Here is a 115,343-nt window from a genome sequence, read left to right as displayed (position 1 = left end):
GACGTAATGCGAATAGTAAGACCAGTTCGTACCGAACTGGAACTCCATCGCCAAACCTGTTGCTACGCCGAGTGCAAAGTTGATACCGAATAACTTACCCCAGAACTTGGTCATATCTTTATAGATCTGCTTATTGGTCATCACATAAAGTGATTCCATAATGGCTAGCAAAAATGCTAACCCCAAGGTCAAGGGAACAAATAGGAAGTGATACATGGCCGTCATCGCAAACTGAAAGCGCGACAGCTCAACAACCTCTTCTAAAATCATTTGTGACTCCTTAGGTGGTGCGTCCAATTATTATTGTTAGATCCCCATCAACAATCATAACTGCCTATATAGGAATATTAATGCAGACACTTAAGCCCTCTTCTTCAAAAAAGGCCTACTTGGCTACGTTTCGTTGTTTAATTCATAATTTGTGTAATTTAAAGCCAAAAATACTGACAAGCTGCAGCGTAACATCTCAATAAAAGCAATTATTGTGACCACCATCCCATTCAGGTAAGTATTTTGATAACAAATAAGTAATATCAGTTACTTGCAATACATAGCAGGGGCTTCCAGTAGTGAATTTATACCATTCAAAATTGATTCAAATCAATCAATGCATTTGCTTTGAATGGGTTTTGAGGGGGAGCACACAAATCCAACCACTCCATCGTTGACAGCATATCAAACCCATGATAGGGAAGCATCGCCACACTCATAAACTCTTATTTTTAAGCGCTTACAGTAAGTATTGACATTAAAATCACATTTAACAATTTATTATCAATTTAACCCTGAATTTAATTAACCCTAAATACCGTCAGAACAATACCACCAAAACACAAGCGCCATAAACAACAACAACTTACGAGCGGCGAGACAAAGACAGTAAAACACAGAGCCTAAACTGGCATTATAAATTCTAATCTTAAATAGCATTTTTTCTCGTTTGATCTAAATGGAGCGCTAACCTAAAATGAGCACCAAGTTAAGGAGACGGTCAAGTTAACCCGGTGAAGTAGCCCGGAAAGACTGACTCCGCTTATCATCAACATTTAAACGTGGAGTTACCATTATGAATACATTTTTTGAGCGTCTAGTTAGCAGCTACCAGCGTGTTTTCGTTGAGCTTTATACCTCAAGAGAGCTTTAAGCCAAGCTATCTTTGCAAGATTAAATCTTGAAGTTTTGTTAGCGCAAAGCGGCCCCCCTTAGTATTAAGGGGGGCTTTTTTATGGGCCAAAATTGCAGCCCTACGTCACCTCCTATTGAGCGGTTTACAATCAGTAACTTACCATAAGTAAACTTAACGCCCTCACTTCATGTTACCGCTACAAAACTCATTGAATTAGCATTACATGCATCGCTAAAGTTACACTAATCGACTGTTAATCCTTACTTTTATCTCGTCGAATTTTGTCCATAAAAAAAGCCTCTAAATATTTAGAGGCTTTTTCGCTGCTAATACTAACGCATTTATACGCTAATACTAATTAACCAATTGATTTTCTAACATTACGGAACATTCTCATCCATGGACTATCTTCACCCCATGAATCAGGGTGCCATGAGTTAGCAACCGTTCTAAATACACGCTCAGGGTGTGGCATCATGATCGTTACACGGCCATCGGTTGAGCTCAATGCTGTAATTGCATTTGGCGAACCGTTAGGGTTTTGTGGGTACTGAGTGGCTATTTGACCATTACCGTCAACATAACGCAGCGCAACTGTCCCTGACGCTTCTGCAGCAGCTAATGCTTCAGCAGATGCAAACTCAGCACGTCCCTCGCCGTGCGAAACAGCAATCGGCATACGTGAACCTTCCATACCTTGGAAGAATAGCGATGGGCTCTTTTGTACTTCAACCAAGCTAAAGCGTGCTTCAAAACGTTCAGAACGGTTACGTACAAAGTGTGGCCATAAATCAGTTCCAGGTATGATGTCTTTTAGGTTAGACAGCATCTGACAACCATTACACACACCTAGTGAGAAGCTATCATTGCGCTCGAAGAACTGACTAAACTGCTCACGAGCACGCGCATTAAACAAGATAGACTTAGCCCATCCTTCACCCGCGCCAAGTACGTCACCGTATGAGAAACCACCACAAGCAACTAGACCTTGGAACTCCTCTAAGCTAATGCGACCACTAAGAATATCACTCATGTGCACATCTTTAGACTCAAAGCCTGCACGGTCAAATGCCGCAGCCATTTCGATATGTGAGTTAACCCCTTGCTCACGCAAGATAGCCATCTTAGGTGCGGCACCTTTAAGGATAAACGGCGCAGCAACATCTTCACTAGGGTCAAAACTTAAATCAACAGTAAGACCAAGGTCATCAGCATTTTGCTTAAGCGCATGCTCCTCTTTGGCACACTCAGGGTTATCACGCAGTGACTGCATGCGGTACGTAGTTTCAGCCCAAATAGTACGCAGCGAAGTACGCGTTTCAGTTAACACTTCACGTTCACCATCAAAAATAGCAATTTGATCTGTGTCAGTCAGCTCAGCTACTTTATGGCAAGGTACACCTGCGGCAGTAAACTTCGCGCTAATAGCGGCAGCATCTTCACGACGAACTTGAATAACTGCACCAAGCTCTTCGTTAAATAAACGCTCTACATCAGTACCCGCTAAGGCACTCAAATCAACATTTAGACCCGTGTGGCCGGCAAATGCCATCTCTACCAGTGTGGTATATAAACCGCCATCACTTCTATCGTGATAAGCAATTATTGACTGGTCTGCGACTAGAGGCTGAATCACTTCAAAGAAGCCTTTCAATGTAGCAGAGTTATCAAGATCTGGTGCGATGTCACCCAGCTCACTGTATACCTGTGCTAAACAAGAACCACCAAGACGATTTTGACCCAGACCAAGGTCAAGCAGCAACAACTCACTGTCCCCTTTATCGCTGCGCAGTTCTGGCGTGACAGTATTGCGAACATCTTGCACTACACCAAAAGCGGTGATAACTAACGACATAGGCGAAGTCACGGCTTTTTGCACGCCATTATCTTCCCATGCCGTCTTCATCGACATAGAGTCTTTACCAACTGGGATAGTTAGGGACAGATCTGGACAAAGCTCTTCACCAATCGCTTTTACGGCCTCATAAAGACCAGCATCTTCACCGGGATGCCCTGCAGGCGACATCCAGTTAGCAGAAAGCTTAATGCGCTTGAATGAACCGATATCAGTACCGGCGATATTTAAAATTGACTCAGCAACAGCCATACGTGCTGAAGCACCAAAATCAAGCAGTGCCAGTGGCGTACGCTCACCGATTGACATTGCTTCACCGACATATGAATCGTAACTAGACGCAGTCACGGCGCAATCTGCTACGGGTACCTGCCATGGGCCAACCATTTGGTCACGGTTAACTAGACCCGTTACGGTTCTATCGCCAATAGTAATAAGGAAGGTCTTTTCAGCAATGGTAGGCAAACGCAGTAAACGATGCGCCGCCTCTTTAACTACAATGCCGCTTTGATCCAGTGCCGCAGAGTTTGCTTTCGCGCTCACAACGTCACGGCTCATCTTAGGTGCTTTGCCTAAAAGCACTTCTAACGGAAGCTCAATTGGGTGGTTTTCGAAGTGCTCGTCGCTGAGGATTAACTCACGTTCTTCCGTTGCCACACCAACTACTGCAAATGGTGCACGTTCACGCTGACAAATTTGGGTAAATAGCTCAATATTTTCTGGTGCAATCGACATCACATAACGCTCTTGCGACTCGTTACACCAGATCTCCAATGGGCTCATACCTGGCTCATCAGAAGGCACTCTACGCAGCTCAAAGTTACCGCCACGTCCGCCGTCATCAACTAACTCAGGGAATGCATTCGACAAACCGCCCGCGCCCACATCGTGGATAAACTGAATTGGGTTTGCGTCACCCATCTGCCAGCAACGGTCGATAACTTCCTGACAGCGACGTTCCATCTCTGGGTTTTCACGCTGCACAGAAGCAAAGTCTAAATCTTCGCTTGATTGGCCAGATGTCATCGAAGACGCCGCGCCGCCACCAAGGCCGATATTCATCGCTGGGCCACCAAGTACAACCAATTTTGCACCTACAGTGATCTCACCTTTTTGAACATGCTCTTCGCGAATATTACCTAAACCACCCGCCAGCATAATCGGTTTGTGGTAACCACGAACTTCAACACCGTTGTGACTATTCACTTCCTGCTCGTAAGTTCGGAAATAACCCACAAGCGCAGGACGACCGAACTCATTGTTAAATGCTGCGCCACCCAGTGGGCCTTCAGTCATAATATCAAGTGCAGTCACGATGCGGTCTGGTTTACCGTAATCAGCTTCCCATGGCTGTACAAAACCTGGAATTTTAAGGTTTGAAACGCTAAAACCAGTTAAACCAGCTTTTGGCTTAGAGCCTCGCCCTGTCGCACCTTCATCACGGATTTCACCACCACTGCCGGTAGCTGCACCTGGATATGGGCTAATTGCTGTTGGGTGGTTATGGGTTTCTACCTTCATCAAGATATGCATTGGCTCAGTGTGATAACCATATACTCCATCTTGCTTTGGGAAGAACCGACCAGCTGTAGAACCCGTCATTACGGCAGCATTATCTTTATAAGCCGAGAGGACATTTTCAGGTGTAGTCTCAAAAGTGTTCTTAATCATCTTGAACAAAGACTTTGGCTGAACCTCGCCATCGATTGTCCAATCTGCATTAAAGATCTTATGACGACAATGCTCAGAGTTTGCTTGAGCAAACATCATTAGCTCGACATCATTTGGGTTACGCTCTAAACGCTTGAAGTTCTCAACTAGATAGTCAATCTCATCCTCAGCAAGCGCGAGTCCTAAGCTAGTATTCGCCAGCTCGAGCGCGCTACGCCCTTGCCCTAAAATATCAACACTTTTAAATTTTGCAGGTTCAGTGCGAGCAAACAATATATCAGCCGCATTAAAGTCATTAACAACGACTTCAACCATCCGGTCATGTAACAGTTCAAGTAACGATTTAGTTTGCGCAGCGGTTAACTCATCGGCAACAACGTAGTAGGCAATACCACGTTCTAAGCGCACCACTTTATCAAGACCACAGTTGTGGGCGATATCGGTTGCTTTAGAAGACCAAGGAGAAATTGTACCGGGGCGGGGCGTGACAAAATGGAGCTTACCTTCAGGCTGATGTGCTTCAATAGCAGGGCCATAGGTTAAGATTTTTTCAAGCTGTTGACTTTCATTTTCTTCTAGCGATTCTTTCAAATCAGCTAAGTGGATAAACTCGGCATAGATTTGGCGCACTGGTAGTGCTGCCGACTCACAAGCTTGCATTAGCTTCTGTACTCTAAACGCCGAAAGTGCAGGGGCTCCGCGGATGATCTCCATCACGTCTTTTCACCTTATAAATTATAATTGCAGGGTCAGATCTGGCGCTATTATAGGGAAATGTTTACCACAAATCATTAGCAGTCGCTATACAAAACAGTGTTTCCTGTATACAAAAAAGCGCAGCTTATTTTTTGCAGAATGGGCGTAGAAATATCAAGCAAACTTTCGATTTGGAGCCATACTAAAATACAAGCGTTTACGAAAAACGTCCCTTTTTATGCACGCTTTAATACTGTGATATAATAAACCATAATTCCCTTATATTTTAAGCGCTAACTAATAGTAATGATGAGAAAGCTTTGCCTTATTTTCTGCTGTATAACCTTACTGGCTGCCTGCCAGAAGGTGGTAGTGGAACAAAAGCAAGTTGCCGTCATTGAGCCAAAAACAGAGTTAGTTGTCGGCACTTTATTTGGCCCTCAAATCTATTTTAGCTCCGGTCAGGGTGAATCTGGTTACGATTATGAGATGGCTGCAAGATTTGCCAAGTACCTCAACCTTGAGCTGAAGATGATGCCATTTGCCAACATTAGTGAGTTATACGGCGCGTTAAAAGCTGGAAAGATCGATATTATCGCTGCGGGTCTGGCAGACACACCTTCAAGACGAGAAAAATTCAGAGTCGGCCCTCCGCTCTATCGGGTAAACCAAGTGTTGGTATATAGGCAAGGAACGCGACCACCAAAAGATATCAACGATCTCGAAGGCGATATAACCGTTATCACCGACTCCTCATTTGTTGATACTTTAAGCGAGCTTCAAAAATCCAACCCTAATCTAATGTGGAAACAGGAAAAGGATAAAGACTCGGAAGAGTTATTGGCGATGATCGCCAGTGGCGACTTGCAGTACACCATCGCTGACTCCACCAGCTTAGATATTAACAGGCGCTTTATGCCTGAACTACGTGAAGGCGCCGTCCTTAAAGAGAAGCAACCGGTAGTATGGCTACTGCCGCCTAACAATAGCGACCGCTTAATGAGCCAGTTGCTGGCATTTTGGCACATAGAAAAGCGCAGCGGTACCCTAGCCCATTTAAATGAAAAGTACTTTGCCCACGTCAGACGTTTTGACTATGTCGATACCCGTGCCTTTATCCGTGCTATCGATAATAAGCTACCGAAATATCAAGAAACCTTTGAGAAGTATGCAGGTGATATCGACTGGCGCAAACTCGCTGCTACCGCATATCAAGAATCGCACTGGAACCCTAATGCCCGCTCACCAACCGGTGTACGCGGACTGATGATGCTTACCCTTCCGACCGCCAAACAAGTTGGAATAAAGAATAGGCTTGATCCGTACCAAAGTATTCAAGGCGGTGCTAAGTACCTCAACAGTATGCTTGAGCGCTTGCCAGCATCTATTCCCGAAAGCCAACGTATGTGGTTTGCCCTCGCCTCTTACAATATTGGTTTTGGTCATGTTGAAGATGCAAGAAAACTGGCGCAATCAATGGGACTGAACCCCAGTGCTTGGCGTGACATTAAAGAAGTATTACCGCTGTTACAAAAAAGAAAACATTACAAAAAGACTCGATACGGCTATGCCCGCGGCAATGAAGCTGTGCACTATGTCGACAGTATTCGCCGTTACTATGACACATTAGTGTGGATTGATAATCAGAACATATTGCTTGATCTTAAAAGTGATGTGACCCAAACAGCAGATAACAGTGGCCAAACAATGGAAGGTGCCCAACCACAATAGAAGCGCTGAACTTTATTTTTTGCTATTCATTTAAAATTCATCATATTGCTGTAAGTTGGTATGAAGTTAAAATAAGGAGATAGATGATGAAAAAAAGAGCGATAAACAATATGGCGGCTCGTCGCCGCACACAATTAAAAGCACGTCACTTAAAAACACTCAATAGACAAAAGCAGTTTTTTGTTTTTATTAGACCAATAGATTAATCCAGTGCTAGATTTTCTATCTTGGCGCAGACATTAGTAACGACTACCCCTTACTCGCGAGTTCAGAAGATTCAAGTTTAGCCAGCGCTTTGGCGGCTTTTTTCTCTTTTCTCCGACGCTTAAAAAAAGCGCTAAGTTGCTCACTACATGCCTCGTCTCTCACTCCTGCGGTAACCTCTACTTGGTGATTAAATGCAGGGTGACGCACAATATCAATAACTGTGCCTGCAGCCCCGGTTTTCTCATCATTCGCGCCATAAACCAGTCGACTAATCCTAGAGTGAACAATTGCACCAGCGCACATAGCACAGGGCTCTAATGTCACGTAAAGCGTGGTATCTAATAGCCGGTAATTTTCCAGCAACTGACCCGCTTGCCGAATGCATTGCATCTCAGCGTGAGCGCTGGGGTCATGCAGCCCAATACTGTAATTAAACCCCGCGCTAACCACTTCACCATCTTTAACCAAAACGGCGCCAACGGGTACCTCGCCCTTTTCTTCCGCCTTAGCAGCCATCTCCATTGCCATTTTCATAAAACGGCTATCGTCTTCTGCTTGTGCTACCTGTGCTGCAGTTTGTTGTGTGTTATCGCGATTTGGCAATCGACTCTCCAGATACATGTATTAAATCGGCGCTATTCTAGCAATTGTGCTGCAAAATAAAAAAGGTGCCGAAGCACCTTTTATATCAACCAGTATAGCTCGCTAGCTAAAATGAGTTATTCCCACTCAATAGTTGCAGGTGGCTTACCTGAAATATCGTAAACAACACGTGAAATGCCGTCTATTTCATTAATGATTCGATTAGATACACGACCTAAGAAGTCATATGGCAGATGTGCCCAATGCGCTGTCATAAAGTCGATAGTTTCTACCGCACGTAAGCTGACAACCCAATCGTATTTACGGCCGTCACCCATAACACCAACAGATCGAACCGGTAGGAACACTGTGAATGCTTGACTCACTTTATTATAAAGATCAGCCTTGTGTAGCTCTTCGATGAAAATCGCATCAGCTAAACGCAGTAAGTCACAGTACTCTTTCTTCACTTCGCCAAGCACACGTACACCAAGACCAGGTCCAGGGAACGGGTGACGATAAAGCATGTCGTACGGTAGACCTAGCTCTAGACCAATCTTACGCACTTCATCTTTAAACAGTTCACGCAGTGGTTCAACCAAACCAAGTTCCATATCATCAGGCAAGCCGCCAACGTTATGGTGCGATTTAATCACGTGTGCTTTACCTGTTGCGCTACCTGCAGACTCAATCACATCTGGGTAGATAGTGCCTTGGGCAAGCCATTTCGCGTTTGCGCATTTCTTTGATTCTTCGTCGAAAATTTCAACAAATACATGACCGATGATTTTACGCTTAGCTTCTGGATCGGCTTCACCCGCCATCGCATCAAGGAAACGGTTTTCAGCATCAACGTGGATGATATTCAGTCCAAAGTGATCACCAAACATATCCATCACTTGCTGAGCTTCATTTAAACGCAGCAAACCGTTATCAACGAATACACAAGTCAGTTTATCGCCAATTGCGCGGTGCAGCAGCATTGCAACGACAGATGAATCTACACCACCAGATAGACCGAGGATAACTTCATCATCACCAATCTGTTTCTTTAAACGCTCTACCGCATCTTCAATAATTGAAGAGGGTTTCCAGTTAGCGTCACAGCCACAAATATCGAGAGCAAAATGCTCAAGCATGCGCTTGCCTTGGCGAGTATGAGTCACTTCAGGATGGAACTGAACACCGTAGAATTTTTTGTCTTCGTTTGCCATAGCAGCAAACGGACACGTCTCAGTGTTAGCAACGGTAACGAAACCGTCAGGGATCTCCGACACTTTATCGCCATGGCTCATCCAAACGTCAAGTAATGGCTTACCTGTTTCGCTTACCGCATCTTCAATCGCTTTAAATAGTGCAGATTGAGTTTGTACTTCTACTTGCGCGTAACCAAACTCCCCCTCTCCAACACCTTGAATCACTTTACCGCCAAGCTGCTCTGACATCGTCTGCATGCCATAGCAAATACCAAGTACTGGAACGCCAGCGTTAAATACATACTCAGGGGCACGTGGAGAGTTGTCTGCAGTCACGCTTTCAGGCCCCCCCGCTAAGATAATGCCGTTGGGTGCAAAACCACGAATTTGCTCTTCGGAAACATCCCAAGCCCAAAGTTCACAATAAACACCGATTTCACGAATACGGCGGGCAATCAATTGGGTGTATTGCGATCCAAAATCTAGGATTAGGATCTTATGCTCATGAATGTTGCTCATGGGGTACCTTATCTTTATATTTCTGTTTAACTAAAATCTATCAGTACTGCGTGTATAGCGATTAATCGCTAAGGCAGTTCACAACTAAATAAAAGGCGACCGTCATGGTCGCCTAGCAAACTTTAAGAACCTGAACTGTAGTTCGGCGCTTCTTTGCTAATTTTCACATCGTGAACATGAGACTCGCCCATGCCAGCAGCGGTGATTTTAACAAACTCAGCTTTCTCATTAAGTTCTTTAATCGTGGCACAACCTGTTAGGCCCATGCATGAACGCAACCCGCCCATGTGCTGATGAATGATCTCTTTAAGCTTACCTTTGTAAGCAACGCGACCTTCGATACCCTCAGGGACTAGCTTGTCTGCAGCGTTATCACTTTGGAAGTAACGATCAGACGAACCTTGTGTTTGTGTCATTGCGCCCAATGAGCCCATTCCACGGTATGACTTATAAGCTCGGCCATTATAAAGTTCAGTTTCGCCAGGTGCTTCATCGGTACCAGCAAACATAGAACCCGCCATGATGCATGATGCACCAGCAGCAAGTGCTTTAGCCAAATCACCAGAGAAACGAATACCACCATCAGCGATAACTGGAATATTTAGATGCTTAACCGCAGCAGCAGCGTCAGATACAGCAGTAATTTGCGGAACACCCACACCAGTAACAATACGAGTGGTACAGATTGAACCAGGGCCAATACCCACTTTAACCGCGTTTACACCTGCTTCAACCAGTGCAATTGCACCTTCTGCAGTCGCTACGTTGCCACCAACGATTTGTAGTTCAGGGTATTTAGCGCGAGTATCACGAATGCGTTGTAGTACGCCTTCAGAGTGGCCATGAGATGAGTCGATAAGCAAGATATCGACACCGGCAAGAACAAGCGCGTCAACACGCTCTTCATTACCAGGGCCAGCCCCAACCGCAGCACCAACACGTAAACGACCTAGTTCGTCTTTACATGCATTAGGCTTACGCTCAGCTTTTTGGAAATCTTTAACGGTAATAAGCCCTTTAAGCTTAAAGTTGTCATCAACAACCAATACTTTCTCAACGCGGTGAGAATGCATCAGTGTTTGCACTTCATCAAGCTTAGTGCCTTCAGCTACTGTAACAAGTCGATCTTTAGGCGTCATGACCTGATCAACAGTACGGCTCCAATCAGTAACAAAACGCACATCACGGCCAGTAATAATACCGACAAGTTCATTGGCTTCATTAACGACAGGGTAACCAGCAAAACCGTTCTTTTCAGTCAATACTTTAAGATCGGCTAGAGTGGTGGCCGGCGTCACAGTCACTGGCTGCTGAACAATACCCGCTTCGTAAATTTTTACTTTGCGAACTTCTTCAGCCTGTTGCTCAATCGTCATATTTTTATGGATAAATCCTAAACCGCCTTCTTGCGCAATCGCAATTGCTAAGCGTGCTTCTGTGACGGTATCCATCGCAGCAGACACTATAGGCGTGTTCAGTTCTATCGTATTTGTTAGACGTGTTTTGAGAACGGCAGTATTTGGGAGGACGGTGGAGTGCGCTGGAACTAGCAACACATCATCAAACGTTAGCGCTTCTTTCTTTAATCTTAACATGCAACATCTCCCCAAGAGAGTAGGATTTAGAGGTGAAATATTGCGGCGAGATTATACCTTGCATATCTGGGTTGGTAAATGGAAAATAGGCATTAATTAGCATTTGTGTGTAAAAAAATAATGAAAACCTCAAAAAACAACGTTTACACCGTCTCTCGACTCAATGGAGAAGTCAGACAACTTCTCGAGGGGCAACTAGGTCGAATTTGGCTAAATGCTGAAATCTCAAATTTTGCCGCGCCCGGTTCTGGCCATTGGTATCTGACTCTCAAAGATAATTTCTCGCAGATCCGTTGCGCCATGTTTAAAGGCCGCAACCAAGCGGTAACTTTCAGACCCGCTAACGGTCAACAAGTACTCGTTAAAGGCAATATTAGCGTTTATGAACCAAGGGGTGACTATCAGCTATTAATTGAATCTATGCTACCTGCCGGCGACGGTTTACTTGCACAGCAATATGAAGCCCTCAAAATGAAGCTTGCCGCCGAGGGCATGTTCGCCACCGACACCAAACGTCCGCTGCCAGAAAATATTCAGCGTATTGGCGTGGTGACCTCCCCGACTGGCGCCGCCATTCGCGATATCTTACATGTACTCGCCCGCCGCGACTCATCAATAGAGGTCATCATCTACCCAACAGCGGTACAAGGCACTGACGCAGCGGTGAGTATCTGTAATGCCATTAACTTAGCCAATAGCCGCGCTGAAGTGGATGTACTATTAGTGACCCGCGGCGGTGGCTCCCTTGAAGATCTATGGAGCTTTAATGATGAAGGTTTAGCCCATACCATCTATAACAGTGGTATCCCGGTAGTTTCTGCCGTTGGTCATGAAGTTGACACCACCATTAGTGATTATGTTGCCGATCTGCGTGCGCCAACACCATCAGCTGGAGCCGAATTATTATCGAAAGATGCCGACAATAAAGCGCAGAAATTAACTGCTGTATTGTCGCGCTTAAAGCAAAGCTGGCAGCACTATCAATTAAAGCAGCAAAATAGGTTGCAAACTTGCGAGCATAAGCTGCAAAAACAGGATCCACAACGACGTTTGCATACCTATGAGCAAACCTTTGATGAGATGCAACTCAGACTGCAAAAAGCCCTGCAAACAAAGCTACATAGCTTGACGCTTAAGCAGCAGCAGTTAGCAAATAGACTCGATAACCAGTCACCACAACATCGACTAGATTTAGAAAGTCAGCGCTTGAGATATCTATCCGAAAAATTGACGACAGCTATCACTGACAAGCTTTCCATGAGCGAACAGCGCATAGCCCACCGCGCGCAGCAGCTCGATACTGTAAGCCCACTGGCAACATTAAGCCGAGGGTACAGTATTACCTTAAATGGCAAAGGCAAGGTGCTACAAGCAGCTGAAGATACGCTGGTAGGTGATACGTTAACGACACGTCTTCGAGATGGCAAAGTCACATCGACTGTGACTGAGCTTGGATAATCTACAACGTTACCAGCCCCTCAGCTCTGAGGGGCAACCACCTAGATAACTTTGCATAACTAAGTAGATATATTTAGAAACCAGCAGGATTTATATCTTCTTTATCTAATAACTCCATTAGTCCGACCAAAGCGATAAACAGTACTGCCCCCACGGGCCAAATTATCCAGGTTACGCCCCAATTCATCGTCCACAGGCTCCAGCCAAGATATATTGCCACCAATAGCGGCCAATAAAATGCAGCTAACTTTTGAGCTCTCAACGCCCTTTTGCTTTTCTCAGTTTTTAAGCAGCCCTCTTTTAAAATATTGGTGTAAGCCATGTATTTAGCGCTAACAGATGAAATGATATAAATACCAGCCGCAATCATAAACATCATAACAATTAGCATGATTAAAACGATTGCTGAACCATTAATGAACATACTGATAGTCATCAAGGGCACAAAGCTGAAAATAAACAAAAATATTGCGATGGATAATCTGAAGTTGTAGGTCGGTCTATACTTTTGTAATTTCTCACTAATCACGCCATGTACGCCATAATCCAACTCAAACGGCTGATTATCAATTACAGCAAAACCTGCTTCATACTGGTTAATTTTAATAAAAAAGCTAACAGCCATAGAAACCATGATGAGTATTGAGATAACCCCTAACACTGCCGCTATATCACCTGTCATGCCTAAACGATTGGTTTCAGCCATCGCCAAAAAGAAAAACAGTGGCACAACAGAACACACACAAAGTACCACCCCTTTGGTAATAAGTTCAGACACTGTTACTTTTTTATCGGTATAGGCTAAGGCTTGCTCTAGGCTTATCAAACTGGTCTGAGAAACGCTTTCTAGAGTTTCACTGACTTCGGTTTCATCTTTTAGTAAAAAATCAGTTGAGACCTCAAAAATCTCTGCCAGTGTTATTATCCGGTTTAAGTCAGGTATGCTATTGGCGCTTTCCCACTTTGAGACTGACTGCCTTGAGACATTCATCTTTTCAGCTAGGTCTTCCTGCGACCAGCCGCACTGCTTCCTTAATCTGATTATCTTGCCTGCTAAAATCATAAGCGTCATTCCTTGGTCTGTTATTTAGCCGTAAGCTTATTAAATCAGATGGTTGCATACTACCAACTGCAGCTAACATTGTGTCAACCAGCGGTTGCACCCTAGTTGCGATGGGATCTTTTATCGGCTTAAACACTTAAGCTAGCGATTTTAATTGAGACTCACAAGTTAGTATTTACTTAGACAGTAAAAGAATGCCTGCACGATTATTTTGTATGAAAGGTTCACATCAGGGGCTTTAGAGTTATGCTGCGCGGGTAAATAAAGAGCCCACAACTAACTTTTGCCCCAAAGTGAGTTGGTCCTCTATTAGTTTTATCAAGCTACGCTTGACCTAAGTCGTGGCGCTTCGCCCACACCCGAGCCAAGGGGCAAAGCGCTTGCGCCCCGCTCTTGATTTCAAAAGAGTCCCCCCCTCAGCGCCCCAGACGAAGTTGTCTCCCTCGTACTTATTTGAAATAACCTAACGCTTCCGATGGGACATCCTGTCCTGCGAAAGCTATGCCCACATCTAATAGGCAGGATGCCTGAATGTCTTGAAGTGCATGGATGCACGAGAAAGACCGTGTGGGCATTACGGCTATTTCTTCAACGTACTTCGGCAACTCCGATGGGGGATAGGTGTTTTCTGTTAGTTTTGTAACTCAATTTTGCCCCATTGTGTGTTAACGTATTTACTCAGCATTAGATCTAGTCTGCAAGTTTTCCATAGGTTCTTTAATGTGCTTAGACTTATTTTCGCTTATTATAGTGACTGATAATGAAATACTTTGAACCTCTATGATGTTAGCCCTTCATCAGGCTTAATACGGAAAGCTTCCAAAAATCACAACTTGGTATTGGAAGCTTTAATGTAGACAATACCAAATCATAGGTATTCATCGTCTTCCCACGCCCAGTCACTTTTGGAAATATCACAAGACACTTTTTGCAAATACCACCCGAGCAAAGCAATAATGAAGAGAATTAAAATAATAAAAGCGAATAACATTTTGTAGACTCAGAACGTGTAAATGACGTAAATACCCAATTTACCATGGCAGTTGAGTGCCATCGTAAACAAAAAATGAGCCTGAGTGTTTTGCTTTTAAATTATCAATGACATTAAGCATTCCCTTGACACTTGCTTGAACTGTCAACTTGCCGTCTTTTCCGCCCATATCGGTTTGTACCCAGCCCGGATGAATCGCCATGGTTTTTACACCAGAGTCCGATAACTCACAGGCCAATGATTTAATAATCTGATTAAGTGCTGCTTTTGATGCTCGATAGCTGTATCGGCCCCCTGAGCGGTTATCATCAATGCTGGCCAGTATTGATGTCATCCCAATAATGGTTTTATCTTGGCCAACGAGAATACTATTGAGCAAGGCTTGTGTAATTAACATAGGCGCGATGGTATTGACCTTTAACACATCTAGCCATCCTTGCTGATCCATATTGCTTAAATTGTCACATCCTTCACCACTCACACCAGCATTATGAATAAGCACATCAATAGGTTGGGCTTTAAATACCTCAGTTAAAGCGAGAATATCTGTTTCATTACTGACATCTAAAGCATAAGGGCGGATGGTTGAATACTGTTGTTCTAAAAGGGTCAATTCATGCGCTGAATCAATATCGCGACAGCAGGCAATGACCTTGTAGTTACGCTGTGCATATTGCTTTGCAAGCTCTAGTCCTAGGCCACGATTTGCTCCAGTAATAAAAACGGTTTTCATTGAATGCCTCTTATCAGTTTCAATCTTATCTAATACCAATCAATATCAGTTGCGAAAGCTGGCCAATGCGGCTGCATTGACCAGTTCTAAGAGTAAGAATCATGTTTATTTCATCAATACTCTTTTTATATCACTAACTTTCTGCACGCTTATCAAGGCGACCACTAAAGCGGGTCAAAGCAAGCGCTATCAGTACCACCACCGCACCGACCCAAGGTGTATGCATTAAGCCAGCTTTAGCGACAATCATCCCTCCACCCCATGAACCAAGTGCAATACCAACGTTAAAGGCTGCTATGTTTAAACCGGAAGCAACATCCACTGCATCTGGTGTATATTTTTCAGCAAGTTTCACTACATATACTTGTAAACCTGGAACATTACCGAATGCAAATGCTCCCCAAACTAAAATCGTGGCTACCGCAGCGATAGGGTTAACGGCGGTAAAATTGAACACGATAAGCACAGCAGCAAGACCAGTAAAAATAATGGTAAGTGCTTTTATTGGGCCTATTTTATCGGCCATTTTACCGCCCCAAATATTACCAATAGCAACGGATACACCATAAACCAACATAATTAAACTAATTGCATTAGCACTAAAGCCTGATTCTTGCTGCAAAATCGGAGCAAGGAAAGTGAATGCTGTAAAAGTGCCGCCATAACCCAGCGCGGTAATCGCATAAACCAGTAATAATCGAGGTTGAGTTAATACCTTAAGCTGCGATGAAAGCTTAGCTGCAGCAGGTTGTTTTAAGTTATTTGGTACTAATAAAGCGCTACCAATTAATGCGATTAAACCTAATAGCGCAACAATTAAGAAGGTTGATTGCCATCCAAAGGTTTGACCTATGTAAGTCCCAAGCGGCACGCCTGTGACTAACGCCACGGTTAAACCAGTGAACATAATCGCAATGGCGCTTGCAGCTTTTTCTTTGGGCACTAGGCCTGTAGCAATGGTTGAACCAATTGAGAAAAATACACCATGGGCTAAACCTGTCAAAATACGAGCGACAATTAAGGTGTTATATCCAGGTGCTTGCCATGCTATTAAGTTACCGACAACAAACAGTGACATTACGGTAATCAATACGTGTTTACGATTCCACTTTCCTGTTAAAGCCGTTAAAACCGGGGCACCAATGGCAACACCAAGTGCATAAAGGCTAACCAGCAACCCTGCTGAAGGTAGTGATACATTTAAGTCTGAGGCCATGCTCGGGAGTAGCCCCACGATCACAAACTCCGTTGTTCCAATAGCAAAGGCGCTTAGCGTCAATGCGAGAAGTGCTAAAGGCATAATATTTACTCTCTGTTGTTTGAAAATGACTAGCAATAGCCGATGTATTGGTCGCTATGCAGTCGCGTTGATAATTGATGGGTGGCATTTTGCATTAAAGATTTTTTGTGAAAAACAGAGGTTTTTACAAATGATATTTGTTATAAATGCAACAAACCTAATGAGGAGTGGGTAAAATTGAGGGAAATAGCATGCGAACAAAATCTGATGATTTAGCCATTTTACTAGCTGTAGTCGATACGGGAGGTTTTTCAGCGGCAGCAGAGAGCCTAGATATACAAGTCGCACGAGTATCCAGAGCGGTCAGTAAAGTGGAGAGCCAACTTGGGGTCACTATTTTAAACCGAACCACCAGACGTATTGAATTAACCGATGAAGGACGCCAGTTCATTGACTCTGTGCGGGTGGGGTTAATGCAATTACAGCAGGCGGAAGAAGATATTATTTCCCGTGGGGAATTGCCCAAAGGCCGTTTACGTGTCGACGCGGCTAGTCCGTTTGTGTTTCACCAACTGGTGCCATTGCTGCAGTCATTTAATCAAACCTATCCCGATATTGAGCTAGAAATAACCTCCAATGAAGGCATTGTGGATTTGCTAGAAAAGAAAACCGATTTAGCAATCCGAATTGGTACGTTGAGCGATTCGACCCTACATGCTCGGTCGCTGGGTCGAAGCCCCTTGTATATTGTGGCTTCACCAGAATATATATCAAAACGCGGGCTCCCCACCAAAACCAGCGATCTCGCTCAGCATAATCTTATTGGATTTGTCGCCCCTAAGATTTTGAATGACTGGCCTTTAAAAGGTTTTAGCCAGTTAGACGCTTTGATGTCATCAAGTAATGGCGAAACCATTCGACAAATTGTGTTGGCAGGAAATGGCATTGCATGTCTATCAGGGTTTATGGTGAATAAAGATATTGCCGAAGGACGTTTAATCCCGCTGTTGGAGAGCGAAAAAATTAGCCACCCAAGAAGAGAGCAAGTCAACGCTGTGTATTATAAGACTTCTTCTGTGGCCAAGCGGATTTCTGCTTTTATTGATTTTATTAAGCCTAAGTTAACCCTGTAGACAGCTTAAATGAGTTGATTGTTGCAAATTTAACAAATATTATTTGTCTTTGTTGCTATAAGTGCTTAGTGATTCATTTGCTAGTATGCCCCTATCAAATGAAGAGGGCTCAACTATGTCACTATCACTATTTCAACCATTCACGCTGGGTGGACTCACACTCAAAAACCGCATTGTTATGCCACCGATGACGCGCTCAAGAGCCAGTCAGCCTGGTGATGTCGCTAATGACATGATGGCAACCTATTACGCTCAGCGTGCCAGTGCAGGGCTGATTGTATCTGAAGGCACGCAAATTTCAGCTACTGCAAAAGGCTATGCGTGGACCCCAGGTATTTACACACCAGAGCAGATTGCAGGTTGGCGTAAAGTGACAGACGCAGTGCATGCCAAACAAGGCGCGATTTTTGCGCAGTTATGGCATGTAGGCCGAGTGACTCATCCAGATAATATCGGTGGCGAACAACCCATTTCTTCATCAGCGCTAAAAGCTGAAAATGTAAAAATATTTGTCGATAATGGCAATGATGCGCCCGGTTTTGTTGATGTGGTAGAGCCCAGAGCGATGACAAAAGCCGATATTCAGCAAGTGATTGAAGATTACCGTCAAGCCGCATTGAATGCCATTGAGGCAGGCTTTGATGGCATTGAACTGCATGCCGCGAATGGTTATTTAATCAACCAATTTATTGATTCAGAGGCGAATGTTCGCTTTGATGAGTACGGTGGCAGCCTTGAAAATCGTCTTCGTTTTCTTGATGAGATTGTTACTGCAATGGTCGATGCTATTGGCGCAGATCGCGTTGGTGTGCGCTTGGCACCTTTAACAACCCTCAATGGTACCGTTGATGCGAACCCTATTGATACCTATACCGCTGCCGCAGCGTTACTCAATAAACATCATATAGTGTACCTACATATTGCTGAAGTCGATTGGGATGATGCACCAGATACACCCGTCTCATTCAAACGTGCAATGCGCAATGCGTTTCAAGGCGTGCTGATCTACGCAGGTCGCTATAACGCAGACAAAGCAGAACACGCACTTAATGATGGATTGGCAGATATGATTGGCTTCGGTCGACCTTTTGTGGCAAATCCAGACTTGCCTGAACGCATGAAAAATGGCTATCCCCTTGCTGAACACGACCCAAATACCTTGTTTGGTGGCACAGAAAAAGGGCTCACTGACTATCCAATTTATCAAGCTTAGGGGAAACACATGTTCAACACATTCAAAGGTAAAACATTAGAAACCAATAATCGGATTGCGATGGCACCGATGACTCGTTCACGCACTTCTCAACCAGGTAATATACCTAATGAGATGATGGCGACATATTACCGTCAACGAGCCAGTGCTGGACTCATTGTATCAGAGGGCACCCCGATATCAGCGGCTGCACGAGGTTATTCGATGACTCCGGGCATTTATACCCCAGAGCACATCGAAGGCTGGAAAAAAACTACCCAAGCTGTGCATCAAGAAGGCGGAAAAATATTTGCTCAACTTTGGCATGTGGGGCGACGCAGTCATTCTGATATTTCAGGTACTAAGCCGTTAGCCCCATCAGCGATTAAAATCCCAGATCAAGTATTTGGTCCACTAGCTGAAGGTGGCTTTGGGATGATTGAAACAGAAACGCCACGGGAGATGACGCTTCAAGACATTAGGAGCACGATTGCGGATTTTGTACAAGCTGGCAAAAACGCCATTGAAGCTGGTTTTGATGGCGTGGAAGTCCATGCAGCACATGGGTACTTATTTGATACTTTTTTGCGTTTAGAAAGCAATCAACGCAGTGATCAATATGGCGGTAGTCAAGAAAATCGCATGCGTTTTCTACTTGATACGTTGCAAGCTCTTACTAATAAAATCGGGGGTGGGAGAGTAGCTATCCGTTTGTCGCCTTATATCGGAGAAGGGTTTGCTGGAGATGACGTTGAAATTGTTCCATTAACGCTAGCATTATTGGAAAAACTGCAGCCAATGAATCTTGCGTATGTGCATTTTTCAGAAAACATTTCGCGTTATGTAGAGGTGCCTGATGCATTTCGTCAACAGGTACGCCGCATATACACTAACCCGATAATGGTTGCAGGAAAATTGTCCAAGCAATCTGCACAAGGGTTACTTGATAATCAGTATGCAGATTTCGTTGCTTTTGGTACTCCTTTTGTCACTAATCCAGATTTAGTCTCCCGTTTTGCTCATGATTGGCCACTGACTGAGTTTGATGCCGACGCCAGACTCACACTGTATGGTGGCGCTGAAGCTGGCTACATCGATTACCCTAGTTATCAGGGCTAATATACTAGGCACCAAGGACAACGCCTTGGTGCCTTATTTTTTTATTAAGTGAACTGAAAAATGATGTAAAAACATCAAATTTGGCAATATCAAACTGAGTTAAATTGTGTTGCTTTAGGTAAGGCCGCAGTCCCACTTTTAGCAGACAATGAAATTTTAGTGCTAAACAAAGCCATAGGTATCAATCCTGTGGATTGGAAGTTTATTCAAGCCAACCCCTTGAATTGGCAAGATGGTCATGTGCCAGGAGTTGATGGTTCAGGTGTCATTGTACAAGTAGGTACTAACGTAGATAAGAGTCTAATTGGGTGTCGAGTGGCATACCATGCATCACTTAATCGCCATGGTAGCTTTGCTGAGTGTACAATGTTGAAATCTGGGCGAGTAATGATGTTGCCTGATAGTCTCTCATTCGAACTTGCCGCTGCGCTACCTTGCCCAATGCTCACTGCATGGCAAGCATTTGAAAAAATTCCGTTAACCAGCCAGAGAGAAGTCCTTATCGTTGGTTTTGGATCTGTCAATAATTTGCTATCTCAGATTTTAATAAATGCAGGTTATATTGTTGATGTTGTCTCTGCTAGTTTGAGCGAAGAGCGTGCAAAAAAGCTAGGCATACGCCAGCTTTATCGGGAGCAATCTCAAGTAAATAATAAATATTTCGCCATTTTTGATGCGGTAAGTGGCGAAAATGCCGCTCATTTAGTGCCACTGTTAAGCGCAAATGGACACATTGTTTGCATACAAGATCGCATACCTGCGCCCATCTACCCGCACTATTTCTTATCACGAAATAGCGCATGGAGCGTTACATGATTTTGGCGATATAAATGACTGGAAAGCCCTGATGCGAAACGGCGAAGCATTACTTGAACGAGTTGCTAAAAGTCATATTGATATTAGTATTCCAATCACTTTTAAATTTGGGCTGATGCCTGAAGCATTGAAGCACTGTGAATTCACAAAATTAAAAACTATAATTACATTGAGTTAGATTGCACTATTTAACTTCTTGGGCAGAGTCACATAACTGGCTCCCTACGTTTAGCTTGGATAGTGGATCACATAACTGATGATGAGTAAACTAATCTTTACGACATTTTTTAAATCATGTGCTAAATGATTTCTGTCCAAAAACGAGTTAATGACTAAAATGAATTTTGCTAGAAATTCATCTGAATTGGACAGTGCAAGCTTCTAAATCATGGATGATTTAGCAGAGCCTATAGGGATATATTCACGGCGACTTGCAAAAGCTCAATGCAGCTGAATGGCGCTTGATAGCCATATTTCCGCTTAACTTCGATACTGTTCGTTAGACTCCTCAGGCTACCTCATATCGGTCCAATAATGAGTTAGCGACTAAAATGGGCTTGCTAGCTACTCACTTGCTTTGAGCTGTGCAAGCTTCTAAATCATGGATGATTTAGTAGAGCCTATAGGGATGTATTCACGGCGACTTGCAAAAGCTCAATACAGTTGAATGACCATATATTTTCTGTCCCCTTATACTGACCTTTAAACTCTTTGTGCAAAGGCATTTCAGTCCAATAACAAGCTAGACGCTTGGTCATAGATATTAGCCTAACAAAAAAGGAACCCGTGGGTTCCTTTTTATCACTAACTTGGCCATCAAACTCGATCACCAAATGATAAGCAAAGCATTAATCTTTATTCTTATCACGAATATGCCCAACCATACGCTTACGGCGACGCTCTTGGCTCACCGTTAGCTTCTTGGTGTTCATTCCTTCGAATGGGTTGCCACCGTCTTGGAAACGGATCTGGATCGGCGTACCAATAACTTTTAGTGAACGACGGTAGTAGTTCATCATAAAGCGCTTGTACGAGTCAGGTAACTTCTTAACCTGATTACCATGTACCACGACAATTGGTGGGTTGTAACCACCTGCGTGAGCGTATTTAAGCTTCACACGACGGCCATTCACCAATGGTGGCTGGTGATCGTCTTGTGCCATCTGCATGATACGGGTCAACATCGAGGTACTTACGCGGCGCGTAGCACTGTCGTATGCTTCTTCGATAGACTCATATAAATGCCCAACACCTGTTCCGTGCAATGCTGAGATAAAGTGGATACGTGCAAAGTCAATAAAACCTAGACGACGGTCAAGTTCACTCTTAACACGATCTTTCACTTCTTGGTCAATACCATCCCACTTGTTGACGGCAATCACTAAAGCACGACCTGCGTTCAATGCAAAACCTAAAAGACCTAAGTCCTGCTCAGCAATACCTTCACGGGCATCGATGATCAGTAGTACGACGTTACAGTCTTCAACCGCTTTTAAGGTTTTAATAACCGAGAACTTCTCAACCGTTTCATGTACCTTGCTACGACGGCGTACACCAGCAGTATCAATCAATACGTATTCGCGACCTTCACGTTCCATTGGAATGTAGATACTGTCACGAGTGGTGCCCGGCTCATCATAAACAACCACACGCTCTTCACCTAAGATGCGGTTGGTTAGCGTTGATTTACCCACGTTAGGTTTACCAATGATGGCAAGTTTAATCGGTAAGTCTTGCAGACGCTTCTGCTCAGCTTCCGCTTCTTCTTCGGTATATTCACGCTCTTCTTCGCTCTCTTCGCCTTCACCGTCTTTGGTGATCCCCATCGCTTCTGCGTAAGGTGCTAAAGAGTACTCAATCATGTTTGTCACGCCGCGGCCTTGCGCCGCTGCCATTTGGTATACTTCACCAAGACCCAATGACCAAAACTCGGCACAGGCTGAGTCAGCGTCGATACCATCAACTTTGTTAGCAACTACAAAGGTTGTCTTTTCACGGCTACGAAGATGCTGCGCAATCGCTAAATCTGCGGCAGTTAGACCAGCGCGAGCATCTGTCATAAATAGCACCACATCAGCCTCTTCAATCGCCGCTAGCGATTGTTCGGCCATGCGGGTTTCAATCCCCTCTTCAGTGCCATCGATACCGCCGGTATCAACCACAATAAACTCATAGCCAGCCAGATGCGCTCGGCCGTACTTACGATCCCGAGTTAGCCCAGGAAAATCTGCCACGAGGGCATCTCTGGTACGGGTAAGTCGGTTAAAAAGGGTCGACTTACCAACGTTTGGTCGCCCAACAAGGGCCACAACAGGAATCATTTAATTGCCTCTATTACTCATTTTCTATTAACTAAAAAGCCCCCGGAATACACATCCAGGGGCCTTATCATCTTTCACAACTAGGCTTACGGAAGTGTAACTCGAACCACTTTTCCACCACGGGTCTGCACATACAAGTTGTCTTTAACAACCAGTGGCTGACTGTATAAACCAGAACTATCTACTTCAACACGACCTACTATTTGGCCGTCGGACTTGTTCAAAAAGTGCAGGTAACCTTCAAAATCGCCCACAACAACATAGTCTTTAAACGAAACAGCTGCGGTTAAACCTCGGTTAGCAAGCTCTGAATTATTCCATAACTCTAGACCATTTCGTCTATCAACAGAATAAATACGGCTATGGTCATCAACAACAAACAGACTTGCACCTGAATAGGCTAACTCATGGAAGCTTGAATATTTACGTGTCCAAACAACGCGACCGGTACGCATCTCCATTGAGACTAAGTTACCGTTGTAGCTAACTGCATAGAGGTTTTCACCGACTAGCAGTGGCTTCATGTCAACATCAGCCATGCGCGAGAACTCATTACCACCCGCGGGTGTGTAAATCGCTTGCTCCCAAGCTGCCTGACCGTTGTTTTTAATTACTACCGCAATTTTACCATCGGCAGTACCAACGAAAAAGCCACCGGCGTCATAAGCTGCAGACCCTGTACCACGCAATGTTAATGTTGGCAGTTGGTTTTCATAGGTCCAACGCTTTTCGCCATCATCAACGTTAAAAGCTTCAAGCGTGCCCGCGCCAGTATTAACCACGACAATGTCTTCACCAACCGTCGGTGCAGATAGCACTTCACCGCCAGCAATCACATGCCAAAGATTGTCACCGGTTTCAGCATCGAATGCTGCGACCAGACCGCTCTCACCGCCCACAAATACCTTGTTACGTGCAGCAGTTACACCGCCCGCTAAACGTGCGCCTTTGTTTTTAGCTAAAATATTATCTCTAAAGATTGAGCTAAAATCTTTTTCCCATGCTTTTTCGCCAGTCGCTTCGTCAAAAGCTAAGACTTTACCGTAACGGTCAGCCACAAAAAGCTTATCGTAACGAGCTGCTGGGCGTAGACGAGAATAGTAGTCACCGACACCATCACCGACATTGGCGCTCCAGTTTACTTCTGGAAATACGCTTGCCTCAATCTCAGCAAGTGGCGTAATTGGCTCTTCTTCTACATCGTTCGATGAACACGCAGACAGCAAACCTATGCTCAATCCACATGCGAGCAGTGTTTTGCACCAAGACTTCATGGGCAGATTCCTTATGCCTTGTTCAAATTATCAAGCTTCATTTGTAATGTTGGACTACTCATAGTGCCACCATTTTCTACTGCAGCTTGATAAGCAAGCCTTGCCTTGTCGGTTTCACCTTGGCGCACCAAGAAGTCACCTTTTAATTCATCTCTTTGCGCTGCTGAAGCAACATCTTTGATTTGCTCAAGCGTAGTAATCGCTGTGGCAAATTGACCTTGCTCAGCTTGCACGCGAGCTAAACGCATTGTGGCAACTAGCACGATACTACTATCGGCATTAACCGCAATCACGTTTTTAAGCGTTGCTTCTGCTTTCTCTAAGTCGCCAGTTTCAACAGCAGACTTAGCCACCATAAGCTCTAGCAATGACTGATAGCCTTGCTGACCATGTTCTTTGGCAAAAGTTTCTGCAGCGCTAAGCATTGCAGCGTCAGCTGTATTTTGGTTGCTGAGTGCTTGAAAAGACTCTGAAGCCGCTTCCGCTTGAGCCAGCTGATGGTCAGAATAATAGTTCCAACCGAATAATCCACCTAAACCGACAACAGCACCTATGACAACTGAGGAACCGTAATCTTTCCAGAACTGTTTGATAGCATCTACTTGTTGCTCTTCTGTGCTATAGACTTCCACGTGTACTTCCCCTTTTAAACCAGTTCTGCAATATAAGTCGCCAACGCATCTCGGGCAACTAATTCTTGTGCTTTATCTTCACGAAGGTACTTAACTGCAACTTGATTATTGGCAAGTTCATCTTCACCAATAACAAGCGCCACAGCAGCACCGCTCTTATCTGCTCGCTTCATCTGTTTCTTAAAGTTACCGCCACCGCAATGGCTCATCACCTTTAGATTCGGCAAGCTTGCTCTTAAATCTTGTGCAACCTTTATCGCTTCAACACGGCAGCTATCACCCATTGCAGTAACATAAACATCTACCGCGGGTTTGATATCTTTATCAAGTTCAAGCGTTTGTAGCAATAACACGATACGCTCAAGCCCCATCGCGAAGCCTACAGCGGGTGTTGATTTACCACCAAGTTGACCAACTAGACCGTCATAACGACCGCCAGCTAATACCGTGCCTTGTGAACCAAGACTTGATGTCACCCACTCAAATACCGTGCGGTTATAATAATCTAAGCCGCGCACTAGACGAGGATTGATTGTGTATTGGATGCCAACAGCCTCTAAGAGTTCACATAAATGTGAAAAATGTGAGCGAGTCTCTTCGCCTAAGTAATCCATCAAGGCTGGCGCATCAGCTAGCAATGCCTGCACAGCAGCATTTTTAGAGTCTAAAACTCTAAGCGGATTGCTGTACATGCGGCGCTGACTATCTTCATCAAGTACGTCTTTATGTTGCTCTAAAAAGGCAATAAGAGCATCTCGGTACGCCGCACGCTCTTCACTATCACCTAAGGTGTTTAGCTCTAATGTGACGTGCTCAGTGATGCCCAGCTTTTCCCAAAGCATGGCAGATAGCATTAAGACTTCTGCATCGATATCGGCACTTGGGATCCCGTAAACTTCAACACCAAACTGATGGAATTGACGGTAACGACCTTTCTGCGGACGTTCGTGACGGAACATAGGGCCCATATACCAAAGACGTTGCTCTTGGTTATACAGTAAACCGTGTTCATTACCAGCACGTACAGTTGATGCGGTACCTTCAGGGCGAAGTGTTAAACTATCACCGTTTCGGTCATCGAAGGTGTACATCTCTTTTTCAACGATATCAGTCACTTCGCCGATTGAACGCTTGAAAAGATCGGTACTTTCTACGATAGGTGTACGAATTTCACTATAACCGTATGCACTCACTGTTTCTCTAAGAACGGTTTCAAGTTTTTGCCATATAGGACTTTGGGTCGGCAGAATGTCATTCATTCCGCGGATCGCTTGGATCTGTTTTGCCACTATTCGACTCGCCAAATTTGCTATTTAAAAATAAAAAACGCCCTGCATTATAGGCGTTTCAATACTAAACGTAAAACGGGTTACTTAGTTACATCTTGCGCTGGAATCCGGCTTTCGCTCATCGCCACTTTGGCGCGAATTTTAGCTTCGAGCTGATCAACAATATTGTTATTGTCAAAACGCTCTTTCTGGCGCACACCATCTTTATAGTAACCACTCATGCGGTTACCACCTGTGAGGCCAATATCTGAGATAAGCGCCTCACCTGGGCCATTTACCACACAGCCAATGATTGATACATCCATTGGCGTTACCACGTCTTCTAAGCGCTGTTCTAACTCATTAACGGTAGAGATTACATCAAACTCTTGTCGTGAGCATGATGGACAAGCAATAAAGTTAATGCCGCGAGAGCGGATCCGCAATGACTTAAGAATATCAAAACCAACTTTAATCTCTTCAACCGGATCGGCGGCCAGTGAAATACGTAGCGTGTCACCAATACCATCCGCGAGTAACATGCCCAAGCCAACAGCAGACTTAACCGAGCCAGCACGCGCACCACCCGCTTCCGTAATGCCTAAATGAAGTGGTTGTACGATTTGCTTAGCCAGCAAACGGTACGACTCTACGGCTAAAAAAACATCAGAAGCTTTAACGCTGACCTTAAACTGGTCGAAATTAAGACGGTCAAGAATATCCACATGACGCATTGCAGATTCAAGTAATGCTTCTGGCGTTGGCTCTTTGTACTTGTCCATTAGCTCTTTTTCTAATGAACCACCATTAACACCAATACGGATAGGAATATTTTTATCGCGAGCACACTCAACAACACTGCGAATACGCTCTTCATTACCGATGTTACCTGGGTTGATCCGCAAGCAATCAACACCGTACTCAGCCACTTTTAGGGCGATACGGTAATCAAAATGAATATCCGCTACTAACGGCACATTAGTCTGTTGCTTAATCAGTTTAAACGCTTCTGCGGCATCCATGGTTGGCACGGACACACGGACGATATCGGCGCCCACGTTTTCTAGTGCTTTAATTTGCGCAACTGTTGCAGCAACATCCGTTGTGCGAGTGTTGGTCATTGACTGCACAGCAATAGGTGCGCCGTCACCAATTGGAACATCGCCCACATAAATGCGGCTGGATTTGCGTCTAATAATTGGAGATTCGTTATACATCGTCTTTGTGCTCTGTCATTCGTTATTGTCCCGCAAGTGGTAAGCTAAAACGTGCCACTTTACCGCTGGGATACTGATCCAAACTGACTTGAGTTCCATTCAGCTGGATATTCACAACTTGTGGTGCGCCTAATATCACCGCAAAAGGCTCTGCGCCTGTCACATTAATATCGCGACCCGATTTCTTTAAGCCATCGATAAGCGTATTACCGTTAGCATCAGTAACCTTAATCCAGCAGTCACCGCTAAGCGTTAGCATTAACGCTGAAGTCACGGTATCACTGGTATCAGTGTCTTGGCTATCAACCATTGAAGCGAGCAGTTGCGCTGCAGATACTTGCGAGCTAGCTTCGGCAACTTGCGGCTTAGTGACTGCCGGTTCAGTGACAGAGCCTACTGAGGTGACATCTTGGTTTGATGCAATGTACTGCTCAGCACTATTGTTGTCCGCTACATTGTTGTCAGCAACATTGTCGCCAATGGTCTCGACAATCCGCTCATCAAGGGGAATGTTATTTGATTGCGCTGAGAGAGCTGCTTCACTATTTATCAGCGACTCGTCATACATCGCTTCTTCTGCAGATGCGGCCATTTCCTCAACTGTCGGCTGAGAATAATCGACGGTGGTTTCCATTGATGACTTTTGGAACCACCACAGCACCATTAACGCCAATAGGATAAATACGATGACGTAGGTTAACGCCATTAACCGACCGTCACGTGCCTGATGGGTCGTTTTACGCGAGAAGCTTTGCATAGACGGCTGCGCATCATTAAGCAGTTGCTTGTCTAGGCAAGTTTGTACTTCGAACGGGTCAGCTTGCACCGCCCGCGCATAGTTCTTTACATAGCCCCTAACATAAGTCACCGCGCCAATTTCTAGTAGATTGTCGGCTTCTATCTCTTTGATGATAGTCGGGCGTAAATGCAATTGCGCCGCAATATCCTCTACCGAAGCCCCTTTGTTTTCGCGTGCTTTTTTTAGCAAAACGCCCAGTGTGAGCGTTGGCTCATCCACTAGGCTTTCAGTGTCTATGTTGGGCAGATCATTCTGTTCATTTTTCATTAATGCATATTAGCCCGATATTGCTTGGCTTGAGCCGAAGAGGGAAATTTCGCTAATAGTAAAATACCATATTTCCTAACTGCTTCTTGGTCGTTCAAGCCTTGTTCAATTTCAATTCCTAGCGCTAGACTAATTGGAGATTCAACCGCTACCTTGTGGTAGTTTGATAAGCGAATTTTTGCTTCTCCGAATCGTCCAGCTTCGAGTTCCATTTCAGTTAACTCGATAAGCGACGTGCGTCTTCTAGGATCGTACTTAAGCGCCGTCGAAAAATATTGCTGCGCTTTTTCTATTTGACCTGCTTTTCGGCTACAAATTCCCAAGTTTTCATAAGTGGAAGCGGATTGAGTGTAAAGAGGACGTTCAACTGCTTTAAGAAACATCTCCTCAGACTCAGCATACTTACCTTGCTGACACAAAAACGTACCGAAATTATTAAAGGCATCACCGCTAGCATCTCGAAGGCGAGTGGCGTTGCGATAAGCCTGTTCAGTCTTTTCTAACTCGCCTACGGAACTGTAATAATAAGCAAAGGCTAAATGCACATCTTCAAGTTCAGGTGCAAATGCTAAGGCTCTGTCTAAGTTAGACTTTGCTTGCTCACTGTTGCCTTTTTGTAGATAGGTTAAGCCTAACTGCACCCGCTGGCGAGCCGCTGCAACTTTATCAACTTTGCGCTCAGAGACAGGTGTATCTGTACCCGTATAAGTATTTTGTGTCACGCAGCCCGAAAGCGCTGTCGTTGACAACAAAATAAGCAAGGGCAAGCTCACCTTTCTATGATTCATCGTTAAGCCTATCTACCAATAGATACAAAGAGTTAATCCATTGTGACCGAAATTTGGTTCTGTTGCATTTGTTTTTTCGCCAAACGCTTGGTTCTGTCGCGAATATCGCCAGCAAGTTGACCACAAGCAGCATCGATATCATCACCACGAGTCTTACGCACAATAACCGTTAAGCCGTACTCCATCAGTACTTTAGAAAAACGATCGATTCGTGAATTAGAAGAGCGACCGTAAGGTGAACCAGGATACGGGTTAAACGGAATTAAATTCACTTTGCAAGGCGTGTCTTTCATCAGCTTAGCTAATTCATGGGCTTGATCTGTGCTGTCGTTGATATGATCTAGCATCACATACTCAACAGTCACACGGCCACGGTTAGCATTAGATTTGGCAATATAGCGACGAATTCCTGCAAGGAAATCCTCTAGCGGGTACTTTTTATTAACTGGAACTAGCACATCACGCAGTTCATCATTTGGCGCATGAATACTGACCGCTAAAGCAACATCAAGCGCATCACCTAAAATGTCTAATGCTGGCACAACGCCCGAAGTTGACACAGTGACACGGCGCTTTGATAGGCTAAAACCGAAATCATCCAGCATGATATCCATCGCTGGAATAACGTTCTTAAGGTTTAATAGTGGCTCACCCATTCCCATCATCACGACGTTAGTGATTGGTCGCTCGCCCGTATCTTTTACAAAGCCAATAAAGTCAGCCACACGCCAAATTTGACCTACTATTTCAGATACGCTCAGGTTGCGGTTAAAGCCTTGTGCTCCAGTTGAACAGAAAGTACATTCCAACGCACAACCCACTTGAGATGAAACACATAATGTCGCACGGTCATCTTCAGGGATATATACCGTTTCAACTTCTTGGCCATTACCCACATCAATAGCAAACTTAATCGTGCCATCAGCAGACTTTTGGTAACTGGCAATTGCTGGTGCAACAATTTCACATTTACGCGCAAGTTTCGCTCGTAATGCTTTGTTGATGTTGGTCATCTGTTCGAAGTCACTCACCCCAAAGTGATAAAGCCATTTCATCAATTGATCGGCACGGAACGGCTTTTCACCCATATCGGCGAATAACGCTCTCATCGACTTACGATCAAGATCCAATAAATTGATCTTCTTTTCACTCATTGTGTGTAACCTCAAAACCTAAAACCTGCATGTGGGCGGCGAATTATACAGATCCTTGTAAAATAAGGCTAGCAACCTTGCTCGGCTTATTCGATGATGCTGATATTTATTACATTAATTGTAACGGCTCTATAGTAAATGCAGTGCAGAACCGCCTTATCACCTGTAAATAGCCTGACAAGACAGATAAAAATACAAAATTCGGCACTAATAGCAATTGCTGCGAATTAAACCTGTGCTAGAATCCGCTCAGACTAATGTTGGTCTGTAATATGGAGGTGTAATTTCACCTTTATGATAACTCTTATCATTATAGTATTTGTCGCCATTGCTATCTCTTTTCTTTGTAGTGTATTTGAAGCAGTTCTGCTGTCGGTCACACCCAGTTATATCGCCACGCTTGCCGGGACTAATCCAGCTGCTGCCGATAGGTTGAATAAACAAAAAGAAAATGTCGAATCACCGCTTGTTTCTATCCTGACTTTAAATACCATTGCCCACACAGTTGGCGCTGCGGTTGCTGGTGCACAAGCAGCAAAAGTATTTGGTGATGAGATGCTAGGCGTATTTTCAGGTGTCCTTACTTTCCTTATTCTGTTTTTCTCAGAGATTATTCCTAAAACACTGGGTGCAAACTACTGGCGTTCACTCGCACCGGTCGTCTCTATTGCATTAGTGTGGATGGAGCGCGTCACCAAGCCATTGATCTGGATGTCTAAACAGGTTACACAGTTAATGGGTAAAGGCGATGAAGGTCAGTACATTCGTCAAGAGATGAGTGCGATGGCTAAGATTGGTCGTGAATCCGGCGAGCTTGATGAGCAGGAGTCAAAAATTCTGACACAAATGTTGTCAGTTAAAGAGATGCCTGTTACTGCCATTATGACACCAAGAACGGTGATGTTTAAGCTACAGACCACCTTAACCCAAGGTGATTTTGCCGCTCAATTTATGGCCAAACCATTTACCCGTATCCCGGTGTATCAAGGTGAGCCTGATAATATCATCGGTTACGTGAACCGTAACGATGTGCTATTGGCTGAGCGTAAAACCCCCAAAGAGTCCATCGCAGTCCTTAAGAAAAACCTACTGGTTATTCCAGAGACCGCAAAGATACTCCCCCTGTTTGAATTGATGATTAAGCGTAATACCAAAATTGCGATGGTTGTTGATGAATATGGCTCCGGTGAAGGTATTGTCACCTTAGAAGATATCGTCGAGTCACTATTGGGACTTGAAATTGTCGATTCAAATGACCCTGTCACAGATATGCAGCAATTAGCGCGTAAATTGTGGAGTCGCAGAATGCAGCATAAAGGTATTGTGCTTTCTGATGATGGCGAGTTTGATGATAAGCCCGAAAAGAGCTAGTTATCGCTCAATATACATTAAGGGAGCTTTGCTCCCTTTTTTAGCTCCGAAAATCAATATTTCACCCCACAACGTAAAAATGCTATAATTCTTGTTTGGTTCTGAGGATTGAAATGACGTCTACTTATACATTAAAGCTTGCCCACATCAACGACACACATTCTCATTTCGACGCTAATCGACTGCAGTTTACGATCACCGAGCAACAACAAGAACTGACGCTATATACTCATAGTGGCGGTTACGCGCGTATCGGTTATCAGCTGTCTCAGGCAAAGTTGTCAGCCAAAGCTAATCAACAATCTTTTCTATTCTTGCATGGCGGCGATAGCTTCCAAGGCACCCTTTATTTCAATGAATTTAAAGGTAAGGCTAATTCAGACCTACTCAATCTCTTAAAACCAGACGCTATGGTACTGGGTAATCATGAGATTGATGCTGGCAATGGTCCTGTTTTAGATTTCCTGAATGACATTCAATTTCCTCTGCTTGCTGGCAATATGGATTTGAGTCAAGAAAATCAGCAAAAAGCCGCCAAGCTCAGTGGTCACCACAACCTTTACGACTACGACACGAGCAGTCAAACCGCCAAGTACATATTAAAGCCACTGCATGATAAGCAAGTTGCTATTATCGGTATCACGCTTGATCAGATGAAAGAAATTGCCCGCCCAGATGAAGATACACATTTTATTAATGCTATCGAAACCACACGGCGCACAATTGCAAAGCTGCACGCAAAAGGCATTTACCACATCATAGTGTTAAGCCACCTTGGGCTCGATCAAGACCGCGTGCTTGCAGAAAAAGTCGATGGCATAAGCTTAATTGTTGGCGGTCACTCCCATACCCTACAAGGCGATTTTCGTGAACTTGGTTTAAGCAATATTCCCTATGCAGAAAACATCAACAACACCCCTATTTTACATGCTGGGAAATACGCTGAAACCATCGGTATTTGCAACATTAGCTTTAATGAAACAGGCTTGGTGACCGAGATCAACGGTGGCAACTTCTTCATGCTCGATCAGCAATTCATTTTGCAAGCTGGTGACGGTGAAGTCTGCGCTGAAAACTACCTGGCGATCCGCGCTAAGCTCGATGCAAACCCCGCTATCTTTTGGGATGGTGAAGACAGCCTTGTCCAGCAAACTATTTTACAAAAGTACCGCCCAAGCTTAGACGCGTTGGATAATCAGATTTTAAGTTTTGTACCTAAAAACTTTGAACATACTCGTCTGCCAAGTAAAGCACTGCCACACGGCAGTGAGATCGCACCATGGGTCAGCCGCAGTATGTACCATGAGACAAAGGCGATCGGTATGCAGGTTGACTTTGCGCTGCACAATGCTGGCGGCGTAAGACAATCACTCAATAAAGGGCAATTAAGTCTAGCAGAAGTGATTGGCCGTATCTTACCGTTTGAGCTGCCATTAGTGACCTACCAGATTCAAGGACTGTATCTGTTCCAGATGCTTGAATCAGCTATCAATGCAGCAACCAATAACAGTGTGATTGGCACCGGCGCGGGCAGTTTCCCTTACACCTATGGGCTTAAGTATTTCTATGATGGGAGACAAGCTTTGGGGCAACGGATAGTCAAGCTTGAGATCATGCGCCCAGCCAATGGTCAACCGCTATGGTTTGATATCGACCCTATGCAACACTATATCGGCGTGTCTTCGGCTTATACCGCATCAGGAAAAGAAGGTTACAGCCCTATATTGCAATCCAATTGGCAGCATAGTGTCGATGAGTTAACACTACCAGAGGCCTTCATTCGCTTTATGAGCCGCACTGATACACTAAATGACATACTAGAGCCTGAGGTGCATTACACCAGCCATAGAAGCTAAGCAAACACCACTAGCGATGACTGTAATACAATCGACTCAATGACAAAAGCCTCCTATTCACTCGGGGGCTTTTAAGTATTAGTCATAACTCTAGCTTTTTACGCATACTAAAATTAACCAGCACTTGATCTTCGCGCGAGTGTTCATTTTTAGATAGCAGCCGATAGCCCTGTTTCTCGAAAAAAGGCTTAGCCAAATAAGATGCTTCAACCGTTAACTCTGAAATTTGCTGCGATAGTGCATAGTCTTCCAGGCATTGATAAAGCTTTGATGCTACGCCTTGTCCTACAAAGTCTGGGTGAGTGAAAAGACAATCTACCTCTGCCGATAACAAAGACTTCCCTTCACTACCAAACGTTTCTATTGTTGGTTTTAGATTGATAAACCCACTAATCCCGCCCCTTTGTTCAGCAACCCAAGTGACGGTTGGCGCTAACCGTAATCGCCATTCATCATCAGAGCGAAGCGCTGGAGACCAAACGGCTCTCTCCTCTTCACTATAATGAGTTGCAGCAGCTTGAGTAATACTCAAGTGAAACACTTCGGCCAATTGCCCAACGTCATCTTTAGTAAATAATCGAACTCGGCACTCTTTGCTCACGTTAGTTATCCTCTGATGCGATTAATGGCTTGCTCATGAGAAAGCCCATTATGATTTGGCCCCGTTTATCCTGGTAACTTCGATGTAGCTGTTTAAAACCATGGGCCAGAAAAAGTGGTTTAGATAACTTTGAAGCATCAACAGATAAAGTTTCGATGTTAGCTGCAATAGCCCATACTTCAAGCTCCGTCAGTAGCGCAGCCGCAATTCCTTGATGTTGAAAGTTAGGGTGAACATAGAGGCTGTCGATATAACCACGGCTATGGTAATGCGTCTCAAGGTTTATCACCCCACAGCATAAAGGCACGCCGTCCAGATGTTGGGCACTGTCGATCATCAACCATGTTTTAGACCGAGTAAGCCTTTTATGCCAGTGATAGCTTGAACGTGGTGAGTATGACCAAGCTTGTTGCTCTATTTTGGGATAAACATCCTCATCAATAGCATTAATAGCCAGATGGAAAAGCTGACTCACTTGAGCGGCATAATGTTTGTGGTAGGGGATTATTTTGAGCATGGTGACTAACAAAGCGAAACAATAGCGTTATTCTGCGCTAAATGGTGGCAAAAGAAAACGGCGTAAACTGAGTCTACGCCGTTTTCTTTAAAGCATGATATTGATTGCGCTTATGGCAACCAACGTCAGTTTTACTTTTTATCGATACGACCAACAAACAATAATTCGTCAAAAGTGCGGTTTAATGTTTTGCTGGCAAAATCATTCATCCACATCTGCTCTTGAACGACTACTGTGTCACCTTTCTTTACTTCTACTTGTGGTCCGGCAGCCCAGAATGTTTTGTCTGCTTCTTTAATTTGTACGTAGGTATAACCGCCGCCATTCATAGTATCCATGACAGTACCTTCATGCATAACACCTTGAGCCCAAGCGCTAGACATACCAAGAGCCAGTGTTGCTGCAGCAGCCAATTTAACTAGTTTAGCTATCATCGGAAATTTCCTTTAAAAGTTATCAATCAAATATTTTAATTCAGATATATTAAAGCACGCAATAAAGCATAAATCTCTAATACTCGTCACTAATCATAATCAAATCATCAACTATTAGATCCAACTCTCATTCCAAAGGTAATTTTGCCCTAGCAAGGAACTTTCTAATAAGCCATGACTAATTATCGAGATCTAGCCTGCTTTACTTTATCAAGGAGCGGTTGCAGCATCCCTTCAAGGCCATTGAGCTTCACTTCATACATTAAGGCTAGCTGTTGACCAAGCTTACCTTCAGGGAATCCTTTTGAATGAAACCACACTAAATAGGGTTCGGGTAGTTCGAGTAGATAGCGACCTGCATACTTTCCAAATGGCATCTTCTGACTTATTGCTTCTTGTAATAACTTCTCGTCCACAGTGTTATATCCATACTCATTACGTTAACGGCTCTATCGGCAAAGCCTAACATGGGCATGACTCCATTGGCGCAAATAATTTAGCCCAATAAAGTCACCGACTCTGTCGCTGACTCAAAAGCGCTAGAGTATGTAACGCTGGACACAAATGATAACTCCTCTGTGAAGTCAGAGAAAACAGAATTAGCCTGCGAGAGCGCTATCTTTTAACGAGCCAGTGCATAAAAAAGCGGCTACGCACAAAATGAGCGAATGCATTTATCACAAACATCATCGTTTCAACTGTTTAGGAGCCTATAAATCCATATACTTAATTCGCATAAAAAAACACGCTTAATCCCTTTAAGGAATATCAAACTAAAGAGTGATAAATAATTAACCATACGCGATGGTAATCGTGGCCTAATTTAAGATAAATTAAAGATACATTACCAACCTAAGTACCTAATAAATTTAACAAACCAGTTTACGCTAGGGTTTAAAAGTTCAAGGCGTCAAAAAACCATCAAACATACTGTTTGCGTCAAAAATAGTTCAGCAGTCAATTGAAACAAAAACGTCAAAAATCATACAGTTGACCTAGAAGTCATCCCTGCCTAAATTACTAACACAGCTGTTGTATTAGGCACATGAAGTCAATAGAAACGTCCCTAATAAAACTAGTACGCACCCAACAGCTCAATGTAATCAGTTAGACACAACCAGATAAATAAACGCGTACTCGAGGACAAAGCATGATTATATTAGTAGGTGGTGAAAAAGGCGGCAGTGGTAAAAGCTGTTTAGCGCAAAACATTGCCGTATTTTTAACGGCAGAATGCCAAGCTTCTGTAATTATGGTTGACTGCGATCCTCAACGTACTACGTCAGACTGGATCCATGCCAGGAATAACAATGCTGACTTACCCAGCATTAATTGTGTGCAGTTATACGGAAAAATACGCAACGACCTGTTAAGCCTTGAACAGCATTACGACTATGTCATTGTCGATTGTGGTGGCCAAGATAACCTGGCACTTCGCGCAACCATGTCAGTAGCCTCACATGTATTAATGCCGCTTAGACCTAAACGACGCGATCTAAAAACGGTGAGCCACATGGATGACATCGTTGCAACGTGCATGATGATAAACCCAAAAATGCGCGCCACCTTTGTTATCACCCAGTGTCCTAGTTTACCTAATCAGGCAAATCGTATTTTCGAAGCGAAAGAGGTCTGTAAAACCTATGACATCAATGTACTCGATGCTATTACCTATAGTCGCAACATCTATGATGATAGCGAAGAGTCAGGCCTATCAGTGCTAGAGATTGAGCCAAAAGGTAAAGCAGCCAACGAGATCCGAGGCATCGCCACAGAAATGCTGCAAGTCGCGAACGCTACGGAGATCCGCAACCGTATTGCAGAAAAAAAGATGAAGAAGATGAGAGGTGAATATGGGTCTGACCGATCTCAAGAAAAACTCTACGCCGTCTAAATCGACTCATCAACAGATTCAGACAACTCAGCTGGCATTAGATGATTTAATTGATGATTTCATTAATGATGCCAGTCGCTATGCTATCGGAGAGGAGCAACGTTCACCAATAACAAACAAGATTATTGAGTTAAATGCTAATAAAAACCTATTAGCTACAGGTTCATTGAACCAAAGCGTACCGACTTCACATTCGAGATCTGAAGACGTTTTACTTCAGCAGGGTATTAAGAAAGTCATCAAAGGAGACGCGCCGTTTAGAAAAGCCACTTTCACCCTTAGCGAATCGGCGATAGCTCACTTAGCAGCTTTGGCTGATGACGGCGATGTTGCCAAATCAAAGTTGATACGCTTTTTAATTGAACACTATTTTAGTATGACACCACAAGAACGAAGAGAGATAGAGAAACGAATTATTGTTGAGTAGCCCTCCCAACTTAGCTGGCAGAATATGGAAAAGTCTTACCAAACGTTTTAACCATAGTTCTTAATTTAATCTGCCAGCCCTTTTTTCACGCTACAAGCCCTTTGCAAGCCCCTAAATCCTCCTAATATCAAGCCGCTATTGAAATTCAGCAAACCAGTCCACATATCATTAACATCGCCCATTTAAAATACAAACAGAGTGATTGCTTTGTTTGGTAAAAGGAACCTGATGCTCGCGATCATACTGATAATACTCATTAGTGGTAGCGCTATTTTCTGGATAGCTAGCCGTAATTGGCGTGCTAGCCTGCGCAGAAAGAAGCTCTCTCAGCAACCTTTTCCAAACGCTTGGCGGGCAATTTTAAAGAAACGGATCCCGTTTTTTCGCTCCTTACCTGCCGACTTACAACTGCAACTTAAGAAGCATATACAAGTGTTTATTGCTGAAAAGCAGTTTGTTGGTTGCGATGGCCTCGTGATTAACGATGAAATTCGTGTCACCGTTGCCGCCCAAGCCTGTCTGTTGCTGCTAAATCGAAAAACCGATTTCTACCCTCATTTAAAAGAGATCCTGGTCTATCCATCAGTATTTATTGTTAGCAACGAGCAGCGCGACAGTAATGGACTGGTCTCTGAGCGGCGCCGAGTGTTATCAGGCGAGTCGTGGCAGCATGGAAAAGTCATCTTGTCGTGGCAAACGACTAAGGAGGGAGCAGCAATTCCCGATGACGGCAGTAATGTTGTTATTCACGAATTTGCTCATCAGCTTGATCAAGAAGACGGTAATGCTAATGGCGCGCCTATACTCGGTCACAGTAAAGACTATGCATCTTGGTCAAATGTAATGATGCAGGAGTACCAACAACTGGTAGAGGCCAGCCAACATCAACAGTATTCACTATTTAGTTACTATGGCGCGACTAACCCTGCTGAGTTCTTTGCTGTGATAAGTGAGGTGTTTTTTGAGCAGCCACATGAATTCATTGCCAAGCACCCAGCCCTGTACCATGAGGTGAGTTCATTCTACCAACTCGATCCCGTTAACTGGCATTGAAAGCAGAAATAATGCTAGCCTTGCTCATTAAATGATTAAGCTAATAAATAATAAAAAGAGAGCCTTATGCAAAGAGTAAGTATATTAAAATCCACAACGTTCGCGCTGATCTCAACGCTATTGTTATTTTGCAGTGTCGGGGTTAACGCCCATGTTACTGAACAAAGTAACGCTAAGCAGCAAGCTGCGACCTTACTCGATAACCTTAATACCTATTCGGCCAATGCTGATTGGGATAACTACTTTTCTTTGTACGCTGATAACGGCATATTTATCGGCACTGACGTCAGTGAGCATTGGGATAAAGCCCAGTTTGAACAATACGCTCGTCCAACAAAGGGCTGGCGCTATGATCTCACCAGCAGAAAGATGACGCAGCATGGCGACGTCATCTGGTTTGATGAGATTTTACATAGTGAGTCTTATGGCGTGAGTCGAGGTACAGGAACCTTGATCAACACCGCTGAAGGATGGAAGATAGCTCAGTATCATTTGAGCTTTCCTATTCCCAATCAGATAGCTAAAGAGATCACCAAACAGATAGCCGCCCAATCCAAATAAGGCTAAATGAGCGTTTTATACCAATCGGTATAAGTAGTTGGTCTACTCAGAGTGTTTTTTGGCGAACTAATTCAAGACGGATAATTGACAGAATGGTTGTTCCCTTTTGCCTTTATCCAACACCGAAGTAGGAAGCCAAAAACACTCCTTACTGGCGAGTTTTAGCGGCTCTGATGCTGCGTTAATGAGCTTGAACCTAGTTTAACTATGTACTTCACTCACTGTAAACCACATGGATGTGGTGAATGTCATTAATGCAGGAGCATTTAATGACCTTGCCTCAAAACCGCTAAACTCTCGCTGAGCGACCAAATCTTTATACTGATTGGTATTATACCAAGATAAGGCGCTCAACTGACTCCCAAGGTTATTTCATACTGGTAGAAAAACAAACATTTGAAAGTTCTGCAAAATGGCTAAAACTTAAAAAGTCCTCTTCGTTTAAGCGCCGCCCTGAACTGTCTCTATCGGCATAAAGCACTCCGATCACTGTATGATCCATTATCAAAGGCGCCACCATAAACCCTGTTGGTGAGACTAAGCTTCGCAGCGCATCATCCATGTAAAGTCGCCACTTAGCTGAATGTGGGTTATCGACAAACAGTGCGCTTTTTATTTGAATTGACTCTTGGAACAAGTTTTTTGTACCGCCAAGTTCAATGGAGAAATTATTTTTCATATCAATCGCACCATCGCCTAACACGATACGCGGCCGTAGGACTTTCCTATTGGGTGTTAAAAGCAGAACTGCACAACGATCGACTCCAACGCCTTGCAACACACCTTGAAGTGCTAGCGACAAAACCTGATTAAAATCAGACTTATTTAACGCGCACTGAGTCAGTGCTCTAAGACATCTCAGTTGTTCTAGAGGATCTGATCCTCTAATGACGGATTGCGGAGCGGGTGCATCATGTTCAAGCAACAAGTGTTTGGCATCAGGTAGATAATCAATTAACACTTTCGCGCCGTATGCGTCAGCCATTAACTCTGTAGCCTTTTGACAACGGATCATACGTCCTTTAAGTTCATCCACTTCAATATCAAGAATATTCGCGGCTTGTTTTAGTCTTTTTGATAGCTCAAGCACTGACGGCGGCGTTTGTGACAATAGATCGCTAAGCTTATTAGCCAGAAAAATACTACGAATTTCAGGTGTTCTTTCATCAGGCTGACTGAGAGACTTAATCAATATACTGCCCAGCCCCCAGTTACGTGCGATCCCCGCTGACAGTTGCTTAAAACTCGTGCCAAGCACCTCTCTTACCGCTTGCTCGCATTCGGCTGATGATTCACACCGATTAAGTTTACTATCTAATACTAAGGTTTCAGCGCATCCAGTGCTCCAAAATGCGCTCTCACCTAAGTGATACAACAAAGAGGCAATAAAGACCTCTTCCTGTAATTCTTCATCGTGCCCATGCATCAGCATTCGAGTGAACATTGCTGCTTGAAAAGACTTTGCCATCAAGCTCAGTAACCGCTTATAGACATCTTCTGAAAGCCCCTGCGACTCTAGCAAGCTGCTGAGTAACTTGGCGGTTATACAAATATTTTTAATGGCATCAAACCCTAAGACCACAGCAGCTTTACTCACCGTCGTCACCTGAGTGATCCCTTTACTGTATGTCACACTATTAGCGACCCGTAAAATACGCGAGGTGAGTGCATTATCATGCATGACACTCTGACCTAAAATTGCTAAGGAGGAGACATCATCTTTAGCCAACTTCTCTAATGTGCTGACCGTAGAGCATAATGCGGGCATCTCTTGATCACTGATCCTGTGAGTCCAATAATCAGTCCCTCTCAATTTGCTTTCTTGTATGCTGTTCGCTTTCAATTAATGCTCTGCTTATGACAGGATAAACCATCAAATTTGATTTGAAGATATCGCGTTTTATTATGGTTGTGATACGCGTTTATTTTTAATAATAATAAACTTAATTGTATACGCAATCACCCCAAAGTGCAGGTTACTGAGCCTTGAGTCGTCTATTTGACTGCTATTTTTTGGGTGTTGCCTGTTAACCACCAGTTACTCATTGCTGGAGCAGCTAAACAGTGGCAATAGTCATATATATTTACAGCAGCATCAAAGAAGAATTTTTATTTACGCCACATTCTCAATCATTGAAAATATGCGTGAAAGATTAGTAACTTTCTAATTAATAATTTTGGCTCAGTAAAATTTAGGCAAAAAAATGCGACTCCGAGGAGCCGCCAATCACAAGCGTAGTAACCATCTCTTTACTTAAAAGAACGCTACTTAATTAAAAACCCGCGTAGCACGTAGGAATACTCCGCGGGGGACACAAGCTGCAAAAGGCAGCCAAAACTCAAACTAAATCTCTAATACCAACACAAACTCATTCAGATTGAACATCTATAGCCCAAATACTGGGCTAGCTAACAAGCAGCTCGTAACCAGGCTGAGTAATAAAATCCACCAACTCATCTGCAGTAGTAATTTGTTCAAGAATAACTGCGGCTTCGGTGAAACGACCATGGGTAAATCTTTCAGCACCCACCTCCTCTTTTACCTGTGCCAGCTCTTGTACTAACATCTCTTTAAACAGTGCTTTAGTCACTAACACACCGTTAGATAAGTGCTGTGAATGCTTGATCCATTGCCATATAGAGGTTCTGGCAATTTCGGCAGTAGCCGCATCTTCCATCAGCCCATAGATTGGCACACAGCCATTTCCGTTGATCCAAGCCTCAGTGTATTGCAGCGCAATACGAATATTTCGGCGCATTCCTATTTCAGTTCGTGCACCATCGCAAGCAGCCAACAATTCATGGGCTAGAATGGGTGCATCCACATCACGAGTAATATGCAGCTGGTTGACATGATCTTCACCAATATACTCATTGAAGATCTCCATTGCGGTATCAGCCAACCCCGGATGAGCAACCCAAGTTCCATCATGACCATTGCGCGCTTCAAGCTGTTTGTCTTGACGCACTTTATCTAAAATCTGTTGGTTTTCAGTTGCATCCTTAGACGGAATGAATGCCGCCATTCCGCCCATCGCTAACGCGCCACGTTTATGACAAGTTTTAACCAGCAAACGTGAGTAAGCGCTAAGAAAAGGCGTATCCATCGTGACTGACTGTCTGTCCGGCAATATGCGGTCGCTATAGCTATTCAGCGTTTTAATATAGCTAAAAATGTAATCCCAACGTCCACAGTTCAGCGCAACGATGTTTGAGCGCAGTTCAAATAGGATCTCATCCATCTCAAAAACAGCAGGTAAAGTCTCAATAAGACATGTACATTTGATGGTGCCTGGTTGAAGACAAAAGCGCTCCTCAACAAAAGCAAATACCTTAGCCCACCATCGTGCTTCAAGATGGCTTTCTAGCTTGGGGATATAGAAGTACGGGCCACTGCCCTTGCTCAATAGTTGGCGATAGTTATTATAAAAATAGATACAAAAATCAAATAGGCTGGCAGGGATCGCTTGCTCTGCAAAACTGACATGCTTTTCTAGCATATGCAGTCCTCGAACTCGGCAAATAAGCACCGCGGGATCATCATCTAATGTGTATGATTTACCAGTTTCTGCAGCGGTATAACTAATATCACCGGCGACTGCGTCACGTAAATTGATTTGCCCGGCAACTAACTTCTCCCAGCTCGGTGCTAGAGAATCTTCAAAGTCAGCCATAAATACTTTTGCATTGGCATTGAGTGCATTGATCACCATTTTTCGATCGACAGGACCTGTGATCTCAACACGCCTATCTTGAAGGTCGTTAGGGATCCCTCTAACTTTCCATTCACTCTCACGCAATGATTTTGTTTGTGGTAGAAAGTCAGGTAACTGTCCGTTATCGATTAAAGCTTGTTTAACCTTTCTGTTTGCCAGCAAGGCGGGTACATCAGCAGCGAAGTGCTTACATAAGGTTTTTAATAAACTCAGTGCGCCTTCTGTTAATACCGTTTCTTGTCCTTTGACAGGATCTGCATTGATAACAATCTCGTCTGCTGTAATACCGTTATCCATTGTTATTTGATCTGTCATAAACCTATTCTCCAAACCGTATTGCCAGTAGTTGCTATTAGCCAAATTATTAAAACCAACTCTTCTTGCCCTATACGCTTTACTCCTATCCTGGTATAGAAGCTAAGCTCACTATTAATCAGTGTTCTAAGCAAGATGTAGTTATTTGCAACAAAAAACTAACGACAAAACAGAAACGATGCAAGCCTAGCCACACGGTTCAGCAATCAGTTCTTCACGAGTAAAAATCCATAAACAAGCAGTTGAACGCAGAAAGGAAAACCAACAAAATATCATAAAAACAAAAAGATAAACCAAAAAAGCTACTGATTTATATTCAAGTAAAAAATCTTGTAAGACAAATTGACCAAGACCCTTGTGTAGAATTCTAATTCGTAATTTAATTACCTACTGTAATGAAATTAATACAGCTATAATGGACAATAATAATCAGCCTATGAGTCGTTATCGTTTACAACTAACTTGAGCGTTAGTGATATAAATCATTAATTACCAATTAGTTAAGTAACATGTTCACAAAACTAAAATCAAACAACCGTTTGATTCTTACGTTTACGTAAAAGTAACTACCTATAATTATCGCCTAGGAAGCTAAACTCTGGATGTATTGCGACTAACATCGCAATAAATATTGGTTTTGCATGAATTTTTTTTGAAAAAATATCAATAAGCAGACAAATTATCGGCATTAAGCTGTTAAATGGTATTAAGCCAGTAAAGCCGACAACCCTGAGCCTCCATATAAGCTACGGAGCAAAAAAGTAGATAAGCGCCTCAAGCATTAACTGCCCAGCAAAGCTTACAGCAGCTAAGGTGAATGCGACCTAAATATGCATAAACCATTAAAAATCAACTAAAAATCGACTTCATACGGACTCATTCAAACCTGCCAACTATCAGCTGAGAACAAGAAAAAGCCTCATAACAATGAACTAATTAGCAGTTTATGACTCAATATAAACAGCTTATGTAGCCTCCGTGTTAAAACCGAGGAACAATATAAATCAACAACCTGAGCATACTCTGCGACAATAGCCCTTGTCAGATAGGGGATTGCTTGGGTATTATGACCGACAGATTTTTATGAAGTAGCGCACTCAATGACAATTAAAAAAAGAAGTATTACCCTTTTGGGCGCTGCTGCGCTCACACTATCACTTAGTGGTTGTGGTGTTTTTGACTGGTTAATCTATAAGCCAGACATCCCACAAGGTAACTATATGGAAAAGCAGCAGGTAGAAAAGCTGCGTATCGATATGACTAAAGAGCAGGTTGAATACGTATTAGGTCGACCTGTACTGCGTGATAGCTTTTCTGACGATACTTGGTATTTTGTCTATCACTACAAGAGTGGCCGCGATGCTAGCATCATCCACAAAGAACTTATTATCAACTTTGATGGCGACAAACTCGTATCGGTTACAGGTGATTATGATTTAAGTGAAGAATTTAATACTCCACTTGAAGAAAGTAAGTTACCTGAGTTGAATACGCCTGAAGGCGATCCTTTGATCCCTGAACAGCGTCCTCAAGCTAATCCTTTAGTTGAAGAGAAACAAACTCAGCCTGAATCACTATCGGAAAGAGACGAAGACAAAGACTAGTTCCGTCTCCATCAATAGTCACAGTGCAGAAACAATAATGCGAGCTCCTATAATAGAGGCTCGCATTTTTTTAGCCAAAACTGTCGGCAATTCGCTTTCACGCGACCAATATAAGCGTTAGTTAAGCCATTACATCCACAAGCAGAAATATCAATCGCTATGGTCGACAGGAGTTAGAGTTTAGCGCCAGTAATTTTATTGACTCGCCCTTCATCTTTAGCTTTTTCTGCACGTTTTCGACGCACATCTTTAGGATCGGCAATCAATGGTCGGTAAATCTCAACCCGTTGACCCGGCTTAAGCACTTCAGAGTGCTTTACCGAACGACTAAAAATACCTAATTTAACCGTCTCAAGATCAATCTCAGGGAAATAACGCTGCATATCACTTTGCTTAACGGCGTCGATACAGTTAGTGCCAGGCTCAATATTCACTTTAATCAACTTTTGCTGGTGTGGCAGTGCATAGATAATTTCTACAGTGAACTGTCCTTGCTCGGTACTCATTTATAAATCACCTTTGCTCTGCTGGTGAACGCCGTCACCATCGATGCCATTAACTCTTTAAATACTTTACCAAAAGCCAAGTCCGCGATTGGGCTTGAGAACTCAAAGTTAAGCTCAAAGTCGACCTTACAAGCGTCTTCAGTTAACTCAGTAAAGGTCCACTCACCGACTAACTCTTTAAACGGACCATTTTCTAACTGCAGTTTTATACTCTTGCCGGCAACCACTTTATTACGGGTAGTAAATGTTTTGCTGATCCCCGCTTTGGCCACATCAACGGAAGCCACCATGGTCTCGCCATCAAATTCTAATACTTTGCCACCCACACAACCCGGCAAGAACTCTTTATAAGATTCGACATCATTGACAAGGTCATACATCTGCATCGCACTAAAACGAACCAATACATTGCGGGAAATTTGTGGCATTTAAAGTTGATACTCAAAAATATAAATTCAATAGTTGGATTTTAACATGACCACAAAAAAACGCATCTTTGCCGCACATAGCTGTTATTGAGTGCTCAAAAAGCAGACAAACGCTCCAAGGAAGTCACAAATAAGCGAATATTTCGGTTTGGCTAATTCCAAATCCGTCATGCCTGCGTATAATAGCTTGCCTATGGCTAAGAAAAACGCAAAAAATTCAAAGAACAGTTCCGCTTCTATCGCACGTAATAAACGCGCGACATTCGACTATAAGTTTGAAGAGAAGATGGAAGCTGGCCTATCCCTAATGGGATGGGAAGTTAAGTCTATTCGTATGGGCAAGGTCAACTTGTCTGAAAGCTATGTATTCCTAAGAGATGGCGAAGCCTTTCTTTTTGGTTGTACTATTGCGCCACTGAATACCGCCTCAACACATGTTGTGTGCGACCCACTACGCTCACGTAAGTTACTGCTCAAACGAAAAGAGCTAGATAAGTTACAAGGCTTAGTTGATCGTAAAGGCTACTCAATCGTACCAATCTCAATGTACTGGCAAAAAGGTGCATGGGTAAAGATCGAGATTGGTCTAGGTAAAGGTAAGAAAGATCACGATAAGCGTGAAGATACTAAAGATCGCGAATGGCAGATTGAAAAGTCTCGTACCATGAAAAAAGCGGTTCAACAGTAATTTCAACGTCAGTATGGTTTAGATAACGTACGTATAACGAACAATCGGTTGCAAATGCGGTTTTTATGCTTGGTAAAACAAGAAAGGTCGCGTTACAATCACATTGTACTTGGGGGCGATTCTGGATTCGACAAGATTCTCGAAACCCTGGGAGCATGCCGAGGGGCGGTTGGCCTCGTAAAAAGCCGCACTGTTATAGTTGCAAACGACGATAACTACTCTCTAGCAGCTTAGGCTCGCTAGCCATCTAGCTCACGTTTATCAAATGGGCAGAGTATATAGATGGTCACCTTTACATTTGATAGCGAGGGAACCACGTTCAGGGGTGAACCGCGAAACAGTACTGAACTCGCCTTGTAATATCCTGTCTTTCGGAGCTTACAAGGTTAACCAAAAGAGAGACTAAGCATGTAGCGCCTTGGATGTAGGCTTTTTGGACGCGGGTTCGAGCCCCGCCGCCTCCACCAAATACAGGAACAAAGACGTCTTCGGGCGTCTTTTTTTCTGCCTGTAAAACGCTAAAATCAATAACTTAGCGTCCATCAACGTCTATTACCATTTCATAGCAGCTTGAGTTTTAAGTAACACTCAATGTAACATCGAAGCCAACTTCCATAATCGTGTTACAATCATGGCCAATACCACTAAGCAACTCACTGCAACGCAAGTTGCGAACGCTAAGCCTAAAGACAAAGAGTACAACCTCGCAGATGGCCGTGGTTTAATGCTTAGAGTCAAACCCAGTGGTTCCAAGTTTTGGCTGCTCAACTATACCCGCCCAGTTACGAAAAAGCGTACTAACCTTGGTCTTGGCACTTATCCAGATGTGCCGTTAGCTGAAGCAAGAAAGCGCAGAGATGCTGCACGTGAATTACTAGCCAAAGATATTGACCCTCAATATCACCTTCAGCAGCAAGAAGAAACTGTGAGAACAGATGCTGCTAACACCCTCAAAGCCACAACTGATTGCTGGTTTGAAATAAAAAAACAAAAAGTATCAACAAATCACTCAAGAAAACTGTATCGCAGACTAGAGCTATATCTATTCCCAGCCCTAGGTGAAATGCCAATCAGCGCCTTAACCGCCCCACAAGTCATTCAAGTGTTAAAACCACTGGAGGCAAAAGGACACGTAGAAACCTGTAGACGTGTGATCAGCTGGCTTAATGAAGTGATGACTTTTGCCGTTAATACAGGTGTCATTCACTCCAACCCGCTTGTTGGCATTGCGGCTGCGTTTGGGGTTCCTAAGAAAAGACAGATGCCTACAATCAAGCCTAGTGAGCTACCTGAATTTATGCAGGATCTCTCCTACGCCAGTATCAAGGTAACCACTCGCTGCTTAATTGAGCTGCAGTTACACACCATGACACGACCAGCAGAAGCTGCTATGGCTAAATGGACTGAAATCGATTTTGATAAACAGCTATGGGTGATCCCTGCAGAACGGATGAAGATGAAACGTGAGCATATCATCCCTCTTACACCGCAAGTCATATCGCTGCTTAATCGCATGCGCAAAATCAGCGGTGACTTGGAGTACATATTCCCTGCAGATAGGAACCCGCGCAGACATACAAATACCGAAACAGCCAATATGGCAATTAAGCGTATGGGCTACAAAGACCGCTTAGTGGCTCACGGTCTGCGTGCGTTAGCGAGTACCACATTAAACGAACAAGGCTTTGATGCTGAGTTGATTGAAGTATCACTGGCTCACGTAGATAAGAATACCGTAAGGGCGGCCTATAACCGCGCCGACTACGTTGAGCGGCGCAGAGAGCTTATGTGCTGGTGGAGTGGGCATATCCAGAAGCCTGAAAAAGGCTAGAATGGGAAAGAATAATAGCCTACACAATTAAGGGCCTTCGTAGCTAATTTCTGAACAAAGGCGAGCTAGAGTGTTGAAATATAAAGCTATCAATTCACATTACAATTAGTATAGGGAAGAGCAAAAAGACTAAAAAAACGTTAGAGGTCAATTTCCAATCAAGTGACTAAACGCTGTGTATTACTAATACCACAGGGCTACGTTCGCAACTCACAATAGAAAGCTTACATTGAATGGCAACTCAACTCTTTAAGAAGATTCATCATATTAAACGAAGAGCATTAAATACCCTAAAACACGCCACTAGATGCCTGTTTTAATGAGTTATTTAGTTTAAATACACTTTATGCTTGGACCTTCTCTTTGCCAAAAACCTCAAAACTAAGTGCTTTAGACGGTCGTCTGCGAAAGCGTGACTTTACCTTGTCATTACTGATAACACGGCTTTTAACTCTTAATTGAGTTCGTCCATTGTCATCTATAACCATTACGGTCTGTTCTTCACTCTGTTCATTACTCATGGAAATCTCCCGTCTCATTGGCTTAAGTATACTCTATTTAACTCTCATCGTCATTTAAGGACACCATGGTTGCTAGTCATCTTTCAGTTCTAATCTCCAATTATCGAAAGCGAAAGCAATTGTATCCAATAGCGGCTGAGCTAAACCTAAAAAAATCTGAGGCTCACCACGAAGTAAATTTTCATGGCTAGCATATACATTTAGGACTAAGTTAATTGGCTTGTCTTCTAGCTCTTCTCCATTGCTATTTTCCATAGCATATTGGGCCTGGATGGGAACCGAAAGCAATGAGCGAGCAGAACCGTCATTGATGTAATATTTATATAGAGTATCAGCCTGTTCATCGCTGATGACACGACACTGTTCCTTATACAACCATTCTTCCACGCTGACTAAAAAATTACCGTAGTATTGGAAAGTCTCAGTCGTGAAAGCTCTAGGCGCACCGATTACTCGTTGTGCTGTATTTTTCTTGTCTGGTTTATTACCATCAACTATCGGTAAAAGAAGCGGTTTAACTCTCCGCTCTCCAGATCCAATATAGAGCTTGGATTTGTTATCAGCGTGTGCTACTGCAATTGGAGTCAAGACCCCATCTATCTGACTTATCGCAGCCTCAGCATTGGAACCATCAAAAAAAGCTTGGCAATTTTCCCAATTTTTTTCTATTTCCCCTTCCACCTCATCGTTAAGAAGTGACAGCATCAAATTAACACTGATACTGTCAATAGCAGAATTATCGTATTGGGCAGCCAATTCTCTGACACTCTTTAGTGTTTCATGCATAACATCTAATGGTTTACATTCACCGCTTTCTATTAAATATCGCGCATCAATAACGTCACGAACCGTCTTAGCGTAGGTAGTTGCAAACCACTTCCCCTCAGGGATCAAACGGTCATTCTCTCGTCTTTTTGCATCGTTTTTTAGTGTAAAGTATGAATCTAAACCATCCCCTCCAGCCTTAGCTAATGAGGCACCAATAGTGCACGCTAAATACGCTATTTCACCTGAAGGCATAGCGTTCAACATAAAGCTAATAGAGTCTTGAGTACCTTGAGGTATCTGGGAGTAGCGGAATCCGAGCATTGCCCCCAAACCAAGTTGCAGCGCTGTAACCAAAAAGTTAACCACAGGATTGGCAATCAAGGAGGCAGCCCATTGAAAGAACCTAGAAGACCATTTTTTAAACAGTTTCCATTTTGCTTTCATGGAAGTGTACCTTAACTTTATGAACCAAGTCCTAACTGACATATTTATTACTCATTTCCATCATGTTAAATTCCATTTTATGGCTAGCATAGTAACTGATTGAAATGAGGTCGCCAAATACTTATAAGCTAAGGGTGCTTTGGCGTACCAGAGAAGCAACAAATACCTTCACTCAAGCCTGTAGAGCTGCTTGAGTTTATGGAAGCATTAACCCACTCCAGTATAAAGCTGACCACTCGTCATGAGAACGTATAGCTATGTTAACTCCTGATGTAATAGTCAGTCGTTAAGATAGAGATTCAAAGCGGTAAGTTGAAGATGTACTTGGCCGGACCCATACGAGCTGACTACATTGAGCGGCGCAGAGAGCTGATGTGCTGGTGGAGTGAGCATATTCAGCAATCTGCAGGCTAGGAGTAGTCAAGCAAATAAAGCTAACTAAAACTGTTTATAGAGCCATTCAAGATATTGTTGGGACTAAACCAGATTGAAAGTAGAAACTAATATATTATAAAGGCGAGATTGCATTACAAACTATTACTTCTTTTCATTCACAAGCTCATTTAATAAGCACCATACAATTAACAATGATATTTCTATATCAGCTAAAGACGCATGTTTGACATTCTTAGCAGCTGCAGAACCATGAATAATAGGAAGTTTATTCCGAATCGACTTACACTTTTCATAATGTGATTTCAGACCTATCCCTGTAATCTCGTATTTGGAATCTAGGAAATCTAATGAATCGTTAATAAGCTGACTATCTGTACTTTGACTTTTAAATCGGATCTTTTTACTTGGGTCAAAAACTAAGTTTTCACTTCCTCGATTCCATAGAAGAGGTTCTATTTCATTGAAAAGCTCCATTACCCCGAGATACAAACTATCGTTTATTTTTGTGTCACAAGTCTTTTGCCAGCACATCCAAGAAGTTTTCTGCTCAAGTTCAGTGGTATAGTTTTCGATACAGCGTTGAAGGGAACTATATTTTATTGCAAGTGGTTTAACTTTAATTCTGAGATTTTCGACAATCCGGAATACGAACTTGTATCTAGCTCTTTTGAGAGCTTGTGTGAGTTTTTCAATGAACTGAAGGTTTATATCAAAAGCAGTTAAAACCGCATTTTTACTTCCACAATCATATACTTCATCTGATTTACGCCAATATGCTACAGCCCCTCTCTCAATGGCTTTTTCCATATTACAAAGCTTACTTGATGCTGAAGTAATCATGATTGGCAACCCTCGCCAACACCCCAGCAATAAATCAACAACACTAAACCCACTTAACTCTTCTGCGTCGTAAGATTCAACGACTTGATCGCTTTCAGAAAGGCGTAGATCCACTAGCGCTAAATCAGGTATTATTCCCACGCCTTTAAACGAGGACAACTCTAAGCAATGTTTGACGTCTTCCACTCCATTTAATGCTGTGACCTCTACATTAGTATCAGGAATGCTATTCTTTATTAACTTATACCAACCGTTTGCGTGCTGATCATCAACAAACCATATTTTAAGATTCTGAGTCGAAGTATAAATATTTTTTGGAAGCCCAATATTTGACTGCATTTGTCCTATAAAGTTGGACAAGGTATTATTTGTCGAAGACCCCCTTGATAACTCTTTTAATAAAATATCTAGCTCTTTTTTTGCTTTTAAACTCAGTTGAATTCTGCGATTTATCTCAGCTTTATAACCTTGCTCATGCTCAACTTCCCATGCATTTAAGACTTCCCACATCATTAGTGCATTTTCTTCATTATTTAAGAAATCACTTGCAGCATGTAGTAGAAGTGGGGATTTCTCATTAAATATTAAAACCTGGCCCCCTACTTTTTCGATATCGATTAGATCCTGCACTAAAGATAGCAGCACTGCTCCTCTAATATTTTTAACAAAATGGGGGTTTTTGTTATTATTTTTTTGAGGTATCAGATGCTGAAGTTCAAAAATAAGAGTGTTATCCTCTTCAATAGCGCGATCTCTAGTGCAAACTATATCAATTAGACTCGAATGAACCTTGGAGACTATTAATGTAGCCGAATGCTGCGATATTGTAATCAACTTCATATATAGGTAAAGGAATACTGAAAACTTACCAACAATCAACTCTTGATGGCGAGTTTCCATTCCGCTGATATCGAGTATCAGTTCATCTGAATTCTTATTATCTCTAAGCAATCTAACTAGATTAAAAACATTAAAATTCTCATTTCTATCAAACAGGAACTTTACATGGCTATTATTTAACTTCATGTGATACTTCATTACTTTTCAGCTTTCTTTATTGATTTGCAGAGTTCAATAAATTCAGGTAACACAATATCAAAATAATCGCTGTCAACACTATACTGATTTCTGGCGAACTTATTTTCTCGCAAAAATGGTGTGCTATCCACTGAACCTGAATATGAGAGCAAAGGCCAGCCTTTATCTTTTGCGAAATAATTAACTATTTCATAACCCGCCATACCAGAATGACAGATTACGCCATCAGCAGACAATATTGAGATAGCATCAACACTAACCTCACTACAAAATGAAATAATGTCATTAAAGCCTAACCTATGAATAATATTCTTGTATTCTTGGTTTCTTTCTTGGCGACGTTGATCTTCGATATATATAATCTTCAACATTTATATTTTCACTTCTTGTAAACTGAAGAAGAGCTTTCCTGATTTGCGACTACTTACACTTTTTTCGGCTATATAGAAATGTTCTGTTAAGTTGACGGTAACATTCTCACAGTCTTCAAAATTGCCGTGTACAAATATATCACCTATTGGAAAAAACTCTCTCACTGCGGATGAAAGATCTCCACCAGTCAACCAAGTCATAACTTTGCCTTCCACTATACTTAGGTCAATCTCTAGGTTTTTCTTGAAAGGTAAGCTTTCGTTCAGTCTGTATATCTCAATAGCTCGAGGAACACTGTTAAGCGGATTTTCATCTCTAAACTTAATTGTAAAAGGTTTCTGGATTGAAGAAGCCGTCACAACCTCCGTTTTGTCGCAGTGCTGCTTTATACTCATGAGCACTTTAGTTAGCGCCTCGCGCCAGGCATTAATGTCCGTAACCATGCGAGGTGCCATCCCCTCTAGCTCTATAGTTACTAGGTTTAAAGTTCCTGAATTTTTTACAGCAGGAAGCACAATCCTTTGATATAAATTATCGGTATCGTTGTCATACAGGCGAATTTCAGATTTTAAATCTCGAATAGCTTGTAATGCTTGCTCTGTCTTTGTTGTTTCAACTTCGAGGTTAATACAAACATCTTCACCTTCCGTTCGCATAAGATTTAATAGCTCACGATGAACCTTAGCGACTTTCTTCCTAACATTATCTGACAGATAACGCAGAAGGGGCTTAACCACTCTCACAAGCTCAACCAGAAGCGTTTTCACATTGTGCCCTTTTCTATCAGAGCTTTTGTGAAATAGGTCTGAAAGCCCCTCTGTATTGAGTTCTGAAAACAATATTTGATGTTTTGAAGGAATTTGCCAACCAGTCTCAACACACTTTTTTATTTTATCTAAAGCAAAACTATTATGAGATCGATTTTGCATTCTTAAAGCTCTTTGAAGACTTTGAGGAGCAGACTCAAAAAACTCCGTATATTTTTCTTTTTCTGTTCTCAACTTTGAAACTCGATCTCGAAGTTCGCTCTCACGATCTTCCAAAATTATAGGTTCCAATAAAAAGTTTGGCTTCATTTTCACCAAAGATTGTAAGTGGGGTAACTTATTAGCTAGCCTCAACACAATGTGCTCAATTGACCAATTAAACTTAATAGATATACGATAGAATGCCGCCAACATCTCTTCGTACTTGTTGATTCTAGAATGTTGCCTAGGCGATATATATTGCCTCTTTGATAAGTCGTAAGGACTATTAATTCCTGTTGTGACAACTTGCCCATACCACAGAATTCGCCCTAGTAAATGAAGAGCGTAGATCTTATCAAACTCTTTCTTGGGGGTAGGCTTATGGGCCTTAACCCCTTTACTCTTTGACTTAATATAGCGACCACGGTATCCCCCCCTATAGAAACCAACGGGAATAAATGAATCATAAGCTTGTTTATTTTTTAACAGCCAAAATTCAGTTACCGCTTCTTCTACAGAATTGTGGACATATTCAAGATTATTAAGAGTAGCCCTTAGTGCATCAACCTGCTTTTTAGGCAGGTTTAATCCTTCATTTACCAAAATGCCAGTTACCATCTGTCGCTGGTTTTTGAACATTACCTTTGTCTTTGCCTCATTTACCTTAAACCCATTTCTCTCAACGGACTGAGTAACACTACTTATAATTTTCTCTGCCGATATGCCCTTCAAGTTATTTGTCGAAAATGTTAGGTCATCAGCATAGCGGGTATACGTAATATCGTACTTACGAGCCATCTTAGCTAACTGATAATCTAGCTTTTTACATATTAAGTTCGACATTATGGGAGAAGTCGGAGCTCCTTGCGGCAATCCTCGATTCTCATCAATATCTTTTGGTAGACAGATTAGCGAAGCAAGTATAGCCGCTTGCTTATTAGTGAAATTATAGGGTTCACTTTTTAGCAGGCCCATTACTCTAGGGAACGTTATTGTTGGGAAAAATTCTTTAAGATCGATGCTGATTACTACTTTTTTATTCTTATGTGCTAATGCATTACTCACTACGCCTTTAGGCCTAAGCCTATCAATCAGCAAGGTTTCCTGTTGTTCAAGTGTTGATAGATTTTCTGACTTTGTGGAAACAAATGCATAAGCATACTTTGAAACTTCAAAATCAGTTTCAAAGTATGTAGCTAAATTCGCCTGCATGGCCTTGAGGTTTTTATCGACAGATACAAGCTCTCTTTCTGAGCCATTGCGTTTTTTTATCGTGAAGCACTGATAATGTCTGCCTGTTATAGGCCAGCACTTACGCTTCTTTAGTACCGCGATGTCAAACTCTGGGCGGGTTTTAAGCCATCGCTCAAAAATCTCTAAGAATGAATCAACGCTAGTATCTTTTACTTCTGAGGGTTCAGTTTGAATGTTTTCCATATTAAAAAGCCGCGCCACTCCAGATTACTCATCGCGCTCGCGCGAAGATATACATCCAATTATCAGAACATTTTTTCAAAAATGTAAGTTGTTACCATAAGCTACGTGTAACACGTAACAAGCCTATTGCCGGTTCAGTGATAGTCAAGTAATACCTACTTTAACCATCGCCTAATAAGGACAACGACTTAACTAATCTGAAAGGCGCTTTTCAATGGTACCAAAAACTAATTAATAGCTCAATAAACTTGGTTCTAGTGCACCCTAGATAGCTACAAAATTGTTTTAATTACGCTCAAAGTCATTAGTTTTTTCATCTCATTTTAAATACCTTTATCAGAACACCAATTTTCAATTCAGAGCATAAACAAATTAGAACTAAGACAAACAGTATGCCGAGCAACTCATCACTTACATAATACTGAACTTTTACTTATTCCAATGCCTTTTCACTGTCGCAATCCCCAATCCTAATGCTTCAGCCGTTTTTGATTGAGATAGCCCCTCAGCTTTCTTTATTTTTACTGAGGCGGTTGTGTTATGAGCTGCTGGTCTACCTAACTTTTTTCCTTCAGCCTTAGCTCTCTCAAGCCCTTCTTTTGTTCGCTCTCGAATACGGTTTCGTTCGAACTCTGCAAAGGCTGAAAACATCTGTAGCATCAATTTTCCTTCAGCACTTGATAGGTCGGCTACGGGTAGATCAAGACAAACAACCTTGATTCCTTTATCTGTAAGTAAGTTGATGGTGTTTTGTACGTCTATGTTATCTCGGCCTAAACGGTCTAGCTTTAATACCACCAGCATATCGCCACGTTCCATCTGGTGATTAATGAGCATCTTGAACTTCTCTCGCTTCATAGCTTCGACAGAGCCAGAGACCGTTTCACTGATAATACGAGCATCATTCACCTCGTAGCCTTTCTGCCTAATAGCAATAATTTGATTCTCTGTGGTTTGCTCTGTTGTTGAAACACGACAATAGGAAAAGATACGCATAGGGAACTCACTTTATGGAAGGTATCAAATATAGGGGTATCATATAACTAAGGTACCATTAAAGCTACCCCCTAATTTTATGATACCGATATTGAGTTAAGGTAGCTGGTATCAATATACGAATGTTTGTTGATACCAGCTTGAAGATAATGAATTTTACTTATTAAGCATCTTCATCATCGTTTGTTGAATCAACGCTTCCATCTCTGGTGTTGATTCAGTTCGTGGCTGGGCTAACGTTTTCAGCAGTTCAGCCTGACGATAATCAGGCACATCACCGTAACTATAAAAGCTGGTCAACACGCTTTCATGGCCTAAATTTTGGCTCCATGCTTTAAACTCTTCTGGTGTACCACACAGGTTCTCACCTAGCCTAACCAAAGTGTTTCTAAAACTGTGTGGATTAAAGTAAGGCAAACCAACAGCTTCAAAAGCTTGTTTAAACACTTTTCGGATCGGAGTTGCATTACTCCAACTCTCCTTAAGCAAGCCTACTGCAGTGAACTGTTGATTCTCGTTATGCGCAAGCTTAGTCTTGGGAAACAAGGGATCATTTGGTTTATACCCAAGCTCACCAGTCAAATACTCTATCCACTCCGCCAACGCTGTTGACGGCAACTCTCCCACGGGGAAAAAATAAGTGACAAACGTTTTACTGAATTTGGTCTTAACCTCCCTAGCATCTTGATAGAAGCTTTGATCAACAAGATCCACATGCTTTATTTTAACCGAAGCAACCGCCCCATCTCTTGCACCAGTTAAGAGAACGAATGCAAATAATGCTCTATCACGCATTTCTAATGCTGTGTCACACGGCATAGCTTCCAAAGTCTGCATAACTTGCTCAACCGTAGCCACGTTTCTTTTACGCTTAGCATTGGCAATACGGGTATCTTTTTCAGATAGGTTAAAGTACTCGATATCGCTATAGTTGATTTTTGCTCGATAGCCTTTTTGCGTTACCAGAAATTGGAAAAAACTTTTCAAGTGGCGCATGGTTGTCAGCACCGTTGCCTTGCTCAGGTTATCTCCTGTCACCATAGATTTACTATTAAGAAGCTGCTTCTTAAATGCGATAGCATGCTTGGTTCTAAACTTCTTAAAATCGAGGTAACTTGTTGCCTCTTCAAACCGATTAATTGACTTCATTGCACCATCAATCGTTGAGTCATCCAACTGTTTTGCTTCCCTCAAAAACTTTGCATACTCGTGCAGGATTCGAGCGTTTTTAGTACTGGTTTTTTTCATCATCAAATACCTCAGACAAAGGATAATTTAAGGGCTTTTGCCCCCTTAGGATTAAGTGTTTCTGTGCTATCGGTAATTTCCCTCCCAGCTCAGTCCAAATTTGGTTAACGTCACGCCAAGAAACAAACTTATTTGCTCGTTTTCCACACTCATCACAACGAGCTCTCATTTGCGCCATGCCTGCAGGCATGGCAACAAACTGTAAGGTTTGGATGCCTGGTGCTTTAGGCTGCTTGCATTTAAAGCAGTACATTTCATTAGACTCACATTGGTGCATGTATGCTTTGCGCTTTTGTTTTAAGTACAGCTTCAAGTCAGTGCCTTGAATTAATAAAGGGCGGGTTTCATCGATAACTGACAAGCCTGCATGAATCCAATTACGTACAGTTTTCGGGTGAACCCCCAGAGTTTCACTAACATCCATAACGGTATAACTACGATGAATTTTGATTCGATTCGGGTTATTACGGCTACTCATTGTTAGCCGCCTTAGATGCAGCAATGCACTCATCAAGCCATTTATCAATGTCTGATTCAAACCAACCGACCGCACGCCCACCTAATGAGGTACTTGCAGGAAACTCTCCCTTAGAGATACGTAAATAAATGCTGCTACGAGATAAACCTGTTTTGTTCTTTACTTCAGGCAAACGGATTACTTTTTTGAACATCTTGATTCCTTCTAGTCGTTAATGGGACGAGAGGAAGATTAGGTGGGCGAATTGGGCGATTAAAGGCCCCAAAAAAGAACAGAAAGACCAATCAACAAGTTGATAAGAAAGGAAAAGATTTTAAACGCCGGGCGTTATAAAAAATAACCGACAGAATTACTTTTTTAAAAACAGATAATTAAAGGGGAATTTTGGGCGAAAAAAATCTCGCCCAACTTTATGCTAAATTTTGATATTTTTTCTAATCGTCTCTGCGCTTTTACCTTCAGCGATTGGTAATTTAGCAATCTCTATTGCTACCCACGTTTTGGACTTATCAGGGTTCGCTTTTTTTAACTTATTAGCTTGCCTTTGCCACTTTGAATATTTGGTTTGGGTTTGGGCTTTATTGTATGCTTGTTTATAATTTTTCGTATAGGCCTGCTGTACTAGCGGTTTAATCTCCTGCAGCGTATCTTCAAGTGATTGAGTAAACTGATTAATATCTTGAATTGTGATGACAAACTGGTAGTTTGGTTTATCTAATTCAAAGTAGCTGTCACTTTCGGGATACTTACCATTTTCATATGGAATCAGCGCCTCATTCAACGTCATAAAATCATCAAGGTCATCAGCACTTAAACAGTCTAATACTAAGCTGTTATTACTCCGGTTAAAATCCAAACGACTCAAGCCATTTGCTCTAAGTAATTGTTCACGCTTAGTTTCTAACGCTGCTAGGTTGTATTGGTTCCCCTCAAGCTGCAGGCTTGTTTGAATCCTGAAAATAAAATCATCTCGCTTCAAGAAAAAATCATTAATTGCATCAAGAGTCGGTTCAGTCCCACCTACCTCTTTTTGATACAGCTTCTCGATCTCATAAGACTCTAGTCCAATCATGGCAAGGTCCCAAACCCCATCAATGACATGAACTTGTTCATCGAAAGCCAACCACCGATTCTCACCTACCAGAAGCTCATCATCTAAATTGATTTGATATGGTTCATCTAGGGCTTCGTTCGTGGCAAGGTTATTCTCAACTTGAAAACTATTAGAATCACTGTATTGGGGCGTAATGTACTGCCCTCCTTTAGCATATGCATGGCTGTTAAGCCTGACTGACATTGTTAAGTGTTTATCTAGCACCAGTCTGTAAAGATCTGCAAGCGACACAGGCTCTTCTATAGAGCTTGATAAATACTTGGCGGCTTCTTCAACGGTTAAATACTGCTTTAATTTAAATAGCTTACTCATCCAAAATGTTCTCATTTCTCATCAACAGTACTCCGCATATACCGTCAACTTTAATTGTGAAAAGTGAGCACTATGATGCCCCTTCCAGCAATAGTGTCACGATCAACTAATAATGACATAGAAGTCTCACTGTGAATGTGAATTAGCTATTAGTTATTAGTTAGGCAAGAAGAGGATATATAAGGGAGTTAAGGTTGAGGTTGAGGTTAACTCTGATCGGTTTCAGACTCTGCCCTATAGCTGATAAATTTTGGCGGGACTTTAGGCTTGGACTTCAGTTCATCGAATAAGGGTTGACCGTTAGCTTTTGAAAGCACCACTTCACTTTGTTTGGCGAAGTAGAAGTGATAGGTATCAGTCTCCTTCTGGTACTCACCGTATAGCAAAAAGTCGACAAAGCTTTCTGTTTCAGTCATGACCAAAACAATGTAATCATTTCGCTCTAAACAGACTTTGTATTGTGACTCTCCGGCCTGAATGAATGAACAATTATCAAACATGGTCAACAGTTCTGCCTCTGTTGGAAAACTGCTTTTCTCTCGCCCCTCAAAACAGATGACGGTTCCATCCTTCTTGGTATATTCGATGGTAATGCGCTCAGGAGCTTCCCGTCTCCTAAATGGAGCGATTAACCTATCAAGCCAATACGTTAAAGGCATCTTGTCACCTATTATTTACCGAAAATAGTTAGAAGATTAAGCTATTTTTGTCAGCCACCAGCAACCCACAGCTCTAATACACCTTCAAGCTTAGTGAGTTGCTGTTGATGTTTTACTGGGTTATTTGCCAGCTTCTGGATATTCAATAACTTCCACTTTACTGCTGGCAGTGCCTCAACACTCGGCTCGTCAAACAGTGACCAGTCAGGATGACCACTTTTAAACGACAACAAAAAATCTCTATCCCTTGCTGTAAAGTGTGTCTTGAGTGCCGTAAACATTTCAGTGCGTGCGACAAGTAACTCATCAAGCTCTATAGGCTTGGTTGTCATTCCATTGAACTCAGCTTTAAAGCTTGCATCAAGCTCTTTCCAGCGCGGTGACATCACTTCGCTAATTGGTCTCGGATGGCTGAGAGTATAAGTTAAAAATCCTACTAAAATGTTCCTTGTTATCCCCTCTTCAGCCAACAGCATTTTTACATCGAACAGATCGCGTGGATGCTGCCTATCCATTGCTGCACATAACTTGCCACCGTATAGATCTGGCAAGCTCACAACAGGGATCTCTGCGTAGCCAAACTCATCTTCTACCGATTCAGCTACTGGCATCACCTCAGCATTGTGCAGTGTCCCTCTAGCGACTGGTGATACTTCAATCTTTATTGTGACCTTCTCGCTGGTCACAACAACTCGTAACTCATCGTGTTTATTATCTTGAAACACTGCATTGAGGTTGGGCTGAGTATTAATATTGTCGGTCAGCCGTCCAAGTGCTGACTTTACATTTTCGAGCGCTTGCTCCCTTGAGTCTAATGGAAGGTATGCTAAATCGATATCCACTGACAGCCTTGGAAAGTCGCGCACAAATAAGTTAATAGCGGTGCCGCCCTTTAATGCAAACACCTCTTCTTTGGCGACTAGCGGCAGCATCCGGATAAGCAAAGTGACTTGTTGATAGTAAACCGACGATTTATCCATATTGGTTTTCTTCTTTTGACTTCATAAATGATACAGGCACGGTTATCTGATACCGTTCATCATAACTACCTTGGGAAACGACTTGGCGCTTTCCTGAGCCTAGATGTATTTGTGATTCATCTAACCTCTTAGCCCACTGATGTTGATAGTAGTGACTCAGAAATAGGAAGAGTCGATTGGTTTGCACCGCATCACTTCGATTGAGTATTGACTGCACTCGTCGTGGGCTCAAATTTACCAGCCCTTGAAACAGCTCAGCTGCATGCTCAAAGCTTATCTGCTTACCTATCGAATTAACAACCTCATAAGCCGCGAGTTCAGCGGTGCTGGCCTTAACTTCTCTGTTGTTCACAGTTATTGTTATGAAGTCTTTTTCTAACGTTTGAGTCAATTTATTGCTGGTATAGAACAGCCAGTTTTGCCCATCAAGTTCACGGAACCATTTTGGTAATGCGTTTTTACAGCTACAACCAACCCACACTTGTTCGCTTCCTAGCTGTAGATAGTGACTCAACCCTTGATGAGTTAGACTGCTAACTCCCGCAAGGTGTATAGAAAGCGCTAACTGCTCATTAGCAGCATTTAGCGCTTCAACCCAAGTAGGTTTCAATTTACCCGTCGATTCAGGACGAAAATAAACACCCGCTCTGATCTTGTTCAGCCAGCCACTGCTTACATATTTTCTCACTAAAGATGGGCTTATACTGTTTTGCGTAAGCCACGATTGAAGCACTAGAGCGCCTGGATGTGTATTATTTATGAGCCAGTTTACTTTTGATGACATAGTTACACCTTTAGTACCACTTTACACCAATTTATAAACCAACTATAAAACCTGAGTTTATAAAAATCAATATAGTGATACCTGAGGTACATCTTTATTTAAATTATTAAACTAAAAGAAATCTATTACATTCATAGTGCAAATAATCTCTACGGTGGTTAGCTTGTTCATTTCTCACACCTTTATCTGCGGGCTTACCTGTGCTTGCTCAATAAAGTCTACATTTCTAGACTTTATTGGTATCAGGACTATCAGAACCCATAAAGTACAGAAAGTTAGACTTTATAAAATTAAAGAGTGTTCTCTTGCTAGAATGATACGAAGAAGGCCGTGGATGAAATTTTTATCAAGTTTTAAAACTTTTTCTAAATATTTTGCAGCAACAGTACTGTGACTTACTTTTATTGTAACACCAATAGGAACACCCGAGATTCCACTTCAATATAAAACACCTTTAAAATAGATAGTTACAACACAAAGAAGAGCCCCGCCGCCTCCACCAATTATTTAAAAAGGCCAACCTTAACCGGTTGGCCTTTTTTATACTTTAAATTCAAGAACCTCTCCCCCTCACATAACGGGAGAGAATGAGCCAACGGAGTCTACTCAGTGAGTCCTCTGCGAATAAGCAGGTTGTCGATATTAGGTTCGCCGCCAGTGAAGTTAATGTAGTCTTGCATTAAATCTTGGCTGTTACCTTTCGACAAAATAGCTTCGCGGAATTTGTCGCCATTATCATGCGATAACCCACCGGTTTTATTCATGTAAGAGAACGCATCAGCAGCTAATACTTCTGTCCATAAATAGGCGTAATAACCTGCAGAGTAACCACCGCTAAAGCTGTGGCTAAAGTAGCTAGTCTTGTACCTTGGTGGTACAGCAGCATAGTCAATACCATGTTTAGCTAGCACTTTATGCTCAAATTCCTCTACATTTGAAATTTGAGTGTTTGCGCCTACTGAGTGCCACTCCATATCTAAAATAGCCGCAGCGAGATATTCGGTGGTGTCATGACCTTGATTAAATTTATGAGATTGGAGTATTTTATCTAGCAGCGAAGCGGGAATTGGCTTTCCTGTTTGATAATGTTTGGCGTAGTGGGAAATCACCTCAGGGTTAATGTCCCAGTCCTCATTAAACTGTGATGGAAACTCAACGAAATCTCTGGCGGTTGCAGTGCCTGCAATACTTGGGTATTTCACTTGAGAGAACAAACCATGTACAGCATGACCAAACTCATGGAACATAGTGGAGACTTCATCGAACGTCATCAATGTAGGGTTACCCGCTGAAGGCTTTGGTATGTTAAGCGCGTTATAAACAACAGGCTTGTTGCCCATTAGGCCTGACTGCGTCACTAGTTCATCCATCCAAGCGCCACCGCTCTTACCTGGTCTTGCGTATGGGTCGAGATAAAAAATCCCCACTGAGCTCGAATCTTTGTTAAAGACTTCAAATGCTAAGACATCATCATTCCATACTGGCAGATCGGGCCTTGGTTTGACTTCAATGCCGTAGAGCTTGTTCATCGCATAGAACAAACCATCTTTTAGCACTCGGTTGAATTCAAAATAAGGTTTTATCTGACTCTCATCGAGGTTGTACTTTTCTTTACGTACTTTTTCGGCATAAAAAGCCCAATCCCAAGGCTGCAACTCAAAAGTCACGCCCTCTTTTGCCATTTCAGCTTGAATGTCTTGCGCTTCTGAATCCGCTTTAGCGACGGCTTTGGGCACTAAGGCATCAAGTATGTCAAACACAGCTGATGGGGTTTTAGCCATCTGGTCGGCAACCGCATAAGCAGCCCAGCTAGAATAGCCAAGTAACGCTGCTTTTTCAGCGCGAAGCCTAGCAATTTTTAGTGCCAATGGACCATTGTTAGACATGCCGCGAGTTGACGATGCTTGCCAAATTTGCTTACGTAAATCACGGTTGGTTAATTGAGCCAATATCGGTTGTCTGGTAGTGTTTACCAAGGTGATCATGTAACCCGTTTTACCTGCCGATTTAGCCGCCGCAGCCAAAGATGAAATTTCATCTGCCGACAGTCCATCAAGCTTGCTTTTATCCTTCACTAAAATGACATCTTCTTTAAATGACTCAAGGATGTTATTTGAAAACTCCGCGGTATCTTTAGCTAATGAGGCGTTGATACTGCGAATTTTGGCTTGCTCGGCTTTAGATAGTTTGGCACCAGCACGGAGAAAGTTATTGTAATAGATCTCAGTTAAACGTTTTTGTTCACCTTTAAGTGCTGACCTGTGTTGGTACACAGCTTCCACACGAGCAAACAACTTCTGGTTGAGATAGATATTGTCGCCATGATTGGTGAGCTCTGGGGTAATAGTCTGTTGGATCTTTTGCATCTCATCATTCGACATTAAAGAGGATAAAGCAAAGAACACTCGTGACACGTGGTTTAATGCAGCGCCGGAAGATTCCATTGCAGAGATAGTATTCTCAAAATCTGCTGCTGATGGATTGTTGATGATAGAGGCTAGCTCTTCATCATGGCGTCGTATTCCCTCTCTAAATGCAGGTAGATAATCTGTGGGTTTTATTTTATCAAATTGAGGCGCATGATCTTGCAGCGGACTTGGGTAAAGCAATACATTACTACTATTGCTCATACCGACTTTATCTGTCGACATATCATTTGACGATGATGAACAACCGCCTAGAACAAATGCCATGGTGATTGTAAGAGTGATCAAATTCTTGCGCATGTGCTTACCTTCCTTATTTAAGTTTTATCATTAAGCTCGCTTTGTGAAACATTTCTTCAAGTTGTTGATTCGACTTATTACTGTTTTTGTTACCTGCTATGTGGGGATCCCACCAAAGCTAATGTGTTAAAAGCGCTAGCGGGGTTTGTGTCACTAACTGAAAATCCAGCGCCATAGTGACGCTTAGCGCTGTAATGGTAATGATGGAAAAACCAAAGAGTTGTCGTGCCCAACTCTGCAAGTTAACCCCGTGGCGATAGCCTTGCAGTGCCATTGCCAGCCACCATAGGCTGGTTGCACAAGTAACCGCCATAAAGGTAAATCCCGTGTAGCCGGCGAGTGGCAATAAAGCGCTAACCAAAGCAAATACAGCGATATAAAGCACGATATGTAGCTTTGCCTTAGTGATCCCTGATGCAACCGGTAATACTGGGATTTTTGCGGCGGAATAATCGTTAAAGCGAAAGATGGCAATCGCATAGGAGTGCGGCATCTGCCACAGACTAAACATCAGTAATAGAATAATGGCAGCGATATCAAGTTGGCCTGTCACCGCGCAGTAGCCGACCACAGGCGGAACAGCACCAGAGATGCTGCCCACCAATGTGCCGTAGACTGAATTTCGCTTCATATACAAGCTGTAAACGCCGACATAAACCAGATAGCCAAGTGCTGCAAATAACAAAGCAACGCTGTTGGTAAAAATCCCCAGCATGGCAAAGCCAAGAACACCTATCACTACGCCAAAAATCATTGCCGAACGCAGCGAAATCTGTCCAGTAACAGTGACTCTATGGCGGGTTCGTTGCATCTTGCCGTCGATATCGCGGTCAATACAGTTATTAATCACGCAGCCAGAAGCAACCACCAGAGATAAACCAAGCAAAGTGACTAGCATCAAGAGCCAATTCACATCACCCTTAGCGGCTAACAAAAAGCCACCCGCAACGGAAATCAAATTACCCATGATGATGCCGGGCTTAGTGACCTGGACATAACTTCGAACCGTTGACTTCAATCGTGCTGACATAAACTGGTCTTGAATTCTCATGACAGTATTCTCGCTACATCATCAATGCATTAGCGGCGTAGATAATCCACACCGACAAGCCCACAACCATGACAATAATCAAAGCTGTGAATAAGAATGAAAATGTATTGAGCTTGCCCTCTTTTGAGAAATCGAGATGCAAGAAATACTTGAGGTGCACCACAATCTGTACCACTGCAGATCCAAGCACCAGCGCTATTGTTAGCGGTTTTTCAAAGTGGTGGCTCATCACCGCCCAAAATGGAATTGCCGTTAAAACCACAGACAACATAAAGCCAACCAAATAAGACTTCACTTGACTTGAAAGGTCATCAACCTGCTGTCTTGCTAGAGTATTTTCCTGCCCCATCACAAAGCTCCCAATAGATAAACGACGGTGAAAACACAGATCCACACTATGTCGAGGAAATGCCAGAACAAACTTAAACATCCGAGTCGAGTAATGCTGCGGTGATTCAAGCCTGTTTTGAGCACTTCAATCATCATGATTGCCATCCAAATCAACCCTGCAGTGACATGCAAACCATGCATACCGACTAAGGCAAAGAAGGAGGATAAAAATGCACTACGTTGGGGTCCATTGCCCTGCTCTATTAAGTGATGGAACTCATAGATTTCCATCCCGATAAACACACAACCGAGGGCAAAAGTGATCAATAACCAGACGACCGTTGCCCTGCGGTTATGTCGCTTAGCGAAAATTAAGGCCAAGCCAAAAGTGATACTACTGAGCAATAACGCTGCGGTTTCAATCAAGACGAAATTCAACTCAAAAATGTCTTTTCCCGAAACGCCACCATCGGTATTCATATAGAGCACCGCATAAGTTGCAAACACAGACGCAAACAAAATGCAGTCGGTCATCAAGTACAGCCAAAAACCGAATAGGGTATTTTGGCTGCTGTCAGGATGTTCGCCATGTGCGGCGCTAATCAATGTTTCAGAGTGGGTATCGTTTAGGTTTGTTGTAATGGCTGTATTCATGCTGTCCCCCTCACAACCTTGTCTAAGTGCGCATTCTCAATAGTGGCAACCTCGCTAGGCTGCACATAGTAATCATGGTCATTGCCATAGGCGCGAAATAGGAAAGCCACAAAAGCACCAAGCATGCCTGCAATAGCCAGCCACAAAATGTGCCAAACGGCAGCGAAACCGGCAGCAGTGATGCAAATAGCTATCAAGATCCCGCTAGCAGTATTTTTAGGCATATGAATAGGCTCGTAATCAGCAGATCTTTGGTACGCTTGCCCTTTCTCTTTCTGATCAGTAAATGCATCGATATCTGATACATGAGGAAGTTTTGCAAAGTTATAAAACTGAGGCGGAGATGAAGTCGACCACTCCAAGGTATGGCCATTCCATGGGTCACCTGTGGTGTCGAGGTTTTGTTCACGATCGCGAAAACTCACATACAGCTGTACAAACTGCAAAATGATGCCAACGAAGATGATGAAAGCACCAACCGCCGCAAAGTAGATCCAGAAGTTCCATGCGGGATTATCTGTATGACTAAGACGGCGCGTCATACCTAAGAACCCCAATACATATAACGGCATAAAGGCGACGTAAAAACCTATCTGCCAACACCAGAATGCCGCTTTGCCTAACCGCTCGTTTAGGTGGAAACCCATGGCTTTAGGGAACCAATAGGAGAACCCGGCTAAATAGCCAAATACCGCGCCACCTAAAATAGTGTTATGAAAATGAGCGATTAAAAACAGACTGTTATGCAATACATAGTCTGCCCCTGGTACAGCCAGCAATACACCTGTCATTCCGCCTATCGTGAAGGTCACCATAAAGCCGAGTGTCCATAAAACAGGGACGGTTACCTTTAAGCGACCGCGATAGATAGTGAACAGCCAGTTAAATAACTTCACCCCAGTCGGCACCGCAATCACCATGGTCATGACACCGAAAAACGCATTTACATTGGCGCTAGAGCCCATGGTAAAAAAGTGATGCAGCCAAACGATAAAGCCCAAGATTGAGATAGCACCACTAGCCCAAACCATAGAGGTGTAACCAAACAAACGTTTAGAGGTAAAGGTTGAGATCACTTCAGAGAAAATACCGAATGCGGGCAAAATGAGGATATATACCTCTGGATGACCCCAAGCCCAAAACAGGTTGATATACATCATGGCGTTACCGCCACCGGCATTGGTAAAGAAGTGGAAATCCATGTAGCGATCTAAGGTCAACATACCAAGCAGCGCAGTTAAGATTGGAAATGAAGCCACGATTAAAATGTTAGCCCACGTGCAGGTCCAAGTGAAAATTGGCATCTGCATTAACTTCATACCTGGTGCACGCATTTTAAGCACTGTGGCGATAAAGTTGACCCCAGTTAATGTGGTGCCAATGCCAGAGATCTGCAATGCCCAAATGTAGTAGTCAACACCTACTCCGGGGCTAAATGCCAACTCAGATAATGGCGGATATGCCACCCAGCCCGTCTTGGCAAACTCACCTAAACCCAATGAGATGTTAATCAACACCGCGCCAGAAGTGGTGAGCCAGAAACTTAAGTTATTCAGGAAGGGAAATGCGACATCTCGAGCGCCAATTTGCAGTGGCAGCACCAAGTTCATCAGACCAATCATGAATGGCATGGCCATAAAGATAATCATGATGACGCCGTGAGCAGTAAATATTTGATCGTAATGTTCTGGCGGTAAATATCCAGCCGCGCCATTAGTCGCTAAAGCTTGTTGGGTTCGCATCATAATGGCATCAGAAAAGCCACGTACAAGCATCACTAATGCCAACACGATGTACATGATACCTAGACGCTTATGATCGACCGAAGTAAACCAGTCATTCCATAACACGCCCCACTTTCTGTATTTTGTGATTAAGGCTGCGATGGCAACCGCAAGGACTGCAACAACAGCTAACGTCACCATGATAATTGGCTCATGGTAGGGAATTGATTCTAATGTTAATTTGCCAAGAATAGACATGGTTACTCCGTCTCCCCATGTTCAGAGGATGAATGGCTAGAATGTGGTGACATCTCCATAGCGCTATCCATATGCATATACTGCATAACGATATGGTTAAACATGCCCTCGCTTACGGAGCTGTAATACTGAACTGCATTATTCTCACTAGGTTTAGCGAGTATTTGGTAACTATCAGGATTTAACAGCTGCTTATGCTGCTTAACTTTGGCAACCCACGCATCAAACCCTTCAGGAGTCGCGGTAGCAATGGCGTTAAATTTCATTCCCGAAAAGCCTGCGCCGCTATAGTTGGCAGAGATCCCCTCAAAAACCCCAGCCTCATTGGCAATGAGATGCAACTGTGTCGCCATGCCTGCCATGGAATAGATCTGGCTACCCAATTGCGGAATAAAGAATGAGTTCATAGCAGTGTCGGACGTGATCTTAAAGTTCACTGGAACATTTGCTGGAAAGGCAAGTTCGTTGACAGACGCTATCCCCAAATCAGGATAGATAAACAACCATTTCCAATTAAGAGAAACGACTTCAACAGTTATCGGCGTAGCTTGGTGGTCTAAAGGCTTGTAGGGGTCAAGATCATGAGTTGAGCCCCAAGTAATGACACCTAAAATAATCACAATCACGATTGGCACTAGCCAAACAACAATCTCAATCATTTTAGAATGCGCCCACTTCGGCGCGTAAATTTCATGCTCCCGTCCATCACGATATTTCCATGCAAAAAATAACGTCATGAATATGACAGGGAGAACAACGATGAGCATCAGCAAAGTAGCAACAACAATGAGATGTTTTTCATCGATGCCTATCTGGCCTTTCGGATCTAATACGCCGCCTTCACAGCCGCTCAGCAATATTGTAAATATCACCATTGCAGCTTTACTTATATTTCGGATTAGCAAAGGAAGATTCCTCTAACCTTAGGGTGTACCGCTCTGCAGGCATTGATAACAAGTCCTACAGCATTGGCTGTAATAACAGTTAAATATAGAAATCGTCATGCATGACGAATCCTCAAAAGAGAAGTACTTTTAAGTTCAAGCCTATGGTTTAACTATTAAAAAGCTTATTTTTTATCAGAAGTGACGAGTAGATAGAGGCGGAGCGCGGCAGCCATGTGCAGTTTGCACCTGAGCTTGAAATTGTGGAATTGAAAAACCAGGGAATAAAACCGCTAAACTTAACTTGTTGATTAGTTTTATTATATAACGAATCAATCGCCAAAGCTGTTCTATAACAATGGGGTTAGTTAACAATAAGCTGAATAAGCTGGCAGCCAGACAGTCAAAAAGAAAACCGCCGTTAAGCGCAATGAACTCACTAAGGTCTAGGTATCCAGCTGAAGATATTGACAAACCATCGGAGAATAACAGCAGCAGTAACCCAGTTAATATCATTGAGAGATTAGCTTTACCCGCATTACAAGCTTCTACCGATAAAGGCAGCTTGGTCAGAGTTAGTAGGTAAGGGGCTAGTTTCAAAAAGGTTTCCTGCTGGCTAAATTATAATTATTATTTTGACTGGAAAATATTCCAGTTAAGTCTTTCGCTGGAGAATAACAAGAAGGTAGTGTCGGATCAAAGCAACTCAGCCTTAAAAGCGAGCTTTATATTAAATAAAGCTTAATTTAAACATTAAACGCTAAAAAAAATTACCAATTTAACAAAATTAAAACCTCGAACTTCACAAAAAACGCACCAAACGCCAACTAAAGCACAGGCAAAGACTTTTAATAAATGATGAATGCCTCAGATCATTTAACAACGTTGCAGGCACAAATTGAGAAGTTCGAGCAGCAGTGTGCATCAGCACTTTTAAAGCACATAAAAAAACATCTGCACAAGGCAGATGTTTTAGATGTTGAGTTAGCTAAAAGCTAATTAGTTTTGTTTTCTAACAAACTTAGACTTAAGCATCATTTGGCCATGGCCATCAACTTTACAATCGATGTCGTGGTCAGCGTCAACGAAACGTTTGATAACCGCTTTAGTACCAACTTTAAGTACTAGTGAAGAACCTTTCACTTTAAGATCTTTAATCAAAGTGACTTTGTCTTCTTCAGCCAACAAGTTACCAACTGCGTCTTTCAGGATAATTGCATCAGGGTCAACAATAACTTCGTTCGGGTTCCATTCATGAGCACATTCAGGGCAAATTAGCTGTGAGCCATCTTCGTAAGCATAGATAGATTCACATTTTGGGCATGGTGGTAAAGCGCTCATGGCATTTTCTCTTTAGTCAATAATTTGGTGAATCATGCTTGATAGCGTTGTTAACTAAGACTGCTATCAATATAACTCGTATTTCAAAGGCACATTATAATCAATATTTCGAATATCATCTAGATTCAAAATCTTGTCCTGTGAACTTGCCTCAGTTCTTAAATTGCTTAACCTGCGTGAGGTAGCAAGTTTACTGTGATAGCACAGTAATGCACCGCACTGTCGGCAAAGAGTCAATGCAGATTAATCATCACTTATCGCTAAAGCCTTGTTGATGCAGAAACTCTTTCATAAAAGGTCGAGACTCTTTGCTTAATGTAGCGGTGATTTGCTGTGACCAAGTCACTTGTTTGCTATTACTACTGCGAGCAGCATAATACTCAAGAATATGTTGGTCATAGGCTGCAACTTCCTCGAAGTCTAACGCTTGGTACTTGTCCTGGTGTAGCACGATATTGAGCGGCAAACGCGGTTTCTGCTCTGGCTCTCTGGCTGGATAACCAATACATAAACCGAACAATGGTAGTACATGTTGAGGCAGGTCTAATAGCTCACTCACTTGCTGCGGGTTATTGCGAATGCCGCCAATAAATACACCGCCTAGACCTAATGATTCGGCAGCAAGTAAAGCATTTTGCCCCATCAGTGCGGTATCTACCGCACCAATCAAGGTTTGCTCAGTAAAACCAAGTTGCGCATCTGGATGGATCTGTCGGTGACGATTAAAGTCAGCACAAAAAACCAGAAACTCAGCAGCAGAGGCCACATAAGGTTGGCCACCAGCATATTGTGCCAGCTTCTCACGGCTATCAGGACTTGATACACGAATGATACTGCTACATTGAATAAAGCTTGAGGTCGATGCTGCTAACGCGCAGTTCAAGATCTGCTCAAGGTTAGCGGCAGTTATTGCTTGATCAGTAAAATGCCTTACTGAGCGATGATTCATTATTGTGGCAATTGTTGGAGTCATGTCTGCTAGATTCTATCGATTATGTTTCATCAGACTACTTTTCAATAAAGTTTAGTGCAATGGTTAGTATTCGACGAACAAGTGTTTTACTTTGCAACTACAGCAGCCTTTATCAATGAATGTTACCAATGAAATAAAGGCTGCAGCACGGTTTTAAGCAGTGTCTTTAGGCTTATCTTCTAACGAGAAGTAGATTTTCGAAACGATGAATTCAGCAATTAAGATCCCAAATACCAGCGCAAAAAATGCCACAATGCCATCAACAGGCCCAGTAAAGTTAATCCTGTCACCAAAGACCAAGTTTATTGCCTCTAACATGATGAACTTAGATCCAAATAAGATAAGCCAGGTACAAAATGCACGATAAAACTTGGGCGCTTTGCCCGGTTTATCTTTAAAGTAATTAGCAATAGCATGCTCTGCGGCAATCGTCAGCTTTAACAGCAATTGCAATAAAATAGCCACTAATAGCGAAATAGAAAAAGACTCAACCGTAATGTATTGCCAAAACTCATTAAACAGATTTAATACGGTAAGGTCGACCAGGACTGCGAGCGTATAGCCAACAAAGAAACGCTGAGGCGTATTGAAACCATACTCTTTTATCGGTGCTGCGAGTGTGGGTTTAGCATTTATTGCTGCAGACTCTTGGTTCATCGTCTTTCCCCTTACAATAAATTGTTTGAAATTTAGCCACCTCTCTAACCTAACAGTAACTCAGGGGATTTCAAGGCAATTGCTGTTAGTTAACCGTTTGCAGGGGAATTTTTCTTTAGTTCATTGCCTAAGCCAGTGGCTTAAGCTAATAATTAGTAGAGTAAAAGCAACCGCTCATTTTGATAAGAGAGACTATGGACAAAACTACGCCTATCGTTCCTTTGATCAAAACCCAGTATGCGTTAGCTTTTGTGGATATTCTTAAGCAGATAGACAGTGATATTTACCCATCAATTGCTAAAGCTCAATTGCCAGAAAATATCCTAGCACCAGGCCATGATTACATACCTCAGCTTCCCTTGATTAAACTGCTAAACATTATTGGCGAAAAAGCGGGACCAGACAGATACAGCCAGCTAATTTGGCAAGTATGTCGACAAGTTTTGATCCCAAGCTATATAGGTAAAATGCAACATGCTAAGACCCTCGAAGAGGCCTTGAATGAGTTTGCGCAGCTATTTAATCAAGAGTCGCTGCATTCGGCAGTAAAACTTCGACATCTTGCAGGCCGTCATTGGTTTATTCGAGAACACCGTTTCTATAGCGAACAACTACAAGACTTTAGAGCACACTTTATTGTCACTTTTATGGTCGAACTAGTGCGGGCATTAACAAATAGACAGTGGTCCCCTACCGCAATAATGCTCACTGGAACTAATGCCGAAGAAATTAAAGCATCTCTGTTGCTTGAAAACGCTGAGTTTTATCTCAATCGCCGAGTGATTGGGTTGTCTCTGTCTACAGAAGAGTTAGCTTCCCCGGTGAAACTGGCGCTAAATTGGCATGAAACTCCTGCTCATTCCCCTTTAAAACCCGCATTATTTGCTGACTCATTAAGGCAAGCACTTAAGCCCTATTTAGGCTTAGGAAGGCTACCAATAGAAGCTGCTGCAGAAATCTTAGGGATGCCTGTCCGCACGATACAACGGCGTTTAAAAAAGGAGAATGCCAGCTACTCAAACATCGTTGAGAATATTCTATTCAACCAAGCTTGCGAGATGTTGTCTGATGTAAATATTCCTATCAGCCGCATCGCCTCCTCTTTAGGCTATTCCGATCTGCCACACTTTTCTCGGGCATTCAAACGCATAACTGGACTATCGCCACGAGCCTACCGTCAACAAGTTAGCTAGGCCAGCTATACTAATGCTATCTAAAGATGCAGGATTTAATGGCAGTGTTAATGGGCTTTAACGAGCATATTCAAGTTGAACGGCTATATACATGCCTGCCGTTTGTCTATATGCTGGCTCTGTTAGTTTTGTGTATTTTCTCGCCTGAAATCATGCATTGAACTAAATTGAGGAGTCTATTGTGACTTTCTTCCCCTCTAGAGATCCAGCGAAGCTAAAACAAGCGGTTGCCACCGCACTAATATCGATTTCACTATCAGTTCCTGCTCATGCGGACCAGTGGAATCTGGGCTTAGATAATGACGTGGTGATCGGTGATGACGGTGACTTTTCCAATGGCATTGTTATTGGCTGGCAAACCGCAGACGATCACGACTTCTCGCACGCACTGTTACCCTTTAACTGGCAATCAAAGTTACTCTTTTCCCAACAAGAAGGCCGTAATCAGTGGGGCGCAAAAATTTATCAGCGCATGTGGACGCCAACAGAAATTGGTTATGATTATGCCCAACCTAATGAGCGCCCTTACGCAGGCTTACTAGAACTTGAAAGCTATACCGCTGCCTACAGCAGCCATATCGCGCAAAAGAACTGGTTGAGTATAGGGATAATGGGGCCCGCTTCTGGTGCTCAAGCAACACAAGAAATAGTGCACAAGATAACCTCCTCGACTGAGCCTCAGGGCTGGCAATATCAGGTAGAAAACCAATTAACTTTGCAACTAGCTTATGAAGCAGACTATCTATTCGCCCGACATAAAGCTTTTAAAAACAGTGATTGGGAATTGAGCGGTCACAGTTATTCGCAACTGGGTAATTTCCGCTCTGAAACAAACCTTGGCATGACCTTGCGCTGGGGCGATGACTTAGCGCAGTCATTTGGTCAGCTAAGTAGCCATCAAGGGCATTACGGTCAATACAGTATGTCAGCAAAAGACAGTGGCAGTTGGACGGTATTTACTCGCGCTCAAGCGGGTTATCGCTTTAACGATTTAACACTTGATGGCGATCTCCCCTACGACTCTTATGTGCAATTAAAAAATCAGCAAGCTCAAGCAAGTGCGGGAGTCGTTTGGGCTTTTCCGAATTGGTCACTAAGCTGGCGCTTTGATTTTTACAGTAAAGAGTATGAATCCGATCCACAGGATTGGCATGCTTATGGTGTATTGAGTTACAGCTGGATAATGTAGTGCGTATTTCACTGCAAGTAACCTAAAGCCAGATATTCGCTGGTTTAGGTTACTTACAGTCGCCCAATATTGCTGTGCTTAGCGGTATTAACTTTCCTCTTTAACCCAGTGCAACACATCCTTAATCACTGACCAGCGCGGCTTTTTCGGCTTGGCATTTTCACCTAAAATCCAGTATCCATAAAGCTTATCGACGTAACCCGATGACTTTTGAATCGCTAACCAACTATTAAGAAATGTCTGTAGTGACGCATTATCGCGCGCAACGGCATAAGATGCTGGAAAAGATTTAATCTCTTCTCGGTTATACAGTGTGGTGTACTCTGGATACAGAATAGTCCAAGTCTTGCCCGCTTCAAGACTTATCATCAACCCGTCCCATGTTTTACCGTCATCTTCAAAGAACAAACGGTCAGACTGGATAGTGTCGAAGGTAAAGTTAGCAAACTTCTTCTCTAGATGTGGAATGATAGAATAAGAACCAACTGAGGCAATACGAAGCGGGCCAGCCTCGCGCAGCAGTTTATCAGTCTTGAATTCATCAGCACGATGATCTTTAACCACAAATGAGTAATGCAGATCGAGTACAGGAGTAGTGAAACCAACATGCTCGATGCGTTTAGTGGTCATCTGTAGCCCTGATATAGCAATATCAAACTGGCCTTGGTTTATCGCGCCTAACACGTTGGCAAATGTATAAGGCACAAATGCGATTTTAACCTCCATCTCTGCCGCTAATTTTTTCATCAGCTCAACATCAAACCCCACCAGCTCATCTTGGGCATTATAAAATGAGAACGGTACTTGAATGGGATTATAGCCCACTCTTAATACGCCACTTTCTCTGATCTCGGCCACACTCCTTGGGCCTGTCGCTTTGGCTAATTCATCCCATCGAAAAGAGGTTACCTGGTCGGGAACCTTCTCTGCCGCGCTCATCTGTGCAACGACTTCGTCCATATTGTATTCGGTGTTTACAATACTGCTTAATAACCAACTAGAGCCTAATAGACTCACTCCGATAACAACCGGGGTTAGTGCGCTATACATAATTAATCGCGCCATACTAACCTTAGCAATGCCCACCAGCATGGCGGTACCACCAACGGCGAGAATAAAGATATTCATCGCCGCCAATAAGGAGGTAAATCGGCTAGTAAACAAACTCGACACCATATAGAGCTGGAATAGATCCGATGACAACTCTAGCGAATCTAGCAACATTGGAATGGTTAAATACACACTGCCAAACAAGCTAATTAAACCGTTTATCGACATTGGCAGGTATGTTAAAAAATCAATATCTTTACCAGAGAACCAAGCGGCAAACAGCACGAAAACGATGGTTAACAACTTGCCGAGATTCGGAAAACTAAACACCACTGGAATAATGATATTGGCGTAGTCATCTGTCTGTTGATCGCCAATATCGTATTTATGGAATAGCTCTTTAGTTCGCTGGATAAGTAACGGAATAATAATAAATATATTACCGGCTGCGAACGCGGTGATCATTGCATCTTTTGCAATACCAGTTATGTCACGGTATGAAAAAGGGGTGATAGTTGCCAAAATTGCTGGTAACACCCAGTAGGTCAAAATCAGAGTCATGACTACATGGGCGACAAAATAAACTTGCAGCTTTTGAAACTCTTCAAAATCCATGGTGCCGGCCGTGGCGGCGGTCATAGCAAAAATACCAATTGGCATTAGCTTTACAATGCTTTGGGTTACTTTATTAAATGACTCGCCTAATAACTGCATCGGCCGCATTAACGATTCTTTGTCATCAATTGAAATAAGCGCTATGCCGGTAGCGACACAAAAAAGCACAATTGCAGGAATATAACTATTAGACAAAGAAAAGAACGGGTTTGATGGGATATACACATCGAGTAGATTAATCGAATTGGGATCTTCCAACGCCGTTAAGCTGAAAAACTCCCCCGCCTGCCAGTCGGGGAAACTGTACTTAATAAGGAACATGGTTAGCAAACCAAACATCCAAATCACCAGCATCAACTTGCCTACTTTGACCCCAAGTGATTTAGCTTGTGCCAAGGTCAGACTGCCTAAGCTAGAGATAAGCGACACGATAATGTAAGGAATAATGGTCATCTGCAGTAGCTTAATAAAAGCATCACCTATCACCGACATCCAAGCTAGCATCTCGCCGAAAAACAGCCCTGCCGCAATACCCGCTGCAAATGACAGCAGGACAAGCGTAGACATACTCATCTTTTTCTTTGGTTTTTCGGCACTCTCTTTTACAAGCTCACTGTCATTATTTACATCGGCTACTGCTGTCTTATCAACCATAATATAAATCGTCCTTTTTTCAGCTATTTACTACAGTCTCTAAGTAACCATTATCAGCAATAGCATGGTGATAACACTCAACGTACTGGCTAATTTTTTGTTTGGGGCTAAAAAGTGCCCTAGCCCGCTCTCTTCCTGCTAGTCCCATTTGTTGCTGCTTATTATCGTCTAGCAAAATAGTTTCCATTGCTTTTGCCATCGCTAATGCATCTTCTGGATCAAACATATAACCACTCACTCCATGCTCAACCACTTCAGGGATCCCATCTACATTGCTACTAACAGTGGGAACTGCGCAGGCCATTGCTTCAAGTAGCACCATGCTAAACGACTCACGATAACTTGGCTGAATGACGCAATCCGCATTCGGAAGGTATGACTCCACATGCATCACATCTCCCATAAAGGTGACATGGTGTAATATGCCGAGCTTGTCGCACTGAGCTTTAATTTTATCTATGTATGGTCCACTACCGAGTAGCACCAAACGTGCATTTACTGTACGAAGTAATAGGTGAAAAGCTTGGATAACCGTATCGGTGTTTTTAAGCGCTCTAAAGTTTGAGACATGCATCAGCACTTTTTCATCGTCTTTCGCCATTTGCCTGCGAGTATTGATATCAGCAAATGTTGGCGAGAACACTTCTAAGTCAATGAAGTTATGGATGACATCTATCGACTTATCATTATCAAAGTGGCTGTAAATATAGTTACGTTGGAAGCTTGAGACTGTTGTGACCTTATTGCTTTTGTGGATACTAAACTTATTCAGCGGATACAGCGGCTTATCTTGCCCAACCACGGTAACGTCAGTGCCATGAATCGTTGTTACCGTCGCAAATTTATGTTGACTAATCTCCCCCGCAAGATATGCACATAGAGAGTGAGGAATTGAATAATGCGCGTGTACTACATCGAGTTGGTACTGCTCTGCGACTTCTACAATTTTAGCCGTTAGCGCAAAAGTATATAAAGGGTCTGAAAAAAGCGGATAATTAATTGCCTCTACAGAGTGAAAGAAAAGCTGCTGAAAATCTTCAATCAGTTTAAAAGGCCTAACACTGGAAATAAAGTGAACCTCATGCCCAAGCTTGGCTAAGCCAAGGCCGAGTTCGGTTGCTACCAAACCTGAGCCACCAATACTGGGGTGACACACTATCCCGATGCGCAGTTTCGACATAACTTTTCTACCACCCAAATAATAGTTAATAAGATGTTATCGCTAGATAAAACTTAGCACTGTTATACAGTTAAGCAAATTAGTATAAGAAACATATACTCACAGCTATTTATTCACTTCTAAATCATTCCTAGGTGCATCACTAATGACGGCGTTCTCTACTACTTATTTTGTTTGCAAAATGCGAATAACCCGCAGCCCACCTCACCATGAAATATGGTAAGCCACTGATAAATAGCGACTTACAGTAATGGCACGCCTTATGCTTATCTAGTTTACTTTGATAACATGACAGTGAGAGATGCATTATGAAAATATCCAAAACTATTTCATTGAGCTGCGGCTCCCCTTTACTTCTTAGCCTTCTTATATCAGCGAATGTTAATGCTTCAGATCCTTTTAGCGCTTGTCCTACTGAAGCGTTTGTCATTCAAAAACAATCTAATACACCAAAGACCTATGGGGTTAACCTTGCCACTGGCAGCTACTCGGTTCTGTCGGATGATATGGGGACTGGTAACGCATTTAATGGCGTCGGTTTTAACTACCATGACAATTATATTTATGGTTGGGATTACTCAAATGCCACTCTTGGTAAGGCCGGTAATGACTATCAAATTGCAGCGCTAAATGTCACTAAAGATACCGCCGCAGCATCTGCAGGTTCTTTTTATGTTGGCGATGTCGCTATTGCTGAAAATGTTTGGTACGGCTATCGCAAAGGCAAAGGCTTATTCAAAATTCCTCTCGATAATCCCGCAAGCTACAACATGACCATTATTCCCGGTAGTAAAAATAATGCCACTTACAATATTACCGATCTCGCCTTTCATCCAACAGATGGGCACATCTACTCAATCAGTAATGGTTCTAGCGGCAAACTACTGCGTATTGACGCTGCAACGGGAGCAGCAGTAAACCTGGGTACTGTGATTACTTCAAGTGGCAGTAACTTCATTTTTGGCGCACAATTTTTTGACCCCGATGGTAATTTATACGTCAGTAATAACAGTAACGGTAATATTTACAAGGTCAACGTGAATGATGCTTCGCCAACTGCAGTATTGTTTGCCTATGGACCTTCTTCTTCAAGCAACGACGGCGCGAGATGTGCTTTAGCTGAGGTGACTGTTGGTGATTCAGTCGACTTTGGTGATGCCCCTGATTCATATGGCACCGTACTCGACTCAAATGGTGCCCGCCATACTATCACTGACAGCTTATATTTAGGGGCTTTGATTGATAATGAATCTGACGGATATGCAGCCCCATTATCTGACGATGCTAGCGATAACTCCGATGATGACGATGGTGTTGTCATGCCAACAGGTTTTGAATTAGGTGAAAGTGCCATCTTATTGGTCACCGCTAAAGGGGGAGACGGTTACCTAAATGCTTGGTTTGATTGGGATCAAAGCGGTACCTTTGAATTAGAAGAGCAAATTATTCTTGGTGAACCGCTAGATAATGGTTTAAACACCATTAGTATTGAAGTCCCAAGTTGGGCTAAAGAGGGACCAACTTGGGCACGCTTTCGCTTAAGTACACAACAAGATATCGCCGCTACAGGTGGCGTTGGAGATGGCGAAGTTGAAGACTATGCAGTGACCTTAACTGAAACCGGTGTCACCATTAACTACTACCCCTCTTCTTCTACTTTCACCACACTTGCCTATGAGGATCTATACCCAGACTTAGGTGATTTTGACATGAACGACGTGGTGGTCCAACTGCGAATTATTGAATATGTAAAAGACAACAAAGTTAGACGTATTGGCTTTGAAGCTCAGTTAGCCGCTATGGGCGCAGCTTACCATAACGGGTTTGGCGTACACCTACCCGGTGTAAGTCGTAACAAAATTAAAGAATCACTGATCAACTGGACTATTGATGACATTCCTCAAGAAGATTCTCCACTGGAAACTGGCCAAACGAATGCGGTGTTTATCTTTACTCAAGATCTTTCCGATTATGTAACGCTAGAGCAAGGTTGTGAATACCTGCGTACCGAAACCGGTTGTGAAAGTGCATTTAGAACGACATGGTCATTAGATATTCCATTTGATGTACCCGTTTCAGAAAGCATAATCCCAGCTTTCCCTTATGACCCATTCATTTTTGCAACACCGAATACCGATCATGGATCCGCAGCCAAAAATGCCGTTGGAGCAAATCCTGGTCGTCAGCTTGAGATCCACTTAAAGAACCAAGCTCCGACAGATAAGTTCTCAAGTAACTATTTCGGCTACCGAGAGGATGCTTCAAATCCAAGTGAAAACCAGTACTTCCAGAATGAAAATGGCATGGCTTGGGCAATTGAGATCCCTGTTACATGGAAGCACCCTAAAGAGAAAGAGCGTTTAGACAATGCTTACTCCGAGTTTGTTGACTTTGCTGCCGATGATACTGGCGCGACTAACCCAACTTGGTATGAAAATGCCGACAACGCACTTATCTTTAACGATTAATGGAGTATCACATGAAAACCAAAATTGAAAAAATCACCGAGGTTCGTTTAAGTCTTATCGCACTTTCATTATTAGCACTTACAGCTTGTGGCGGTGGCGGCGATGGCGATGGTGCAAGCCCTGCACCAGCGGCTGTGACGCCTACAACGACAACAACGACCACCACAGATCCAGATCCTGACCCAACACCAGCCCCAACGTCTCTTGATGATTTAGTTGTGGATGCCGATAACGCCTTAGAAGCTTCTTACCAGTTAACGATTAACGTCAATAAGAGCAGCCAGAGCAGAGGTTACTTCTCACTATGTGATGACTACACCGCTCAAGGCAGCAGTTACAGTGTCAACTTTGATTCTTGTTTATTTAGGGGCCCTTTAAGCGACGGTAAACTAAGCAAAGAGTTAAAAATTGCTAATCATGAGAGCCAGTTAATTGCCGTAATTTGGTTTTATGAAGGACAAAATCCACAATATGTTGAGTGGAGCTACATGACCGATAGCGAAAGCCAAATACTGACAATGAATTAACACTTTACAAATGTGGGTCTATTCTGCCGCGCTGTTACTCTCCATGCACCGCGGCTTTTTTGTGCCCTATCCTTCCCAAAATACTCTCTAAAAATAAACAGTCATCCAAATCAGTATTTACGCCGTATTGGTAATAAGGCAGATTACAAGAGAACAACATGAAGACGAACAGCTATCAATATCGGAAACAAAAAACTTTATCAACCAACATCACATTGCTTCTAGGGAACCTATTAATGAGTAGCGTAAGTCTGGCGGCACCTTTCACTATTGAGCCCGAGAATAGTTGGAATATTATCAATGATTCTGTAATGGGCGGGGTATCAAGCAGCTCCGTTAATTATGACAACAAGGTAGCGACGTTTAGTGGGGAGTTATCACTTGATAACAATGGCGGTTTTGCCTCAACAAGAGCGCGTTTAACCACTAAAGTGCCAGCAAAGGCAACCCACGTTAATATTCGCGTAAAAGGCGATGGTAGACAGTATCAGTTGCGTTTACGTACAAGTAATGACTGGGACGCTGCAGCTTACTCTCGAACATTTAAGACCGAATCAGGTAAATGGCTAACTTACCAATTTAGTGCTGCGGAGTTCATCGCGCTTTTTCGTGGACAACAGGTCAAAGCGCCAGAACTGAAACTCACAGATATAAAACAGATAGGCTTTCTGCTTGCAGATAAGCAACAGGGACCATTCTCTCTGTCGTTTAAGTCTATTTTATTAGATTAAATCATAAAAAAAGCCAGCTTAATCGCTGGCTCTTTTCAATAATCAAGACTTACTCGTCTTTCTCTACAAAATCATCGGTAAAGTCAGTTTCCCAGTACTTATACCCTTGAACCGTTGCCTGTGCAGCTGCCCCCATAAGGTTGACTTGATAGGTTTTAACACCTGAAATGTCTACAGATTGGTTGGCAGAGGCTTGTTCGCCACTCTCTTCATACTTAGCACTCGCCTCAGCCTGAGCCTGGCCTTCATATCCAGATTCTTTGTAGCGTGTTAGTGCGTCTCTATCCATAAATGCTTGCACAAACCCTAGCTGCTTCCAGCCAACTCCAGCGCCAACACCTCCAGTGGCAAAGCGGTAGTAGGACTTCTTGCTTCCCTCATGCAATACGCAGATCCCGCCACCGGTTGATAATGCAAAAAGGTATGTATTGCTACCAGTACAAACAACATAACCAACTGATTCAGCGACTGCAGACTTAGCTCCAGGATGCTCTTTGTAGATCTCTTGTAATGCAGCTTGAGTCTCTTCACGAGCATTCATTTTTTTTGAATCAGGTGTGTCACCAGTTGCACAACCAACAAGCAATGCTGGAACGAGAACTGCTGCTAACTTAACTCGATTAAATTGGAAAGTAGCTTTATTCAGTTGAAACATAGTTTTATCCTTTTGGTAAAACGAAAAACGCAGCTAAGAGCTGCATTTTTAGAATTAGACATCCACTAAAAATTTTGCGCTATATAAGCTATAGCACAAGATTCAAGTTATTGATTAAACTATATCATTAGCAAGCTTAACAAATGTTGAACAGCTGACGCTTAACACTTTCACAATTTAGTCACCGACACTCTTCAAACACAGCAATACCTAAGGCTAAGTACACTTTTTAGTGCAAACAACCTTTTTAAAAATAGAAAATAATGACTTAAGTTTATTTATCAAATTACTGATTTAGTCTTTGAAGGACTGCATAACCTTTGTAATCTCATCCATATGTTCTAAAAACAAAGGCACTAATTGTGGATCAAAATGCTCACCCGCCTGCTGTTGTAAATGAGATATAGCTTCCTCTACAGACCACGCTCGTTTATAGGGTCTCTCACAAGTCAATGCATCAAAGACATCTGCAATTGCAACAATGCGCCCTATGCGAGGAATATCCTCCCCTTTAAGCCCATAAGGATAACCGGTACCATTCCATTTTTCATGGTGACTAATGGCAACAATTTTTGCCATCTTAAGCAGGTCCGATTCATTATCTCCAATAATTTCAGCACCGATTTCAGCATGCTTCTTCATCTCTTCAAACTCATCATCGGTTAGCTTACCAGGCTTACGCAAGATGGCATCTGATATACCTATTTTACCAATGTCGTGCATTGGGCTGGCAGCCATTAACATATCAGCATCAACTTCACACATACCCGCCGCTTTCGCTAAGATATGTGTATAGTGACTCATCCGAATGACATGCATCCCTGTTTCGTTATCTTTATACTCCGCAGCGCGCCCGAGTTTCTGTATTACTTTAAGTTGAGTCGCCGCCAGCTCGGCTGTTTTCTGTTTTACTTTAATCGCCAGTTCACGGCTCTGATTGAACAGCGCCAACTGGGTTTTAACTCGTTGCTGAACAATAGGCGGGTTAAATGGCTTAGTAATATAATCTACCGCGCCCAGTTCTAAGCCCTTAAGCTCGTCTTCAGCAGTAATTTTTGCGGTAACAAAAATGATGGGAATGTGTCGGGTGGTATGATCGCTTTTGAGGCGTCTGCAAACCTCAAAACCATCAATTCCAGGCATCATGATATCAAGTAAAATGAGATCTAAAGGCAAACGCTGAGCAATCTTAAGTGCTATCTCACCATTTTTAGCCACTTTTATCTGATAATCATCTTTTAACATTCCAGCCAAAACATCTATGTTCGCTGGAGTGTCATCGACGACTAGTAAGGTTTGTTGTTCCATCACATCCTTCCTATATCGTAATAAATTAATTGTCTGTAACGCTAGCAGCGACTATCGCTTGCATCTGTACCGCAACTTTTAATGCCTCATCAAATTCATAATCATCTAGCTGTTTTTCAAGTTGTTTAAGCAGAGGTGCAAGTGGCTTAGATGAAAGTGCTGCTCGCTCTGTAGTGATAAGTTCGGTCGCTGCCATATCAAAGTCGTTAAGCATATCGATAAGTGTAGCTAAAACGGCGCTAGCCTTATCAGCATCTAAAGCAACTAGCGTCTGCTCTTTAACTCCCGCAAGCAATTGTGACTGAATCTCTTTACAGACCAGTGATAATTCATCTTTTAACAATTCATAATTATCACTAACAGTAATATCTACTAGTGATTGTTTTAATGTTTCAATATCTTGCTCTAATTGCTCAGCATACTCAGCGAGCTTTAGTGCTCCTATTGCACCGGCAACGCTTTTTAATGTATGTACATGTCTTGCTGTTGTTACCATATCATCAGCTTCAACACTCACACTAAATCGCGTTGAAAAGTCTTGTTGTCCGCCAACAAACTTCTGCAGTAACTTTATATAAAGCGCTGTTTTTCCTTGAGTACGATGTAAACCCAATCGAGTATCGATATGTTCAAAGAGGTTAAAGTCAATATCGTGTCCCCCTGAAGGTGTGTCCACCACTACAGCGATTTGTGGATGCTTAGGCGTCACCCATTTAGCAATGGTAGTAAATAACTCATCAACATTAATCGGTTTAGGAATATGATCATTCATCCCCGACTCGAGTGCTTTCTCCCTATCACCTGCCATTGCGTTTGCCGTCATGGCCAGCACTGGAAGGTGTTCAAACTGTTTACTATCTCTAATTTTTCGAGTAGCACTATAACCATCCATGATTGGCATTTGACAATCCATCAATACACCATCGAACTGTTCTTGCTCGAGAAGATCGAGCGCCTCTTGACCGTTATTAGCCAGCACAGGCGTAATACCATTACTGCTTAGCAGCTCTACGATGAGCTCCTGATTTAAATCATTGTCTTCTGCAACTAACAGCTTTGCTCCTGCAAGTTGAGATAGCGCCGTTTCAACTCGACTGCGCCTTTTTGAAAAGCTAGTGAGTTTACGAGGCGCAAAGCCCAAGGCTGGCAATAACGCATCCCATAAAGTCGATTGAGTAACAGGTTTAGTGAGCACTGCGTCTATGGGCACATCCACGGCATCTAATAATAACTCCTCTTTGCCGTAAGCAGTCACCATAACAACATGGGGCGTCATGGATTTGGGCAACTGCTTGATAAATTTCGCCACACCTATTCCATCAAGCTTTGGCATTTTCCAATCAAGCAATGCTAATTGATAAGGTGAAGCCTCGCTTGCTTTGAGCATTGCGACGGCTTCTACGCCATCTTCAGCGCACTCCACTTGCACGTTAAGGCTATCTAACATGGCTAAAAGGATCTCACGAGAATTGGCATTATCTTCTACAAGTAACACTCGGACATCCTCTAAACTACCTTGATAAATGGGAGTTAAATCATGGTGTTCTACGATGGGAAAGACCGACTCAAAATAGAAAATACTGCCTTGATTCACTTCACTTGAGACACCAATATGACCACCCATTAAGTCAGCCAAATTTTTACAAATTGCTAGCCCTAATCCTGTACCTCCATATTTTCTAGTGGTTGATGCATCGGCTTGAGAAAACGCTTTGAACAAGCCTTGCTGCTGCTCTGCCGTCATCCCTATTCCAGTATCTGTGACAGAGAACTTAAGCGTGACCTCATCATCTGTCAGCTTCTCAATACTGACGCCAATGATCACGCTACCTTCCTCGGTGAACTTAACCGCATTATTAGCAAGGTTGGTAAGGATCTGCGCTAATCGGAGCGGGTCGCCCTGCAACATAGCAGGAATAGTTGGGTCTATATCAAACAACAATTCCAACTCTTTTTCAGCCACTTTAATGCCAACAAAGTTGATAACGTCCTCTAATACATCCTCTAATCGAAATTGAATCGCTTCGATATCTAGTTTACCCGCTTCTATTTTTGAAAAGTCGAGTATGTCATTAATGATCCCTAATAGGGACTGAGCTGAGCGATGGGATTTATCAATATAGTTGTGTTGCTGCTTAGTTAATTCCGTTTTAAGTGCAAGATGTGTCATGCCAATAATGGCATTCATCGGCGTGCGGATCTCATGACTCATATTGGCTAGGAATTCTCCCTTAGCACGGTTAGCGTCATCAGCAATTTCAATCGCTGAGGCAAGCTCCCTTTGCAACGCTTTCGACTCATTGATATTGAGATGAACGCCACTGATCCGACCGGCATGACCATCTTCAGTATAATGATGCACCTGCCCGATACTCATTATCCAGTCATAACTACCGTCTTTTCGTTGCATTCTAAATTCGCGTTTCAGCAACTGCGGATTCGACTTACTTTGTGCTTTTAAGCTATCCAGAATTGATTCTCTATCATCTGGGTGTATTAAGTCGAGCCAGGTTTGCTCTCCAGCATTAAGCACTGACCACTGCTCGTTATCAACACAGAGATCCAGTACATCGTAACCAAGCATATTGGCGTACATCGGGTTTACTACAACTTTATTTTCAGCAGGATAATAATCCCACATTCCCATCCTTGCGCTTTCAGCAGCCACCTTGAGTTTATCTTCAGATAGCTGGAGTCGATTTTCAGCTAGCTTTTGCTCAGTAATATCAAATAATGTGCCATCAAAATAGCAAGCATCGCCTATTTCATCGTAAACAAATTGCGCCTTAATCTGTAAATGTCTTAATTCATTTGCTACGTTCTTAATGCGAATATCGCGGGTAACAAAGCTCTGCTCTTGATAGGCAATACTCAGCTCAGCTTTGAGCGCCTTCATATCTTCTGCAACAACAATATCGACAAAAGTAAGCTGAGCCTTTTCGCCTATAAAATCTTGACTGCGGTAACCTGTCACGACTTCTACATTTGGACTCAAATACTGCAATGTATACTCAATGTCATCTTGAATATCGACCCGATAGCGGTATACAACACCCTGAATGTTTTCCAGCAAAACTTGGTATTGCTGCTGGTTTTTCAGCATTTCTAAACGGACTTTTTCTTGCTCGCTAATATCGAGTAATGAAAACCTAACCTCGGTAACTTGCCCGGAGTCGTCCTTTACAAGATCGGTCGATACTGAGACAAAGATCATCTCGCCGCTGGTATCATGCAGCTGCACCCTTTCATCTTGCGATCTAATACCACCTAATGCTTGTTTGTATACACTATCAATTGGACCATTCTCTTCATTAATGACATCGCGCCAATTAACGCTTTTAAAAGCTTCACGCTCTACACCTGCTAACAGAGCAAACTGCCGGTTGTGCTTGATAAAGTCGCCGTCGACATTAACCGATGCATAAGCCACAAATGAGTTTTCGTAGAGATCCCACAGCGCTTCTTCCCGCTCTTGTAACTCCTTAGTTCTCAGGCCAATCTTTCGCTCTAAGTTATCATTATCAACTTGCAATCTTTCATGCACCAGACGACTTATCTTGATACCACCAAAAGAGAGCAAGATACACAACAGCACAATCGCAGCCATAATCCCAATGATAATATTTTTAAAGAAGAAGTAATTACTTGCAGCTTCATCAAGGTCCATCTCGGTAATAACACCAAAACCATAACGGCTATCCCAATGCCAAGCGCCAATAACCTCCTTACCACGGTAATCTTTGTAACCTTCGTAATTATGTCCATCCATACGCATACTTAATTGGTTAGCACTGTATGTGAGAGGGTTATCATTATGGTTTTTTATTGCTGGTGATTCAGGGGTAAGTAACCTTCCAGGATCGGTTACCCGTAGATTTAATACCGACATCTGTCCAGGATCGACCAGTCCTAATGATTGCAAATCTTTCTCAAAACGACTGTGAGATAATATATATCCCTCTTGAGATACAAAATAAGACTCTCCTGTTTTGCCAACCCCAGCACTTTCAGCTAACTTTGCAAACTCGTTATAAGGGTCGATACGCAGCATCAATACTGCCAAAATATTCTCTTTAGCATCACGAATAGGGCTCAGTACAAACATAGTCGGTGTTTGAGTTTGCTCAATACCGTAGGGATTTTTCAATATAACTTCGGAGCGGATAGGCTCGGTAATCACTGTTTCGCCAGCAACTGCTCGGGCAAAAATCTTAGCCTCTTTACGGGCAACAATATTCAACGTGCCGATATTTTCATCTCTTGAAGAGGACAGGTTAGTACCATCTAGCGCCGTGATAAAAAAACCTAACGACCCAAAAGATTGACTGTAACGCTGATAAGCTTCTCTTGACCACTGAATGTTTTCACTAACAGGTGCATTTTTGTTGTTAGATTCAGAAATGAGATCAACTGTGCGTTTCTGCAAAAGAGGGTTGCTCGAAACGGCTGTAATACGCGATTCCCAACCTTTGACCCAAGAGTAAAGGGCGACATCACTCGTTTTGGTTAAGGTTCTAAGTGCTTCGCCGCTTTTTTTAACTTCATGGTCATAGGTTATCGATAAGCCTATCGCACCGACAAGTTGTAAAATAAGCGTAAAAACCAGTAATGATAGCGCGGCGTATACACGGTTTTTTCTTAATTTAAAAAAGATAGATATATCTTGATTGACAGCCCGTTTAAGCTGCAGAAACAGCCCAATAAGTAGAGAAAATAAGCCAAATAGTATTAGCCCGATAAAGATATGATCCATTACCTATAAACTCCATACTATTGTTACAAACAAAATTATTTGTATTATTCTTATATCGACTTAAAGGCTATTTCTCTTTTTCAAGAATTTCCAATCTCTAGATTCTAAATAAAAAGAAGCGAATATCATGTACACGCCGACTAAGAATAGCTGCAAAATCCGCAGATAAAAGTTAACCGCAACATCTTTGTCTGTTGATGAAACCGTAGAGCCAACCACCACTAATAAAGCCGACAAGATCCCCGCAAACAGTGGTGCCTTGGCGGGATCAGCGTAGATCTTTTGCCCAAATATTAGTGCCGCTAACATCGACATACCTATGTAAAATGGCAATTCAGGAACAATCGTCAACAAGTTATAGAACACGATAGCCAATACGCCACCTATACCATTGGTGACCAACAAAAAAAGACTCACTTTAATACTCTTTGCCCCTGCGGCTTGTAGCGACAAGATAGCGATAAATATCATCGTCAGTAACGCACCTGAGATCTCTAAAAAATAGAAAAAACAGATAACAGGAAACGCTAGAATGAGCGCTCGGAATGCCTCATGAGTGCGTTCATCATGACTTTGCTCTGCATTGGCTAGCGACTCTTTATCAGGAGAAAGATCTGGCAATAAAACATGCAGCAATGCAAAAATAGCAACCGCCACAACCCCTGAAAAACTGAGTCCAACCCCAACCATCAGTGATGCGCCCGGCTGCAACAGTCCAAGATAGGGTAACAACAGCGTGGCGACAATAAAGATAGTGGCAAAGAAATTCCACTTAGGGCTACTAAAAAGGTAATAGCCCCACAGCATCATCATCGCCAATAATGGCAGTAACACCGCAGGGTATTGTGTTGGTCCGAAACTGACTAACCAAGCTATCGCGATAGTACAAATCATCGAGATGAGTAACTCGTACACGGTTTGTACTGTAGGCTCTTGTCTGTCGACCAAAAACTTAGCAACAAACACAGGCACAATAAACGCTAACGGCCAAGCCCAGATAGAAGAGACTGCGACCGCAAGACCTATTCCTAAGGTGAACCTGAGCACTCGTCGAGTATAGATAGCCTCTTCAAGTGCTGCTTTTTCAGCGTTAACAATAAGCTCCTGAGCCTTATCTGACATAAGAGAACCAGCTTACGACTCTGATCCAAGCGCGGCCAAATAAGTTAATTATTGAATTATCTTTGGTATAAACGATGACATCGGCTTGGCCGCCCACACGTCGTAGCCCGACCGCTTCATCTTTTGATAATACTATGGTGACAGGGAAGCGTTGTGACTGCCTAAGCCAGCCAGTTTGGCCTGAGATCTGAGCAAGTTTACCCGTTTGTTCACTCTGTCCCCAGTCAATACCGTAATCAATGCTGCCCACCTTTGCTTTAAACACTTGGCCTGGCGCATAATCTAGCGCGAACTCGACCTCATCACCAGCAGTTATATTGCCTAAACTATTCTCTCTGAAATACGCTTCAATCCAGACATCTTCAGAAGAGATAAAGGTCATAATAGGCTGGCCTGCACTCGCATATATCCCCTCTTTCAACCTAAAGTTAGAGGCGACACCGTCAGTAGGCGCTGTAATGGAGGTGCGCTGCAAATTTAACTGTGCCTGCTCTAAACTGAGTAATGCCGATTTAACATTGGTGTTATTCTCCCCCTCTGCACCTAAACGCTCTTCAGCTTTGGCCAAATCCGCTTTAGCGCTAGCAACACCTGCCTCTGCTTTAGTCAACTCTGCACGAGCATTGTCAGCATCAGCTTGCGACATAACCTGCTTATCAACCATGGTGAAAATACGCTTCGACTGAACTTGTGCATTTTTATAATTGGCAACGGCGTTGGTCACTTTAGCTTGTGCAGCAGTGACATTGGCAGTTTGAGCGCCAACATTTTGCCCGGCTTTCTTTAAAGATTGTTCAGCTTGATTCAATGCAATCTCATAGTCTGTAGCATCTATTTTGGCTAACACATCTCCCGCTCTAATTAGCGTGTTGGGAGTTGCTAATATCTCAACAATTTCACCAGAGACTTGCGGACTAATTGGCACGACATAGCCGCGAATACGGCCTAAATCAGTGGAAGGAATAAAACGGTCGGCTATTAAGTGGAATACAAATAGAAAACTAACAACAATCAAAATGATGTTAGTCGCCTTACGAATTTTACTATTCTTTTTGTCCTCAGCGGGGTTGGATTCTGCCTTGGCTTTTTCACTTGCTGATACTTCTTCAGGCGTACCCTTTTGTTCAGTCATATTGTTCCCTATCCCTAACCGATGCTTTTGCTTAGAACACATACTATTTTTTAATCAGTTTAGTGTTAAAAACACGTAAAATTCAATATCTTTTGGAAATAAGCTTAGTATCTAATTCGCCACATCATCAAATATTCAGATTGGGGCTGCGATCAATACCTGAATTTTAAATTTAACGGTAAGAGTTTTTTCGAAGGGAGCTGACGGTAAACTTTGTACTACAGGAATAAAATGAGCGTTATCAACCTGGGAACTGCTTGGCCAATAACGCTCGAAACTCATCAATATTTTTTATACAAGTGTGAAACTAGTGGGCTCTTTTTACATCCTCTGCCATACCGCTTACAGGTAGAGCTTTAGGCTTGAAATCCTCAACCGCTTGTTTGTTTAACTCTTGCTTGAGGTAGTCCAGCGCCTTTTGAAGTTGCGCATCGTTACCGGTAAAGGTTGCGTATGGTAGGTTATCGACTTCGATATCAGGACTGACGCCACGCCCTTCAATAATCCAGCTACCGTCCATTGCATATTGTGGATACTCAGCAACTCGAGCCATTCCCTTATCAGTAAGAGAGTTACGGCCAGATAACCATACGCCGGCGCCAGTAGTTTGCTTACCGATAAGCGGAGCAATACCGAGTGCTTTAACTCCTGCAGAGAAAGTCTCGCCATCTGAATAAGTCAGCTGATCGGTCAGTACGACCAAGTGACCATTAAAGGTTTGCTGCATATTTCCTGATGGCGTGCCATGGGTTGGTGCCCAAAATGCCCATGTACGTCTAAGAAGTTTCTCAATAATCCAACTGTCGATATTACCGCCTCGATTACGGCGAACATCAATAATTAGTCCCTGTTTATCATAATTAGCGTAGAATTCACGCGCGAAGCTAGCGATATCACCACTGCCCATCGCATAGAGATGCAAGTAACCGAACTTGCCATCACTTGCTTTGCTAACTGCATGGCTATTGTGGTTGACCCAGTCTTGGTACCTTAATTTTGCATTCGCTGATGCCGTGACAGGTTTTACAATTGTCTGATGTGTTTTATTGCCACGTTTAAGCTCTAGTAGCACCTGTTTAGCACTTTGGTTACGGATAAGGCGAGTGACATCCGCTATGTTAGTCAACTTTCTACCGTTTATCGCGACGATAATATCACCGACTTTGGCATCAACCCCCATCTGCTTTAACGGCGCTGCTTGCTTAGGAAGCTCTGGGTCGCCTTGATAAATATGTTCTATCACCACGCCAGCTTTTGTTTGCTCTAAACGCGCACCTAAGCTTGCTGATTTTGCCTTGTTGGGATCTTTAGCAAAGTCGCCGCCACGCACTTGAGAGTGCAGCGAATCTAACTCCCCCATCATCATCTTGAAGATATCATTGAGCTCATGACGATCAGTTAGACGATCGACCAATGGCTGGTATTTCACTTTAGCTTGCTGCCAATCGACACCACGCATTTTCTTGTCATAGAACGAATCTCGGTGCATTAACCAGGCATCTTCAAACATCTGCTGCCATTCCGCAGTGGGTTGAATAGCAAGCTGCCAATTGTTTACCTGCACTTTGGCATTATCGAGTTCTTTAGGTAGCTTGTCGCCCGCATCAACAATCAACATCTCTTTACCCTGTTTCGATTGTTTGCGGATAAACAGCTTTTTACTGTCATCAGACAAGGTATATGAACCCACATCCTTTGAGAATGTGTCTACCTTAGGGCTTAGCGGATTAAACTTAACCACTTTCAAAGAAGACTTACGGTTACCCAGATTTTTATCAAGCAGATAGAACTTGTCCTCACCAAGTTGCAGTGATGAATAGTTACCCGATGCGACAGGCACTTGCCATAACCTTGCCGATAGGCCATCCCAGTCAACTCGTGTTTTAATCTCGTCATCATTGTCTTTTTCAGGCTCACTCAGTAACTCATTTGGCTTTTGGAAAGCAAAACGTGCTTTAGCGTTTAGGGCAATGGCAAACACTTCAGTGCGCTTATTAAACATTGGCCCCATGTTTCTGTCACCCCATGGAGAGCTTGGTGTAGAGACAAATTTGCGGTTTGAAAGAAAATAAAGCCAGTCGCCATCTTTACTGAAACTGGGCGAGAATGACTCATACTTATCTGTGGTGAGTGCTTGCGCTTTGTTTTTATCTAAAGAGTACAACACGATTTGGCTGCGGTTTTTACCCATCTCAGCTTTGGTAAGCGCGATAAATTGACTGTCTCCCGACCAAACGATGTCGGCATATGGTCCAAGCCCTTCCCCTTGGGTAATGATTTTCTTATCGCGCCCCTTCTTTAAATCTAACAGCCAAACATTACCGTCATAATCGTCATGAGCCAAATAACGGCCGTCAGGCGAAAGGTGCAGACCCATGCGCAATGCTTTGCCGTTTTCGGTTAACTGCTTACGCTTATCACTGCCATCTGCAGCAAATTGCCATATCTCCTGCTCACCGCTAATGTCACTTATGCCGTATACCCACTGGCCATCTTTACTCATAATGGCATTGCGCACTCGACTGTCAGCAGGAATCGTCAGCTGCACCAATCTCTGCCCATCCGTTGAAGCGATGGCCACTTGGCTGCGGGCAGTGATCACTACTCTGTCGTTTTGCGGGGTGAATTTTGTCGATGTTGCATACTTCATCGGATCGCTGACCCAATGCTCTCGCTTATGCGAAAAATCTGAAATCAATTCAATATCAACAGCTCGCTCTTTATTCGATGCGATATCGAAAAGCTTAATATCGGCGCCCTGCTGGAACACAATACGTCCTTCATTAAGCTTGGCGCTTCTTACTTGCCACTCTTTATAATGCGTGTGTTGCTGCAGATCTTTACCATCAACTGACATTGACCAGATATTGTCGTTACCATCACTATCGCTGATAAAGTAAACACGAGACTGCCACAACATGGGCTGCCTTACTGAGCCTTCATGAGTTGTCGCTAATTGCTGCGCTTCTTGTTTCTCGCCTAACTTAAAACGCCAAAGCTCTCCCTTAGCACCGCCTCGGTATACTTTGGCATTATCACCTGTGGTTTGCAGGCCAAAGCGAGTGAAGTAAACATATTCATTTTGCTCATCAATCACGCCTTCAATGGCATCAGCAAGAGGCAAGTCCGTTGTCACAAGACTTGCTGGGTCTACCGTACGTAACACCCAGTAATTAGCAGGGCCAAAAGCATTATCAGTGGCGTACAGGATTTTGCCATCGGCTGTCCACCCTTGCACTCTTACTCGAGAGTTTTCAAAGCTGACTCGCTTTGCTTGGCCACCATCAATTGCGATAACGTAAACCTCTGATGAACCTTCATAGTTCGCCACATAAGCGACTGATTGACCATCAGGAGAAATAGTCGCGCCCAACTCTTCAGCGGGTAAACTGGTTAATCGTCTGGCCTTCGATTCTGTCAGGTCTTTAGTCCAAAGATCGCCCTCAGCAGTAAATACTAATGTTTGATGATTCAGCGCCGGTGCGCGAAAATAACCAGCTTTATCACTAGAGTCAGAGGCAAATGAGGGGGCGATATTCATTGTGCCCAAAGCTAACATGCAACATGCAAGTGAGTGACGAAGTTTCATCAAAGAGGCCATCCTATTGTAATTATTCTAAATGGGAGCGATTCAGCCAAACAAAGTAGCAAACTTTTGACAGCTATTCAGCAAAATAAACACAAAGAATTATTAGCAAATGTGTCTTATACCATTTATCTCTGCTTGAGTGCTGCCTACAATCAGCTACGCTTGATAGGTCAACACTCTTTTCCAACTAACACCTTGTATTGGCAAGGGACTGCTGAACTCTAAAGCTAAGTTTTTGTTCGGACTCAGTGCCTCTAGTACAGGGGTTAAACAATGAAGCTTAGCGGGCTAAGTAAAAAGCTCATCGCACAGTAATAGATGCATTCAAATAAGAACAACCATGAACGTTCAACAGTCCCTAGAAAGAGGATAATAATGACCTTCGAATATCAACGTCCCTCTTTAAGGGATGACCCCCGAGTCCACAAAGCGCTATTGGATATGCCAAGCAGGTATGCCAATAGTTACAGTGAATCACAGCTCATCTATTTCCGACTAGCACTTATTGGCAAACCGTGGCAGCAACACTTTATTGATAATCGTGGCACGTTTTATTTTCCGTTTATTGGCTGGCGTTTTTTCTACGTATTCCTTTTGGGCAGAAACAAACGCGCTTTGAACCGCAAGGAGAAACAAGTATCTATGGCCGTTTTCATCCTGTCTTTAGCTGGCTTTATTATGCTGTCTACGGTGCTTGGGTTGCTGCTACTCTATTTACTAAAATCAGCATTAGGCATTGATCTATTTGAAGGCAATTCTCTTGGGATCTGGGATTGGTTCAATGAATAATGCCTACTGCATGAGTAGGCATTATTAAAGATTAAAGCTATTTTCTATTAATGAACTGGATGATGCTACTCTCTCGGATCATCCAGTTGTTTTTGCAATTTGTTAAAGCGATTTTGCAATGCCTCATTTGACTGCAGCAGGGTTTCATATTCACTTTCTATCTGCTGTAGTGCTTGTTCAGCCTGAGCAAACTCTTCTAGCTTAAGCATTTTTTCAACCTCATCGAATTTAGCAATCAGCGCTTCAGCATTAACCCCAAAGTTTTTTAGGTTTTTAGCGCCATTGAAATCCGATGATTGCAGCTTGACTGGCAATGTTTCATCTGCCCGAGTACTTTCTTCAGCTGACATATTATCTGACTCTTGTTCTGGCGTAGCCATTCTCATCATCGCAGGAGCTTGGTGATCTTCTGGTGTCGACATTAAGGTAGGCATAGCCTCATCGCTCAAGTTACCCGTCTGCATTTGTGGATTAATCACAAACAAAGTGACCACCAATAATACTGAAGCCGCAGAAGACAACGGCCAACGGTGCTTGCGCCAAAATGACTGGCTTTTCACCCGTGGCTTTGCGTTGCTTGCAGCGAGTTCTAGAATAGCGTTATCAAGCGCCTTTGACGGCTGTTCCTGCTCAATATGTTGATAAAGCGCATGCAGCTCTTTTTGAGTACGGTCTTCACCCTCTTTAGTCATACTCCACCTCCTGCCACTTCAGGTCGACACAGGCTTTAAGGCCTTTATTTGCGTAACGAAGACGGCTTTTAGTTGCTTCCACTGTGGCACCTGCGATATCGGCAATCGTTGCTGCAGTGAAGCCCATTTCAATATTAAGCAAGAACGCTTCTTGTTGAACTTGCGGCAAGTCTTTCACACAGTCTTTAAGTAACAGTGCTTTCTTCTGCTGTTGCAGTAGTTGCTCTGGCGATTCAGACAAACAACTGGCGACGGATTCAGTTTCTTGCCCATCCTCAAAAGTGTCACTAAAACTACTTTCAGGTTTCTTGGCTCTTACATGGTCGATAATCAGGTTGTGCGCGATGCGATATAACCAAGTGGTGAACTTTGCTTTAGCTTGATAGTTGGCCGCCGCTTTTATCACTCTGCTCCATGTTTCTTGATACAGATCTTCAGCCAGTTGATTGTCATAGATTTGCCGCACAAAGTAGCGATATAACGGGCCTTTGTGTTTGCTGTATAGCAGTTCAAAAGCACGAGTATTACCGCTAGCATACTGCAGCATGAGCGCTTGATCGGGATCTGCATTTAAAGGTTGATCTGTTGGGTGGATGGGCTCTAACACACCAAGGTCCTTTACAGAGTAATGAAACAATAAGTCTGCATCGCTGCGGGGAATTTGTCTATAGCGGACGACATTACAACATTAACCTTGGTATTAACAGACACAAAAAAACCGCAGTGAAAACACTGCGGTTTTATTTGTTTAGTGTCGCTTAAGCTAGTTTAGCTTGTAGCGCAGCATCTTTAGCCTGAACAGCTTCAGCAGATTTAGCACGCTCTTCTTTTACTGCTACCGCTAATGCATCATCACCAACAGCTAGCATTTGCGCTGCTAGGTAACCCGCATTCTTAGCACCAGCACTACCGATAGCAACGGTAGCAACTGGAACACCACCAGGCATCATCACTGTAGAAAGCAATGCGTCATGGCCTTGTAGTGGACCATTGTCAATTGGTACACCAATCACTGGACGAGTTGTGATACCAGCAACTGCGCCAGCTAGATGTGCAGCAAGACCTGCCGCACAGATAAATACTTTACAACCACGAGCTTCAGCGTCAGTCACGTAAGCGTGTGTAGCAGCTGGAGTACGGTGGGCTGATGTCACTTTAGCTTCAAACGTAATGTTGAAAGTCTTTAATACATCTAGGGTAGATTGCATTGTAGGCAGGTCAGAATCAGACCCCATTAATACTGCAACAAATGGTTTGCTCATTTTTAGTCCTTCAGTAGGGCGGTACATTATTATATTTGCGCGCATTATAATGAAAATAAGCGCAAAGAGTAAACAGGCTTCCCCCAAAGCCGATGGCCTAATTATCTCTAAGCTTTGTTTTGACTGCAAATAACTTATTAGTACATATGTATAACAAATAATTAAGATTGCTAGCCAATCTCTTGTTTAGCTTTGGATCTCTGTGAATATACGGTGCCACACAGAACTAAGAGCCTCTATGACTGATAGACTGTGGATATTATGTATCAGTTTGTAACATCGATAGCTGTTCACACAAATAGTTTTATCAGTCAAAATGATGATGTATACATTTGCGTTATTAAGCGTAAATAGCACTACAGTTTAGTCGCGTAAATTTGATAAACTCGCCCGATAGCTTTCAATAAATACACCTACTCGCCGTAGCAAGATTAAGCACTTGTTAGAGTTGTACTTTTTATCTACTATTTAAGTTATTTACCATGAGCTTTATCAGCAAAATTTTTCTTTTGAATGCAGCAAACAAATGGTTTGACTCAGTTGAATAGGATATTCATGTTGCCCATCAAAGACAGTTTAAAAAAGAAGAAAATTGATTCACTCGATTGGAAGACTCACTTAGCTCTGCTAGGCGTGCCTTTAATGCTGCTGTTTATCTGTTGGTCGTTTTTTTTTAGTATCACCGCGTCACCAAACGCTGTGGCAAACCTGCTCCTTGTTGGCATCATCTACCTGCTTGGCTACAGTCTCAATTACTATTTTCATCAGGGACGACTCACAAGGCTTTGGGAGCATCTGCAGCAAGTTGTACATGTGAACGAAACAACCTTCGAATTAGTCAATATTTCTGGTCAGTATCAAGATGAAACCGCTTTTTTAAACGCGCTACTTAATAAAGCCGTAAGCAGTGTTGATGGCGCAGAAATGGGTTCAATTATTCGAGTCGAACCAAATAGCGGTGCACTATCATTTGAATCGAGTGTGGGAATTGATATCAATAAGCTTAGAAAGCTCAATATCAATTTAAAGCAATCATTTGAATATCGGTTAACCAAAGGTAAGTGCGACAGAGTGGTCGTTATTGATGATATGGAAGCTATTAACTCTCGCAGTTCATTAAGCTCGTCAGCTCAAAATATCCTGCTCGATGCTCCCTCAACACCGATTCGCTCAACCCTATCGAGCCCGATCCATATTGATGGCCAACTATACGCTATGCTCAATTTAGATAGCGGAAAAGTGAAAGCGTTTAGCCATTATGACCGCAATCTAGTGGCGATATTGACTCACGAAGCTGCTAATGCCATTTCTCTTTACCAAAAAACTCATAAGATTAATTTGCTGGCTAACTTTGATAGTTTAACGGAGTTGTACAATCGCCAACGTTTTGAAACGCTTGTCAACGAGTGGCAGTTGAAGCCCCACTTTGGTTGTTACTTGATACTCATCGATTTGGATAACCTTAAAGCGATTAACGACCAGCATGGTCATACTGCAGGCGACGCAGCACTGCAACAATTTAGCAGCCTCCTCAAAGCCCAGTGGCATGAGAAGCAGTTAGTGGCACGTTATGGTGGCGATGAATTTATAGCGCTGTGTCACGGGCCTTTAGAGCGTATCGAAAATGAGATAAATATTATCGAGACTGCACTGAGTGAACGAGGAGATATTAGTTTTAGCTATGGGATCGAGCAGTATCATGGTCAGTTAAACAAGACTATTAAGGCTGCCGATGAAGCTATGTATAAACAAAAGCGCGCAAAGGTTAGTAAGAGCCTATAGCGTTTTTATAGGGCTTACTTTTTTAATAAAGAATTAGGCTTTCTTAGCCTATACCCATTCCACTTAAAAATGCTCGTTTCAGAGGTGTTGTGCTAGTTCAATTCTAGGCGCGTTAACGTGGAAATGGTTATTCCCTTTTAAGTTGCCGCAACAACGAAGTGGGATTGCACAACCCCTTCTTCGATGGGCGTTTCTTATATAAAAAGCATGGGCTTTACTCTGTGTTATTGATTTTACCAAGGGAGTGACCATTAGCTGCAATCAATGCCTCGCCTACATGGATGTAGGCGCTTAGGTTCAGCATGGAGCAATGAACCTGTGACTAAAGCCCATTAAACTCCCACTGAATCCTGCCTTTCCAGGTCGGATGGGGATAACCCTTTTCCGATAAGATTTCTAGCTATCGTCCTATACACACACTCGTTTGAGGATTTTATCCAGCTGAGCTGACGTGCTTTTCTGCTCTCTTGCTTGTTCGGCAATTGTCTTCAAATTACTATGCACGTCTTGGCTGAGCCTTGATATTTCAGATGCTCGGTCATTAATACTTGAAGTTGATGTTTGTTGGCCTTGAATGCTGTCATTAATATTCCCCGTCAAAGTATCAAGTTGCTGAAAAGCCTCACCGATATCGGTAAATGCTTGCGATACTCGCTGACATTGCTGCAAGCTTTCTTGGCTCACTCGCTGACTCTCTCCAATTGCTGTGACGGCACTACTGGTTTTACCTTGCAGGCCTTCAACGATGCTTTGAATCTCGACGGTTGACTCTTGGGTTCTATGTGCCAACGCTCTGACTTCATCAGCCACAACTGCAAAACCTCGACCTTGCTCACCCGCACGCGCAGCTTCAATTGCCGCATTAAGTGCTAACAAGTTTGTTTGCTCAGCAATACTTTTTATCACTTCCAGCACATTACCGATTTTTTGACTGTCTTTATGCAACACATCAAGTTCGCTAACCAAACTTTCAATACCGTGGGTAAAATCTCCCATAAATGTTTGATTCTTTATGGCGTCATTAGTCCCCGTTTGCAATAATTCGTTCACCTTCATCGAGGTGGATTGTAGCTCTTTAGCATTGCCAGTGAGCTCCTGAGCTGTAGTATCTATTTCACTCAATGATTGAGTTATTTTTTCGTTCTCGCCACTGCTTAGCTCTACAGATGATTCTGCTAACGTCATTTGTTCTGCCAACTGCTCAGAGCCTTGACGAAAAATAGTTGCGTCACTACGAACCTTATCAAGTACGCCTTTAAGACCTTCAATAAATTCACTTAAGTTATTAGTAATCAACGCCAATCCATCGCCATTAGCATCGACTAGACGCTCTTTGGGCGCTTCTTCAGTACTGACCACTAATGCGAGATATTGCCTTAGCCTTGTTAATCGCTTACTCAGTGCATTTTTAATCACATACCAACTACCAATCACTTGAGCGAGCGTTATGCCCAAAAGTAACATAGCGACATCCCACTTAGAGATTGAAGCATCTGCAAACAATATAAATAGCAGTAATGCAGTAAGACCAACCGCAACAACAGGGAAAATAAGCTTCAATTGTAACTTGTGATCATCATTATCTTGCATAAAGAGTTCCATTCAATAGACAGAGCCAAGGAGTGTATTATTAACTGCCGCTGCAGAGTAAATTTAATTTAACAAAATATCTACATTGTTATCGGACAAGATGGAAAAACATGAAGGGCTTATTTGCAACATTAACGAAAAAGCCAGTTGCGATTGCAAACTGGCTCTATTTATTACTTATACATGAAAGTTGGCTACCCGAAAAATAGTCGCCACAACCAAGAGGAATCAAGGTCCTCTTGACACTGGCGATATTGGCCCGCATAACGTTTTGAGCGGTCATCGACCTTTTTAGCAACTTTAATCAGCCAAGCCTTTTGATTATAAGTTTTACGTTTATAACCGCCCCAACCCTCATGGTAATTTAAGTATTGGTTACGCGCATCCCACTTAGATACACCATTGATTTTATGTGTTTTATAGATAAACCAACCCATAAAATCCATCGCATCGCTAAAGTTGCTGCGGCTTGACCAAGAGTTACCCGTCTCTCTTACATAATCATCCCAAGTCATGGTTTTTGCTTGAGCGTAGCCATAAGCGCTGCTCGCTCTTCCTATGGGAATAAAGCCTAGAAAGTACTCCATTGGCGGCGCCGCATTATGTTTGAATGAGCTCTCCTGATACATCATTGCCAGCGGCACGTGCACCGGCACGCCCCACTTCTCTCGGGTATCTTTAGCAGCTGTATACCAAGAACGATTTTCTTGAAATATCGAGCAAAGGTTTTCAGGATCTTTCGGGGGAGGCGTCGCGCAACCTGTTAACAGTGTAGCCAAGATAACAGTTGCAAATAATGCAGGCCAATTCATAAAAATTCATACCAACAGACAATAATAGCAATGCGCTAGTGTCACATTGATAGCATCAATATGCAATTAACCAATCGTTAAATTGTGTTAGAAATCAAGCGGGGACAGGGCTTATTGAGACTCAGGGAATTCACATTCATAAGATTCTTGGCTGATAACCTCTGGTTGCCAAAAATCAGTGTTGTTTCCGTTATAGATTTTATCACGATTAAACTTTGCCCCGATATGGTACCTAGTATTAGCCGCCACTGTCACAGTCAGATCTTTTGGGGTACGAGCAGCAAGAGAGACATTTAAGTCAGGAGAGTCGATTAATTCAGCCAAAGTGAAGCGATGCTCACCAACACTTAAGCGGTAATTAGGCTGGGAGATCACAGGCTTGCCATCAAGATGGGTTACAACAGCTCGGTACAGGCCAAGCTCAGGCTCTGGTGCCAAAAAGCTTGATACCGTGCCGCATTGGTTACTGATATCTAGCTGCGAAGCACAGCCAGATAACAGTGATATCGATATTAAAGCCACTAACTTAAGACTTTTCAAACTTATGACTCAAAATAATCTGCTAGAAACTCATCAAAGCTCACTTCACCAACCGCTTCACTCGCAGCTTGTTGCTGAAGAGATGTTTTAGCATCTTGCTCGTAGCGTGCAAGCACAGAGTCACTAATCGGGTAGTCTTTGAGTTCTTGATGGTACTGCTGGGCAAGCGACATCACCCACTGGCTGTGATCAACTTGTTCAAGCTTAAGTTTAGCCATAATTCGACCAGATAAAGTCTCATCTGGATTCACAACGGCTTTATGCCAGTGCGCTAGCGCCTGTTGATAGTCACCATCGGCTCCATCATCAAGAAGACAGGCAATTGAACTCATATTGCCAAATAAGCTTTCTAACCAGTTTGACAGCAATACTTGGCTACCATTTTGACTCAATTGCAAGCCTGGCTTGCGCCCTTCAAGCACCACAGCTTGTAGGTTGGCCGCAATTTCGGCCTCTTCTGTAGCGTCAGTGCTCGCAGAAGGCTGTAATAAACAATTAAGTAGGAACATATCCAAGAAACGAATTTGTGTTTTCTCAATCCCTACAGCACTGTATGGATTAACATCCAGTGCTCTAACTTCAATATATTCAACCCCTGCACGTGCTAAAGATTCAGAAGGCTTCTCATTTCCTTTCGCCACTCTTTTGGCGCGAATAGGAGAATAAAACTCATTTTCAATCTGTAATACATTGGCATTTAGCTGACGATATTCACCATCAACTTTTACGCCTATTTTGGCAAAATTATCAGAAGGCATATTGATGGCAGCGTTCATACCTTCAAGGTAAGAGGATAAGTTGTTGTAGCTGATATCCAAATTGTCTTGTTCTTGATTGGTATAACCCAAATCACTCATACGAAGAGAAGTAGCATAAGGTAAGTAAAGTGTACCTTTACCGACTTTTTCAAATGGAAGTGACGTCTGTTGATCTTTGATAAATGAGCCACACAGCGCGGGCGATGCACCAAATAAGTAAGGCAGTACCCACACCAAACGACGATAATTACGGATCAAGCCAAAGTAAGACTCTGAAATAAATGCATCTTTCGTCAGGCTTTTATCAGATAAATCATAGAGACGGCTCCATAAATCATCTGATACTGAAAAGTTAAAATGCACACCCGAGATAATCTGCATTTGCGCGCCATATCGATAGGTCAATCCTTTACGATATAAGCGTTTCATTTTGCCATTATTAGAGCTGCCATAATCTGCGATTGGAATATCAGCGAGATCTCCGACATAACATGGCATGCTTACAGGCCATAAACGCTGTCCATTTAGATGACGAACGCTATATGCATGGGTGTAAGTTAAATCTTCAACGAGTGAATCAATATTTTCAAAAACTGGAGTAATAAACTCTAGTAAGGACTCACTATAGTCAGTCGTGATCCGCGAATGCATTAATGCAGAGCCTAATGCTTGTGGATGACTGTCTGCAGCTAAGTGACCTGTCTTTTCAATTCTAAGCGCCTCGCGTTCAATGCCTCGTTGCATTGCTCTAAGTGCTTGACGACTTACTGGATCAGACAGATCCCCTACTAATTCATTGAATGATTTCAATATATTATTCTCTAGTACGTGACTTAAACTCAAAGTTCAAGATAATCAGACCCGTGCTAATTAACTAAACTTTCAAGTCATATAAAAATAACTGTTATGTCTATATCATGACAATTATAGATGAGGCGCCCCACCTATAGGAGCACCACATCTATATTGGGCCTAAATGCAAATTTTACAACTGCAAAATCTCAATTGGGTAACCAAGTGTAGATAATTCAGACTCTATCTTGGCACGATCGCCAACGACAAGAATAAGCATATCGTCAATTTTTAACTGACTTTTAGCTAAACCATTGAGCTCATTAAGTGTCACCTCATTAGTGATCTCAGTTTGCTGCTCACTATAATTGTCATCCAGATTATAACGTTGAATATTACGCATTAAGCCCGCTTTTTGGTACGGCGTTTCGTAATCTAACGCTTTAGACTGTGAAATAGAGTTTTGCATAAAGGTTAGTTCATTCTCAGTCATGCCAGTCGCTTGGAACTCATTAATCTCTTTAATAAACTCGATTAATGCTTCGGTTGTGACATCACTACGAACACTGGCTGTCGCTTGATAGTAGCCTTGCTCAGGGCCACCAGAGAAATAGCTTCTTGCGCCATAGGTGTAACCTTTGTCTTCACGAAGATTAAGGTTGATACGGCTATTGAATGCACCGCCCAATGGGTAGTTCATCAAATACGACTTAAAGAAAGTACCTGTAGCATCATACGCAAGTGCACGTTTACCAATCTTAATCACAGACTGCGCCGCTTCAGGCTTATCTACGATGTAGATTTTACCTCCGGTGAATGCAGGTAATTCAGCCAACTCAGGAAATGGGGTTTTATCGCCCTTCCAGCTGTTTAGACCGCTCAACTTCGCTAGCATCTGAGCTTCATTTAAGTTACCTACAGCCACGATTTGAGCATTGCCCGCAGTGTATTGGCGCTGATAGAAAGCTTTCACATCATCTAAAGTGATTGCAGAAACAGATTCAATAGAACCACCACTGCTCACTCCAAACGGACTTTTATCACCGTATAACAGCGTTCCAAATGCTCTAGAAGCTAGATAGCTTGGTTCAGTCAATTGACGTTGAAGATTCTGTAGCAGCTGTTGCTTAACCCTGTCGAAATCAGCTTGTTTAAAGGCTGGTTCAAACAGCTTCTCTTGTACAATTTTCATTGTTGCATCAAGATTTTCAGTCAAAGCAGAGATCTTTAGATGACTTTGATAGCTACTCGCGCCAAAGCTGACATTACTGCCAAGCATCTCTAGTGCTTGGGTAAGCTCTTCTGCACTGCGATTAAGGCTTGACTCATTCATCATTGATGCTGTGATTGATGCTAAACCAGCTTGCTGCACATCAAGTATTCGATGACCACCATTGAGGTATACAACGACTTCAACCGTTGGAGTTTCATTGGTTTCAGTACCGATTACTTCAATGTCATTAGCTAACTTACCTTGCCATAGCGTTGGGATTTTCAATACCGGTGCAGCGCCAACAGGCGGTACCACATTACGATCAAACTTAGAGGTAATTTGCGGTTTAACGTTTAAATCTTGCACGGCCACGGCAGCGACTTTTTCAGTTGGCGCAACAAAATTATCTGCTTTAGCGATTAACTGCTTCTGACCTTGTGGTACAACACTCATTACCACCATAGGCTTGCCTTTAATATATTGATTAAACACGCGCATCACATCTTCTTTGGTGACGTTGGCATAACGAGCCAAATCAGACCCAATCATGTTGGGATTACCCGAAAATGTTTCGTTAAATGCCAGGCTGGATACTTTAACCTGCACGCTTTGCAAACCAAAAATAGTGGCAGCTTCAAAGTTAACTTTAACTTTTTCCAGATCCTCATCATTCACGCCACGCTGTTCAAACTCAGTTATCGAGTCGCGCATGATTTTCTCAATGGCGTCCAAATTCCCGCCTTTAGCAGGATTCGCTAATGCGTACAAAGAGAACTGACAAGCAAGCTCCTGACAAGGATGGCTAACACCAGCCTGCACTGCAAAACCGTCTTTGACCAAGTTCTTATAGAAAATTGATGTTTTACCACCACCAAGAATATTAGACAGTAGATCTAATGCAGGTTCATCTTCATGACGGGCATAAACAGTCGGCATGCCCATGCGGATCAGTGGCAAGTGAACACGATCTTCCATTGATAGATAACGATCTTCATCCAAAGTCACTAAAGACTTCGTTGGTTCAGCAACCGCAGGACCTGCTGGGATTTCACCAAAATACTTGTTTACCCAAGCGAGCGTTTGCATTTCATCAAAATCACCACCAATCGTTAGTGTGGCATTATTAGGCCCATACCAACGTTGGAAAAAGTGTTTAACGTCTTCAACATCTGCTCGGTCTAAATCTTCAGGCCAACCGATGACAGGCCAAGAATAAGGATGACCTTGGGGATAGAATGCTTGATTGAAACGTTCACCCATTCTGCCGTAAGGACGGTTGTCGATACGCTGTGCGCGTTCGTTTTTAACCGTCTCACGCTGTACTTCAAACTTATCTTCGGTTAGCGCTGGTAAGAAAAAGCCCATTCGATCCGACTCAAGCCAGAGCATTTTCTCTAATTGATTATTCGGTACAGTTTCAAAATAATTGGTTCTGTCGGTATTTGTGGTGCCGTTTAAGGTGCCACCCGCTTCGGTAACCATCTTAAAATGTTGTTCATCACCAACATGTTGTGAGCCTTGGAACATCATGTGTTCGAACAAGTGTGCAAAACCGCTGCGACCTTCCAATTCACGTCCTGAACCGACGTGATAGGTTACATCAACATGCACCAGCGGATCGGAATGGTCTTCATGTAATATAACGGTTAATCCGTTGGCTAATTGATATTTACGGTAAGGGATCCCTACTTCCTGGCCGGAAAAACTTACGCTCTCTAGTAATTTAACTCCTGCAGGTAAAGTGGATTTCACCTCTTGTTGACCCGCACATCCAAATAACGCGGCGCTCACGGCCGCCGCTAACATCCATTTTTTCAATTGTTATCTCCTTCGCTTGAATGCGATATTGCTTTAACGTCTGCACATGGCTCTAGTATTACTCACTCAGCTTAAAACAACCAGTGAGGACTAATCTGCCTAAAACTCCGCTTATACCGAAAATCAACCACAATAATCAACATACCATTTCCATGCGTTTCAGCTTTAGCTCTCATGACTCCTAGTTAAGTCATCAAATCTATTGTGTTTTTATAGCATTAAAAGTAATTACCAGTCATGTTACTTACATGTAAACTGTTAATATAATTAAAACAAACTTGCATATCACAATAAGTTATAACTAAATCGGTTTGTGGTGCAAGGCACTCTCTCTATAGAATGCCAATATATACTCCTTCGCTATGTGAAGGCAGGATTTTCCCAACTCGAAATTGTAATAAATTAAGTGATAACTCTGTCACTTAAACTATAAAAATAGAATATTTGGAATATTGATAATGTGGCAAACGATTAAAAACATCCCTTTTTGGCAAAAGGTATTAGCAGCCTTTGTGCTTGGCGCCACTGTTGGCGTTATCTTTGGTGAATCCGCAACGGTATTAAAGCCGCTTGGCGATCTATTTATCAGCGCTATTAAAATGCTGGTTGCACCGCTTATATTCTGCGCCATTGTAGTGAGCATCACCTCTTTAGGCTCACAGGCAAATCTGAAACGATTAAGCTTTAAGACGCTAGGCATGTTTATGCTGACAGGTACGATTGCATCGCTCATTGGCTTAACGATCGGCTCTTTAATTGATATGGGCGGTACCACCGAGCTTGTGGCAAGCGAAGTGAGCGAACGTCATGTTCCGGGTTTTGCTCAAGTACTACTTAACATGGTGCCTGTGAATCCATTCGCCTCACTCGCCGAAGGAAAAGTACTGCAGATTATCGTATTTGCGGCATTGATTGGTATTGCTATCAATAAAGTTGGTGAAAAAGCTGAACCACTGAAGAAAACGCTTGAAGCAGGTGCCGAAGTGATGTTCCAGCTTACTCGTATGGTGTTGCAACTAACTCCTATAGGTGTATTCGGTCTAATGGCGTGGGTTGTTGGTGAATATGGTTTATCGATGCTGCTACCATTGGGTAAATTTATTGGTGCTATTTATCTTGCTGCATTAATCCACATTATTTTCGTCTACGGTGGGTTAGTGAAGTTTGTGGCCAAATTAAGCCCAGTTCAATTCTTTAGAAAAGCAATACCTGCACAAATTGTTGCATTCACGACTGCATCAAGTTTTGGTACTTTGCCAGCCAGTACTCGCTGCACAGAATCAATGGGAGTGTCTAAACGTTACAGCTCATTTGTACTACCACTTGGTGCGACGATGAATATGGATGGCTGTGGTGGTATTTACCCTGCAATAGCCGCTATTTTTATCGCTCAAATCTATGGTATCCCACTCGATATGACTGACTACATGCTAATTGCCGTAACCGCAACGGTAGCCTCAGTAGGCACTGCAGGCGTGCCAGGAAGTGCAATGGTTATGCTCACGGTAACATTAGGTGTTGTTGGATTGCCACTTGAGGGGATTGCATTTATTGCCGCCATCGATCGTATCATCGATATGATCCGTACTGCGACTAACGTCACCGGCGATATGATGACTGCGGTTGTTATTGGTAAGTCTGAAGGCCAGTTAGATCAACAACAATTCTATGCAGATGACAACCCAAAGCCCGCTTCCGTAGCCAGCTAGACATTTCAGTCCCAATAAAAGGCCGCTATCGCGGCCTTTTTATTATATACTTTCAAATCATATCGCTACGCGACTAATATTGAGGATGTTAAGTATGGCAAAGCTGTTTTTTCTTCCACTGTTACTCTCTCTCGCATGGGCACTATTTCTCAACTACAACGGCATCCCTCTTAAACAAGGAAGAAAAGGCTTTCTCTATATCGTCGGTATTAGCTTAACGATTATACTCGCCTTAGGTTTCTTACTTTGGCTTACTGCCGACCAGAATATTCGTAACTGGTAGCCCATATAAAAGCGGCAAAGTGCGCCTAACCATTTAGGCAAGGCGCTAACAGTATTAACCTAAGCCTTCTTCATTTAATGAAATACCACCGATATCAATATCACTCCAAATCACTACATCCCCCTCTTCACTTGAGAAAATGTAACCTTGAAGGTCGTCAATATCCACTCCTTCAGCTTCATATTTCTCCCGTAGTTCCGCATCCATATCTTGGCTACTTAAGGTACTGTCTGACTGAGTCCAGCCACCATCTCCCGTTAAGTCAATATTATCACTGCCAACTACCAAGAAATTGTTTTCGAATGGGTCGTCATTGTCGTTGCCAACAATATCGTCACCGTCACTTTGTTGATAGATTTTATCCAGTGACAGCATCAGCTGAATATCACTAACCCCTTCCTCAACAATCAACGCCTCCATGTTTTGGATCCCAGCCCCTGTCATGTCGATGATCTCATTGTTCTCACTCGAGACTTGTAATACATCGAAACCATCACCGCCATCGTAACTAAAGCCGTTACTATCCATACTACCATCAGCATTACTGCCAAAATCTTCTCTATCAAAGACGATGCTATCATCTCCCGCTCCAGCAAATAGCACGTCAGCACCTGTGCCACCATCGAGGAAGTCTGAGCCACTCTCACCAAACAAAATGTCTTCACCGCTGCCGCCCGCTAACGTATCCGCGCCGTCACCACCATACAGTTCATCATTACCGCTGCCACCATCGAGCTTGTCATCGCCAACACCTGCAAAAAGCAAGTCACTACCACTCCCGCCACTGAGTTGGTCATTGCCACCATCTCCATGAAGTTGGTCATTGCCGCCACTTCCTGCAAGCTTATCGTCGCCTTCCCCGCCGAAGAGTTGGTCATTACCGCCACCGCCGGTCAACTTATCATTACCCGCCTCGCCGTATAGCATGTCGTCACCCGAACCACCGCTTAAGTTATCGTTCCCCTCGCCACCAAACAGTTGATCATTGCCACTACCCGAACTAAGTGTGTCATTACCTGCGCCGCCTTCAAGCAGATCAGAGCCTGAACCACTGGTCAGTTTGTCATTACCATCTCCGCCAGATAGTTGGTTATTACCGTTGCCAGCATTTAAGTTATCTGAACCTGCGCCACCACTTAGATTATCATCGCCACCAGTTGCAATCAGAACATCATCGCCATCACCACCACTTAAGGTATTATTGCCTGCACCCGCTTCTATTCTATCGTTTCCGACACCGCCGGAAAGGTTGTCATGTCCTGCGCCTGCTATGATCGAATCATCACCTTCACCGCCTGTTACCGTGTTGTGACCATCGCCAGCTCGTATAGTGTCAGCCCCCGTTCCGCCTGAAATCACATCGCTACCAGCCCCTGCAATCAAGGTATCGTTACCAGCATCGCCACTAATTTGATTACCGCCGTCACCGGCATCAATAATGTCATGACCATCACCACCGGAGAGGATGTCACTGCCGCTGCCTGCTATAATGCTGTCATTACCCGCACCACCACTGACTTGATTGTGCCCTTCTCCTGCGTGAATGATATCGTCTCCTTCACCACCAGCAATCACATCATGGCCACCACCTGTTGTTATAGTGTCATCGCCCGCTCCGCCAGAGACTATATTATCTCCAGCCCCAGCCTCAATGGAGTCATTATCGTCACCACCATCAATAGTGTCATGACCACTACCTGTTATTATCGTATCCTCACCACTGCCGCCTTCAACGGTATTATTACCAAGATGCGATTCGAGATGATCCTGACCTTCGCCACCAATTAAGCTATCATTACCGCTACCACCATAGATAACATCGTCTCCCGCTCCGCCATCAAGGGTGTTATCACCAAACTCTCCATGCAATTCATCATCACCTTCACCACCTATCAAGTGATCATTACCGACACCAGCAAATAGCTTGTCCTTTCCAGTGCCACCTTCGATAGCATCGTTACCATCACCGCCAAGCAGAACATCATCACCTTCACCGCCAGCGATAGTGTCATGACCACTGCCTCCATCGACGAAATCACTGCCTAAGCCACCAATTACATTATCATCACCGTCACCAGCAAAGAGTTGATCATCAGCATCGCCACCATCTAAAGTATCATCACCTACACCACCAAATAACAGGTCAGCTCCAGCGCCTCCGGATAAGGTGTCATCACCACCTTCGCCAAACAGTTGGTCATCACCTTCGCCACCAGCTATTTGATCATGACCCTCTCCACCAAAGAGCAGATCATTACCTTCGTCTCCAGTAATAGCATCATCGCCATCACCACCAAATATGACGTCAGCTCCGACGCCGCCAGAAATGGAGTCTTTGCCTGTACCACCATCAATGAAATCATCCCCCTCTTCGCCATGCAAGGCGTCATTACCATCACCGCCATAGATAACGTCATTTCCTGTTCCGGCGTAAACAGTATCAGCACCGACTCCACCGTAGATCTCATCTTTGCCCTCACCGGTGTTGATAGTATTATCTCCGTCTTCACCAAAGACTTGGTCATCTCCTGCACCAGTTGCAATATTATCGCTACCTGTACCAGCAAAGACCACATCATCACCTGTGCCAGTGTCAACGGTGTCATCACCCGCACCAGCAAAAACTAAGTCATCACCTTCTGCAGCTAAAATCGTATCATTACCACCATCGCCGTAGAGCTGATCGTCTGCCGTGCCACCAATAAGCTTATCGTCTCCTTCACCACCTGCGAGCAAGCCTGCTTCATTCTCGGCATAAAGCGTGTCATTGCCTGCGCCACCATAAAGCTCATCGTAACCCTCGCCACCAATAAGCTCGTCGTCACCGTCACCGCCATACAATTTGTCATCCCCTGCACCGCCTAACAATGAATCACTGCCCGCCCCAGCATAAATTGTGTCATTACCCGCTTCACCTAAAAGCGTATCATCTCCAGCATCACCAACGAGTACGTCATCGCCTACACCACCTGAAAGTTGGTCCGCACCACTACCGCCGATAAGCGTGTCATCCCCCTCTCCACCGGTAATAACATCATCACCTTCGCCACCATCGACTAAGTCATTACCAGCTCCACCAATTAAGGTATCCGCGCCACCACCGCCATAGAGAGTATCATCACCTTCACCACCATCAAGATGGTCAATACCTTGTCCACCGTGAAGCAAGTCATTGCCTAACCCCCCTTCAATGGTATCGTTACCATCTTGGGCATAGACCGTATCATTGCCATCACCCGCATCAATGGTGTCATTTCCAAGTCCTGCATCGATAATGTCATCACCAGCTCCCGCTATAATACTGTCGTGACCATCGCCACCAATCAACACATCGTCACCGTCTTGTGCAGTAATAATGTCATCTCCGCTACCACCATCGAGGAAATTATCACCACTGCCAGATAACAGCTCATCGTTACCTTCACCACCGCTGAGAGTATCGCTACCTTCGCCACCTTCTAATCGATCAGCTCCAGCTCCACCAAAGAGGGTATCGTTACCAACGCCCCCAATAACTGAATCATCACCATCTTCAGCATAGATAGTGTCATCACCTTCGCCCCCAGTGATAACGTCGTCGCCAGCCCCTGCATATATCTGATCATGACCCGCACCAGCAATAACGGTATCATCGCCTGCGTCAGAGAAAATAACATCATCACCGTGACCTGCATCGATGGTATCGGCGTCAACGCCCGCATAAACTAAGTCGTTACCATCACCTGCGTCGATGGTGTTAGCCCCTGAACCAGAATAGATCTTGTCATCACCACTACCGCCAATAAGTGTGTCATCGCCGCTACCTGCATATATCGAGTCGTGGCCAGTGCCGCCATCTATCGTATTGCTGCCGCCACCACCAAACAGCGCATCATTACCCGATCCGCCGTCAATGACATCATCGCCAGACTCGGCATAAACGAGATCATCTCCCTCACCTGCAATAATTTGGTCGTTATCGCTGCCACCATAGATGGTGTCATTTCCGCTACCACCATCAAGTACGTTGGTGCCAGAATAACCAAACAGCACATCATCACCCTCCCCCGCCGTTAGCACATCGTCACCATCACCTGCGTGCAGCTCATCGTTACCAGCACCACCATTTAGGGTATCGCTGCCCTCTTCACCAAAGAGCTTATCGTCGCCTTCACCGCCTGTTAACGTATCATCACCGCTCCCTGCAAGTAAGACATCCGCGCCGCTACCACCGTCAAGCTCATCAGAGCCATTACCTGCAATTAGCGTATCGTCACCCTCTCCACCCATTAAGATATCGTCGCCCTCATCGCCTTGTAGATAATCATTTCCGCTACCGCCACTGAGCTGATCAATACCTTTGCCACCTAATAAAGAGTCATGACCAGCACCGCCAATTAGCGTGTCGTTACCATCATCACCAATGAGTAAATCATCTCCTTTACCACCATCGAGAGTGTCATCGCCAAGCTCTCCCATTAAGGTGTCATTGCCAGCGCCACCATCAAGCGTGTCGCTATCATCCCCCCCCATCAGTGTGTCTTGTCCCTCACCGCCAGTAAGCAGGTCATCACCTTGCCCTCCCATCAATAGATCATCACCCGCTTCACCATGCAATTGATCGTTATTGATACCACCGTCCAGCAGATCATCACCATCCCCGCCAAACAATTTGTCTTCACCTTGCTGCCCCATAAGATGGTCATCACCATCACCACCATCTAATACATCGTCATAGGTGTTATGGGCTAACAGCTCTACAGAATCGATATTGATTTCTGCGCCAGCGGCAATACCTGAAGTGACAAATTGCAGCTCTATATCGCCGTTAGCATCTAGCTGATCGCTGCTAATCTCAAAATGAATCTGAATGGTTCCATCGGCAAGTTGTGTGGCAGTGCCTGAAGCGGCAATCACCATATTGCCGTTCTCATCGGGAATTAGAATATTGACGGTTAGCTCTGCACCGTCTTGTAGTACTGGACTATCCTGAGGCACAGCCACATTTAGGGTGAAATCATTGCCGCCGCTTCCCACATAGCCGCCAATATTCACAATTTGACTGACGGCACTATTTCCTGTTATCGGCTCAATGGCGTCTTCAACATTAAACACTTGTTGCTCGACGCCCCAAGCGGTAGTTTCTGCATTTTCGACCACAGGTGTATCTGACTGTTCGTCTAAACCTTGGTCGCCCAAGATGAAGTCCTTACCCTCTTGGCCTGAGATACTGTCATCGCCCTCTCCGCCAACCAAATAGTCATCACCAGAACGACCATCTATGATGTCATTACCAGTTCGTCCTTCAATATGGTCATCACTACTTGTACCAACAAGTAGATCATTTTGATTAGTATCATCCATGACAAAATTCCTTCATTAAATAGGGAGGTAATAGAAGCTAAATAGCTTGAACTAATAATTAACTTTCTCTAAATGCCAGCTCAAAAGAGCTACCAAGTGGTGACAACAGGTATTCAAGTAATGTCCGAGGTTGCAGCACAATAAAAACATCGGCAGACATTCCTGGGTGCAACTTAATATTTGAATGGTTGCTATCAATGGGGTTCAGCTTAACTTTGACTAAGTATCCTTCTGGTTGTCCTGCTGATGAAGCGAAAAAACGGTCTGCAGAGACGTGAATGACCTCTCCGCTCATTGGTATTGCATCGCGACTGTCATAAGCGGTAAGCCGGACTTGAGTTGATAACCCTACATGCACGACATCAATATCCTCTGGACGCACATAGGCTTCCACTATCATGTCATCTGTTTCTGGCACTAACTCCATCAATATCTGGCCCGGCGATATAACGGCTCCAATAGAGTGAATAGCCATGGCGACAACGGTGCCGCTATGCTCTGCGGTAATGTTAATATGCTGCTTCTTATCAATTTGAGCAGACAGTCGGTGCAAACCTTCATCTCTTAACTGTCGCTGCTCTTGTAATTGCTGTGCCCAATGCAGTTGTCTATTTGAACGTTCTACCTCATGGTTTTGATTCAATTCCCCCAGCCTTGCTGTGGTGACATCAACCTCTGACTGTAGCTGCGCGAGCAGACCTTCAACCCCAGATTCGCTGCGCTGAATCGCCAAGTGACGAGATTTAGAGACAAAACCATCGTCTAGTAAACTGGCATTCATCTGTACCTCTTCCCTGACTAAATCTAACTGCTTCCGAGTCGATACAAGCCTCAGTTGAGTCCCTTTTAAGCTGTGTTCTAGCTGATTTTTTTGGAAAGTGTATTGCTGAGTAAACATATGAAAATCTGAAGTCTGCCTTTCAAACATCAATTGCTGCATGACCATTATTTGGCCAACTTCATCGCGCTGCTGATGCTCTAAAACAAGCGAAGAAAACACTAAGTGGGTTGAATTCGCTAATCCATCACCAGCTCCTTCGAGTAGCGGAGTTAACCTATCGATTTGTGCTTGGGCTCGTACTGTTTTTAATAACAGCCGCTGATAGTCAGCTTCTACCTGCACGTCACTTAACTCAATCAAGATTTGGCCTTGATCTACGTGTTGTCCTTCAAAAGCTAAGATCTGTTTTACTTGACCGCCGTGTAAGTGCTGTACCTTCTTGCGTTGACTCTCGGCCACCAACTTACCCGGTGCAATGGCTGCGGCATCGATTTTGGTCAAACTCGCCCAAATAACAAAGCCACCGACAGCAAACACGATAATAGATAAACCGAACACTATGACCCTGCGAGTATTAAATTCCACTAAATCGTCCATGCTCATATCCTTACTGAT

Annotated in this window: 91 protein-coding genes and 1 other RNA gene (2 of these 92 cut by a window edge); 26 read left to right on the top strand and 66 right to left on the bottom strand. The window is 43.1% G+C overall.

Annotation, left to right across the window (positions count from 1 at the left end; genetic code table 11):
* Positions 1-270: the 5' end (the start) of a cytochrome ubiquinol oxidase subunit I gene (locus tag L2730_RS08115; RefSeq protein ID WP_248974122.1), read on the bottom strand. 1,287 nt of this gene lie to the left of the window's left edge; the window shows 270 of its 1,557 coding nt (coding positions 1-270); it begins with the start codon at positions 268-270; its stop codon lies beyond the left edge, outside the window.
* Between the two features lie 1,214 nt (positions 271-1,484).
* Positions 1,485-5,366, bottom strand: a complete 3,882-nt coding sequence (gene purL / locus L2730_RS08110; protein WP_248974214.1) for a phosphoribosylformylglycinamidine synthase — start codon at positions 5,364-5,366, stop codon at positions 1,485-1,487.
* A gap of 291 nt (positions 5,367-5,657) precedes the next feature.
* Here purL and mltF point away from each other — a divergent pair, with 291 nt between their 5' ends.
* A complete protein-coding gene (gene mltF, locus L2730_RS08105; protein WP_248974213.1) occupies positions 5,658-7,079 on the top strand; it encodes a membrane-bound lytic murein transglycosylase MltF in 1,422 nt (473 codons plus the stop codon).
* Positions 7,080-7,162: 83 nt separating this feature from the next.
* On the top strand, positions 7,163-7,285 hold the full coding sequence (locus L2730_RS21955; RefSeq protein WP_283105679.1) for a hypothetical protein: 123 nt from the start codon (positions 7,163-7,165) through the stop codon (positions 7,283-7,285).
* Positions 7,286-7,328: 43 nt separating this feature from the next.
* Here the strand turns inward: L2730_RS21955 and tadA are convergent, their stop codons facing one another.
* The 3 genes from tadA to guaB all read right to left on the bottom strand — a co-directional run bounded on the left by tadA (position 7,329) and on the right by guaB (position 11,178).
* Positions 7,329-7,889, bottom strand: a complete 561-nt coding sequence (tadA, locus tag L2730_RS08100) for a tRNA adenosine(34) deaminase TadA (protein WP_283105678.1) — start codon at positions 7,887-7,889, stop codon at positions 7,329-7,331.
* A gap of 116 nt (positions 7,890-8,005) precedes the next feature.
* Positions 8,006-9,583, bottom strand: coding sequence for a glutamine-hydrolyzing GMP synthase (guaA, locus tag L2730_RS08095; protein ID WP_248974121.1), 1,578 nt, complete (start codon positions 9,581-9,583; stop codon positions 8,006-8,008).
* A gap of 122 nt (positions 9,584-9,705) precedes the next feature.
* Positions 9,706-11,178, bottom strand: coding sequence for an IMP dehydrogenase (gene guaB / locus L2730_RS08090; protein WP_248974120.1), 1,473 nt, complete (start codon positions 11,176-11,178; stop codon positions 9,706-9,708).
* 120 nt (positions 11,179-11,298) lie between these two features.
* Between guaB and xseA the strand changes: the two genes are divergently transcribed.
* Positions 11,299-12,636, top strand: a complete 1,338-nt coding sequence (gene xseA, locus L2730_RS08085) for an exodeoxyribonuclease VII large subunit (protein ID WP_248974119.1) — start codon at positions 11,299-11,301, stop codon at positions 12,634-12,636.
* 73 nt (positions 12,637-12,709) lie between these two features.
* Here xseA and L2730_RS08080 read toward each other — a convergent pair whose 3' ends face one another.
* The 3 genes from L2730_RS08080 to L2730_RS08070 form a co-directional block, all read right to left on the bottom strand.
* A complete protein-coding gene (locus L2730_RS08080) occupies positions 12,710-13,708 on the bottom strand; it encodes a helix-turn-helix domain-containing protein (RefSeq protein ID WP_248974118.1) in 999 nt (332 codons plus the stop codon).
* A 1,022-nt stretch (positions 13,709-14,730) separates the two neighbouring features.
* Positions 14,731-15,423, bottom strand: coding sequence for an SDR family oxidoreductase (locus L2730_RS08075; protein ID WP_248974117.1), 693 nt, complete (start codon positions 15,421-15,423; stop codon positions 14,731-14,733).
* A 133-nt stretch (positions 15,424-15,556) separates the two neighbouring features.
* Positions 15,557-16,723, bottom strand: a complete 1,167-nt coding sequence (locus L2730_RS08070) for an MFS transporter (RefSeq protein ID WP_248974116.1) — start codon at positions 16,721-16,723, stop codon at positions 15,557-15,559.
* Positions 16,724-16,914: 191 nt separating this feature from the next.
* Here L2730_RS08070 and L2730_RS08065 point away from each other — a divergent pair, with 191 nt between their 5' ends.
* From L2730_RS08065 to L2730_RS08050, 4 genes are all read left to right on the top strand, one after another.
* The gene (locus L2730_RS08065; RefSeq protein ID WP_248974115.1) at positions 16,915-17,796 is read left to right on the top strand and encodes a LysR family transcriptional regulator; all 882 of its coding nucleotides are present in this window, start codon (positions 16,915-16,917) and stop codon (positions 17,794-17,796) included.
* Positions 17,797-17,911: 115 nt separating this feature from the next.
* On the top strand, positions 17,912-19,009 hold the full coding sequence (locus L2730_RS08060) for an alkene reductase (protein ID WP_248974114.1): 1,098 nt from the start codon (positions 17,912-17,914) through the stop codon (positions 19,007-19,009).
* Positions 19,010-19,018: 9 nt separating this feature from the next.
* The gene (locus L2730_RS08055) at positions 19,019-20,107 is read left to right on the top strand and encodes an alkene reductase (protein WP_248974113.1); all 1,089 of its coding nucleotides are present in this window, start codon (positions 19,019-19,021) and stop codon (positions 20,105-20,107) included.
* Between the two features lie 159 nt (positions 20,108-20,266).
* Positions 20,267-20,923, top strand: coding sequence for an alcohol dehydrogenase catalytic domain-containing protein (locus L2730_RS08050; RefSeq protein WP_248974112.1), 657 nt, complete (start codon positions 20,267-20,269; stop codon positions 20,921-20,923).
* Positions 20,924-21,771: 848 nt separating this feature from the next.
* On the opposite strand, the gene der is transcribed toward L2730_RS08050, so the two are convergent.
* From der to rlmN, 8 genes are all read right to left on the bottom strand, one after another.
* Positions 21,772-23,244, bottom strand: a complete 1,473-nt coding sequence (gene der / locus L2730_RS08045; protein WP_020911619.1) for a ribosome biogenesis GTPase Der — start codon at positions 23,242-23,244, stop codon at positions 21,772-21,774.
* 86 nt (positions 23,245-23,330) lie between these two features.
* Entirely contained in the window at positions 23,331-24,518 is a 1,188-nt protein-coding gene (gene bamB, locus L2730_RS08040) for an outer membrane protein assembly factor BamB (protein ID WP_248974111.1), read from the bottom strand.
* Positions 24,519-24,529: 11 nt separating this feature from the next.
* Positions 24,530-25,150, bottom strand: coding sequence for a YfgM family protein (locus L2730_RS08035; protein ID WP_248974110.1), 621 nt, complete (start codon positions 25,148-25,150; stop codon positions 24,530-24,532).
* A 14-nt stretch (positions 25,151-25,164) separates the two neighbouring features.
* A complete protein-coding gene (gene hisS, locus L2730_RS08030) occupies positions 25,165-26,439 on the bottom strand; it encodes a histidine--tRNA ligase (protein ID WP_020911616.1) in 1,275 nt (424 codons plus the stop codon).
* Between the two features lie 80 nt (positions 26,440-26,519).
* Positions 26,520-27,635 (bottom strand): flavodoxin-dependent (E)-4-hydroxy-3-methylbut-2-enyl-diphosphate synthase, encoded by a 1,116-nt coding sequence (gene ispG, locus L2730_RS08025; RefSeq protein WP_020911615.1) that lies wholly within the window; start codon positions 27,633-27,635, stop codon positions 26,520-26,522.
* Positions 27,636-27,657: 22 nt separating this feature from the next.
* Complete coding sequence (locus tag L2730_RS08020) at positions 27,658-28,701, bottom strand: RodZ domain-containing protein (RefSeq protein WP_248974109.1); 1,044 nt, start codon at positions 28,699-28,701, stop codon at positions 27,658-27,660.
* On the bottom strand, positions 28,701-29,489 hold the full coding sequence (pilW, locus tag L2730_RS08015; protein ID WP_248974108.1) for a type IV pilus biogenesis/stability protein PilW: 789 nt from the start codon (positions 29,487-29,489) through the stop codon (positions 28,701-28,703). Before pilW ends, L2730_RS08020 begins: the two co-directional genes overlap by 1 nt.
* A 32-nt stretch (positions 29,490-29,521) precedes the next feature.
* Positions 29,522-30,643, bottom strand: a complete 1,122-nt coding sequence (gene rlmN / locus L2730_RS08010) for a dual-specificity RNA methyltransferase RlmN (protein ID WP_248974107.1) — start codon at positions 30,641-30,643, stop codon at positions 29,522-29,524.
* 294 nt (positions 30,644-30,937) lie between these two features.
* Here rlmN and L2730_RS08005 point away from each other — a divergent pair, with 294 nt between their 5' ends.
* On the top strand, positions 30,938-32,014 hold the full coding sequence (locus L2730_RS08005; RefSeq protein WP_248974106.1) for a CNNM domain-containing protein: 1,077 nt from the start codon (positions 30,938-30,940) through the stop codon (positions 32,012-32,014).
* 113 nt (positions 32,015-32,127) lie between these two features.
* Positions 32,128-33,870 (top strand): bifunctional metallophosphatase/5'-nucleotidase, encoded by a 1,743-nt coding sequence (locus L2730_RS08000; protein ID WP_248974105.1) that lies wholly within the window; start codon positions 32,128-32,130, stop codon positions 33,868-33,870.
* A gap of 82 nt (positions 33,871-33,952) precedes the next feature.
* Here L2730_RS08000 and L2730_RS07995 read toward each other — a convergent pair whose 3' ends face one another.
* From L2730_RS07995 to L2730_RS07980, 4 genes are all read right to left on the bottom strand, one after another.
* Positions 33,953-34,471, bottom strand: coding sequence for a GNAT family N-acetyltransferase (locus tag L2730_RS07995; protein ID WP_248974104.1), 519 nt, complete (start codon positions 34,469-34,471; stop codon positions 33,953-33,955).
* A 1-nt stretch (position 34,472) separates the two neighbouring features.
* Complete coding sequence (locus L2730_RS07990) at positions 34,473-34,988, bottom strand: GNAT family N-acetyltransferase (protein ID WP_248974103.1); 516 nt, start codon at positions 34,986-34,988, stop codon at positions 34,473-34,475.
* A gap of 131 nt (positions 34,989-35,119) precedes the next feature.
* Entirely contained in the window at positions 35,120-35,422 is a 303-nt protein-coding gene (locus L2730_RS07985; RefSeq protein WP_020911606.1) for a hypothetical protein, read from the bottom strand.
* Between the two features lie 182 nt (positions 35,423-35,604).
* On the bottom strand, positions 35,605-35,838 hold the full coding sequence (locus tag L2730_RS07980) for a DUF3820 family protein (RefSeq protein ID WP_220740006.1): 234 nt from the start codon (positions 35,836-35,838) through the stop codon (positions 35,605-35,607).
* 734 nt (positions 35,839-36,572) lie between these two features.
* On the opposite strand from L2730_RS07980, the gene L2730_RS07975 reads away from it, so the two are divergent.
* From L2730_RS07975 to L2730_RS07960, 4 genes are all read left to right on the top strand, one after another.
* The gene (locus tag L2730_RS07975) at positions 36,573-37,316 is read left to right on the top strand and encodes an AAA family ATPase (RefSeq protein ID WP_248974102.1); all 744 of its coding nucleotides are present in this window, start codon (positions 36,573-36,575) and stop codon (positions 37,314-37,316) included.
* A complete protein-coding gene (locus L2730_RS07970) occupies positions 37,276-37,743 on the top strand; it encodes a CopG family transcriptional regulator (RefSeq protein WP_248974101.1) in 468 nt (155 codons plus the stop codon). Before L2730_RS07975 ends, L2730_RS07970 begins: the two co-directional genes overlap by 41 nt.
* Before the next feature lie 228 nt (positions 37,744-37,971).
* Positions 37,972-38,796 (top strand): M90 family metallopeptidase, encoded by an 825-nt coding sequence (locus tag L2730_RS07965; protein ID WP_248974100.1) that lies wholly within the window; start codon positions 37,972-37,974, stop codon positions 38,794-38,796.
* Between the two features lie 66 nt (positions 38,797-38,862).
* On the top strand, positions 38,863-39,357 hold the full coding sequence (locus tag L2730_RS07960; protein ID WP_248974099.1) for a nuclear transport factor 2 family protein: 495 nt from the start codon (positions 38,863-38,865) through the stop codon (positions 39,355-39,357).
* Positions 39,358-39,724: 367 nt separating this feature from the next.
* Here the strand turns inward: L2730_RS07960 and L2730_RS07955 are convergent, their stop codons facing one another.
* On the bottom strand, positions 39,725-41,125 hold the full coding sequence (locus L2730_RS07955; RefSeq protein WP_248974098.1) for an HDOD domain-containing protein: 1,401 nt from the start codon (positions 41,123-41,125) through the stop codon (positions 39,725-39,727).
* 637 nt (positions 41,126-41,762) lie between these two features.
* The gene (aceB, locus tag L2730_RS07950) at positions 41,763-43,370 is read right to left on the bottom strand and encodes a malate synthase A (protein WP_248974211.1); all 1,608 of its coding nucleotides are present in this window, start codon (positions 43,368-43,370) and stop codon (positions 41,763-41,765) included.
* Between the two features lie 1,118 nt (positions 43,371-44,488).
* Here aceB and L2730_RS07945 point away from each other — a divergent pair.
* Entirely contained in the window at positions 44,489-44,992 is a 504-nt protein-coding gene (locus tag L2730_RS07945) for an outer membrane protein assembly factor BamE (RefSeq protein WP_248974097.1), read from the top strand.
* A 173-nt stretch (positions 44,993-45,165) separates the two neighbouring features.
* On the opposite strand, the gene L2730_RS07940 is transcribed toward L2730_RS07945, so the two are convergent.
* Both L2730_RS07940 and L2730_RS07935 read right to left on the bottom strand, forming a co-directional pair.
* Positions 45,166-45,498, bottom strand: a complete 333-nt coding sequence (locus tag L2730_RS07940; protein ID WP_020911595.1) for an RnfH family protein — start codon at positions 45,496-45,498, stop codon at positions 45,166-45,168.
* Entirely contained in the window at positions 45,495-45,926 is a 432-nt protein-coding gene (locus L2730_RS07935; RefSeq protein WP_020911594.1) for an SRPBCC family protein, read from the bottom strand. The genes L2730_RS07940 and L2730_RS07935 overlap by 4 nt, the downstream gene beginning before the upstream one ends.
* A gap of 193 nt (positions 45,927-46,119) precedes the next feature.
* On the opposite strand from L2730_RS07935, the gene smpB reads away from it, so the two are divergent.
* The 3 genes from smpB to L2730_RS07920 all read left to right on the top strand — a co-directional run bounded on the left by smpB (position 46,120) and on the right by L2730_RS07920 (position 48,445).
* A complete protein-coding gene (gene smpB / locus L2730_RS07930) occupies positions 46,120-46,614 on the top strand; it encodes an SsrA-binding protein SmpB (protein WP_044556307.1) in 495 nt (164 codons plus the stop codon).
* Positions 46,615-46,725: 111 nt separating this feature from the next.
* Positions 46,726-47,081, top strand: a transfer-messenger RNA (tmRNA) gene (ssrA, locus tag L2730_RS07925).
* 164 nt (positions 47,082-47,245) lie between these two features.
* On the top strand, positions 47,246-48,445 hold the full coding sequence (locus L2730_RS07920) for an integrase domain-containing protein (protein WP_248974096.1): 1,200 nt from the start codon (positions 47,246-47,248) through the stop codon (positions 48,443-48,445).
* A 344-nt stretch (positions 48,446-48,789) separates the two neighbouring features.
* On the opposite strand, the gene L2730_RS07915 is transcribed toward L2730_RS07920, so the two are convergent.
* From L2730_RS07915 to L2730_RS07805, 23 genes are all read right to left on the bottom strand, one after another.
* Positions 48,790-48,966 carry a hypothetical protein gene (locus L2730_RS07915; protein WP_248974095.1) on the bottom strand — a complete coding sequence of 59 codons (177 nt, stop codon included), beginning with the start codon at positions 48,964-48,966 and terminating at the stop codon, positions 48,790-48,792.
* Between the two features lie 72 nt (positions 48,967-49,038).
* Complete coding sequence (locus L2730_RS07910) at positions 49,039-50,178, bottom strand: hypothetical protein (RefSeq protein ID WP_248974094.1); 1,140 nt, start codon at positions 50,176-50,178, stop codon at positions 49,039-49,041.
* Between the two features lie 537 nt (positions 50,179-50,715).
* Positions 50,716-52,440 carry a response regulator gene (locus tag L2730_RS07905; protein ID WP_248974093.1) on the bottom strand — a complete coding sequence of 575 codons (1,725 nt, stop codon included), beginning with the start codon at positions 52,438-52,440 and terminating at the stop codon, positions 50,716-50,718.
* 11 nt (positions 52,441-52,451) lie between these two features.
* Positions 52,452-52,823: a hypothetical protein gene (locus L2730_RS07900; RefSeq protein WP_248974092.1), complete on the bottom strand. Its 372-nt coding sequence runs from the start codon at positions 52,821-52,823 to the stop codon at positions 52,452-52,454.
* Positions 52,824-55,229 carry a reverse transcriptase family protein gene (locus L2730_RS07895; protein WP_248974091.1) on the bottom strand — a complete coding sequence of 802 codons (2,406 nt, stop codon included), beginning with the start codon at positions 55,227-55,229 and terminating at the stop codon, positions 52,824-52,826.
* A 429-nt stretch (positions 55,230-55,658) separates the two neighbouring features.
* On the bottom strand, positions 55,659-56,225 hold the full coding sequence (locus L2730_RS07890; RefSeq protein ID WP_248974090.1) for a recombinase family protein: 567 nt from the start codon (positions 56,223-56,225) through the stop codon (positions 55,659-55,661).
* A gap of 156 nt (positions 56,226-56,381) precedes the next feature.
* Positions 56,382-57,476 (bottom strand): tyrosine-type recombinase/integrase, encoded by a 1,095-nt coding sequence (locus L2730_RS07885; RefSeq protein WP_248974089.1) that lies wholly within the window; start codon positions 57,474-57,476, stop codon positions 56,382-56,384.
* Positions 57,454-57,951, bottom strand: coding sequence for a helix-turn-helix domain-containing protein (locus L2730_RS07880; RefSeq protein ID WP_248974088.1), 498 nt, complete (start codon positions 57,949-57,951; stop codon positions 57,454-57,456). Before L2730_RS07880 ends, L2730_RS07885 begins: the two co-directional genes overlap by 23 nt.
* Positions 57,944-58,144, bottom strand: a complete 201-nt coding sequence (locus L2730_RS07875; RefSeq protein ID WP_248974087.1) for a helix-turn-helix transcriptional regulator — start codon at positions 58,142-58,144, stop codon at positions 57,944-57,946. Before L2730_RS07875 ends, L2730_RS07880 begins: the two co-directional genes overlap by 8 nt.
* Positions 58,145-58,366: 222 nt before the next feature.
* Positions 58,367-59,377, bottom strand: a complete 1,011-nt coding sequence (locus L2730_RS07870; protein ID WP_248974086.1) for a hypothetical protein — start codon at positions 59,375-59,377, stop codon at positions 58,367-58,369.
* Positions 59,378-59,583: 206 nt separating this feature from the next.
* Positions 59,584-60,036 (bottom strand): hypothetical protein, encoded by a 453-nt coding sequence (locus L2730_RS07865; RefSeq protein WP_248974085.1) that lies wholly within the window; start codon positions 60,034-60,036, stop codon positions 59,584-59,586.
* A gap of 50 nt (positions 60,037-60,086) precedes the next feature.
* The gene (locus L2730_RS07860) at positions 60,087-61,016 is read right to left on the bottom strand and encodes a nucleotidyl transferase AbiEii/AbiGii toxin family protein (RefSeq protein ID WP_248974084.1); all 930 of its coding nucleotides are present in this window, start codon (positions 61,014-61,016) and stop codon (positions 60,087-60,089) included.
* Positions 61,009-61,800, bottom strand: a complete 792-nt coding sequence (locus tag L2730_RS07855; protein WP_248974083.1) for a type IV toxin-antitoxin system AbiEi family antitoxin — start codon at positions 61,798-61,800, stop codon at positions 61,009-61,011. Before L2730_RS07855 ends, L2730_RS07860 begins: the two co-directional genes overlap by 8 nt.
* A 602-nt stretch (positions 61,801-62,402) precedes the next feature.
* Entirely contained in the window at positions 62,403-64,526 is a 2,124-nt protein-coding gene (locus L2730_RS07850; protein WP_248974082.1) for a M3 family metallopeptidase, read from the bottom strand.
* 118 nt (positions 64,527-64,644) lie between these two features.
* On the bottom strand, positions 64,645-65,577 hold the full coding sequence (gene cyoE, locus L2730_RS07845; protein ID WP_248974081.1) for a heme o synthase: 933 nt from the start codon (positions 65,575-65,577) through the stop codon (positions 64,645-64,647).
* A gap of 13 nt (positions 65,578-65,590) precedes the next feature.
* The gene (gene cyoD, locus L2730_RS07840; RefSeq protein WP_248974080.1) at positions 65,591-65,926 is read right to left on the bottom strand and encodes a cytochrome o ubiquinol oxidase subunit IV; all 336 of its coding nucleotides are present in this window, start codon (positions 65,924-65,926) and stop codon (positions 65,591-65,593) included.
* Complete coding sequence (cyoC, locus tag L2730_RS07835) at positions 65,926-66,561, bottom strand: cytochrome o ubiquinol oxidase subunit III (RefSeq protein ID WP_248974079.1); 636 nt, start codon at positions 66,559-66,561, stop codon at positions 65,926-65,928. Before cyoC ends, cyoD begins: the two co-directional genes overlap by 1 nt.
* Entirely contained in the window at positions 66,558-68,543 is a 1,986-nt protein-coding gene (gene cyoB, locus L2730_RS07830; protein WP_248974078.1) for a cytochrome o ubiquinol oxidase subunit I, read from the bottom strand. The genes cyoC and cyoB overlap by 4 nt, the downstream gene beginning before the upstream one ends.
* A 2-nt stretch (positions 68,544-68,545) precedes the next feature.
* Positions 68,546-69,448 carry a ubiquinol oxidase subunit II gene (cyoA, locus tag L2730_RS07825; RefSeq protein ID WP_248974077.1) on the bottom strand — a complete coding sequence of 301 codons (903 nt, stop codon included), beginning with the start codon at positions 69,446-69,448 and terminating at the stop codon, positions 68,546-68,548.
* 174 nt (positions 69,449-69,622) lie between these two features.
* On the bottom strand, positions 69,623-70,027 hold the full coding sequence (locus L2730_RS07820; protein ID WP_248974076.1) for a hypothetical protein: 405 nt from the start codon (positions 70,025-70,027) through the stop codon (positions 69,623-69,625).
* Between the two features lie 399 nt (positions 70,028-70,426).
* Positions 70,427-70,768 (bottom strand): zinc ribbon domain-containing protein YjdM, encoded by a 342-nt coding sequence (locus L2730_RS07815; RefSeq protein WP_020911583.1) that lies wholly within the window; start codon positions 70,766-70,768, stop codon positions 70,427-70,429.
* Positions 70,769-71,018: 250 nt separating this feature from the next.
* Positions 71,019-71,741 carry an oxygen-insensitive NADPH nitroreductase gene (gene nfsA / locus L2730_RS07810; protein WP_248974075.1) on the bottom strand — a complete coding sequence of 241 codons (723 nt, stop codon included), beginning with the start codon at positions 71,739-71,741 and terminating at the stop codon, positions 71,019-71,021.
* Positions 71,742-71,894: 153 nt separating this feature from the next.
* Positions 71,895-72,398 (bottom strand): hypothetical protein, encoded by a 504-nt coding sequence (locus tag L2730_RS07805; RefSeq protein ID WP_248974074.1) that lies wholly within the window; start codon positions 72,396-72,398, stop codon positions 71,895-71,897.
* Positions 72,399-72,592: 194 nt separating this feature from the next.
* Between L2730_RS07805 and L2730_RS07800 the strand changes: the two genes are divergently transcribed.
* Complete coding sequence (locus tag L2730_RS07800) at positions 72,593-73,591, top strand: helix-turn-helix transcriptional regulator (protein WP_248974073.1); 999 nt, start codon at positions 72,593-72,595, stop codon at positions 73,589-73,591.
* Between the two features lie 181 nt (positions 73,592-73,772).
* A complete protein-coding gene (locus tag L2730_RS07795; protein WP_248974072.1) occupies positions 73,773-74,780 on the top strand; it encodes a lipid A deacylase LpxR family protein in 1,008 nt (335 codons plus the stop codon).
* Between the two features lie 87 nt (positions 74,781-74,867).
* Here L2730_RS07795 and L2730_RS07790 read toward each other — a convergent pair whose 3' ends face one another.
* Positions 74,868-77,099 carry a cation:dicarboxylate symporter family transporter gene (locus L2730_RS07790; protein ID WP_248974071.1) on the bottom strand — a complete coding sequence of 744 codons (2,232 nt, stop codon included), beginning with the start codon at positions 77,097-77,099 and terminating at the stop codon, positions 74,868-74,870.
* Between the two features lie 19 nt (positions 77,100-77,118).
* Complete coding sequence (bshA, locus tag L2730_RS07785; protein WP_248974070.1) at positions 77,119-78,279, bottom strand: N-acetyl-alpha-D-glucosaminyl L-malate synthase BshA; 1,161 nt, start codon at positions 78,277-78,279, stop codon at positions 77,119-77,121.
* A gap of 308 nt (positions 78,280-78,587) precedes the next feature.
* Between bshA and L2730_RS07780 the strand changes: the two genes are divergently transcribed.
* From L2730_RS07780 to L2730_RS07770, 3 genes are all read left to right on the top strand, one after another.
* Positions 78,588-80,747 (top strand): LruC domain-containing protein, encoded by a 2,160-nt coding sequence (locus L2730_RS07780; protein WP_248974069.1) that lies wholly within the window; start codon positions 78,588-78,590, stop codon positions 80,745-80,747.
* Positions 80,748-80,758: 11 nt separating this feature from the next.
* Positions 80,759-81,274, top strand: a complete 516-nt coding sequence (locus L2730_RS07775) for a hypothetical protein (protein WP_248974068.1) — start codon at positions 80,759-80,761, stop codon at positions 81,272-81,274.
* Positions 81,275-81,510: 236 nt separating this feature from the next.
* A complete protein-coding gene (locus tag L2730_RS07770; protein ID WP_248974067.1) occupies positions 81,511-82,005 on the top strand; it encodes a CIA30 family protein in 495 nt (164 codons plus the stop codon).
* 49 nt (positions 82,006-82,054) lie between these two features.
* Here the strand turns inward: L2730_RS07770 and L2730_RS07765 are convergent, their stop codons facing one another.
* From L2730_RS07765 to L2730_RS07740, 6 genes are all read right to left on the bottom strand, one after another.
* Complete coding sequence (locus L2730_RS07765; RefSeq protein ID WP_248974066.1) at positions 82,055-82,660, bottom strand: lipid-binding SYLF domain-containing protein; 606 nt, start codon at positions 82,658-82,660, stop codon at positions 82,055-82,057.
* A gap of 294 nt (positions 82,661-82,954) precedes the next feature.
* On the bottom strand, positions 82,955-83,968 hold the full coding sequence (locus tag L2730_RS07760; RefSeq protein ID WP_248974065.1) for a response regulator: 1,014 nt from the start codon (positions 83,966-83,968) through the stop codon (positions 82,955-82,957).
* 25 nt (positions 83,969-83,993) lie between these two features.
* Entirely contained in the window at positions 83,994-88,721 is a 4,728-nt protein-coding gene (locus tag L2730_RS07755) for a response regulator (RefSeq protein WP_248974064.1), read from the bottom strand.
* Between the two features lie 60 nt (positions 88,722-88,781).
* Entirely contained in the window at positions 88,782-89,843 is a 1,062-nt protein-coding gene (locus tag L2730_RS07750; protein WP_248974063.1) for a DUF2955 domain-containing protein, read from the bottom strand.
* On the bottom strand, positions 89,833-90,975 hold the full coding sequence (locus tag L2730_RS07745; protein WP_248974062.1) for an HlyD family secretion protein: 1,143 nt from the start codon (positions 90,973-90,975) through the stop codon (positions 89,833-89,835). The genes L2730_RS07750 and L2730_RS07745 overlap by 11 nt, the downstream gene beginning before the upstream one ends.
* Before the next feature lie 307 nt (positions 90,976-91,282).
* Positions 91,283-94,564 (bottom strand): S41 family peptidase, encoded by a 3,282-nt coding sequence (locus tag L2730_RS07740; RefSeq protein WP_248974061.1) that lies wholly within the window; start codon positions 94,562-94,564, stop codon positions 91,283-91,285.
* A gap of 375 nt (positions 94,565-94,939) precedes the next feature.
* Between L2730_RS07740 and L2730_RS07735 the strand changes: the two genes are divergently transcribed.
* Positions 94,940-95,353 carry a hypothetical protein gene (locus L2730_RS07735; protein WP_248974060.1) on the top strand — a complete coding sequence of 138 codons (414 nt, stop codon included), beginning with the start codon at positions 94,940-94,942 and terminating at the stop codon, positions 95,351-95,353.
* A gap of 65 nt (positions 95,354-95,418) precedes the next feature.
* On the opposite strand, the gene L2730_RS07730 is transcribed toward L2730_RS07735, so the two are convergent.
* The 3 genes from L2730_RS07730 to purE all read right to left on the bottom strand — a co-directional run bounded on the left by L2730_RS07730 (position 95,419) and on the right by purE (position 97,307).
* Positions 95,419-96,045 carry a hypothetical protein gene (locus L2730_RS07730; protein ID WP_248974059.1) on the bottom strand — a complete coding sequence of 209 codons (627 nt, stop codon included), beginning with the start codon at positions 96,043-96,045 and terminating at the stop codon, positions 95,419-95,421.
* Positions 96,038-96,592, bottom strand: coding sequence for a sigma-70 family RNA polymerase sigma factor (locus L2730_RS07725; protein WP_248974210.1), 555 nt, complete (start codon positions 96,590-96,592; stop codon positions 96,038-96,040). The genes L2730_RS07730 and L2730_RS07725 overlap by 8 nt, the downstream gene beginning before the upstream one ends.
* A 211-nt stretch (positions 96,593-96,803) precedes the next feature.
* On the bottom strand, positions 96,804-97,307 hold the full coding sequence (purE, locus tag L2730_RS07720) for a 5-(carboxyamino)imidazole ribonucleotide mutase (protein ID WP_220738800.1): 504 nt from the start codon (positions 97,305-97,307) through the stop codon (positions 96,804-96,806).
* Positions 97,308-97,865: 558 nt separating this feature from the next.
* Here purE and L2730_RS07715 point away from each other — a divergent pair.
* The gene (locus L2730_RS07715; RefSeq protein ID WP_248974209.1) at positions 97,866-99,089 is read left to right on the top strand and encodes a sensor domain-containing diguanylate cyclase; all 1,224 of its coding nucleotides are present in this window, start codon (positions 97,866-97,868) and stop codon (positions 99,087-99,089) included.
* A 408-nt stretch (positions 99,090-99,497) separates the two neighbouring features.
* Here L2730_RS07715 and L2730_RS07710 read toward each other — a convergent pair whose 3' ends face one another.
* The 5 genes from L2730_RS07710 to L2730_RS07690 all read right to left on the bottom strand — a co-directional run bounded on the left by L2730_RS07710 (position 99,498) and on the right by L2730_RS07690 (position 106,612).
* On the bottom strand, positions 99,498-100,679 hold the full coding sequence (locus L2730_RS07710) for a methyl-accepting chemotaxis protein (protein WP_248974058.1): 1,182 nt from the start codon (positions 100,677-100,679) through the stop codon (positions 99,498-99,500).
* 194 nt (positions 100,680-100,873) lie between these two features.
* Positions 100,874-101,491: a transglycosylase SLT domain-containing protein gene (locus L2730_RS07705; protein WP_248974057.1), complete on the bottom strand. Its 618-nt coding sequence runs from the start codon at positions 101,489-101,491 to the stop codon at positions 100,874-100,876.
* Positions 101,492-101,602: 111 nt separating this feature from the next.
* Positions 101,603-102,031, bottom strand: coding sequence for a hypothetical protein (locus tag L2730_RS07700; RefSeq protein WP_283105676.1), 429 nt, complete (start codon positions 102,029-102,031; stop codon positions 101,603-101,605).
* A 2-nt stretch (positions 102,032-102,033) separates the two neighbouring features.
* Positions 102,034-103,599 carry a glutamate--cysteine ligase gene (gene gshA / locus L2730_RS07695; RefSeq protein WP_248974056.1) on the bottom strand — a complete coding sequence of 522 codons (1,566 nt, stop codon included), beginning with the start codon at positions 103,597-103,599 and terminating at the stop codon, positions 102,034-102,036.
* Positions 103,600-103,774: 175 nt separating this feature from the next.
* Complete coding sequence (locus tag L2730_RS07690) at positions 103,775-106,612, bottom strand: M16 family metallopeptidase (RefSeq protein ID WP_248974055.1); 2,838 nt, start codon at positions 106,610-106,612, stop codon at positions 103,775-103,777.
* Between the two features lie 455 nt (positions 106,613-107,067).
* Between L2730_RS07690 and L2730_RS07685 the strand changes: the two genes are divergently transcribed.
* A complete protein-coding gene (locus tag L2730_RS07685; protein WP_248974207.1) occupies positions 107,068-108,321 on the top strand; it encodes a dicarboxylate/amino acid:cation symporter in 1,254 nt (417 codons plus the stop codon).
* A gap of 94 nt (positions 108,322-108,415) precedes the next feature.
* Positions 108,416-108,604 (top strand): hypothetical protein, encoded by a 189-nt coding sequence (locus tag L2730_RS07680; protein ID WP_248974054.1) that lies wholly within the window; start codon positions 108,416-108,418, stop codon positions 108,602-108,604.
* Positions 108,605-108,658: 54 nt separating this feature from the next.
* Here the strand turns inward: L2730_RS07680 and L2730_RS07675 are convergent, their stop codons facing one another.
* The 3 genes in view from L2730_RS07675 to L2730_RS07665 are tightly spaced (at most 58 nt apart) and all read right to left on the bottom strand, a layout consistent with a single transcriptional unit that may run on beyond the window.
* Entirely contained in the window at positions 108,659-113,947 is a 5,289-nt protein-coding gene (locus L2730_RS07675) for a beta strand repeat-containing protein (RefSeq protein WP_248974053.1), read from the bottom strand.
* A 58-nt stretch (positions 113,948-114,005) separates the two neighbouring features.
* Positions 114,006-115,325 (bottom strand): HlyD family type I secretion periplasmic adaptor subunit, encoded by a 1,320-nt coding sequence (locus L2730_RS07670; RefSeq protein WP_248974052.1) that lies wholly within the window; start codon positions 115,323-115,325, stop codon positions 114,006-114,008.
* Positions 115,326-115,335: 10 nt separating this feature from the next.
* On the bottom strand, positions 115,336-115,343 hold the 3' end of the coding sequence (locus L2730_RS07665) for a type I secretion system permease/ATPase (protein WP_248974051.1). It continues 1,705 nt past the right edge of the window; 8 of the gene's 1,713 nt are visible here — the last part of the coding sequence; its start codon lies beyond the right edge, outside the window; its stop codon occupies positions 115,336-115,338.

The organism is Shewanella kaireitica (genome assembly GCF_023284045.1).
In the GTDB taxonomy this organism is placed as follows: Bacteria; Pseudomonadota; Gammaproteobacteria; order Enterobacterales; family Shewanellaceae; genus Shewanella; species Shewanella kaireitica.
Note: the sequence above shows the minus strand (reverse complement) of the source record. Positions and strands in the feature narration are given on the sequence as shown.

Coding starts and splice junctions, on each gene's coding strand:
- L2730_RS08080 (WP_248974118.1), bottom strand. CDS start 13,708: ATGACGCTTATGATTTTAGCAGGCAAGATAATCAGATTAAGGAAGCAG.
- L2730_RS07815 (WP_020911583.1), bottom strand. CDS start 70,768: ATGAGCGCTTTACCACCATGCCCAAAATGTGAATCTATCTATGCTTAC.
- L2730_RS07905 (WP_248974093.1), bottom strand. CDS start 52,440: ATGAAGTTAAATAATAGCCATGTAAAGTTCCTGTTTGATAGAAATGAG.
- mltF (WP_248974213.1), top strand. CDS start 5,658: ATGAGAAAGCTTTGCCTTATTTTCTGCTGTATAACCTTACTGGCTGCC.
- L2730_RS08075 (WP_248974117.1), bottom strand. CDS start 15,423: ATGAAAACCGTTTTTATTACTGGAGCAAATCGTGGCCTAGGACTAGAG.
- purE (WP_220738800.1), bottom strand. CDS start 97,307: ATGAGCAAACCATTTGTTGCAGTATTAATGGGGTCTGATTCTGACCTG.
- L2730_RS08060 (WP_248974114.1), top strand. CDS start 17,912: ATGTCACTATCACTATTTCAACCATTCACGCTGGGTGGACTCACACTC.
- L2730_RS08070 (WP_248974116.1), bottom strand. CDS start 16,723: ATGCCTTTAGCACTTCTCGCATTGACGCTAAGCGCCTTTGCTATTGGA.
- L2730_RS07725 (WP_248974210.1), bottom strand. CDS start 96,592: ATGCTGCAGTATGCTAGCGGTAATACTCGTGCTTTTGAACTGCTATAC.
- L2730_RS07985 (WP_020911606.1), bottom strand. CDS start 35,422: ATGATAGCTAAACTAGTTAAATTGGCTGCTGCAGCAACACTGGCTCTT.
- bamB (WP_248974111.1), bottom strand. CDS start 24,518: ATGAAGTCTTGGTGCAAAACACTGCTCGCATGTGGATTGAGCATAGGT.
- L2730_RS07960 (WP_248974099.1), top strand. CDS start 38,863: ATGCAAAGAGTAAGTATATTAAAATCCACAACGTTCGCGCTGATCTCA.
- guaA (WP_248974121.1), bottom strand. CDS start 9,583: ATGAGCAACATTCATGAGCATAAGATCCTAATCCTAGATTTTGGATCG.
- L2730_RS07805 (WP_248974074.1), bottom strand. CDS start 72,398: ATGAACCAAGAGTCTGCAGCAATAAATGCTAAACCCACACTCGCAGCA.
- cyoC (WP_248974079.1), bottom strand. CDS start 66,561: ATGAATACAGCCATTACAACAAACCTAAACGATACCCACTCTGAAACA.
- cyoB (WP_248974078.1), bottom strand. CDS start 68,543: ATGTCTATTCTTGGCAAATTAACATTAGAATCAATTCCCTACCATGAG.
- L2730_RS07735 (WP_248974060.1), top strand. CDS start 94,940: ATGACCTTCGAATATCAACGTCCCTCTTTAAGGGATGACCCCCGAGTC.
- L2730_RS07895 (WP_248974091.1), bottom strand. CDS start 55,229: ATGGAAAACATTCAAACTGAACCCTCAGAAGTAAAAGATACTAGCGTT.
- L2730_RS07880 (WP_248974088.1), bottom strand. CDS start 57,951: ATGAGTAGCCGTAATAACCCGAATCGAATCAAAATTCATCGTAGTTAT.
- L2730_RS07870 (WP_248974086.1), bottom strand. CDS start 59,377: ATGAGTAAGCTATTTAAATTAAAGCAGTATTTAACCGTTGAAGAAGCC.
- L2730_RS07885 (WP_248974089.1), bottom strand. CDS start 57,476: ATGATGAAAAAAACCAGTACTAAAAACGCTCGAATCCTGCACGAGTAT.
- cyoE (WP_248974081.1), bottom strand. CDS start 65,577: ATGAGAATTCAAGACCAGTTTATGTCAGCACGATTGAAGTCAACGGTT.
- bshA (WP_248974070.1), bottom strand. CDS start 78,279: ATGTCGAAACTGCGCATCGGGATAGTGTGTCACCCCAGTATTGGTGGC.
- der (WP_020911619.1), bottom strand. CDS start 23,244: ATGATTCCTGTTGTGGCCCTTGTTGGGCGACCAAACGTTGGTAAGTCG.
- L2730_RS07750 (WP_248974063.1), bottom strand. CDS start 89,843: ATGTCAGATAAGGCTCAGGAGCTTATTGTTAACGCTGAAAAAGCAGCA.
- pilW (WP_248974108.1), bottom strand. CDS start 29,489: ATGAATCATAGAAAGGTGAGCTTGCCCTTGCTTATTTTGTTGTCAACG.
- L2730_RS07745 (WP_248974062.1), bottom strand. CDS start 90,975: ATGACTGAACAAAAGGGTACGCCTGAAGAAGTATCAGCAAGTGAAAAA.
- L2730_RS07865 (WP_248974085.1), bottom strand. CDS start 60,036: ATGCCTTTAACGTATTGGCTTGATAGGTTAATCGCTCCATTTAGGAGA.
- purL (WP_248974214.1), bottom strand. CDS start 5,366: ATGGAGATCATCCGCGGAGCCCCTGCACTTTCGGCGTTTAGAGTACAG.
- L2730_RS07975 (WP_248974102.1), top strand. CDS start 36,573: ATGATTATATTAGTAGGTGGTGAAAAAGGCGGCAGTGGTAAAAGCTGT.
- guaB (WP_248974120.1), bottom strand. CDS start 11,178: ATGTTAAGATTAAAGAAAGAAGCGCTAACGTTTGATGATGTGTTGCTA.
- L2730_RS08055 (WP_248974113.1), top strand. CDS start 19,019: ATGTTCAACACATTCAAAGGTAAAACATTAGAAACCAATAATCGGATT.
- L2730_RS21955 (WP_283105679.1), top strand. CDS start 7,163: ATGATGAAAAAAAGAGCGATAAACAATATGGCGGCTCGTCGCCGCACA.
- L2730_RS07935 (WP_020911594.1), bottom strand. CDS start 45,926: ATGCCACAAATTTCCCGCAATGTATTGGTTCGTTTTAGTGCGATGCAG.
- L2730_RS07900 (WP_248974092.1), bottom strand. CDS start 52,823: ATGTTGAAGATTATATATATCGAAGATCAACGTCGCCAAGAAAGAAAC.
- L2730_RS07770 (WP_248974067.1), top strand. CDS start 81,511: ATGAGTAGCGTAAGTCTGGCGGCACCTTTCACTATTGAGCCCGAGAAT.
- L2730_RS07755 (WP_248974064.1), bottom strand. CDS start 88,721: ATGGATCATATCTTTATCGGGCTAATACTATTTGGCTTATTTTCTCTA.
- L2730_RS07780 (WP_248974069.1), top strand. CDS start 78,588: ATGAAAATATCCAAAACTATTTCATTGAGCTGCGGCTCCCCTTTACTT.
- L2730_RS07890 (WP_248974090.1), bottom strand. CDS start 56,225: ATGCGTATCTTTTCCTATTGTCGTGTTTCAACAACAGAGCAAACCACA.
- L2730_RS07955 (WP_248974098.1), bottom strand. CDS start 41,125: ATGCCCGCATTATGCTCTACGGTCAGCACATTAGAGAAGTTGGCTAAA.
- L2730_RS08000 (WP_248974105.1), top strand. CDS start 32,128: ATGACGTCTACTTATACATTAAAGCTTGCCCACATCAACGACACACAT.
- L2730_RS07790 (WP_248974071.1), bottom strand. CDS start 77,099: ATGGTTGATAAGACAGCAGTAGCCGATGTAAATAATGACAGTGAGCTT.
- L2730_RS07920 (WP_248974096.1), top strand. CDS start 47,246: ATGGCCAATACCACTAAGCAACTCACTGCAACGCAAGTTGCGAACGCT.
- cyoD (WP_248974080.1), bottom strand. CDS start 65,926: ATGGGGCAGGAAAATACTCTAGCAAGACAGCAGGTTGATGACCTTTCA.
- L2730_RS07860 (WP_248974084.1), bottom strand. CDS start 61,016: ATGGATAAATCGTCGGTTTACTATCAACAAGTCACTTTGCTTATCCGG.
- L2730_RS07680 (WP_248974054.1), top strand. CDS start 108,416: ATGGCAAAGCTGTTTTTTCTTCCACTGTTACTCTCTCTCGCATGGGCA.
- L2730_RS07910 (WP_248974094.1), bottom strand. CDS start 50,178: ATGAAAGCAAAATGGAAACTGTTTAAAAAATGGTCTTCTAGGTTCTTT.
- ispG (WP_020911615.1), bottom strand. CDS start 27,635: ATGTATAACGAATCTCCAATTATTAGACGCAAATCCAGCCGCATTTAT.
- L2730_RS07800 (WP_248974073.1), top strand. CDS start 72,593: ATGGACAAAACTACGCCTATCGTTCCTTTGATCAAAACCCAGTATGCG.
- L2730_RS08020 (WP_248974109.1), bottom strand. CDS start 28,701: ATGAAAAATGAACAGAATGATCTGCCCAACATAGACACTGAAAGCCTA.
- L2730_RS08065 (WP_248974115.1), top strand. CDS start 16,915: ATGCGAACAAAATCTGATGATTTAGCCATTTTACTAGCTGTAGTCGAT.
- L2730_RS07760 (WP_248974065.1), bottom strand. CDS start 83,968: ATGGAACAACAAACCTTACTAGTCGTCGATGACACTCCAGCGAACATA.
- L2730_RS07670 (WP_248974052.1), bottom strand. CDS start 115,325: ATGGACGATTTAGTGGAATTTAATACTCGCAGGGTCATAGTGTTCGGT.
- L2730_RS07945 (WP_248974097.1), top strand. CDS start 44,489: ATGACAATTAAAAAAAGAAGTATTACCCTTTTGGGCGCTGCTGCGCTC.
- L2730_RS08005 (WP_248974106.1), top strand. CDS start 30,938: ATGATAACTCTTATCATTATAGTATTTGTCGCCATTGCTATCTCTTTT.
- nfsA (WP_248974075.1), bottom strand. CDS start 71,741: ATGACTCCAACAATTGCCACAATAATGAATCATCGCTCAGTAAGGCAT.
- L2730_RS07765 (WP_248974066.1), bottom strand. CDS start 82,660: ATGTTTCAACTGAATAAAGCTACTTTCCAATTTAATCGAGTTAAGTTA.
- L2730_RS07875 (WP_248974087.1), bottom strand. CDS start 58,144: ATGTTCAAAAAAGTAATCCGTTTGCCTGAAGTAAAGAACAAAACAGGT.
- L2730_RS07990 (WP_248974103.1), bottom strand. CDS start 34,988: ATGCTCAAAATAATCCCCTACCACAAACATTATGCCGCTCAAGTGAGT.
- L2730_RS07705 (WP_248974057.1), bottom strand. CDS start 101,491: ATGAATTGGCCTGCATTATTTGCAACTGTTATCTTGGCTACACTGTTA.
- smpB (WP_044556307.1), top strand. CDS start 46,120: ATGGCTAAGAAAAACGCAAAAAATTCAAAGAACAGTTCCGCTTCTATC.
- L2730_RS07850 (WP_248974082.1), bottom strand. CDS start 64,526: ATGCGCAAGAATTTGATCACTCTTACAATCACCATGGCATTTGTTCTA.
- L2730_RS07970 (WP_248974101.1), top strand. CDS start 37,276: ATGGGTCTGACCGATCTCAAGAAAAACTCTACGCCGTCTAAATCGACT.
- xseA (WP_248974119.1), top strand. CDS start 11,299: ATGAAAACCTCAAAAAACAACGTTTACACCGTCTCTCGACTCAATGGA.
- aceB (WP_248974211.1), bottom strand. CDS start 43,370: ATGGATAACGGTATTACAGCAGACGAGATTGTTATCAATGCAGATCCT.
- L2730_RS07675 (WP_248974053.1), bottom strand. CDS start 113,947: ATGGATGATACTAATCAAAATGATCTACTTGTTGGTACAAGTAGTGAT.
- L2730_RS07775 (WP_248974068.1), top strand. CDS start 80,759: ATGAAAACCAAAATTGAAAAAATCACCGAGGTTCGTTTAAGTCTTATC.
- L2730_RS07855 (WP_248974083.1), bottom strand. CDS start 61,800: ATGTCATCAAAAGTAAACTGGCTCATAAATAATACACATCCAGGCGCT.
- L2730_RS07940 (WP_020911595.1), bottom strand. CDS start 45,498: ATGAGTACCGAGCAAGGACAGTTCACTGTAGAAATTATCTATGCACTG.
- L2730_RS07740 (WP_248974061.1), bottom strand. CDS start 94,564: ATGAAACTTCGTCACTCACTTGCATGTTGCATGTTAGCTTTGGGCACA.
- L2730_RS07710 (WP_248974058.1), bottom strand. CDS start 100,679: ATGCAAGATAATGATGATCACAAGTTACAATTGAAGCTTATTTTCCCT.
- rlmN (WP_248974107.1), bottom strand. CDS start 30,643: ATGAGTGAAAAGAAGATCAATTTATTGGATCTTGATCGTAAGTCGATG.
- L2730_RS07730 (WP_248974059.1), bottom strand. CDS start 96,045: ATGACTAAAGAGGGTGAAGACCGTACTCAAAAAGAGCTGCATGCGCTT.
- L2730_RS07965 (WP_248974100.1), top strand. CDS start 37,972: ATGCTCGCGATCATACTGATAATACTCATTAGTGGTAGCGCTATTTTC.
- L2730_RS07915 (WP_248974095.1), bottom strand. CDS start 48,966: ATGAGTAATGAACAGAGTGAAGAACAGACCGTAATGGTTATAGATGAC.